This is a genomic window from Microbacterium sp. NPDC012755, assembly GCF_042901325.1.
GTDB lineage: Bacteria > Actinomycetota > Actinomycetes > Actinomycetales > Microbacteriaceae > Microbacterium > Microbacterium natoriense.
On record NZ_JBIBCT010000001.1, the window covers coordinates 2,155,256 to 2,267,901 of the forward strand.

The 112,646-nt window shown below is 70.0% G+C and carries 97 protein-coding genes and 1 riboswitch (2 of these 98 running past the window's edge); of the genes, 51 read left to right on the top strand and 46 right to left on the bottom strand.

The genetic code is table 11. From position 1 onward, the window contains the following. Positions 1 to 992, bottom strand: partial view of an NCS2 family permease gene (locus ACFY5A_RS09995; RefSeq protein ID WP_341939985.1) — the 5' portion only. Its footprint begins 424 nt before the window's first position; only the first 992 of its 1,416 coding nucleotides appear in the window; it begins with the start codon at positions 990 to 992; its stop codon lies off the left edge, out of view. 91 nt (positions 993 to 1,083) lie between these two features. On the opposite strand from ACFY5A_RS09995, the gene ACFY5A_RS10000 reads away from it, so the two are divergent. From ACFY5A_RS10000 to ACFY5A_RS10065, 14 genes are all read left to right on the top strand, one after another. Then, a complete protein-coding gene (locus ACFY5A_RS10000) occupies positions 1,084 to 2,424 on the top strand; it encodes a DUF6350 family protein (RefSeq protein WP_387233603.1) in 1,341 nt (446 codons plus the stop codon). 43 nt (positions 2,425 to 2,467) lie between these two features. Continuing rightward, positions 2,468 to 3,055: a phosphoribosylglycinamide formyltransferase gene (purN, locus tag ACFY5A_RS10005; RefSeq protein WP_387233606.1), complete on the top strand. Its 588-nt coding sequence runs from the start codon at positions 2,468 to 2,470 to the stop codon at positions 3,053 to 3,055. 29 nt (positions 3,056 to 3,084) lie between these two features. Further along, positions 3,085 to 4,692 (top strand): bifunctional phosphoribosylaminoimidazolecarboxamide formyltransferase/IMP cyclohydrolase, encoded by a 1,608-nt coding sequence (purH, locus tag ACFY5A_RS10010; RefSeq protein WP_105672759.1) that lies wholly within the window; start codon positions 3,085 to 3,087, stop codon positions 4,690 to 4,692. Positions 4,693 to 4,845: 153 nt separating this feature from the next. Further along, positions 4,846 to 5,739 carry a class I SAM-dependent methyltransferase gene (locus tag ACFY5A_RS10015; RefSeq protein ID WP_387233609.1) on the top strand — a complete coding sequence of 298 codons (894 nt, stop codon included), beginning with the start codon at positions 4,846 to 4,848 and terminating at the stop codon, positions 5,737 to 5,739. 79 nt (positions 5,740 to 5,818) lie between these two features. After that, a complete protein-coding gene (locus tag ACFY5A_RS10020; RefSeq protein ID WP_387233612.1) occupies positions 5,819 to 7,333 on the top strand; it encodes a DNA-3-methyladenine glycosylase 2 family protein in 1,515 nt (504 codons plus the stop codon). Next, the gene (locus tag ACFY5A_RS10025) at positions 7,330 to 7,827 is read left to right on the top strand and encodes a methylated-DNA--[protein]-cysteine S-methyltransferase (RefSeq protein ID WP_387233615.1); all 498 of its coding nucleotides are present in this window, start codon (positions 7,330 to 7,332) and stop codon (positions 7,825 to 7,827) included. The genes ACFY5A_RS10020 and ACFY5A_RS10025 overlap by 4 nt, the downstream gene beginning before the upstream one ends. 103 nt (positions 7,828 to 7,930) lie before the next feature. Further along, on the top strand, positions 7,931 to 9,310 hold the full coding sequence (locus tag ACFY5A_RS10030) for a serine hydrolase domain-containing protein (protein ID WP_387233617.1): 1,380 nt from the start codon (positions 7,931 to 7,933) through the stop codon (positions 9,308 to 9,310). Beyond that, the gene (locus ACFY5A_RS10035; protein ID WP_387233620.1) at positions 9,307 to 10,347 is read left to right on the top strand and encodes a dipeptidase; all 1,041 of its coding nucleotides are present in this window, start codon (positions 9,307 to 9,309) and stop codon (positions 10,345 to 10,347) included. The genes ACFY5A_RS10030 and ACFY5A_RS10035 overlap by 4 nt, the downstream gene beginning before the upstream one ends. A 143-nt stretch (positions 10,348 to 10,490) precedes the next feature. After that, positions 10,491 to 12,527, top strand: a complete 2,037-nt coding sequence (locus ACFY5A_RS10040) for a dipeptide ABC transporter ATP-binding protein (RefSeq protein ID WP_387233623.1) — start codon at positions 10,491 to 10,493, stop codon at positions 12,525 to 12,527. Next, positions 12,524 to 13,474 carry an ABC transporter permease gene (locus ACFY5A_RS10045; RefSeq protein ID WP_341939977.1) on the top strand — a complete coding sequence of 317 codons (951 nt, stop codon included), beginning with the start codon at positions 12,524 to 12,526 and terminating at the stop codon, positions 13,472 to 13,474. The genes ACFY5A_RS10040 and ACFY5A_RS10045 overlap by 4 nt, the downstream gene beginning before the upstream one ends. Continuing rightward, positions 13,471 to 14,370 (top strand): ABC transporter permease, encoded by a 900-nt coding sequence (locus tag ACFY5A_RS10050; protein WP_341939976.1) that lies wholly within the window; start codon positions 13,471 to 13,473, stop codon positions 14,368 to 14,370. The genes ACFY5A_RS10045 and ACFY5A_RS10050 overlap by 4 nt, the downstream gene beginning before the upstream one ends. Positions 14,371 to 14,530: 160 nt before the next feature. Continuing rightward, complete coding sequence (locus tag ACFY5A_RS10055) at positions 14,531 to 16,384, top strand: ABC transporter substrate-binding protein (protein ID WP_387233626.1); 1,854 nt, start codon at positions 14,531 to 14,533, stop codon at positions 16,382 to 16,384. A 10-nt stretch (positions 16,385 to 16,394) separates the two neighbouring features. After that, on the top strand, positions 16,395 to 17,594 hold the full coding sequence (locus ACFY5A_RS10060; RefSeq protein ID WP_341939974.1) for an erythromycin esterase family protein: 1,200 nt from the start codon (positions 16,395 to 16,397) through the stop codon (positions 17,592 to 17,594). Further along, complete coding sequence (locus tag ACFY5A_RS10065; protein WP_387233629.1) at positions 17,591 to 19,630, top strand: prolyl oligopeptidase family serine peptidase; 2,040 nt, start codon at positions 17,591 to 17,593, stop codon at positions 19,628 to 19,630. The genes ACFY5A_RS10060 and ACFY5A_RS10065 overlap by 4 nt, the downstream gene beginning before the upstream one ends. Here the strand turns inward: ACFY5A_RS10065 and ACFY5A_RS10070 are convergent. Genes ACFY5A_RS10070 through ACFY5A_RS10085 form a run of 4 tightly spaced genes read right to left on the bottom strand, consistent with a single transcriptional unit; the run spans position 19,614 to position 24,361 of the window. Then, positions 19,614 to 21,230 carry a PucR family transcriptional regulator gene (locus ACFY5A_RS10070; RefSeq protein ID WP_387233632.1) on the bottom strand — a complete coding sequence of 539 codons (1,617 nt, stop codon included), beginning with the start codon at positions 21,228 to 21,230 and terminating at the stop codon, positions 19,614 to 19,616. The genes ACFY5A_RS10065 and ACFY5A_RS10070 overlap by 17 nt on opposite strands. A 31-nt stretch (positions 21,231 to 21,261) precedes the next feature. Further along, complete coding sequence (gene menC / locus ACFY5A_RS10075; RefSeq protein ID WP_341939971.1) at positions 21,262 to 22,368, bottom strand: o-succinylbenzoate synthase; 1,107 nt, start codon at positions 22,366 to 22,368, stop codon at positions 21,262 to 21,264. Further along, positions 22,365 to 23,231, bottom strand: a complete 867-nt coding sequence (locus tag ACFY5A_RS10080) for a GNAT family N-acetyltransferase (RefSeq protein ID WP_387233636.1) — start codon at positions 23,229 to 23,231, stop codon at positions 22,365 to 22,367. The genes menC and ACFY5A_RS10080 overlap by 4 nt, the downstream gene beginning before the upstream one ends. After that, positions 23,228 to 24,361: a M20 family metallopeptidase gene (locus ACFY5A_RS10085; protein WP_387233639.1), complete on the bottom strand. Its 1,134-nt coding sequence runs from the start codon at positions 24,359 to 24,361 to the stop codon at positions 23,228 to 23,230. Before ACFY5A_RS10085 ends, ACFY5A_RS10080 begins: the two co-directional genes overlap by 4 nt. Before the next feature lie 405 nt (positions 24,362 to 24,766). Between ACFY5A_RS10085 and ACFY5A_RS10090 the strand changes: the two genes are divergently transcribed. Then, complete coding sequence (locus ACFY5A_RS10090; RefSeq protein WP_387233642.1) at positions 24,767 to 26,701, top strand: ABC transporter ATP-binding protein; 1,935 nt, start codon at positions 24,767 to 24,769, stop codon at positions 26,699 to 26,701. After that, a complete protein-coding gene (locus tag ACFY5A_RS10095; protein WP_341939967.1) occupies positions 26,698 to 28,512 on the top strand; it encodes an ABC transporter ATP-binding protein in 1,815 nt (604 codons plus the stop codon). The genes ACFY5A_RS10090 and ACFY5A_RS10095 overlap by 4 nt, the downstream gene beginning before the upstream one ends. Before the next feature lie 175 nt (positions 28,513 to 28,687). Here ACFY5A_RS10095 and ACFY5A_RS10100 read toward each other — a convergent pair whose 3' ends face one another. Continuing rightward, entirely contained in the window at positions 28,688 to 29,527 is an 840-nt protein-coding gene (locus ACFY5A_RS10100) for a DUF559 domain-containing protein (RefSeq protein ID WP_341939966.1), read from the bottom strand. Positions 29,528 to 29,773: 246 nt separating this feature from the next. Between ACFY5A_RS10100 and ACFY5A_RS10105 the strand changes: the two genes are divergently transcribed. Beyond that, on the top strand, positions 29,774 to 30,583 hold the full coding sequence (locus ACFY5A_RS10105) for a hypothetical protein (protein WP_387233646.1): 810 nt from the start codon (positions 29,774 to 29,776) through the stop codon (positions 30,581 to 30,583). Between the two features lie 118 nt (positions 30,584 to 30,701). On the opposite strand, the gene ACFY5A_RS10110 is transcribed toward ACFY5A_RS10105, so the two are convergent. Beyond that, positions 30,702 to 31,160, bottom strand: a complete 459-nt coding sequence (locus ACFY5A_RS10110; RefSeq protein ID WP_341939964.1) for a GNAT family N-acetyltransferase — start codon at positions 31,158 to 31,160, stop codon at positions 30,702 to 30,704. 153 nt (positions 31,161 to 31,313) lie between these two features. On the opposite strand from ACFY5A_RS10110, the gene ACFY5A_RS10115 reads away from it, so the two are divergent. Next, complete coding sequence (locus ACFY5A_RS10115; RefSeq protein WP_341939963.1) at positions 31,314 to 33,533, top strand: NADP-dependent isocitrate dehydrogenase; 2,220 nt, start codon at positions 31,314 to 31,316, stop codon at positions 33,531 to 33,533. A gap of 250 nt (positions 33,534 to 33,783) precedes the next feature. Here the strand turns inward: ACFY5A_RS10115 and ACFY5A_RS10120 are convergent, their stop codons facing one another. Beyond that, a complete protein-coding gene (locus tag ACFY5A_RS10120; RefSeq protein WP_387233650.1) occupies positions 33,784 to 35,274 on the bottom strand; it encodes a L,D-transpeptidase family protein in 1,491 nt (496 codons plus the stop codon). Positions 35,275 to 35,383: 109 nt separating this feature from the next. Next, the gene (locus ACFY5A_RS10125; protein WP_105677131.1) at positions 35,384 to 35,788 is read right to left on the bottom strand and encodes a RidA family protein; all 405 of its coding nucleotides are present in this window, start codon (positions 35,786 to 35,788) and stop codon (positions 35,384 to 35,386) included. An 81-nt stretch (positions 35,789 to 35,869) separates the two neighbouring features. On the opposite strand from ACFY5A_RS10125, the gene ACFY5A_RS10130 reads away from it, so the two are divergent. The 4 genes from ACFY5A_RS10130 (at position 35,870) to nagB (ending at position 42,095) form a co-directional block, all read left to right on the top strand. Beyond that, positions 35,870 to 39,118, top strand: coding sequence for a family 20 glycosylhydrolase (locus ACFY5A_RS10130; protein WP_387233653.1), 3,249 nt, complete (start codon positions 35,870 to 35,872; stop codon positions 39,116 to 39,118). 79 nt (positions 39,119 to 39,197) lie between these two features. Then, positions 39,198 to 40,385: an ROK family transcriptional regulator gene (locus ACFY5A_RS10135; RefSeq protein ID WP_105677129.1), complete on the top strand. Its 1,188-nt coding sequence runs from the start codon at positions 39,198 to 39,200 to the stop codon at positions 40,383 to 40,385. Then, the gene (locus ACFY5A_RS10140) at positions 40,382 to 41,323 is read left to right on the top strand and encodes an ROK family protein (RefSeq protein WP_341939960.1); all 942 of its coding nucleotides are present in this window, start codon (positions 40,382 to 40,384) and stop codon (positions 41,321 to 41,323) included. The genes ACFY5A_RS10135 and ACFY5A_RS10140 overlap by 4 nt, the downstream gene beginning before the upstream one ends. Beyond that, entirely contained in the window at positions 41,316 to 42,095 is a 780-nt protein-coding gene (gene nagB / locus ACFY5A_RS10145; protein WP_387233657.1) for a glucosamine-6-phosphate deaminase, read from the top strand. Before ACFY5A_RS10140 ends, nagB begins: the two co-directional genes overlap by 8 nt. Positions 42,096 to 42,193: 98 nt before the next feature. On the opposite strand, the gene ACFY5A_RS10150 is transcribed toward nagB, so the two are convergent. From ACFY5A_RS10150 to ACFY5A_RS10175, 6 genes are all read right to left on the bottom strand, one after another. Continuing rightward, positions 42,194 to 42,592, bottom strand: coding sequence for an NUDIX domain-containing protein (locus ACFY5A_RS10150; protein ID WP_105677125.1), 399 nt, complete (start codon positions 42,590 to 42,592; stop codon positions 42,194 to 42,196). Continuing rightward, complete coding sequence (locus tag ACFY5A_RS10155) at positions 42,585 to 43,943, bottom strand: FAD-binding oxidoreductase (protein WP_387233660.1); 1,359 nt, start codon at positions 43,941 to 43,943, stop codon at positions 42,585 to 42,587. Before ACFY5A_RS10155 ends, ACFY5A_RS10150 begins: the two co-directional genes overlap by 8 nt. Then, positions 43,940 to 44,311, bottom strand: coding sequence for a YrdB family protein (locus ACFY5A_RS10160; protein ID WP_341939956.1), 372 nt, complete (start codon positions 44,309 to 44,311; stop codon positions 43,940 to 43,942). The genes ACFY5A_RS10155 and ACFY5A_RS10160 overlap by 4 nt, the downstream gene beginning before the upstream one ends. A 27-nt stretch (positions 44,312 to 44,338) precedes the next feature. Continuing rightward, positions 44,339 to 46,384, bottom strand: coding sequence for a sigma-70 family RNA polymerase sigma factor (locus tag ACFY5A_RS10165; protein ID WP_387233664.1), 2,046 nt, complete (start codon positions 46,382 to 46,384; stop codon positions 44,339 to 44,341). Positions 46,385 to 46,864: 480 nt separating this feature from the next. Then, positions 46,865 to 48,031 (bottom strand): N-acetylglucosamine-6-phosphate deacetylase, encoded by a 1,167-nt coding sequence (locus tag ACFY5A_RS10170; RefSeq protein ID WP_387233667.1) that lies wholly within the window; start codon positions 48,029 to 48,031, stop codon positions 46,865 to 46,867. Beyond that, the gene (locus ACFY5A_RS10175; protein ID WP_387233670.1) at positions 48,028 to 49,539 is read right to left on the bottom strand and encodes a family 20 glycosylhydrolase; all 1,512 of its coding nucleotides are present in this window, start codon (positions 49,537 to 49,539) and stop codon (positions 48,028 to 48,030) included. The genes ACFY5A_RS10170 and ACFY5A_RS10175 overlap by 4 nt, the downstream gene beginning before the upstream one ends. Before the next feature lie 972 nt (positions 49,540 to 50,511). Here ACFY5A_RS10175 and ACFY5A_RS10180 point away from each other — a divergent pair. Continuing rightward, positions 50,512 to 51,519 carry a DUF4240 domain-containing protein gene (locus tag ACFY5A_RS10180; protein ID WP_387235923.1) on the top strand — a complete coding sequence of 336 codons (1,008 nt, stop codon included), beginning with the start codon at positions 50,512 to 50,514 and terminating at the stop codon, positions 51,517 to 51,519. A gap of 524 nt (positions 51,520 to 52,043) precedes the next feature. Here the strand turns inward: ACFY5A_RS10180 and ACFY5A_RS10185 are convergent. Further along, the gene (locus ACFY5A_RS10185; RefSeq protein WP_387233673.1) at positions 52,044 to 52,340 is read right to left on the bottom strand and encodes a hypothetical protein; all 297 of its coding nucleotides are present in this window, start codon (positions 52,338 to 52,340) and stop codon (positions 52,044 to 52,046) included. Between the two features lie 236 nt (positions 52,341 to 52,576). On the opposite strand from ACFY5A_RS10185, the gene ACFY5A_RS10190 reads away from it, so the two are divergent. The 9 genes from ACFY5A_RS10190 to ACFY5A_RS10230 all read left to right on the top strand — a co-directional run bounded on the left by ACFY5A_RS10190 (position 52,577) and on the right by ACFY5A_RS10230 (position 58,446). Next, on the top strand, positions 52,577 to 53,071 hold the full coding sequence (locus tag ACFY5A_RS10190; RefSeq protein WP_387233676.1) for a hypothetical protein: 495 nt from the start codon (positions 52,577 to 52,579) through the stop codon (positions 53,069 to 53,071). Further along, a complete protein-coding gene (locus ACFY5A_RS10195) occupies positions 53,046 to 53,693 on the top strand; it encodes a tetratricopeptide repeat protein (protein ID WP_387233679.1) in 648 nt (215 codons plus the stop codon). The genes ACFY5A_RS10190 and ACFY5A_RS10195 overlap by 26 nt, the downstream gene beginning before the upstream one ends. A gap of 93 nt (positions 53,694 to 53,786) precedes the next feature. Then, entirely contained in the window at positions 53,787 to 54,140 is a 354-nt protein-coding gene (locus tag ACFY5A_RS10200; protein ID WP_387233682.1) for a hypothetical protein, read from the top strand. Between the two features lie 111 nt (positions 54,141 to 54,251). Next, positions 54,252 to 54,791 (top strand): hypothetical protein, encoded by a 540-nt coding sequence (locus tag ACFY5A_RS10205; protein ID WP_387233684.1) that lies wholly within the window; start codon positions 54,252 to 54,254, stop codon positions 54,789 to 54,791. A gap of 65 nt (positions 54,792 to 54,856) precedes the next feature. Then, the gene (locus ACFY5A_RS10210) at positions 54,857 to 55,162 is read left to right on the top strand and encodes a hypothetical protein (protein WP_387233686.1); all 306 of its coding nucleotides are present in this window, start codon (positions 54,857 to 54,859) and stop codon (positions 55,160 to 55,162) included. Positions 55,163 to 55,228: 66 nt separating this feature from the next. Next, on the top strand, positions 55,229 to 55,555 hold the full coding sequence (locus ACFY5A_RS10215) for a hypothetical protein (RefSeq protein ID WP_387233689.1): 327 nt from the start codon (positions 55,229 to 55,231) through the stop codon (positions 55,553 to 55,555). Then, positions 55,552 to 55,953 carry a type II toxin-antitoxin system VapC family toxin gene (locus ACFY5A_RS10220; RefSeq protein ID WP_387233692.1) on the top strand — a complete coding sequence of 134 codons (402 nt, stop codon included), beginning with the start codon at positions 55,552 to 55,554 and terminating at the stop codon, positions 55,951 to 55,953. The genes ACFY5A_RS10215 and ACFY5A_RS10220 overlap by 4 nt, the downstream gene beginning before the upstream one ends. 51 nt (positions 55,954 to 56,004) lie before the next feature. Further along, positions 56,005 to 56,089: riboswitch (ZMP/ZTP riboswitch) on the top strand. Between the two features lie 39 nt (positions 56,090 to 56,128). Beyond that, positions 56,129 to 57,403: a serine hydroxymethyltransferase gene (glyA, locus tag ACFY5A_RS10225; protein ID WP_105677150.1), complete on the top strand. Its 1,275-nt coding sequence runs from the start codon at positions 56,129 to 56,131 to the stop codon at positions 57,401 to 57,403. Between the two features lie 164 nt (positions 57,404 to 57,567). Then, positions 57,568 to 58,446 (top strand): bifunctional methylenetetrahydrofolate dehydrogenase/methenyltetrahydrofolate cyclohydrolase, encoded by an 879-nt coding sequence (locus ACFY5A_RS10230; protein ID WP_341939943.1) that lies wholly within the window; start codon positions 57,568 to 57,570, stop codon positions 58,444 to 58,446. 111 nt (positions 58,447 to 58,557) lie between these two features. On the opposite strand, the gene ACFY5A_RS10235 is transcribed toward ACFY5A_RS10230, so the two are convergent. Both ACFY5A_RS10235 and ACFY5A_RS10240 read right to left on the bottom strand, forming a co-directional pair. Next, entirely contained in the window at positions 58,558 to 59,109 is a 552-nt protein-coding gene (locus ACFY5A_RS10235; RefSeq protein ID WP_341939942.1) for a phage holin family protein, read from the bottom strand. A 37-nt stretch (positions 59,110 to 59,146) separates the two neighbouring features. Continuing rightward, positions 59,147 to 59,710: a TetR/AcrR family transcriptional regulator gene (locus ACFY5A_RS10240; protein ID WP_387233695.1), complete on the bottom strand. Its 564-nt coding sequence runs from the start codon at positions 59,708 to 59,710 to the stop codon at positions 59,147 to 59,149. A gap of 66 nt (positions 59,711 to 59,776) precedes the next feature. Between ACFY5A_RS10240 and ACFY5A_RS10245 the strand changes: the two genes are divergently transcribed. After that, positions 59,777 to 60,253 (top strand): DUF4188 domain-containing protein, encoded by a 477-nt coding sequence (locus tag ACFY5A_RS10245; RefSeq protein WP_105677156.1) that lies wholly within the window; start codon positions 59,777 to 59,779, stop codon positions 60,251 to 60,253. A gap of 38 nt (positions 60,254 to 60,291) precedes the next feature. On the opposite strand, the gene ACFY5A_RS10250 is transcribed toward ACFY5A_RS10245, so the two are convergent. From ACFY5A_RS10250 to ACFY5A_RS10270, 5 genes are all read right to left on the bottom strand, one after another. Continuing rightward, complete coding sequence (locus ACFY5A_RS10250) at positions 60,292 to 61,014, bottom strand: DUF6882 domain-containing protein (RefSeq protein ID WP_387233698.1); 723 nt, start codon at positions 61,012 to 61,014, stop codon at positions 60,292 to 60,294. A gap of 42 nt (positions 61,015 to 61,056) precedes the next feature. Beyond that, entirely contained in the window at positions 61,057 to 62,283 is a 1,227-nt protein-coding gene (locus ACFY5A_RS10255) for an MFS transporter (RefSeq protein WP_387233701.1), read from the bottom strand. Between the two features lie 81 nt (positions 62,284 to 62,364). Continuing rightward, complete coding sequence (gene xylB, locus ACFY5A_RS10260) at positions 62,365 to 63,693, bottom strand: xylulokinase (RefSeq protein WP_387233704.1); 1,329 nt, start codon at positions 63,691 to 63,693, stop codon at positions 62,365 to 62,367. Further along, positions 63,693 to 64,883: a xylose isomerase gene (gene xylA, locus ACFY5A_RS10265; protein ID WP_387233706.1), complete on the bottom strand. Its 1,191-nt coding sequence runs from the start codon at positions 64,881 to 64,883 to the stop codon at positions 63,693 to 63,695. The genes xylB and xylA overlap by 1 nt, the downstream gene beginning before the upstream one ends. A 111-nt stretch (positions 64,884 to 64,994) precedes the next feature. Beyond that, positions 64,995 to 65,993, bottom strand: a complete 999-nt coding sequence (locus ACFY5A_RS10270; protein ID WP_387233709.1) for a LacI family DNA-binding transcriptional regulator — start codon at positions 65,991 to 65,993, stop codon at positions 64,995 to 64,997. Positions 65,994 to 66,139: 146 nt separating this feature from the next. Between ACFY5A_RS10270 and ACFY5A_RS10275 the strand changes: the two genes are divergently transcribed. The 6 genes from ACFY5A_RS10275 to ACFY5A_RS10300 all read left to right on the top strand — a co-directional run bounded on the left by ACFY5A_RS10275 (position 66,140) and on the right by ACFY5A_RS10300 (position 74,513). Next, on the top strand, positions 66,140 to 67,426 hold the full coding sequence (locus ACFY5A_RS10275) for an extracellular solute-binding protein (protein ID WP_341939937.1): 1,287 nt from the start codon (positions 66,140 to 66,142) through the stop codon (positions 67,424 to 67,426). An 8-nt stretch (positions 67,427 to 67,434) separates the two neighbouring features. After that, on the top strand, positions 67,435 to 68,442 hold the full coding sequence (locus ACFY5A_RS10280) for a carbohydrate ABC transporter permease (RefSeq protein WP_105677168.1): 1,008 nt from the start codon (positions 67,435 to 67,437) through the stop codon (positions 68,440 to 68,442). Beyond that, positions 68,439 to 69,329, top strand: a complete 891-nt coding sequence (locus tag ACFY5A_RS10285) for a carbohydrate ABC transporter permease (RefSeq protein ID WP_387233712.1) — start codon at positions 68,439 to 68,441, stop codon at positions 69,327 to 69,329. The genes ACFY5A_RS10280 and ACFY5A_RS10285 overlap by 4 nt, the downstream gene beginning before the upstream one ends. A gap of 29 nt (positions 69,330 to 69,358) precedes the next feature. Beyond that, positions 69,359 to 71,719, top strand: coding sequence for a glycoside hydrolase family 3 N-terminal domain-containing protein (locus ACFY5A_RS10290; RefSeq protein ID WP_387233715.1), 2,361 nt, complete (start codon positions 69,359 to 69,361; stop codon positions 71,717 to 71,719). Then, positions 71,716 to 73,263: a family 43 glycosylhydrolase gene (locus tag ACFY5A_RS10295; RefSeq protein ID WP_387233718.1), complete on the top strand. Its 1,548-nt coding sequence runs from the start codon at positions 71,716 to 71,718 to the stop codon at positions 73,261 to 73,263. Before ACFY5A_RS10290 ends, ACFY5A_RS10295 begins: the two co-directional genes overlap by 4 nt. 83 nt (positions 73,264 to 73,346) lie before the next feature. Further along, positions 73,347 to 74,513 carry an ROK family transcriptional regulator gene (locus tag ACFY5A_RS10300; RefSeq protein ID WP_341939934.1) on the top strand — a complete coding sequence of 389 codons (1,167 nt, stop codon included), beginning with the start codon at positions 73,347 to 73,349 and terminating at the stop codon, positions 74,511 to 74,513. A gap of 3 nt (positions 74,514 to 74,516) precedes the next feature. Here the strand turns inward: ACFY5A_RS10300 and ACFY5A_RS10305 are convergent, their stop codons facing one another. The 6 genes from ACFY5A_RS10305 to ACFY5A_RS10330 form a co-directional block, all read right to left on the bottom strand. Next, positions 74,517 to 75,320: an HpcH/HpaI aldolase/citrate lyase family protein gene (locus ACFY5A_RS10305; protein ID WP_105677174.1), complete on the bottom strand. Its 804-nt coding sequence runs from the start codon at positions 75,318 to 75,320 to the stop codon at positions 74,517 to 74,519. Next, positions 75,305 to 76,090 carry a fumarylacetoacetate hydrolase family protein gene (locus ACFY5A_RS10310; RefSeq protein ID WP_105677175.1) on the bottom strand — a complete coding sequence of 262 codons (786 nt, stop codon included), beginning with the start codon at positions 76,088 to 76,090 and terminating at the stop codon, positions 75,305 to 75,307. Before ACFY5A_RS10310 ends, ACFY5A_RS10305 begins: the two co-directional genes overlap by 16 nt. A 144-nt stretch (positions 76,091 to 76,234) precedes the next feature. Then, positions 76,235 to 77,398: a 3,4-dihydroxyphenylacetate 2,3-dioxygenase gene (hpaD, locus tag ACFY5A_RS10315; protein ID WP_223586876.1), complete on the bottom strand. Its 1,164-nt coding sequence runs from the start codon at positions 77,396 to 77,398 to the stop codon at positions 76,235 to 76,237. 123 nt (positions 77,399 to 77,521) lie between these two features. Next, positions 77,522 to 79,021 (bottom strand): 5-carboxymethyl-2-hydroxymuconate semialdehyde dehydrogenase, encoded by a 1,500-nt coding sequence (hpaE, locus tag ACFY5A_RS10320; RefSeq protein WP_387233721.1) that lies wholly within the window; start codon positions 79,019 to 79,021, stop codon positions 77,522 to 77,524. Further along, positions 79,018 to 79,704, bottom strand: a complete 687-nt coding sequence (locus ACFY5A_RS10325) for a GntR family transcriptional regulator (protein WP_387233724.1) — start codon at positions 79,702 to 79,704, stop codon at positions 79,018 to 79,020. Before ACFY5A_RS10325 ends, hpaE begins: the two co-directional genes overlap by 4 nt. After that, a complete protein-coding gene (locus ACFY5A_RS10330) occupies positions 79,701 to 81,221 on the bottom strand; it encodes a fumarylacetoacetate hydrolase family protein (RefSeq protein ID WP_387233727.1) in 1,521 nt (506 codons plus the stop codon). The genes ACFY5A_RS10325 and ACFY5A_RS10330 overlap by 4 nt, the downstream gene beginning before the upstream one ends. 139 nt (positions 81,222 to 81,360) lie before the next feature. Here ACFY5A_RS10330 and ACFY5A_RS10335 point away from each other — a divergent pair, with 139 nt between their 5' ends. Further along, entirely contained in the window at positions 81,361 to 82,740 is a 1,380-nt protein-coding gene (locus ACFY5A_RS10335) for an MFS transporter (protein ID WP_341939932.1), read from the top strand. Positions 82,741 to 82,793: 53 nt separating this feature from the next. On the opposite strand, the gene ACFY5A_RS10340 is transcribed toward ACFY5A_RS10335, so the two are convergent. Further along, positions 82,794 to 83,495: an IclR family transcriptional regulator gene (locus tag ACFY5A_RS10340; protein ID WP_387233730.1), complete on the bottom strand. Its 702-nt coding sequence runs from the start codon at positions 83,493 to 83,495 to the stop codon at positions 82,794 to 82,796. Positions 83,496 to 83,623: 128 nt separating this feature from the next. Here ACFY5A_RS10340 and ACFY5A_RS10345 point away from each other — a divergent pair, with 128 nt between their 5' ends. The 6 genes from ACFY5A_RS10345 to ACFY5A_RS10370 all read left to right on the top strand — a co-directional run bounded on the left by ACFY5A_RS10345 (position 83,624) and on the right by ACFY5A_RS10370 (position 90,127). Then, positions 83,624 to 85,489, top strand: coding sequence for an FAD-dependent monooxygenase (locus tag ACFY5A_RS10345; protein WP_387233733.1), 1,866 nt, complete (start codon positions 83,624 to 83,626; stop codon positions 85,487 to 85,489). Between the two features lie 94 nt (positions 85,490 to 85,583). Further along, on the top strand, positions 85,584 to 86,507 hold the full coding sequence (locus ACFY5A_RS10350) for an ABC transporter ATP-binding protein (RefSeq protein ID WP_387233736.1): 924 nt from the start codon (positions 85,584 to 85,586) through the stop codon (positions 86,505 to 86,507). A gap of 3 nt (positions 86,508 to 86,510) precedes the next feature. Beyond that, complete coding sequence (locus ACFY5A_RS10355; protein WP_105677410.1) at positions 86,511 to 87,266, top strand: ABC transporter permease; 756 nt, start codon at positions 86,511 to 86,513, stop codon at positions 87,264 to 87,266. A 9-nt stretch (positions 87,267 to 87,275) separates the two neighbouring features. Further along, the gene (locus ACFY5A_RS10360; RefSeq protein ID WP_387233738.1) at positions 87,276 to 88,442 is read left to right on the top strand and encodes a sensor histidine kinase; all 1,167 of its coding nucleotides are present in this window, start codon (positions 87,276 to 87,278) and stop codon (positions 88,440 to 88,442) included. Next, positions 88,439 to 89,053, top strand: coding sequence for a response regulator (locus ACFY5A_RS10365; protein ID WP_387233741.1), 615 nt, complete (start codon positions 88,439 to 88,441; stop codon positions 89,051 to 89,053). The genes ACFY5A_RS10360 and ACFY5A_RS10365 overlap by 4 nt, the downstream gene beginning before the upstream one ends. Positions 89,054 to 89,737: 684 nt before the next feature. Continuing rightward, the gene (locus tag ACFY5A_RS10370) at positions 89,738 to 90,127 is read left to right on the top strand and encodes a VOC family protein (protein ID WP_387233743.1); all 390 of its coding nucleotides are present in this window, start codon (positions 89,738 to 89,740) and stop codon (positions 90,125 to 90,127) included. 242 nt (positions 90,128 to 90,369) lie between these two features. Here ACFY5A_RS10370 and ACFY5A_RS10375 read toward each other — a convergent pair whose 3' ends face one another. Together ACFY5A_RS10375 and ACFY5A_RS10380 are read right to left on the bottom strand one after the other, a co-directional pair. After that, positions 90,370 to 90,915, bottom strand: a complete 546-nt coding sequence (locus tag ACFY5A_RS10375) for a hypothetical protein (RefSeq protein ID WP_387233746.1) — start codon at positions 90,913 to 90,915, stop codon at positions 90,370 to 90,372. A 50-nt stretch (positions 90,916 to 90,965) separates the two neighbouring features. Continuing rightward, a complete protein-coding gene (locus ACFY5A_RS10380; protein ID WP_387233749.1) occupies positions 90,966 to 92,852 on the bottom strand; it encodes a thiamine pyrophosphate-binding protein in 1,887 nt (628 codons plus the stop codon). Between the two features lie 201 nt (positions 92,853 to 93,053). Here ACFY5A_RS10380 and ACFY5A_RS10385 point away from each other — a divergent pair, with 201 nt between their 5' ends. The 3 genes from ACFY5A_RS10385 to ACFY5A_RS10395 are packed head-to-tail and all read left to right on the top strand — an operon-like array spanning position 93,054 to position 96,486. Next, positions 93,054 to 94,724: a circularly permuted type 2 ATP-grasp protein gene (locus ACFY5A_RS10385; protein ID WP_341939922.1), complete on the top strand. Its 1,671-nt coding sequence runs from the start codon at positions 93,054 to 93,056 to the stop codon at positions 94,722 to 94,724. After that, complete coding sequence (locus ACFY5A_RS10390) at positions 94,718 to 95,644, top strand: alpha-E domain-containing protein (protein ID WP_105676644.1); 927 nt, start codon at positions 94,718 to 94,720, stop codon at positions 95,642 to 95,644. Before ACFY5A_RS10385 ends, ACFY5A_RS10390 begins: the two co-directional genes overlap by 7 nt. Further along, positions 95,641 to 96,486: a transglutaminase family protein gene (locus ACFY5A_RS10395; protein WP_341939921.1), complete on the top strand. Its 846-nt coding sequence runs from the start codon at positions 95,641 to 95,643 to the stop codon at positions 96,484 to 96,486. The genes ACFY5A_RS10390 and ACFY5A_RS10395 overlap by 4 nt, the downstream gene beginning before the upstream one ends. On the opposite strand, the gene ACFY5A_RS10400 is transcribed toward ACFY5A_RS10395, so the two are convergent. Next, positions 96,470 to 97,291 (bottom strand): class II glutamine amidotransferase, encoded by an 822-nt coding sequence (locus ACFY5A_RS10400; RefSeq protein WP_341939920.1) that lies wholly within the window; start codon positions 97,289 to 97,291, stop codon positions 96,470 to 96,472. The two genes, ACFY5A_RS10395 and ACFY5A_RS10400, sit on opposite strands and share 17 nt — an antisense overlap. A 68-nt stretch (positions 97,292 to 97,359) precedes the next feature. On the opposite strand from ACFY5A_RS10400, the gene ACFY5A_RS10405 reads away from it, so the two are divergent. Further along, on the top strand, positions 97,360 to 97,869 hold the full coding sequence (locus ACFY5A_RS10405; protein WP_223586868.1) for a phosphoribosyltransferase: 510 nt from the start codon (positions 97,360 to 97,362) through the stop codon (positions 97,867 to 97,869). Between the two features lie 31 nt (positions 97,870 to 97,900). On the opposite strand, the gene ACFY5A_RS10410 is transcribed toward ACFY5A_RS10405, so the two are convergent. From ACFY5A_RS10410 to ACFY5A_RS10445, 8 genes are all read right to left on the bottom strand, one after another. Continuing rightward, the gene (locus tag ACFY5A_RS10410; protein WP_341939919.1) at positions 97,901 to 99,424 is read right to left on the bottom strand and encodes an ATP-dependent DNA ligase; all 1,524 of its coding nucleotides are present in this window, start codon (positions 99,422 to 99,424) and stop codon (positions 97,901 to 97,903) included. A gap of 181 nt (positions 99,425 to 99,605) precedes the next feature. Further along, positions 99,606 to 100,376, bottom strand: coding sequence for an enoyl-CoA hydratase-related protein (locus tag ACFY5A_RS10415; protein WP_341939918.1), 771 nt, complete (start codon positions 100,374 to 100,376; stop codon positions 99,606 to 99,608). 13 nt (positions 100,377 to 100,389) lie between these two features. After that, positions 100,390 to 101,553, bottom strand: a complete 1,164-nt coding sequence (gene paaE / locus ACFY5A_RS10420) for a 1,2-phenylacetyl-CoA epoxidase subunit PaaE (protein WP_387233756.1) — start codon at positions 101,551 to 101,553, stop codon at positions 100,390 to 100,392. Further along, positions 101,553 to 102,080 carry a 1,2-phenylacetyl-CoA epoxidase subunit PaaD gene (gene paaD, locus ACFY5A_RS10425; protein ID WP_341939916.1) on the bottom strand — a complete coding sequence of 176 codons (528 nt, stop codon included), beginning with the start codon at positions 102,078 to 102,080 and terminating at the stop codon, positions 101,553 to 101,555. Before paaD ends, paaE begins: the two co-directional genes overlap by 1 nt. Next, complete coding sequence (gene paaC / locus ACFY5A_RS10430; protein WP_341939915.1) at positions 102,074 to 102,895, bottom strand: 1,2-phenylacetyl-CoA epoxidase subunit PaaC; 822 nt, start codon at positions 102,893 to 102,895, stop codon at positions 102,074 to 102,076. Before paaC ends, paaD begins: the two co-directional genes overlap by 7 nt. Further along, positions 102,892 to 103,197: a 1,2-phenylacetyl-CoA epoxidase subunit PaaB gene (gene paaB / locus ACFY5A_RS10435; protein WP_105676660.1), complete on the bottom strand. Its 306-nt coding sequence runs from the start codon at positions 103,195 to 103,197 to the stop codon at positions 102,892 to 102,894. Before paaB ends, paaC begins: the two co-directional genes overlap by 4 nt. Then, positions 103,197 to 104,198, bottom strand: coding sequence for a 1,2-phenylacetyl-CoA epoxidase subunit PaaA (paaA, locus tag ACFY5A_RS10440; protein ID WP_387233761.1), 1,002 nt, complete (start codon positions 104,196 to 104,198; stop codon positions 103,197 to 103,199). The genes paaB and paaA overlap by 1 nt, the downstream gene beginning before the upstream one ends. A 230-nt stretch (positions 104,199 to 104,428) precedes the next feature. After that, positions 104,429 to 104,848: a pilus assembly protein CpaE gene (locus ACFY5A_RS10445; RefSeq protein WP_387233764.1), complete on the bottom strand. Its 420-nt coding sequence runs from the start codon at positions 104,846 to 104,848 to the stop codon at positions 104,429 to 104,431. Between the two features lie 69 nt (positions 104,849 to 104,917). Here ACFY5A_RS10445 and ACFY5A_RS10450 point away from each other — a divergent pair, with 69 nt between their 5' ends. After that, on the top strand, positions 104,918 to 107,026 hold the full coding sequence (locus ACFY5A_RS10450; protein ID WP_387233767.1) for a RecQ family ATP-dependent DNA helicase: 2,109 nt from the start codon (positions 104,918 to 104,920) through the stop codon (positions 107,024 to 107,026). 31 nt (positions 107,027 to 107,057) lie between these two features. Here ACFY5A_RS10450 and paaK read toward each other — a convergent pair whose 3' ends face one another. The 5 genes from paaK to ACFY5A_RS10475 all read right to left on the bottom strand — a co-directional run. Next, a complete protein-coding gene (gene paaK, locus ACFY5A_RS10455) occupies positions 107,058 to 108,353 on the bottom strand; it encodes a phenylacetate--CoA ligase PaaK (protein WP_387233770.1) in 1,296 nt (431 codons plus the stop codon). A gap of 262 nt (positions 108,354 to 108,615) precedes the next feature. Next, positions 108,616 to 108,999 (bottom strand): hydroxyphenylacetyl-CoA thioesterase PaaI, encoded by a 384-nt coding sequence (paaI, locus tag ACFY5A_RS10460; protein WP_341939911.1) that lies wholly within the window; start codon positions 108,997 to 108,999, stop codon positions 108,616 to 108,618. A 5-nt stretch (positions 109,000 to 109,004) separates the two neighbouring features. Then, positions 109,005 to 111,062, bottom strand: a complete 2,058-nt coding sequence (gene paaZ, locus ACFY5A_RS10465; protein WP_387233774.1) for a phenylacetic acid degradation bifunctional protein PaaZ — start codon at positions 111,060 to 111,062, stop codon at positions 109,005 to 109,007. After that, a complete protein-coding gene (locus ACFY5A_RS10470) occupies positions 111,059 to 111,964 on the bottom strand; it encodes a 3-hydroxyacyl-CoA dehydrogenase family protein (RefSeq protein WP_387233777.1) in 906 nt (301 codons plus the stop codon). Before ACFY5A_RS10470 ends, paaZ begins: the two co-directional genes overlap by 4 nt. Next, positions 111,961 to 112,646, bottom strand: partial view of an enoyl-CoA hydratase/isomerase family protein gene (locus ACFY5A_RS10475; RefSeq protein ID WP_387233780.1) — the 3' portion only. The gene runs 79 nt beyond the window's last position; only the last 686 of its 765 coding nucleotides appear in the window; the start codon falls outside the window, past its right edge; its stop codon occupies positions 111,961 to 111,963. Before ACFY5A_RS10475 ends, ACFY5A_RS10470 begins: the two co-directional genes overlap by 4 nt.

Here is a 112,646-nt window from a genome sequence, read left to right on the forward strand (position 1 = left end):
GACGAGGTGCCGCCTCCGACGATCGCGCCGACGCCCTCGACCACGAGGGCCGACTTGATCCGGGGGAAGTCGCCCTTCTCGTCGGCGAGGTCGGCCTCCTTGGCGAGACCGGTCATGGTGCCCATGGCGTCGAAGAAGTTCGAGAACAGCAGCGTGAAGACGAACATCACCAGGGTGACGCCGCCGACCTTCGCGAAGTCGAAGCCGAAGTCGACCTGGCCGATCAGGCTCAGGTCGGGGAGCCCCACGATGCTGCCGTTGAATCCGAAGTCCTGACCGAAGGGCCAGATGAGGTTGACGAGCGCTGCGAGCACGGAGCCGCCGACCAGGGCGATGAGGATGGCGCCCTTGATGCGCAGGGCGATGAGCACGCCGCCGATCAGCAGCGTGATGACGAACAGCAGGGTGGGGATGGATGCCACGGAGCCGCCGATGCCGAGATCGACCGGGGGAGAGGCGTTCTTGGTCGAGGTCACGAACCCGGCGTTCACGAAGCCGATGAAGGCGATGAAGAGGCCGATGCCGACCGTGATCGCGAGCTTGAGCTGCACGGGGACGGCATCGAAGATCAGCTTGCGCAGACCGGTCGCCGCGAGCAGCACGATGATCACGCCGTTGATCATGACCAGCGCCATGGCCTCCGGCCAGGTCACGGTGCCGACGACCGTGAAGGCGAGGAACGCGTTGATGCCGAGGCCGGCGGCGAAGGCGAACGGCAGGCGGGTGACGAGCCCGAAGAGGATCGTCATGATCCCGGCGGTCAGCGCGGTGGCTGCGGCGACCGCGGGGCCGGACAGCACGTGGCCGTCGACGTCGGGGGTGGCGAGGATGATCGGGTTGAGGATCACGATGTAGGCCATGGTGACGAAGGTCACCAGGCCTCCGCGCACCTCGGTGCCGATCGTGGATCCGCGCTTGCTGATCTCGAAGAAGCGGTCGAGAGCGTTCGTGGGCTCTGCGCTCGCGCGGGCAGGGGACGGGGCAGTTGTCATCGGGGGAACCTCCGTGGAGACGATATCGTGTCGCCCGAGTCGCGCGCGCCCCGAGGGGAGCCGCAGGTTCTCGTCGTAGTCTCGAAGGGATATGCAACGCCTCCTCGTCGCGCTCCTCGCGGCCGTCGACGCGGCCATCGCGGCCGCGATCGGTCTCGCCGTGCTGCTGGCGCCCCTCACCCTGCTCTGGACGCTCGCGTTCGGCGTCGGCGCCGACTGGGGCGCCCTGTGGCCTCTCACGGGAACCCTGTGGCAGTTCGGGCACGGGGTGCCGTTGGATCTGACGATCCCCACCGAGGTGCTGACCGCCGCCGGGATCGCCCCGGAGGCGGCGTCGTTCACGCTGTCGGTGACGCCACTGGCCTTCCTCGTCTTCACGCTGCTCTTCGCCGCGCGATCCGGTGCGCGGGCGGCTCGCGCGGGCACCTGGCTGCTCGGCGCGCTCTCGGGATCCGCCGCGTTCGCGCTGATCGCCGTGGGCGTCGCGCTGACCTCGAGCCTCGGTGTCGCCCGCACGCCTCTCGCTCTCGCGATCCTGCTGCCGTCGGCCGTCTACCTCGTCGGCGCCGTGTGCGGAGCCGTGCGCATCGCGTGGGAGGACGGCGACGGCGGCATCCTCGACCGTGTTCACGACGCCGTGGACTCCTGGGGTGAGTGGGGGCCGGTGCCCGCCGCAGCGGTGCGGGGAGCGGCTTTCGCGCTCGTCGGCGTGGTCGCGGCATCCGCGCTCGCCGTCGCGGTGATGACCATGCTGCGCGGAGGGCAGGTCGTGGCGCTCTTCGAAGCCGCCAGGGTCGACGTGCTCGGCGCCACGGTGCTCACCCTCGGACATCTCGTCTACCTGCCCACGCTGATCGTCTGGGCCGCCTCCTGGCTCGCCGGTCCCGGCTTCGCCGTCGGCGCCGGCACGGCGGTGTCGCCGGCGGGCACGCAGCTCGGCGTGGTGCCCGGCATCCCGGTGCTGGGCCTGCTGCCCGAGAACGGCTCGATGTGGATGCTGGTGGTCGTGCTCGTCCCCATCGCGGCTGGCGCCTTCGCCGGCTGGGCGGTGCGCTCGCGTCTCGTCTGGGAGGGCACGCCGCTCGGTCTCGCCCAGCGCGGGGCGATCGCGCTGGGCATCGCCGTGCTCACCGCGGGCGTGGCTGCGACGGCCGCTGTCGTCGCGAACGGATCGATCGGTCCGGGGCGGCTCGGAGTGGTCGGACCCGCGGCGCTGCCCTTCGCGCTGGCGCTCGGCGGCGAGGTGCTGATCGGCGCCGCGATCCTGCTGCTCGCGCCCCGTCATCGCGATGAGCTCGCGGAGGAGCGCACCGATCGGTGGATCGCCGAGATGGCGGCATCCGACCTGCCGCTGAACGACGCACCGGATGCCGGTTCCTCCTTCGACACGACGCCGCTGGACGATCTCCCTCCGCGCGGCTCCGGGGGCTGACATGCGGGTCGGGCGCGCCGCGGCGCCCCGGTAGACTGGGCGCGTGCTCACGGTCGCCGTTCTCATCTCGGGCACAGGCTCGAATCTTCGTGCCCTCCTCGAGGCTGCTCGTCACCCCGACTTCCCCGCGCGGGTCGTCGTGGTCGGAGCCGACCGCGAAGCCGACGGGCTCGCGCACGCCGAGGAGTTCGGCATCCCGAGCTTCACGGTGCCGTGGCACCTGCACGAGAGCCGCGAGCACTGGGGCGAGGAGGTCGGCCGTCAGCTCGACGTCTGGAAGCCGGATCTCGTCCTGCTCAGCGGACTCATGCGCCTGCTGCCGCCGTCTCTCGTCGCCGCGTACTCGCCGCGTCTGATCAACACCCACCCGGCCTACCTGCCGGAGTTCCCCGGAGCGCACGGCGTGCGCGATGCGCTCGCCGCCGGAGCCGCCGAGACCGGGGCCAGCGTGATCGTCGTCGACGACGGCGTCGACACCGGCCCCATCCTCGCGCAGGAGCGCGTGCCGATCGTCGAGGGCGACACCGAGCACACGCTGCACGAGCGCATCAAGCCCGTCGAGCGCCGACTCCTCATCGACGTGGTGCGACGCATCGCGACCGGCGAGCTCGCGCTGCCCTCCGCTTCCTGACCCCTCACCCTCGCACGAAGGAGCCCTCCATGGCCGGCCCCCGCCACGACCCCTCGCTGTACCGCGATCGCGATGCGGTCCCGATCCGCCGCGCGCTCGTCTCGGTGAGCGACAAGACCGGGCTGCTGGCCCTCGCCGCGGCGCTCGCCGAATCCGGCGCCGAGATCGTGTCGACGGGCTCCACCGCCGCGACGATCCGCGAGGCGGGCTTCGAGGTCACCGACGTCGCCGCCGTCACCGGCGTCGACGAGATGCTCGACGGCCGCGTCAAGACGCTGCACCCGAAGATCCACGGCGGCCTCCTCGCCGACCTGCGGCTGGAGGATCACGAAGGACAGCTCGAGCACCTCGGCATCGCGCCGTTCGAACTCGTGGTGGTGAACCTGTACCCGTTCGTCGAGACCGTGGCCTCTGGCGCTCAGGGCGATGACGTCGTCGAGCAGATCGACATCGGCGGCCCTGCCATGGTGCGCGCCGCCGCGAAGAACCACGCCAACGTCGCCATCGTCGTCTCGCCGGAGTCGTATCCGGCGATCGTCGGCGCGATCAAGGAGGGCGGCACGTCCCTCTCGCAGCGGCGCGAGCTCGCGGCGCGCGCCTTCGCGCACACTGCTGCCTACGACGCTGCGGTCGCCTCGTGGTTCGCCGAGGGGACCCTGATCGACCAGGGTGACCTGCCGGCCCACCTCACGATCCAGGCCGAGCGTCTCGCGACCCTCCGCTACGGCGAGAACTCCCACCAGCGCGGCGCGATCTACACGCGCGCCGGCGGCCACGGCATCGCCCAGGCGACGCAGCTGCAGGGCAAGGAGATGTCGTACAACAACTACGTCGATGCGGATGCCGCCCTGCGCGCCGCCTACGACATGGTGCTGCCCGCCGTCGCGATCATCAAGCACGCGAACCCCTGCGGCATCGCCACCACCGCGCCGAACGCCCTCGACCCGATCGCCAGCGCGCACCTGCGGGCCCACGAGTGCGACCCGGTGTCGGCGTACGGCGGGGTGATCGCCGCGAACGGCACGGTCACGCTCAAGATGGCCGAGAACCTCAAGGACATCTTCACCGAGGTCATCGTCGCTCCCTCGTTCGAGCCCGCCGCGCTCGAGGTCTTCAAGGCCAAGAAGAACCTGCGTCTGCTGCAGCTCCCCGAAGACTGGCAGCAGGAGCGCATGGACGTCCGCCTGGTGTCCGGCGGCCTGCTGCTGCAGGACGCCGACCGGTTCCCCGACGACATCTGGTCGGTCGCGAAGGACTGGGAGCTCGTCTCGGGCGAGCGCCCGAGCGACGCGGAGATGGAGAACCTCATCTTCGCGTGGAAGGCGTGCCGCGCCGTGAAGTCGAACGCGATCGTGCTCGCGAAGGACAACGCCACCGTCGGTGTCGGCATGGGCCAGGTCAACCGCGTGGACTCCTGCCGTCTCGCGGTCGAGCGGGCGGGCGACCGCGCGACCGGATCGGTCGCGGCATCCGACGCGTTCTTCCCGTTCGCAGACGGCGCGCAGGTGCTCATCGACGCGGGCATCAAGGCGATCGTCCAGCCCGGCGGCTCGGTGCGCGACGAAGAGGTGGTGGATGCGGCCCGCAAGGCCGGCGTCACCATGTTCTTCACCGGGGAGCGCCACTTCTTCCACTGATCGTTCCTGGGCTTCGAGACGGGAGCCCTCCGCAGTGCCGACCCTCGTGCCCACGTGAGCGCGAGGGTCTCGGCATCTGCGCCGACGACATGAGCGCTGCATGCGGACTCCCCGTCCGTATACTGAGGGAAACCTGGGTGATGGAGCAGAGGTATGGCGGCGCAGACGGCATGGTGGCTGACACCGACCTCGTACTGGGTGCCCGAGCATCTGGTCGTCTCGGCCTGGCTGACGCACGGCTCCTTCGCCGCCTGGATCGTCGATGCGCTGCGTCCGCGCGATGTCATCGAGCTCGGCACCCACAACGGGTTCTCCTGCTTCGCCTTCGCGGAGGCGGCCAAGCGTCTCGGCCATGAGGTCCGGATCGATGCGGTGGACAGCTGGGTGGGCGACGACCACGCGGGCTTCTACGACGAATCCGTCTACGATGCGGTGCGCGCGATCGCGGAACACGACTACAGCACGTCGGTCGTCCTGAACCGTGGGTACTTCTCCGAGGTGCGTTCGGCGTTCGCCCCGGCATCCGCCGACCTCCTGCACATCGATGGTCGCCACGCATACGACGACGTCCGCGCCGACTACGAGCAGTGGCGCGACACGGTGCGCGATGGAGGTGTGATCCTCTTTCACGACATCGCCGAGCGGCGCGAGGACTTCGGCGTATGGCGGCTGTGGGAGGAGATCGCGGAACCGGGGCGCTCCTTCACCTTCGAACACGGTCACGGGCTCGGCGTTCTCGCTGTGGGCGATGTGGTGAACGAGCCGCTCCGTGCGCTCTTCGAAGCCGATGAGGCCACGGCCGATCGCATTCGGAACGATTTCGAACGGCTCGGCGGAGTCATCGCGCTGGTGGAACGGGCGGAGCGTCTCGAAGCAGAGGTCTCCTCATTGCGCGGCGAGATCGGCGCGCTGCAGGCGGAGAGCCAGTATCTGACGGACGAGGTGGCGGCGAGGGACGCGCGCATCGTGGCCCTGCAGGAGAGCACGAGCTGGAAGGTGACGGCACCGCTTCGCGCGGTAGGTAAGGCGCTGCCGAGAAGTCGCTGAACCGGTCGTGCCCTGATACGACCACAGCGATGTCCGATTTCCGCCAGTGCGTGTCGGCGGGGCATGACAGCATGGATCCATGAGCTTCCCCGTGATCGACTTCGACGAGCGGTATCGCGCCATCAGCGCCCGCGACACCCGCTTCGACGGGCAGTTCGTCACCGCCGTGCGATCGACCGGGATCTACTGCCGACCGAGCTGCCCTGCGCGCACCCCCAAGCCCGAGAACGTCACGTTCTACCCGACCAGCGCCGCCGCGCACGAGGCCGGCTACCGTGCGTGCAAGCGCTGCCTGCCGGAGGCCGCGCCCGGCTCCCCGGCATGGGACATCCGGGGAGACACCGCCGCGCGGGCGATGCGGCTGATCGCCGACGGGGTCGTGGAGCGCGAGGGCGTGCCGGGGCTCGCCTCGCGTCTCGGGTACTCCAGCCGTCATCTGACCCGCCTCCTCGCCGCCGAGCTCGGTGCCGGGCCGCTCGCACTCGCCAGGGCCCATCGCGCCCACACGGCTCGCATGCTCCTCGTCGGCACCGACATGCCCATCTCCGACGTCGCGTTCTCGGCCGGGTTCGCCAGCATCCGCCAGGGCAACGAGACGATCCGCGAGGTGTTCGGACTCACCCCGGGGGAGCTGCGCGCGCGCAGACGCAAGGACGCGGCGGCGGAGCCCACCCCCGGTGCGATCGACCTCGTGCTTCCGTATCGCGGTCCGTTCGACGCGGCCGGTGTGTTCGCGTGGATGGCTGCGCGGGCTGTACCTGGCATCGAGACGGTCACGCCGACCTCGTTCGCTCGGCATCTGCGTTTGGCAGGAGGTCCTGCGTGGTTCGAGGTGCGGCAGGATGCCTCCTCGCGGCTCCGTCTGCGCGCGAGCGTCACCCAGCTCGGCGACCTCGCCCCGCTCGTGGCCACTGTCCGCCGCATCTTCGATCTCGACGCCGACCCGCTGGCCGTCGACGACGCGTTGAGCGCGCACCCCGAGCTCGCGCCGCTGGTCGCCCGAACCCCCGGCATCCGCGTCCCCGGCTCGGCCGACCCGCACGAGATGCTCATCCGCGCGATGATCGGGCAGCAGATCACCGTGGTCGCGGCCCGCACGGCGCTGACGGCCCTGGCCGACGCGCTCGGCGAGCGCACGCCGCACCCCGTTCCCGACGGAACGGGTGAGCCGGGGCTGCTGTTCCCGACGATGTCGGCGATCGCCGCGCACGGGGCAGAGGTGCTCCGCGGGCCCGCCGCGCGCATCAGGGCGATCGTGGGAGCAGCCGCCGCGCTCGCCGACGGCACCCTCACCCTCACCGTCGGCGACGACGGCGTGCAGCAGCGCTCCGCACTGCTCGCGATGCCCGGCATCGGCCCGTGGACCGCCGATTACGTGCGCATGCGCGTGCTCGGCGACCCCGACATCCTGCTCCCCGGAGATGTGGCCCTGCGCGCAGGCGCCGCGGCCTCCGGCCTGCCGGGAGACCCCGGCCCCCTCACGGACTGGGCCGAGCGCGTCGCGCCCTGGCGCAGCTACCTCAGCGCGCACCTGTGGCGCGCGGCGCCGGTCAGGCCGACGCGCACGAAGACGACGAAGAAGGAGACCCTATGAACGCCCTCATCCAGACCATCGACACCGCGGACGGCCCCTTCACGATCCTCGCCGACGACCGGCAGCGCGTGCTGTCCTCGGGGTGGACCGCCGATCAGGAGGCGATCCTCGACCGGCTCGCCGTCGCCCGTCGGCCGGAGTCGGTCATCGAGGCGGAGACGGATGCCGCCTCCGCCGTTGTCGCCTACTACGGGGGCGACCTCGCGGCGATCGACACGGTCGCCGTGATGCAGACCGGCACCTCCCTGCAGCTCGCAGGATGGGAGCTCCTGCGCCGCATCGACCCCGGTGCGCCGCTGACGTACACGACCTTCGCGGCGCGTCTCGACAATCCTCGTGCCGTGCGGGCGGCCGCGTCCATCTGCGCGCGCAACGCCCCCGCGCTGTTCGTGCCCTGCCACCGGGTGCTCCGCACGGACGGCACTCTCGGCGGCTTCGCGTGGGGACTCGACGTCAAGGAGAGCCTCCTGGCGCGGGAGGCCGCCGCTCGTTGAGCCGATCCGACGACTCCGCGGCGCGCAAGTGGTGCGCGGCGACGAACCGGCACTGTGTCCCCGCTCGTATGCTCGACGCGAGAAACGAGGTCGAGGAGGGCCGATGGCGCAGGTCGAGACGATCAGAACCTGGGTCGAGCGGCGGATGCCGGAGCTCGTCGCCACGCACCGGGTCCCCGCGCTGTCGCTCGCGATCGGCCTCGGCGACGAGACGATCGAGTTCGCGAACGGCATCCTGAACCGTGCCACCGGCGTCGAGGCGACGACGGATGCGGTCTTCCAGATCGGCTCCGTCACCAAGGTGTTCACGGCGACGCTCGTCATGCAGCTCGTCGACGAGGGGCTGCTCGGGCTGGATCAGGCGGTGCGCGACATCCTGCCCGGATTCCGGGTGGCCGACGCCGACGCATCGGCGTGGATCACCGTGCGCCAACTGCTCAGTCACTCCTCGGGCTTCGAGGGCGATGTGTTCGTCGACACGGGGGCGGGCGACGACAACCTGGAGCGCTACGTCGACATCCTCGCCGGGACTCCGCAGCTCTTCGCGCCTGGAGAGATGTTCTCGTACAACAACGCGGGGTTCTCGACCCTCGGCCGCCTCGTCGAGGTGCTGCGGGGAGCGCCGTACGACCGGGTGCTCCGCGAACGCCTGCTCGATCCGCTCGGACTCCGGCACGCCGCCGTCGATGCGGCGGAGGCGATCCTCCACCGCACGGCGGTCGGACATCTGCGCACCGCGGCGGGAGACATCGCTCCGACGACCGTGTGGTCGATGGAGCGCTCGGGGAGTCCGGCGGGGTCCCGACTCGCGATGAGCGCGCGCGACCTGCTGGGCTTCGGGCGCCTCCATCTCGCCGGAGGCGTCGCGGCGGACGGATCCCGGCTGCTGTCCACGGCATCCGTCGAGGACATGCGCCGCCCCCAGGTGCGGCTGCCGGACATCGACCAGGGCGTCGCCTGGGGTCTCGGCTGGGAGCTCTTCGCACGCGACGGCCGCGTGTTCCCCGGTCATGACGGCAACACCATCGGTCAGTCGGCCTGCCTCCGTCTGCTCCCGGAGGAGGGGGTGGCGGTGGCCGTGCTCGCGAACGGAGGGGACCCCCATCCGGTGTTCGCCGAGCTGGTCGATGAGGTGCTGCGGGAGGTCGCGGGCATCGGCCAGAAGGAGACGCCCGCCGCATCCGGACCCGCTCCGCACGACGCCGGGCGCTTCGTGGGCCGCTACGAGTCCAGCACGGCGATCACGACGATCAGCCGCACCGACGACGGGCGGCTCTGGCTCGACCGCACACCCCGGGGCGTCGTCGCCGACCTCGGCGATCTGCCCTACCGCACCGAGCTCGTCTCCTGGCGGGACGACGTGCTGCTGCCCGTCGACCCGGAGGGCGGCGTGCGCCAGCCCATCGCCTTTCTGGGCGACGACGGCACGGGGCGCGCGGCGCACCTGCATACGGGACGCGCAGACAGGAGGATGGACTCATGAGCCTGGACCTTCACCGCCGCGCGGTCGTCGCGGACGCGCACAATGACCTGCTGTGCTCCGTCGCGAGCCGCGAACCCGATGAGTGGTCGGAGTACTTCCGTGCGCAGTGGCTGCCGCAGCTGCACGCCGGCGGCGTCGATCTGCAGATCCTCCCCGTGTTCATCGACGACCAGTACCGTCCGGAGGGGGCGCTGCGCCGCACGCTCCGCATGATCGAGGCCGCACACCGGATCGCGGAGGACAACGCGGATGCCGTCTCCCTCTGCCTCACCGGCACGGAGGTCGACGGCACGATCGAGGAGGGGCGTATCGCCCTGGTGCTGGCCCTCGAGGGCATGCCGGGGATCGGCGACGACGTCGAGCTGCTGGAGACCGTGCACCGTCTCGGCGTGCGCGTCGGCTCCATCGCGCACTTCGGCCGGAGCGCGTTCGGCGACGGCAGCGGCGAGGACGCCGCGGGCAGCCGCCTCACCAGGACCGGCGTCAGGGCGGTCGCCGAGATGGAGCGCATCGGGATGCTGTTCGACGTGAGCCACCTCGGCTCCGGCGGCGTCGACCACGTGCTCGAGCTCGCGACGCGACCGGTCATGGCCACGCACTCCTCTGCGCGTGCGCTGTTCGACCACCACCGCAACCTCACCGACGAGCAGGCGCGGGGGATCGCGGCCACGGGCGGCGTCGTGTGCGTGAACTTCTTCGCCGCCTACCTGCACGAGAGCGCGTACACGATCGACACGCTGCTCGATCACTTCGAGCACCTGGTCGGCGTCGCAGGCGTCGAACACGTGGGCATGGGACCGGATTTCGTGCGCGAGGTGCTCGCCGACACCACGGCGCCCTGCTGCGTGCAGGACACGGTGGAGGGCGTCCCTGCCGATGTGTACCTGCCGGGGCTCGACGGCCCGGCAGGGCTGCCGCTGGTGACCGAGGCTCTGCTGGGCAGAGGGTGGGGAGAGGCTGATATCCTCGCCGTGCTCGGCGGGAACGTGCAGCGGCTGCTCCGCGCCGAGCTCGGCGTCGCCGGACGCCCCGCCTGATTCGTCGGCTCCGACGAACGGGGCCGGTTCCGTTCGACAGCTCCGACGAACGGCATGCGCGGCTTCTGCCGCAGTATCGAGGATGACGCAGGGCCGCCCTGGACCCCGCGGGCAGGCCACTGTAGTTCGCAAGGGAGCGCGGCATGCTGACGATTCGAGACCTCTCGGTGGAGATCCACCGGTCGGGTCGCACCGTGCGCCCCGTGACGGGCGTCGACCTCGTGCTGAGCCGCGGGGAGACCCTCGGCATCGTCGGCGAGACGGGCTCTGGCAAGTCGATGACGGGTCTCGCCGTGATGGGCATGCTGCCCGGCGGTGGCCGCATCACGAGCGGCTCGATCGACTTCGACGGCACCGAGCTGGTCGGTCTCGGCGCCGCCGAGTACCGGGCGATCCGCGGCAACGACATCTCGATGGTCTTCCAGGACTCGATGACCTCGCTCAACCCCACGCGCAACATCGGAGACCAGGTCGCCGAACCCCTGCTGCTGCACCGCGGGCTCTCGAAGAGGGCGGCGCGGAAGAGGGCGGAGGAGATGCTCGCACTCGTCGGCATCCCCCGTCCGTCCGAGCGTATGGGCGACTTCCCTCATCAGCTGTCCGGCGGCATGCGTCAGCGCGTGATGATCGCGATGGCGCTGATCTGCGAACCCCGTGTGCTCATCGCGGATGAGCCGACCACGGCCCTCGACGTCACGATCCAGGCGGAGATCCTCGAGCTGCTGAGCGGGCTCAAGCAGCAGCTCGGCATGGCCATGATCCTCGTGACGCACGACATGGGCGTCGTCGCGCGGCACGCCGATCGCGTCGGCGTGATGTACGGAGGGCGCCTGGTGGAGACCGGAGCCACCCCCGATCTCTTCCGCCACACCCGCCACCGCTACACGCACGCGCTGCTGTCGTCGATCCCCTCGCAGGCGCAGGACAAGGACGTGGAGCTGTTCAGCATCCCCGGCTCGCCTCCGGACCCGGCAGAACCGCAGGTCGGATGCCGCTTCGCCGCCCGCTGCGCCGCGGCGACCGACCAGTGCCGCACCGACACGCCCGTCTCCGTCGCAGGCCCGGGGGAGGGGCACGTGTTCTCCTGCTGGAACCCGGTGACGACCGTGTCGGAGACGGCCGTGCAGCGTCGATTCGCCGCGCAGGAGCCGCGGCCGGAGACCGCGGTGCCGCGCCTCCGCGTCGTCGACCTCCGCAAGGAGCATCCGGTGTCGGCCCAGGGACTGTTCGGACGCAAGCGCTCCGTCAAGGCCGTCGCCGGCGTGAGCTTCGAGGTGAGAGCGGGGGAGGCGTTCGGCCTGGTCGGCGAGTCCGGCTGCGGCAAGTCGTCCCTCGGGCGGATGCTCGTGGCTCTCGATCGCCCGACCTCGGGAGAGGTGCTGCTCGACGGTGCCCGCGTCTCCGGTCTCGGGTCGAGGCAGCTGGGACCGCGTCGCGCGAAGCTGCAGATGATGTTCCAGGACTCGCACGCGTCCCTCGACCCGAAGATGCGCATCGACGACATCCTGCGGGAGCCGCTGGTCATCCAGGGCGTCGGCACTCCGGCCGAGCGCACCGAGAAGGCGCTGGCGTCGCTCGCGAGCGTGGGCCTGGGCGCCTCGATCATGGAGCGCTACCCTCATGAGCTCTCCGGAGGGCAGCGGCAGCGCATCGGCCTCGCCCGCGCCCTCGCGCTCGACCCCGATGTGCTCGTCGCCGATGAGCCGGTGAGCGCCCTCGACGTGTCGATCCGCTCGCAGGTGCTGAACCTCATGCGCACGATCCAGCGGGAGCGCGGCCTCTCCAGCGTCGTCATCTCGCACGACCTCGCCGTCGTGCGCTACCTCGTCGACAGGGTGGGCGTGATGTACCTCGGCGCCCTGGTCGAGGTGGGCGAGACCGAGGAGGTCTACGCCCGCCCCGCTCACCCCTACACGGCCGGTCTCCTCGCCGCGGTCCCCGTGGCTGACCCCGACCTCGTGGAGACGCCGGTCGAGCGGGTGCGGGGCGAGCTGCCCAGTCCGCTCGATCCGCCCAGCGGATGCCGCTTCCGCACCCGCTGCCCCCTGGCGACGGAGCTGTGCGCGAGCGTGGAGCCGACGCTCGAGGCCGTCGGGGCCGACCACGGGGTCGCCTGCCACTTCCCCCTGCAGCCGAAGCTCCGGAAGACCGGTTCGCCCGCTGAGGAGGCGCACGCATGATCTGGTTCGTCGCCCGCCGGGTGCTGGTGTCCCTCGCGGTGCTGCTGGGCATCTCGCTCGTCGTGTTCCTCATGCTGCATCTGATCTCCGACAGCCCCGGACGCGCGGTCCTCGGTCAGCAGGCCACGCAGGCGGCCGTCGACGCGTTCAACCGCGAGAACGGCTACGACCGCCCCGTGCTCATCCAGTACGCCGACTACCTGCTGCAGCTGCTGCAGGGCGACCTCGGACGCTCGTACAAGCTCAACGAGGAGGTCGGCACCCTCCTGCTCCAGAACGCGCCGCGCAGCGCGATGCTCTCGCTGTGCGGTCTGGTGCTGGCCCTCGTGATCGCGATCCCGCTCGGCATCCTGCAGGCGGTCCGTCGGGGGCGCTTCGTCGACAGAGCCGCGACGTCGGTGTCGTACCTGCTGTACGCGACGCCGTCGTTCCTCATCGCCCTGGTGCTCATCGGCGTCTTCAGCCAGACCGTCCCGCTGTTCCCCGCCGAGGCGTCGCAGTCGACCTCGCCGTGGGTCGTGTTCACCGACACGAGGGCGATGGCGCTGCCGCTGATCACCCTCGCGATCACGAACATCGTGGTGTTCGCGCAGTACCAGCGCTCCTCGGCCCTGGAGCAGCTCGGCATGGACTACATCAAGGTCGCGCGGGCGAAGGGCGCCTCCGAGCGCATCGTGCTCACCCGGCACCTGCTGCGCAACGCGATCACCCCGATCATCACGCTCGTCGGCGTGCTGATCCCCACCCTCCTCGCGGGCAATCTCATCGTCGAGGCGGTCTTCAACTACCCGGGACTCGGGCTGCTCTTCCTGAACAGCCTCCACCGAGAGGACTATCCGGTGCTGCTGGCATACACGCTCATCGGCGGTGCGCTCACCGTCGCAGGGAACTTCGTGGCCGACCTCGTCGTCGCCCGCGCCGACCGCCGGATCGAGTTGGGAGCATGAGCACGGCACGCGCGGAGATCGCGGCCGAGGAGCTCCCCGTCCTCGCCACGCGCAACCCCCTCTCGCGCTCCGCGGTGCTGAAGGCGCTGTGGCGCAACAAGCCGGGCATGGCGGGGGTGTTCATCCTCGTCGGCCTGGTGCTGTTCTGCTACCTCGGACCGCTCGTGTACCCCACGAACCAGACCGACGTCGACCTCCTCAACGCCGCGCTCGCCCCGGGGGAGGGCTTCCCGCTCGGCACCGACAGCAACGGCTTCGACGTGCTCGGCCGGCTCATGCAGGGCGGTCAGGTGTCGCTGCAGATCGGCCTGCTCGCCGCGCTGTTCGCCACCACGCTCGGCACGATCTACGGAGCGGTCGCCGGCCTCGTCGGCGGTGTCGTCGACGGCATCATGATGCGCGTCGTCGACGTGCTGCTGTCGATTCCGTTCCTGTTCTTCGTGCTCATCATCGCTGCGCGGTTCACGGCCACGCCGCTCACCCTCAGCCTCGTGATCGGCGGCTTCTCCTGGCTCGTCGCGGCGCGGCTGATCCGCGGCGAGGTGCTGTCGCTCCGTGTCAGGGAGTTCGTGTCGGCCGCGCGCCTCATGGGTGCGAGCAACCGGCGCCTGATCTTCAGCCACCTCATCCCGAACACCTTCGGGGTGATCATCGTGAACCTGACGTTCCAGGTCGCCGACTCGATCATCGTGCTCGCCGCTCTCGGCTATCTCGGCTTCGGCCTGAGCTATCCGGTGACAGACTGGGGCAGTCAGCTCTCCAGCGGGGTGACGTTCCTCGCGGCGGACTACTGGTGGCTGATCTACCCGGTCGGAGCGTGCATCGTGCTCACCGTGCTGGCGCTGAACCTGCTCGGCGACGCGCTCCGCGACGCGATCGAGCACCGATCCCTGTGAACCCCGGCGGGGCTGTGTAGGCCTCGACGGATCACGCCCCGCGATTCTGTCGGGATCCCTGAACGCCCGACATCGGGGATGCTGCACTCTCGGAGCATCGGACCTCTGCACCACCCGATCGGTCCGACCACCATCTCAACCCGAACGAGGAGCACCGCACATGTCGCAGGTTCCGCGGAGGCGAGCACGCCTCCTTCTCGCCCTGGCCACGGCCGGGGTGCTCGCACTGACCGGCTGCACCGGCACGAGCTCGCAGGTCGATACGGCGTCGTACGACAAGATCCCCGAGGCGAGCAGCTCGCACGTCGACGGGGGCGTCGTCACGATCGCGTTGACGCCGGGCCTCACCCCGAACTACATCTACCCGTTCCCGCCCGCCGAGGCCGGCGGAACGGTGATCGGCTACGACCTCATGTGGCGTGCGCTGTACCGCACCAGCCTCGAGGGTGAGCCCTTCGATGAGGCGACCAGCCTCGCCGAGGCGCCGGTCGTCAGCGACGACGGTCACACCGCCACGATCACGCTGAAGGACTACACCTGGTCCAACGGCAAGCCCGTCACCGCCGACGACGTCGTGTTCTCCTTCGACCTCCTCAAGGCGGCGATCGCCGACAGCCCCGCGAACTGGAGCTTCTACACGCCGGGGCAGTTCCCCGACGGCGTGACGGCGACGGCGGCGGATGCGCACACGCTCACCCTGACCTTCGAGACGCCGTACAACCCGTCGTACCTGGTGTCGCTCCTGCAGCTGCTCTACGTCATGCCGTCCGCCGACTGGAGCATCGCCGAGACCGGCGGGCCCGTGCTCGACTTCCGCGACCCCGCGAACGCCACGGCGATCTACCACTACCTCACCGCGCAGTCGTCCGACCAGTCGACGTTCGCCACGAACCCGCTGTGGCAGGTCGTGAACGGCCCGTACCGGCTGTCGGCGTTCGAGCCGACGACGGGGTCGTTCTCCCTGACGCCGAACGAGGAGTACGCGGGCCCGGGGGACTCGACCATCGAGCGCGTCGACTTCAAGGCGTTCACCTCGGCTGCGGCGATCTACAACCAGTACGAGGCGGGCACGCTCACGGTCGGCCGACTGGACGCCAGCTACGCCTCGAAGATCGACGAGCTGAAGAAGAAGGGCTACAACGTGTACGGCGCCCCGTCGCCGGCCCGGTTCGACGGCCTCGTCCTCAACTTCGCGAACACCGTCGACAACTTCGACAAGGTCATCGCGCAGCTCTACATCCGCCAGGCGCTGCAGCACTCGATCGACCAGGCCGGGTACATCAAGAGCCGCGGCATCCACAGCGGCACCGCCACGGAGAACTACAGCACGGGCGGTCTGAACTCGGCGTACCCGCCGGAGTTCGGCGACGAGGCGACGTACCCCTTCGACCCGAAGGCGGCGGAGAAGCTGCTCACCGATCACGGCTGGAAGGTGGATGCCGAGAAGGGCACGACCTGCGTCAAGCCGGGCACCGGCGACGACGAGTGCGGAGAGGGGATCCCCGAAGGGCAGAAGATCACCTTCACGATCGCCTCCGCCAACGAGCCCGCCTACGTGGGCGCTCGGGATCTCGCGTTCGTCTCCCAGCTCAAGAAGCTCGGCATCGAGGCGAAGATCGTGACGAAGTCGCTGAACTACATGTACGAGAACTACGGCAACAGCTACGCGCCGGACAACGCCGACGAATGGGCCATGCAGGACTTCGGCGCCTTCGTGCAGACCGCGTACCCGACCAGCAACAACGCCTTCAACACGGGCGGCAGCTTCAACCTGGGCAGCTACAGCAATCCCGAGGCCGACGCGCTGATCGAGGCGAGCACGTTCGGTTCAGACCCGACCGCGCTCAGCGCCGAGGTCACGATGCTGTCGAAGGACCTTCCGGTGCTCTTCTTCCCGACGCCCGACAACCTGATCGTCTGGAAGGACACGCTGTCGGGTCGTCCCTCGACCTTCCGATCGCTCCTGAAGTTCGTCTACTCTCCGGAGCAGTGGTACTTCACCGAGAAGCAGTAGGGACCCGCCGATGAGCGCGCAGACCGCCGCATACGCGCAGCCGATCCCCGAGATCGACCTCGCGCATCCGGAGCTCCCCGGCTCCGCCGCGATCGGCGCGCTCATCGGCGCGTCCAGGGTGGTCGCGCTCGGCGAGGGCGCCCACAGCATCGTCGAGTTCACGGCCTACGGTGACGCCTTCCTGCGCACCCTCGTGCGCGATCACGGCGTCACGGCGTTCGTGATGGAGTCGGGCTTCGCCGAGGGGCTTCTCGTGGACGAGTGGATCCGCGGCGGCCCCGGCGCCGTGCAGGACATCGCCAGGGAGGGCATCACCTACCGCTTCGGGGAATCGGAGTCGCTCTGGCGGCAGCTGGAATGGATGCGGGAATGGAACGCCGCAGGCGGCGGCATCCGCTTCTACGGAATGGACCTGCCCGGCTCCTCCACCTCGCCGGGGCCAGCTGTGCGCGCCTGCCTCGCCCGGATCCCGGCGCGCGACGGCGACGAGGAGCTGCAGCGCCTTGCCGACCTCGGCGGCCGCACGGAGGCCGCCATCGCCTACGCCTCGATGTCGGACGGGCAGCGCACGGAGTTCGCGGAATCCCTGCGCGCACTGATCGCCCGGGTCCGTGAAGACGGCGACGAGATCGCGCTGCGCTGCGCCGCGTCGATCGACGCGTATCTCGCGGAGCTCGACGGGGACGACGACGCGGGCCCCTACCCCCGCGAGACGTTCATGGCCGAGACCGTCGAGTGGATCGCCGCGCGCGAGGAGAGGATCCTCGTCTACGCGCACAACGGCCACGTCCGCCGCACCCCGCTCGACGGGAGGCCCATGATGGGCGCCCTCCTCTCTTCCGCACTCGGGGCGGACCTCCGCGTCATCGGCATGACGTACGGCGCCGGCCCCGTGGTGACCTTCACGCAGCGCTCGCCGCGGCCCTTCGACTGCGACGTCTCGCTCGGTCAGCGCGGCACCGCGCCAGGATCGATCGAGGAGCGGCTGGACGCGATCGGAGCGGATGCCGTGCTCGTGGATCTCTCTCGCGCCGACGCGGCCCTTCTCGACGGCGTCGAGGGGATGCTGGCAAGCGGGAGCCTGGAGCGGGTCGACGACTTCCCCGCGAGCTTCGACGCCCTGCTCCACCTGCACCGGGTCCGCCCGACCCCCGGCGCCTTCGAGCGGCTGCGCGCGGAGTTCGATGCTCCAGGGCGGTCGGAGGCATGAGCCGGATCTATCCGCCGACGCGCACGGTCGACGTCGTCGAGGAGGTCGCGGGCATCCCGATCCCTGATCCCTACCGATGGCTCGAGGCGGACAGCGCGGAGGTGCACGACTGGCAGCGCGCGCAGGCCGAGCTCGCGATCGCGACGATCGACGCCGGCGGACGGAGGGATGCCGCGCTGGCGCTGATCGAGCGGCACGAGCTCGGATCCCGTCCCGAGCTTCCGCGGCACGGCGGAGGTCGATGGTTCCGGGTGGAGAGCGGGGCGGTCGTCGTGAGCGACGAGCCGTACGGCGCCGGCAGGGCGCTGGTCTCGCTCGCGCTGTTCGACGAGCCCGGGCGCCCCGCCGTGCTCTCGTGGTTCGCGCCGTCGCCCGATGGCGAGGTGCTCGCCCTCGGCGTGTGCACCGACGGCAGCGAGCACAACACGATCCGTCTCGTCGACGTCGCCACCGGAGTGCTGCGCGCTGACGCTCCGCCCGAGGTGCTGCACAGCTCGTGGGCCGGAGGGGTCTCCTGGCTGCCCGACGGCTCGGGGTTCTTCTTCCTCGCGCTCGCCGGGACCGCCGAGGGCTTCCGTCAGGTCGTGTACCGTCGCGCACTCGGCGAGAGAGGGGCATCCTCCGTCGAGGAGATCCCCGTTCGCGACGGCTCGCGGGAGTACACCCGCATCCAGTTCTCCGCCGACGGACGCTGGGCGGTCGCGAGCCATCGCGTGGGAACCCCAATCCCGGTCGCCGTGAGGGACCTGCACGCGGGCACGCCGTGGCGGGCCTTCATCCACGACTGCGCCGACACGATCGCCGGGCACATCGTCGGCGACGAGTACATCGCCGTCACAGATCACGGTGCGGCGCGCGGCCGGGTCGTCGCGATTCCGCTCGATGCACCGGCGCCCGAGGACCCGGCGTCCTGGCGCGTGCTCGTCCCCGAGGGAGACACGGTGCTGCGCTCCCTGACCCCGGTGGGAGGGCATCTGTACCTCAGCGGCTTCGCCGACACGGCCGCGCGCGTGCGCGTGCTGCGCGCCGACGGCTCCGACGCTGGCGCCGTGCCGCTCCCGGCGGACGGCGCTCTGGGCGGTGCGTTCTTCCCGCTCACCGGTCTCGACCCCGACGACGGCAGCGGCGAGTTCCTCTTCACGTTCTCGACCCTCACGACGTCGTGGGGTGCGTACCGGCACCGCCCTGGAGCGGTCGGGATCGACCAGCTCCTCGCCCCGCTGGTCGCCGTCGACGCCGAGGTCGAGTACGTCTGCGCGACGGCCCCCGACGGCACGCCGATCCCGTACCACGTGGTGCGTCCGGCCGGCGGGGCGACAGGACCGGCCCCCGCGCTGATCTCCGCATACGGAGCTGCGGGCATCCCCACCCTGCCGAAGTACCAGCTCGACCTCGCGGCGTTCGTCGCGGCGGGGGGCACGTTGATCCAGGCCTACCTCCGCGGCGGCGGCGAGTTCGGCCGCGACTGGTTCCGCGGCGCCGACCGGGAGCGGAGAGGCGTGCGCGACGGCGATCTCCGCGCCGTCGCCGACGACCTGATCGCCAGAGGGATCAGCGCACCGCGGATGCTGGCGCTGACGGGCGGATCCGACGGCGGGCTGATGTGCGGTGTCGCCGTGACGACCGCTCCGCAGCTGTGGCGCGCCGTGCTGCCGCGGTCGCCGCTGCTCGACCTCATCGGCGGCATCCGCATCCCCTACCTCGAGTTCGTGATCCGCAAGGCGTGGGGCGACCCCGACGACCCCGTCGACGTCGAGCGGCTGCGCCGTTCGTCTCCGTACGAGCGCGTGGTCGAGGCGGAGTACCCGCTCGTCTACGTGCAGGCGGGGGCCACCGATCCCCGGTGTCCTCCGGCGCAGGCGCGCAAGTTCGTCGCGAGGATGCAGGCCGCGCAGCGCGGCGACGCGCCCGTCCTGCTGCACGTCTTCGAGAACGCCGGTCACGGCGCGGGCACGAGCCCCGAGGTGCTGCGGGCGCAGGATGCCGAGTGGCTCGCGTGCCTGATGGGCGCGCTCGGACTCAGCGCTCGGTCGTGATCGCCAGCAGGCGCAGCTGCAGCTGCACGGCGAAGCGCGCGTTCGGATCGTCGAGATCGAGCCGCCCGACCTCGGCGACGCGGCGCAGCCGGTAGCGGAACGTGTTCTGGTGCACGAACATCGCGGCGGACGCCAGCGTCACGTCGCCCATCGCATCGAGCCACGCGCGCAGCGTGTCGACGAGGCTCGCCTGGTGCGAATCGTCGTAGGCCATGAGGCGCGCGAGCGGACCGGACGGCACATCCCGGGACGAGCCGGCGAGCTCCAGGAGCAGCGATTCGGCGTGCACGTCCTCCAGACGGGCGACCTGCCGCTCGGCGACTCCGGCCCGCAGCACGCGGAGGGCGCGATCGGCGCTGGAGCGGGAGCGGGGGAGCTGCGCGGTCTCCTGCACCACGCTGCCGATGCCGATGAACGGCTGCTGCGAGGAGCGCACCCTGGTGAGGAACTCGTTCGCGAGGCGCACGGCGCTCTCCTCGGCATCCGTCGTCGTCGCGGTCACCGGCAGCACGCCGTAGGCGACCTCGCCGATGAGCCCGACCGTCGAACGGGGATGCGCGAACAGCAGATGCACGGAGAAGGCGTCGGCGACGCGCTTGCGCTCAGCGGCGAGAGCGGCGTGGGGCAGCTGATCGGTCGCCGGCGCGTGCAGCGAGAGGGCGAGCACGACCGCGGGCTCCTCGCGGAGGCCGAGTCGGCGGGCGGCTTCCGCGGCGGTCGGGCCGCCGTCGAGCACGCTGCGCAACTGATCGGCCCGCAGTCGCCGCTCCACGTCGGCATCCGTGCGCTGCCAGACCATGTGCATCGCGACGAGCTTCGCCGAGTCGCGGAGCACGCGCACATGCTCCTCGCTGAGCGGCGCGGGAGAGGCGACCCAGATCGTCCCGAGCACCTCGTCGCCGGCCCGCACGGCCATGACGGTGCGGCGGCTGTCGGCGGTCTCGCTCGACGGCGCCACCTCCACGGGGTCGTCGCTGCGGCTGATCTCCTGGAAGACGCCGGTCTCCTCCAGCAGGCGGGTGTAGTGCGGGGGGAGCTGCCTGCCCCGGGGCGCCGCGCTCTCCTGCGCGTGCGAGAACGCCAGCAGCTGGGAGTTGCGGTCCTCGATCGTGACGGGCGCCTCGAGCAGGGCTGCGATCGCGTTGGCCATCGCGAAGAGGTCGCCGGCGAGGATGCCGCCGAACGTCACAGGGCGCGCGTCGTCTGGGCCCCCGGGGGTCATCAGGGCGCGGAACAGGCCGGCCAGGTGAGCCCAGGTGGTGCCGGGGGAGAGCGAGAAGAGCACGACACCCGCGCGGTGCGCCGCGGCACGGAGCTCGTCGTCGGCGGCGAAGGGCGCGCGCACGACGAGACCGGCCGCCCCGCTGAGCCCGAGCCGCGTGAGCACCTGCACGACGTCGTCGCTCTGCTCGAGGCCGACGCCGAGCACGATCGCGTTGCGCGGGGCCTCCGGCTCGTCTCGGGGGTCGTGGATCGCCACCGCCTCGATCGTGCGGTCGGCGCTGACCTCTCCGGCGACGACCTCGAGCAGGGTGCCACCGAGCTCCTCCATGACGTGCACGAGGCTCGCCTGGGGCCGGTGGTTCATCGCGGCTCGCATTCTTGTGAGGCTAGCACCGCGCACCGGGCGTTCATCGGACCGGGACCCACTGCCGCGACACCGTGAAGCGGGCGAGCGCGTCGGGGTCGGGGGATACGCCGATCCCCGGGCCGGTGGGCACCGCGAGGTGCCCGTCCACGAGTCGGAACGGCTCCGTGATGTCCTCGGCGAAGTAGCGCTCGGAGGCCGACGTGTCGCCGGGGAGCGTAAAGCCGGGGAGGGCGGCGAGGGCGACGTTGGCGGCCCGGCCGACGCCGGTCTCCAGCATCCCTCCGCACCACACGGGCACCCCGTGCGCAGCGCAGACGTCGTGGATGCGTCGGGCCTCCAGATAGCCGCCCACGCGCCCGGCCTTGATGTTGACGATGCGGCAGGCGCCCAGTTCGATCGCGGTCGCCGCGGCTCTGGCCGACACGATGGACTCGTCGAGGCAGATGGGCGTCGCGAGACGGCGCCCCAGCATCGCGTGGCCGAGCAGGTCGTCGGCCGGCAGCGGCTGCTCGACCAGCGAGAGGTCGAAGTCGTCGAGGGCGAGGAGGTCGTCGATGTCGCTGCGCTCGTAGCTCGCGTTCGCGTCGACCTGCAGCATGATGTCGCCGAACCGCTCGCGCACCGCGCGCACGGGCTCCACGTCCCACCCCGGCTCGATCTTCAGCTTGATGCGCAGGTAGCCGTCGGCGAGGTACCCGTCGACGGTGTCGAGGAGCTCGGGGATCGAGTCGGCGATGCCCACGGAGACCCCGGAGGCGACGGAGCGCCGCACCGCGCCGAGCGCGTAGGAGAGGGGGATGCCGCGGGCCTTCAGGTCCGCGTCCAGGATCGCGGTCTCCAGCGCGGCCTTCGCGAGGCGGTTCTCCTTGAAGGCCGAGAGCGCAGGGGCGACGCTGTGCGCGTCGAGGTCGGGCGCTGCGGCGAGAGCGGGGATGAGGTGCCGTGCGAGCACATCCGCGACGCCGTGCGTGTGCTCGCCGGAGTAGAGCGGCGCTTCGCTGGCCCCGCTCTCGCCCCAGCCCTCGGCCTCGTCGGTGACCGCGCGCAGCAGCAGGGTCTCGCGCACGGCCTCGGTGCCGAACGAGGTGCGGAAGGCACCCACCAGCGGCATCGCGATGTGGAGGATCTCCACGCCTTCGAGCTTCATGAGAACTCCGTTCTGTCGACCGGCTCGCGGTCGACGATGTACCAGCCGGCGCGGTCGAATCCGCGCACGGTCGCTCCCTCCGCGATGAGGGCGCCGAGGGTGCGCCTGATCGCCAGGCGCCAGTCGGCCGCCCTCCGCGGGTCCTGCTCGCGCATCGCCTCCATGTCGGCGGGCACGGCGATGAGCACGGTCGCGGCGTCCGTGCGCCCGTCGACGGGGCGCTCGTCGCCGTCGACGCTGAGGCCGATCGCGGCATCGGTCTCGTCCGCGATGCTCGACAGACGCGGGTGCCCGCTCGCCGCGGCGACGGATGCCGGAGCCGTCAGCGACCACCTCGCCATCACGCGGTCGGTGATGTCGTCGCGGTTGATCGCGTCGTCCATCGTGCCGTACAGGTCGGGGAGGTAGGCGCCGACGCCGGCGCCGAGCTTGCCGAGGTTGAAGTAGGCGTTGCGGCGGATCAGCGGGTCGAAGGTCCAGGTGATCGTCTCGGCGCCGTGGTGCAGCGCCCACGCCCGCTGGTGGAGCTTGAGCGCGAAGCCGATGCCGGAGCCGCGGGTGCGGGGCAGCGCTCCGGCGATGTGGCTGTGCAGGCGCCGCTCGGCGGGCGGTGCGAAGAAGCCGAGGCATGCGGCGGCGAGACCGTGCTCGTCGAAGGCGCCGCTGACGTAGCCGCCCGCCGCGCGCATCGCGCTGAGCATGTCGGCGGTCACCGGCGGGTTGCGCTCCCCGGTGCGCCAGACCTGCTCGATCAGGGTGCGCACCGCCGCGTGCTCGTCGATGTCGTCGATGAGGCGGATGCGCAGACCCGACGCGTGCTCCGCGGCGAGGGCGTCGGCGTCCGCCCGCTCCGAGATCGTCATCGCCGTGCCGTCTCGGCGGCGCGGACGGCGTGCTCGTCCTGCAGCAGGTCGGCGACCAGCGCCGTCAGCAGGCGGGTGCGGTCGGGCAGCTCGGCCACGATCACGTGCTCGTCGTCGGCGTGCGCGCCGCCGCCGACGGCGCCGAGCCCGTCGAGGGTCGGCGTGCCGACGCCGGCCGTGAAGTTGCCGTCGGACGCCCCGCCGACCGCGATCGACTCCAGGGGGCGGATGCCGAGGCGCTCCGCGATCCCGCGGGCGCGGTCGAAGAGCGCCGCAGAGGCGTCGGCCTGCAGGGGAGGGCGGTTGATGCCGCCCTCGACCGTGATGACGGCGCCGTGGATGCGGGGTGCGAGCGCGAGCATCGCCTCGTGGGTGCGCTGCTGCTCGCGCGCGGAGCGGGCGCGAACGTCGACCATGAACGACGCGTGCGCGGGGACGGTGTTCGAGGTCGTGCCGCCGCGCATGCGCGTGGGGGTGACGGTGGTGCCGAGGTCGGGAGCCGCGAGATCGGCGACGGCCTGGATCTGATGCGAGAGCTCGATCGTCGCGTTGACGCCCTGCTCCGGCTCGAGGCCGGCGTGGGCCGCGCGCCCCGTGACGTGCACCTCGTAGCGGGAGACGCCCTTGCGCTCGGTCTTGAGCGCGCCGCCGGGGCCGGCGGCTTCGAGCACGAGGGCCGCAGCGCACCGGGCGGCCTCCTCCTCGATGAGGGAGCGCGAGGTGTGCGAGCCCGGTTCTTCGTCGCCGGTGATCAGCAGGGTCACGCCGTCGAGGTCGTCGAGGGCGGCGAGCGCATGGAACGCGATCACCAGGCCCGCCTTCATGTCGAAGGAGCCGGGGCCACGGAGCACGCCGTCCTCGACGTCGGCGGGGTGGGTGACGATCGTGGAGAGCGGCCAGACGGTGTCGTGATGGCCGAGCAGAAGAACCTTCGCGCCCCCGCCGAAGCGCCACCGCAGGTGCGTGCAGCCGTCGAGCACGATGCGCTCCGGATCGGCGCCGAGAAGCCGCGCGCCCAGGGCGGCGACGGCATCCGCGCTCCGGGAGACCGCGACGAGATCGTCGGACGGGGACTCGCACCGCACCAGGTGCTGGATGTCCGCGATCATGGCGGCGGTGCGTTCTGGCATCGCTGCTCCCTTGCTGTGGCATGCCGATTCCCTGCGGATCCATCCTGCGACGCTGCCGACGCGAGAGTGCTGTCGGAACGACCGAACGCGACGGCCTCCGTTGGTCGGGCTCGATGGATGAAAGGTCCTTTTCGAAGAGTTCGGAATTCCTCTTGTGCTCAGCTTGTTCACAGGAATAGGCTGGAGGGCTTCGCGCCGACCGGCCGACGCCACCGAGCCCCTGAGGAGGACACCATGACCACGATCGCCACCGCGCGGATCGCAGCTCTCGGCTCGACCCCGGCGCGCCCGCTCTTCATCTAGAGCCACCCGCCTCTCCGCATCGGACGCCCGGACTCTCAGAGTCCGTCTCACGCGCCCGCCCCGTTCAGCAACCGCTTTCCATACGAAACTCGTCTGAGAGACATGTCTTCCTCGTCTTCATCGCAGAACATCTCGCACTCGTCCTCCCTGTCCACGCCGGCGGCGCTGTGGCGTCTCAAGCCCTTCGTCAAGCCGGTCATCTGGCGACTCGCCGGCGGTGCCGCGAGCGCGCTCGCCGCGGCGATCATCGCCCTGATGATCCCCATCGTCCTCGAGCAGATCATCCGCGGTCCGGTGCAGTCCGGCGACCTCGGCGCCATCGGCTGGGGCGCGCTCGCCGTGTTCGGTCTCGCCGTCGGCGAGGCCGTGATGGTGTGGCTGCGTCGCCAGTTCGTGCTCAACCCCGCCACCGAGGTCGAGTACAAGATGCGCACCGACCTCTACTCGCGCCTGCAGACGCTGCCGGTGGCGTTCCACGACCGCTGGCAGTCGGGACAGCTGCTCAGCCGCATGATGCAGGACATCGGCCTCATCCGCCGCTGGCTCGCGTTCGGCCTCGTGCTGCTCGTCGTCAACGTCCTCACGATCATCATCGGCTCGGTGCTGCTTTTCCGCTGGCACTGGCTGCTCGGCACGATCTTCCTCGTCACGGCCGTCCCGCTCTGGATCCGCGGCTACCTTTTCGAGAAGCGCTACGGGGCGCTCACCCGCCGCAGCCAGGATCAGGCGGGAGACCTCGCCACCAGCGTCGAGGAGAGCGTGCACGGCATCCGCGTGCTCAAGGCCTTCGGTCGGGGCAAGCACGCGCTGAGCCGCTTCAGCCGTCAGGCCGAGACGCTCCGCGAGACCGAGATGAGCAAGGCCGGCGCGATCGCGTCGATCTGGTTCTGGCTCGACCTCATGCCGCAGATCGCGTTCGGCCTCAGCCTGATGTCGGGCATCTGGCTGATCTCGCAGGGCGCCATCGAGGTGCCTGAGCTCTTCGCGTTCTTCGCGATGGCCGTGGTGCTGCGCTGGCCGATCGAGTCGATCGGCTTCCTGTTCTCGTTCATGCTCGACGCCAGGACGGCGACCGACCGCGTGTTCGACATCTTCTCCGAGACGAATTCGATCACCGATCCGGAGCACCCGGTGAGCATCGAGAAGCCGCGCGGCGAGCTCGCCTTCGAGGCGGCCCACTTCCGGTACCAGGATGCGGGGGCCTCGGAGCGCGACCTGCTCGACGGCATCGACCTCGTGCTGCGCCCCGGCGAGACCATGGCCCTCGTCGGGCTCACGGGCAGCGGTAAGACCACGCTCACCACTCTGCCTGCGCGGCTCTACGACGTGACCGGAGGCCGCGTGACGCTCGACGGCGTCGACGTGCGCGACCTCACGCTCGCCGAGTTGCGCCAGCACATCGCGATGGCCTTCGAGGACGCGACGCTGTTCTCGGCATCCGTCCGGGAGAACGTGCTGCTCGGTCGCGCCGACCTCGACGTGCACAGCGAGGAGGCCGAACGCGTGCTGCGCGAGGCGCTCGACGTGGCGCAGGCGGCCTTCGTCGATGCGTTGCCCGAGGGCGTCGAGACCATCATCGGCGAGGAGGGGCTGAGCCTCTCCGGCGGCCAGCGCCAGCGTCTCGCCCTCGCCCGCGCCGTCGCGGCGAAGCCGAAGGTGCTCGTCCTCGACGACCCGCTCTCGGCTCTCGACGTCGACACCGAGGCTCTCGTCGAGGAGGCGCTGCGCCACGTGCTCGCCGACACGACCGCGATGATCGTCGCGCACCGGCCGTCGACGGTCGTGCTCGCCGATCGGGTCGCCCTGCTGGAGGCCGGCCGCATCACGGCCGTCGGCACCCATGCCGAGCTGCTGAAGTCGAGCCGCCACTACCGCCACGTCATCTCCAGCCTGGAGGCCGAGGAAGCGGCGCGGACCGGGACGATCCCCGTCATCCGCGACACGGCGGACGAGATCGACGAGGTCGTGCAGGAGGGGATCCGAGAGGATGCCGCCGCCGACGAAGACCTGATCAGCGAGAAGGAGGTGCAGGCATGAGCTCCGCGATCACCGGAACCCAGGATGAGGACCGCTCCCGCTACACGCGAGAGGAGAGCCAGGCCATCCGCCGTCGTTCGCTGCGGCTGCTCGGCTCGCTCGTCGTGCCGCTGCGCCCGCAGATCGTGCTCGCCGCCGCCGTGCTGGTCGTCTCGACCGCGCTGCAGGTGGCGGGGCCGATCCTCATCAGCATCGGCCTCGACAGGGCGCTGCCCGCCGTGCTCGACCACGCCGACTGGATGCCGACCTTCATGGTCGGTCTCGCCTACCTGTTCGCCGGGCTCTTCGCCGCCGTCCTCATCGCGTGGTACGTGATGATCGCGGCGCGGATCACCCAGGCGGTGCTCCTCGATCTGCGCAAGAGGATCTTCCTGCACACGCAGCGGCTGAGCCTCGAGTTCCACGAGTCGTACACGTCAGGTCGCATCATCTCGCGCCAGACCAGTGACCTCGACTCGATCAAGGAACTGCTCGACGGCGGGCTGAACGAGCTCGTCTCCGGCGTGCTCTTCGGCGTCTTCACCTTCATCGCCCTGTGCGTGTGGGACTGGCAGTCGGGGGTGATCCTCGCGCTCGCCGGCATCCCGCTGTTCTTCCTGATGCGCTGGTTCTACACCCGCTCGCAGCTCGTGTACCGCGAGTCCCGTGTGATCAGCGCCAAGGTGATCGTGCAGTTCGTCGAGACGATGACCGGCATCCGCGCCGTCAAGGCGTTCCGCAAGGAGCCGCGCAACGACGCCGCCTTCCAGAAGGTGGCCGGCGACTACCGCGACGTGAACCGTCGCTCGATGCTGCTGTTCGGCACGTTCGAGCCCGGTCTGATGGGTGTGGCCGCTCTCACGCTCGGACTCGTCGTGCTGTGGGGCGGCATCCGCGTCTCCGACGGCGCGCTGAGCGTGGGTGTGCTGCTCTCGGCCGTGCTGTACGTGCGCAACTTCTTCGCGCCCATGCAGGAGATCGCGATGTTCCTGAACTCCTACCAGTCCGCCACCGCGGCGCTGGAGAAGGTGTCGGGCGTCCTCGAGGAGGTGCCGAGCGTGCCCGATCCCGAGAAGCCGGTCGACCTGTGGGAGTCCCGCGGTCACATCGAGTTCGACGAGGTCACCTTCGGCTACAACGGCGAGAAGACGATCCTGCCGAACTTCTCGCTCGACATCCCCGCCGGGCAGACGATCGCGCTCGTCGGGACCACCGGTGCGGGCAAGTCGACGCTGGCGAAGCTCATCTCGCGGTTCTACGACCCCTCCCAGGGGCGGGTGACCCTCGACGGGGTGGATCTGCGCAAGCTCCACCCCAAGGACCTGCGCCGTGCCATCGTGATGGTGACGCAGGAGGCCTACCTGTTCAGCGGGACGGTCGCCGACAACATCGCGCTCGGCAAGCCCGATGCGACGCTCGACGAGATCCGGGCGGCCGCGCGGGCGGTGGGGGCCGACGAGTTCATCTCGTCCCTCCCCGACGGCTACGGCACCGACGTGAACAAGCGCGGCGGTCGGGTCTCGGCGGGGCAGCGTCAGCTGATCTCGTTCGCCAGGGCATTCCTCGCAGACCCCGCGGTGCTGATCCTCGACGAGGCGACGGCGTCGCTGGACATCCCTTCGGAGCGCCTCATCCAGGATGCTCTGCAGACGCTGCTCAAGGACCGCACGGCGATCATCATCGCCCACCGTCTGTCGACCGTGGCGATCGCCGACCGGGTGCTCGTGATGGAGCACGGCCGCATCATCGAGGACGACACCCCTGCGACGCTGATCGGCGGCACGGGCAAGTTCGCCCAGCTGCATGCGGCCTGGCAGGAGACGCTCGTCTGATCGTCGGCGCCGCCCGGCGCGGCATCCGATCCTCGGACGGACCGCCCCGTGTCGGTGACGGATGCGTCGCGTATTTCGGACGGATGCTCGTTTTTCGGATGATCCACTTCGGATCGTCCGAAAAACGAGCATCCGTCCGATATTCGTTCGCCGAGGGGGCGGGGCTGGAGAGGCGTCAGGAGGGGCCCAGGTGGAGCCCGCGCGCGATGGCCTCGGCGATCAGCGCCTCGACCTCCCACCAGCGATTGATCACCTGCTCGTAGGAGAAGCGGAGCACGGTGTACCCGCGCATCCGCAGTGCGGCGTCGTGGGCGATGTCGCGCGTGCGATCGGCCGAAGAGGAGTGGAAGCTCCATCCGTCGACCTGCACGATCAGGTGTGTGCCGATGACGAAGTCGACGGTGTGGCCGGCGAGCCGCACCTGCATGCGCAGCCGCACGCCCCACGCGCTGAGGCGCACGTGGAAGATGGTCTCGAGCGAGGAGTCCGTGCCGGGGCGCAGGTGGGCGGCGCAGCGCCTTGCCACGGCATCCCGCCATCTGACCTGGCGCAGCGAGTCGATCGAGACGCGCTCGACTCGGGCTGCGCTCTCCCAGATCGCAACCGCCTGATCGAGCGGGAAGCACCGGGCAGCATGGGCGAGCGCGTCCTCCGTGCGTGCGAGCACCCGGCGCGGGCGGGAAGGACCGAGCGACGCGGACCAGTGCGCGACGACCGGGATGCCGGGCGTTGCGGCGTTCGGACGAAGGTGCACGTGCACCTGCTCCGCCGCTCCGGGCGGCACCCACCAGCCTCGGCGCCGCGCGAGCGACACGCACGTGAGTTGCCCTCCCGACTCAGCGGCGCGCACGAGGTCGGACGGGGCATCGTGCAGAGCGATCCATCGTGCCCGGATGCGACGCACGGCGTCCGCTCGGATGGCGGTGCGGATGCGTGACACGGTGAAGCCGGCATCCAGGGCGTCCGCGCGGTGGGCGATGCCATCGCGCTGCCGCAGCCAGGTGATCAGATCCATGGGGATCACTCTGGCGATGTCCGACGCTGCGGCGGGGCGCCGATGGGCGATTGTGGAGAGATCCGGCGTTGCGCCGAAGTGTGAACGAGAGGTCGCGCGGCCGCATTTTCGGACGGATGCCCGTTTCGAGGATGATTCTCTCGGGATCGTCCGAGAAACCGGCATCCGTCCGAAAATCGTGGTGGGGCCGGGCGCACGTCGAGGCCGCACAGGACCTGCGCGCGAGTCGCTGGGTACGATCGAGTCATGGACCCCTTCCTGTTCGTGGCGGAGTGGTGGTGGATCGCGCCGTCAGCCGTCGGCGCGGGGGCCGTCGCCGCGGTCGGGACGATCGGGATGCGTCGCCGCACGCGGAGATCCGGACGCCGTCTCGCCGTGGATGCCGCCCGTCATGACCTGACGACGGCCCAGCGGACCGTGACCGATCGACGGACGGCTCTGAAGCTCGCTCGTGCCGATCACGCCCGCATCGCCGCCGAGCGGAGCGCCCAGCGCGCGAGCGCCGACCAGCTCGCGGGCGCTCGGCGGATCCTGCGGGAGCGGGAGCGCGACCTCAAGGCGGCCCACGCCGATGCCAAGGCGAGCAGGGTGCGGCTCAGCGCTGCGAAGGCGGCGGTTCCTGCGGCATCCGCTCCCCGTCCGCTGGAGATCCTGCGCGCGGAGCACGACGCGATCGTCGCCCGCTGGATGCGCTACGAGACCGACCCCGCCCTGCAGATCACCTACCCCGCGATGACCGACGTCAAGCAGCCGTCGACAGCGGCCTACCTGCGCGCGGCCGGCCGGGCGAACGAGCTGCGTCGTGCGGTCGAGCATCGCGCGACGCCGGCCGACTTCTCGGCCTACCGCCAGGCGGTCTCTGATCTCGAGCGCGCCTTCGAGGCTGCAGAGCACAGAGCTCACGTCCTCGTGGGGGAGTCGCCGACCGCAGCGGCCTGGCAGGACGCAGCGCAGGACGTGCTCGCGCGTTCCGCCGATGCGATCGATCGCGCGGCGGGGGCGGCGGCATCCGTCATCGCCGCGTGGACGACGCGCGGTCGCCGCGACGACCGCTGAGCCGGTCCGTACTGCCGTCCGAGCACCGCGCGCAGGATGACGCGCCGACGATGCGTCACCGCCGGTCTAGGGCGACGGAGTCTCGATGGGGGAGGGGATTCGAGACCCCGCCGCCGGTCTAGGAGGTGATCCGGATCTCGCCGACGACCTCGGCGTAGGCGGTCTCACCGACCGGAGTGAAGCCGACGCGAAGGAAGAACGCCTCGGGTCCGCCGTCGCCGGCCTCGTAGATCACGTTGACGTGGTCGAATCCGCGCGCGCGTGCCTCTTCGATGAGCTTCTCGACCGCGAAGCGGCCGACGCCCTTGCCCTGGCCCTCTGCATCGACGTTGATGCGCCACAGCACGGAGCGGAAGTGCTCCTCGGGGGCCTCGGGGTCGAAGTTGGCACTGACGAAGCCGACGACGGTATCGCCGTCGAGGATCACGCGCTGCCAGGAGGTCTTCGGGTTCATCACCGTCGCCGCGATCCCGTACGAGACCGGGGCGAGGAACTGCTCCTGTCCGGGCTTGAGCGACAGGTTGTTCACGGCGACGATCGTCGCGGCGGAGAGTTCGACCATGCGCAGTTCGGACATGATCCCAGGCTAACCCCTCGCGGGCGCACGCACACGCAGCCGGGACACATTTCCCATCGACGGACGGATGCCGGACCCGGCGGACAGCGGGCGCAGGGTCGCTCAGGTATCTTGGTATCGAGACAAATCACCCCGTGAACGGAGAACCTCCCGGTGACCGACGACGCCATCATCTACACGCACACAGACGAGGCTCCGGCACTCGCCACGGCTTCCCTCCTCCCGATCATCAAGGCCTTCACCGGCCAGGCGGGAATCGAGGTCGAGACCCGCGACATCTCGCTCTCCGGTCGCATCCTCGCCGCCTTCCCCCAGAAGCTCGCTCCCGAGCAGCAGGTGGGAGACGCTCTCGCAGAGCTCGGCGGCCTCGCGACCCTGCCCGAGGCGAACATCATCAAGCTGCCGAACATCTCGGCATCCATCCCGCAGCTCAAGGGCGCCATCGCCGAACTGCAGGCCGCGGGCTACGACATCCCCGACTTCCCCGACGAGCCGAGCTCGCTGGAGGAGAAGGACGTCCGCGCCCGCTACGACCGCATCAAGGGCTCCGCAGTCAACCCCGTGCTGCGCGAGGGCAACAGCGACCGCCGCGCCCCGCTCGCGGTGAAGAACTACGCCAAGAAGCACCCGCACCGCAACAAGCCGTTCGCCGAGGGCTCGAAGACCCGCGTCGCCACGCTGGGCCACGACGACTTCAAGCACAACGAGCGCTCCTGGGTCGCCGCCCACGACGACGTGCTCAGCTTCCGCCACACGGCCGCTGACGGCACCGTCACGGTGCTGAAGGAGGGACTGAAGGTCCTGCCGCGCGAGATCATCGACGCGACGTTCCTCTCGGCATCCGCACTCGACGCCTTCCTCGCGGAGACGCTCGAGACGGCGAAGGCCGACGACGTGCTGTACTCGGTGCACCTCAAGGCCACCATGATGAAGGTCAGCGACCCGATCATCTTCGGCCACGTCGTGAAGGCGTTCTTCGCCGACGTGTTCGACCAGTACGGCGAGCAGCTGGCGGCCGCGGGCCTGAACGCGAACGACGGACTCGGCTCGATCCTCGCCGGACTCGCGAATGTCACGGGCGGCGCCGAGATCGCCGCGGCGTTCGACAAGGCCATCGCCGCGGGTCCGCGTCTGTCGTACGTGAACTCCGACAAGGGCATCACGAACCTGCACGTCCCCAGCGACGTGATCGTCGACGCCTCGATGCCCGCGCTCGTCCGCAACGGAGGCAAGCTGTGGGGCAAGTCCGGTGAAGAGGCCGACACCCTGGCCGTCATCCCCGACTCCTCCTACGCCGGGGTCTACCAGGCCGTGATCGACGACGTGATCGCGAACGGCCCGCTCGACCCCGCCACGATCGGCACCGTGCCGAACGTGGGACTCATGGCGCAGGCGGCCGAGGAGTACGGCAGCCACGACAAGACCTTCGAGATCGCCGCCGCAGGCACCGTGCAGGTGCTCGACAGCGAGGGCACCGTGCTCATCGAGCACGAGGTCGGCAAGGGCGACATCTGGCGCGCGACCCAGACCAAGCACATCCCCGTCATGGACTGGGTGAAGCTCGCCGTCGGTCGTGCCCGCGCCACGGGTGCTCCCGCCGTGTTCTGGCTCGACGCCAACCGCTCGCACGACGCGCAGATCATCGCCAAGGTGCACCAGGGTCTGGCGACCCTCGACACCAAGGGCCTCACGATCACGATCCTCGCCCCCGAGGAGGCCACGCGCTACACGCTCGCGCGCATGCGTCACGGCCTCGACACCATCTCGGTGACCGGCAATGTGCTGCGCGACTACCTCACCGACCTGTTCCCGATCCTCGAGGTCGGCACGTCGGCGAAGATGCTCTCCATCGTCCCGCTGCTCGCGGGCGGAGGTCTGTTCGAGACCGGTGCGGGTGGCTCCGCGCCGAAGCATGTGCAGCAGCTCGTCGAGGAGAACTACCTGCGCTGGGACTCGCTCGGCGAGTTCTTCGCGCTCGCGGCGTCGCTCGAGCACTTCGCCGACCGCACGGGCAACGAGAAGGCGCGCGTGCTCGCGGAGACGCTGGATGCCGCGACCGGCACGTTCCTCGAGGAGGACCGCTCGCCCGGCCGCGCGCTGGGCACGATCGACAACCGTGGCAGCCACTTCTACCTCGGCCTGTACTGGGCCCAGGAGCTGGCCGCGCAGACGAAGGACGCCGACCTCGCCGCGGCCTTCGCCCCGATCGCTGCGGACCTCGCCGCGAACGAGGAGAAGATCGTCTCCGAGCTGAACGCGGTGCAGGGTCAGAAGGTCGAGATCGGCGGCTACTACCGCCCCGACGACGCGCTCGTGACCGCCGTCATGCGCCCGTCGGCCACGCTGAACGGGATCGTCGACGCCCTGGCGTGATCTGAACGACGAGAGGGACCGGATGCCGAGAGCATCCGGTCCCTTTCTTGTCGATGCGGGCCCAAAGGACGCAGCGCCGTTTTTCGGATGATCCGGGGGATAACCTCCGAGAAACGGCAGATCATCCGAATCTCGGATGCATGGGGGCGGTCGCCGTCCGATGTGCCCGAGCGGTCGACGTCGCCTCAGGTCGCACGAGCACATACGAGAGAGCGCCCGCCGGTGAACCGACGGGCGCTCTCTCAGCTGCTCAGTAGTGGACCGAGACCTCGACGCCGTCCGGCGCCCAGTCGTACACCCACTTCGCGGCGGAGATGGGCATGTTCACGCAGCCGTGGCTCATGACCCGTCCGAAGTTGTTGTGCCAGTACGTGCCGTGGAACGCCTGGTCTCCGTTGAAGTAGGTGACCCAGGGGACGTCCTTCGTGACGTAGTCGGCGCCCTTCATGTCCTGGATGCGCACGTGCGCCCGGATCGTGAAGTTGCCGGTCTGCGTCTCGTGTCCTGCGGCCCCAGAGGAGATCTTCCAGGAGTTGACCAGCTGGCCGTTCTCGTAGAAGCTCGCCGTCTGGGTCCTGAGGTTCACGTCGGCGGTGCGCACCAGGTTCACGGACTGGAACGGCGTCTCGGTGACCGTGAGCGGGTAGATGCCGTCGCCGCTCTCGAGCTGGGTCGCGAAGTCCGACGCGATGTCGGAGGTGTCGCCGATCGTGCGTCCGTTGACTCCGGCCGTCTCCTCGCGCAGCACCTTGCCGGCCGAGTTGGTGACGTTCGCCGCGTTCACCGGCGCCCGGTCGACGAGACCGGGCAGGGTGTCGACGGTCTCCTGGATCAGCGCAGGGTCGGCCTCGATGCTGAGCTTCCCGTCGGTGTCGACGACCTTGAGCCAGCTCGCTGCGGTGGCGGCGTCGACGGGAACGGTGCGCTCATCGCCGACGTAGAAGCCGATGGTGCCGAGCAGCGTGTTCAGCGAGGTCGCGATCGTCGTGGCGTTCTCGTCGGTGACCGCAGCCATGGCGGGCGTCGGGTCGCCGGAGAACTCCAGGTTCTTGCCGCCATCGGACACGGTCTCGGAGATCGCGGCGGCGAGGTCGTCGACGTCGATCGCTGTGCCCGCCTCGGCTGGGGTGACCGCATAGGCGCCGGTGGCGGGGTCGAAGGCGACGGACGCATCGACCGGGTCGACGAAGCTCGACGGAACGGCGTCGCGCAGTGCGGCCTCGGACTTCGCCTGGTCGAGGGTGATCGTGCCGGGAAGGGCGGCGCCCCACGCGGTGACGTTCCACATCGGGTTCGACGAGAAGGCCTTGTCAGCGAGCTCGCGGGCGTCGATCGACGCCCCGAGGTCGGCGCCGGTCAGCACGGCGTCGTCGCCGGCCCCGGTGAGCGTGATCTTCGTCTCGGCGACGTGGGCGCTGATCGCATCGGCGGCGGCTCCCGGGGTCATCCAGCCGACGGACACGCCGGCGACGGTGGTGCCGGGGGCGATGAGGATCATGGATGCCGCACCGGCTCCGAGAGCGAGGACGCCGACGCCGAGGCCGATCCAGAGTCCGAGGCGCTTCTTCTTCGGCGCGGGCTCGATCGGGGCCCAGGCGAGAGGCTGCTCGCCATCGGTGGGCGGCAGAGCCTGCGTGGGCGCGTCGTCAGCGGGCGAGACGGACGCGGGACCCTCGCTGGGCGCGGCGGCATCCACCAGCTTCCCGGTCGCAGCGTCCGGCGCTGAAATCAGATCGGTCACGAACTTCACCCCCCGGCTCTCACGTGGCTCTTTTGTCCACTAATTGTACGGGATCGCAGGTAACGAGGAGGCAACGGAAAACCCCAGGTCTCCTGCGATCCCGCAGGGGTCAGCCGACGACCGCGAGTCCGTCGATCTCGACCAGCATCTCCTCGCGCGGAAGACCGGTGAAGACGGTCGTTCGGGACGGCAGCACTCCGCTGGTCGTGTGCGCCGTGACGAAGGCGCCGTAGGCCTCGTTCATGATCGGGAAGTCCTCGCGCGTGGTGAGGTAGACGCGCAGCATCACGACGTCGTCGAAGGTCGCTCCCGACGCCTCGACGATGGCCTTGACGTTCTCGAGGGTGCGCGTGGTCTGCGCGGCGACGTCACCGGGAAAGAGGTACTCGTTGGTCACCGGATCGACCGGACCCTGCCCGGAGACCTGGACGATCGGGCCCTTGCGGACACCCTGGGAGAACGTGTGTGCGGGAGCGGGGGCGGCGTCGGTGGAAACGCGGGTCTTCACAGTCATGGCTCAAGACTAGTAGCGTTGTTAGATGCCTGTACTAATTCCGAACGCCGTTCACCTGTGCGCGCGAGCGGCGGTGGCGGGATGCTTCTGAGCTCGGAGAAGCCGGTACGGGTCTATCGGAACGCGACGGTCGTCGACGGCACCGGCGCCCCGCGCTTCCTCGCGGATGTCGCGATCGAGGGCGCCAGAGTGGTCGCGCTGATGCGCGACGGTCTCGGCGGCGATGTCGAGCTTCCACCCGGCGCGGTGGAGGTCGATGCGACCGGTCTGGTCCTCGCGCCCGGATTCATCGACATGCACGCGCACAGCGAGCTCTCCGTGCTCGAGGGCGCACGTCACGATGCGAAGATCCTGCAGGGAGTGACGACCGAGGTCCTCGGTCAGGACGGGCTCGGCTACGCGCCGCTCGACGAGGCGACGGCATCCGTGATCCCCGCGCAGATCGCGGGCTGGAACGGCACGCCGGCAGCCGTTCCGTGGCGCACGATGGGCGACCTGCTCGATGCGATCGACGCCGCAGCGGTGGCGAACGCGGCCGTCCTGGTCCCGCAGGGCAACCTCCGGATGATGGTCGTCGGCCACGAGAACCGGAGGGCGACCGCCGGTGAGATCGCCGCGATGTCGGATCTGCTCGGCGAGGCGCTCGACGCGGGTGCGTTCGGCATGTCGAGCGGGCTCACCTACACCCCGGGGATGTACGCCGACACCGCGGAGCTCGAGGCGCTGTGCCGCGTGGTCGCCGAGCGCGGCGGATACTGGGCTCCGCACACGCGCAGCTACGGAGGCGCCGCCCTCGACGCCTACCGCGAGGCGATCGAGATCGGCCGCCGCACGGGCTGCCCGGTGCACCTCACCCACGCCACCATGAACTTCGCGCCCAATCGGGGGAGGGCAGCCGAGCTGCTCGCTCTCGTGGACGCGGCGATCGCCGACGGCGTCGACGTGACGCTCGACACCTACCCCTACCTCCCGGGGGCCACCACGCTGGCGGCTCTGCTCCCCAGCAGGCTCTCTGAGAGCGGCGATCTGCTCGCCGCGATCTCCGCGCTGGACGACGAGGGCCGTGAGACCGTGCGGGTCGAGCTGGAGGACATCGGCTGCGACGGGTTCCACGGCGAGAAGGCCGACTGGAGCGCGATCCAGATCTCCGGCACGACCGCACCGGAGCTGGCCGACCTCGTCGGGCGCACGGTGGCGGAGATCGCCGCGGACTCCGGGCGGCGCCCGGTCGACGTCGTGCTCGACACGATCGTGCAGGATGCCGGAGCGACCGGCATCCTCATGCACATCGGCGACGAGGACAACGTGCGTGCGATCATGGCGCATCCGCGCCACAGCGGGGGCAGCGACGGCATCCTCATCGGCGCCAGGCCGCATCCTCGCGGGCGCGGGACGTTCGTCCGCTATCTCGGGCACTATGTGCGGGAGCTCGGCGTGCTGACGCTGGAGGAGGCCGTGCGCCATCTCGCGGGGACACCCGCCGCCCGGCTCGGTCTCGACCGCGGCGATGCGCCGCGTGGAGTGATCCGCGAGGGCGCCACCGCCGATCTGGTCCTGTTCGATCCCGAGACGGTGGCGGCCGGAGCGACCTTCGAGTCGCCGAGGGAGGCTCCGATCGGCGTCGTCGAGGTGCTCGTCGGCGGCGTCCCTGTCGTCGAGCGGGGAGCCGTCACCGGTGCGACGCCCGGAGCGGCGCTGCGGATGCCGCCCGCTCCGCACCGCGCGACGGTCCCGCTCGTGCGCAGCGTGATCGATCCGTCGGCACCGGCGTTCGTCTGGACATCGGCCACGCCGATCATCGCCTCGCCCGATCTCGCATCGAGCGTCGCCCGCCTCGGCGGGGAGGCGGACGGCGCGCTGCCGGGGATCCGTCTGCGGATCGACGAGTCGCTCGCCGCGGCTCCGGACGCCGAAGGGCGCATCGGGACGGAGGCGTTCCGCATCGTCGTCGCCGCCGACGGCATCGACGTGTGCGGGGCGAGCCCTGCGGGGGTGTTCCGAGGGGCGACCGTGCTGCGACAGCTGCGAGAGCCGGGAGCGGACTCGGCGCGGATACCCGCGGGAACGTGGGACGGCTCGCCGGCGTACGGCTGGCGCGGTGCGATGCTCGACGTCGCGCGGCACTTCCGTCCGGCTGAGGACGTGCGCCGCCTGATCGATCTGCTCGCTGACCACCACCTGAACGTGCTGCATCTGCACCTCACCGATGACCAGGGGTGGCGTTTCGAGGTGCCCGGCTACCCGCGGCTCGTGGAGGTCGGCGCTCGCCGCGAGGCGACGCAGCGGGGTCACGGCGTCCTGGCGACGGTCGAGCCGGGCGTGCACGAGGGCTTCTACACGGATGCCGAGCTGCGTGAGCTGGTCGCCTACGCCGCCGAGCGGTTCGTGACGGTCGTTCCGGAGGCGGAGCTGCCCGGACACATCCAGGCGGGGCTCGCCGCCTACCCGGAGCTCGGCAACCTCGATGTCGGAGAGCCGCCGTCTTCGGCGTGGGAGCGCTTCGGGGTGAATCCGCGCACACTCGCGCCGACGGACGCGTCGCTGGCGTTCGGCTACGCGGCCATCGACGCGCTGTGCGCCCTGTTCGACTCACCCTGGATCGGCATCGGCGGTGACGAGGTGCCGGTCACGGAATGGGCGGAGAGCGCCGCAGCGGGGGAGCGGATGCGCGAGCTCGGGCTCGACGATCCGCACGATGTGCAGCCGTGGTTCACGGCGCACTTCGTGGAGCGGGTGCGGCGCAACGGCCGCACGGCGCTCGCCTGGGACGAGGTGCTGGAGGGGGATGTCCCGGACGGCGTGGAGATCCTCGCCTGGCGCGGACCCGCCGCCATGCGTGAGGCGCTCCGCCGCGGCATCCCTGTGATCGCCTGCCCCGATCTGGAGGTGTACCTCGACTATCCGCAGTCCGACTCGGAGGAGGAGCCGATCAGGGTGGGTCCGCCGCTCACGATCGAGCGGGCGTACTCGCTCCGGGTCGAGCCGGGGGCGGCGGGCGGCCAGGCGAACATCTGGACCGAGCACCTGCCCACCAGGGACCGTGTGGACTTCTCGGCCTTCCCCCGCCTGTCGGCGATCGCCGAGCGGCTGTGGGAGGGTGGGGACTCCGGTGACGTCGCGGACTTCTCGCGACGCCTGCCGACCCATCTCCGTCGCCTCGCGCAGGCGGGGGTGCGGTATCGTCCCCTCGACGGTCCGACTCCCGCACAGCGTCGACCCGGCATCCCCGGGAAGCCGCTGACGATCGCTCAGCGCGAGGAGATCGTCGCGGGACTGGTCGAACGTCTCGTAGAGAGGGCGGAAGCGGCGGCGATATCAACGCCGAAATAATGTAACGTTTTGGTAACCCTCGTTCCGCACCGTGTGGCGGGGGTTGCGTAAATTTTGTTCGTAAGGTCTACTAACAAACATGTCCGTATCGGATGAAACGCGTCCTCCATCGTCGTCAGACTACGCCGGTGCGAACACTCACGCCTTCGGGCCTGGACGCCACCTGCGCTCCCGTTCCAAAGTGCTCCCCGAGCACGCCCGCGGGCACAACCGCGCCCTCGTTCTGCAGACGCTCTACCACGCAGGGGCGATGAGCCGGGCAGACCTCTCCAGGGAGACCGGACTGACCCGCGTGACGATCTCCGACCTCGTCGCCGAGTTCATCGCCGACGGCATCGTCGTCGAGATGGGCATCCGCGAGACCGTGGGCCCTGGCAAGCCTCCGATCCTGATCGACATCGATCGCGTCGGCCACCAGATCGTCGGAATCGACCTCTCGGGTCCGAGCGCCTTCGTCGGCGCCGTCCTGAGCCTCGACGGCGACGTGCTGGAGCGCCGTGAGGTGCCGCGCCCCGAGGCCGCAGACGGCGCCGCCGCCTATGCGGCGACGCTGGAGCTCGCCCGCACCCTCGTGGCCGCGGCGACGCAGCCGGTGCTCGGCGTCGGCCTCGGCACCCCCGGTGTCGTGCGCCCCGACGGGCTCGTGCTCAGCTCGCCGAACCTCGGCTGGACGAACCTGCCGCTCGAGGCCAAGCTCGGCATCGACCTCGATCTGCCCGTGCTGGTGCGCAACGACGCCAACGCCGCCGTCCTCGCCGAGTACACCTTCGGCGAGGCGAAGGCCGACTTCATGCTCATCAAGATCGGCCGAGGAGTGGGCGCCGGTCTGATCACCGGCAGCCAGCCGCTGCTGGGCAGCCGCTTCGCCGCGGGCGAGATCGGCCACGTCGTGGTCGGCACCGACGGCGGCCCGCGCTGCGCGTGCGGCAAGGACGGATGCCTGGAGGCCTGGCTGAGCGTCAGCAGGCTCAGCGCCGCGATCGACGCGACCCCCGAGTCGCGCGATGAGATCCTGCGCGACGCCGGCACCCGCATGGCCATCGGCATCGCTCCGATCGTCGCCGCGCTCGACCTCTCCGAGGTCGTGCTGTCGGGCCCTGCCGAACTGCTCGACGGGACCCTCATCGACGCCGCCATCGAGACCCTGCACGCCCGCACCCTGGAGGGCGTGTTCGAAGACGTGGAGATCCGCCTGACGCAGCAGGACGACATCGTCCTGCGCGGAGCCGCGGTGATGGTGCTCTCCAGCCAGCTGGGAGTCTCGTGACCGCGAGGCCGGTCCGGGTCGGCCTCGACGTCGGTGGGACCAAGATCGACGCCGTCGCGGTGGGGGAGGACGACGAGATCATCGGACGCGTCCGTCGCCTGAGCGGATGGGGTGGCGAGGAGGTCGTCGCGAACGTCGTCGACGCCGTCACCACGCTCGCCGTGGAGTCGGGCCTCGACCTGGCCGACATCGGGTCGGTCGGAGTCGGCATCCCCGGACTCGTCGACGAGGAGTCCGGCCGTGTGCTGCACGCCGTCAACCTCGGCGTGGAATCCCTCGACCTCGCGGAGCTCGCGAGCGCCCGTCTCGGCATCGGATTCCGGGTGGAGAACGACGTCAAGGCCGCCGCCCTCGGCGCTGCGGTGCTGCGCGGAGCTGCGGGATCGATGGCGTACCTGAACCTCGGCACCGGCGTCGCCGCCGGCATCGTCGTCGACGGTCGGATCTGGCGCGGCTCCCGCGGCACGGCCGGCGAGGTCGGCCACCTCTCCGTCGACCCGAACGGCAGGCTCTGCGGATGCGGCCAGGTCGGCTGCGTGGAGACGCTCTGCGGCGGCGGTGCTCTGGCCAAGGCCTGGGGCCGCCCCGGTGCGCTCCCCGTGCGGGACATCCTGGATGCCGCGGAGTCCGGCGACCCGCTCGCGCTCGCCCTCCGTGCCGACCTCTTCGCCGGGGGCGCTGCCGGAGTGCGCGTCCTCGTCCTCTCGGCGGACGTCGACAGGGTCATCATCGGCGGTGGCCTCACCGCCCTCGGAGACCGTCTCGAAGACGGCATCCGCTCTGCTCTTCTGGCCGGCGCTGCATCGTCGCCGTTCATGCGCTCTCTCCACCTGGATGAGAGAATCGAGATGCTCCCCGCCGGGTCTCCGGCGGCCGCTTTCGGCGCCGCCCTCGTGGGTGCGTCCGTCCCTTCGAAGGAGATCGTTTCCCATGGCTGAAGTCGTCATCGTCGAGAACAAGGAAGCCGCAGGGGAGCTGGTCGCCGCCGAGATCGTCGAGCTGATCACCGGTCGTCCGGATGCGGTTCTCGGACTCGCCACGGGCTCGACCCCGCTGCCGGTCTACCAGGCCCTGCGCTCGCGGCTCGCCGGTGTCGACGTCTCGCGGGTGCGCGGCTTCGCCCTCGACGAGTACGTCGGCCTCGACCCCGCGCACGTCGAGAGCTACCGCTCGGTGATCACCCGAGAGGTCGTCGAGCCGCTCGGACTCGACCCTCAGCGCATCCACGTGCCCAACGGCGCCGAGGCGACGATCCAGCACGCGGGAGAGGACTACGAGGCGGCCATCACGGCGGCGGGCGGCGTCGACCTGCAGATCCTCGGCATCGGCACCGACGGGCACATCGGGTTCAACGAGCCCGGCTCGTCCTTCGCCTCCATCACGCGCGTCAAGACCCTCACCGAGCAGACCCGTGAGGACAACGCCCGCTTCTTCGACTCGATCGACGACGTGCCCCGCCACTGCATCACCCAGGGGCTCGGGACGATCCTGCGGGCGCGGCACCTCGTGCTGCTCGCGTTCGGCGAGGGCAAGGCGCAGGCGGTGGCGGATGCCGTCGAGGGGCCGCTCTCGGCGCTCCTCCCCGGATCGGCCATCCAGCTGCACCCGCACGCGACCGTCGTCGTGGACGAGGCCGCCGCGTCGCGCCTGAAGCTCGCCGACTACTACCGCTATACGTTCGCGAACAAGCCGGCCTGGCAGGGCATCTGACCCGAACCGGAGCGTTTCGTCTCGGTCGCTCGACTCGAGTCCGCTGTCGGTCGTTGAGCGAGCGGAGCGAGACGAAACGCGGTGAGGTTCGTGCGCCTCTAGCGCGACCAGGCGATCGGCAGCAGGTGCTCCACGCTCAGCGGGGCGAGCGGGAGCGTCTCCGCGTCCTCGCGGGTGATCCACCGCAGCTCCGCGAGCTCGGCCTGGACCGTCACGGCGGCGGGGTCGACCGTCGCGGCGAAGGCTTCGGCGACCACGCGGTGCCCCGGCTCGTTCGCCGCCTCCGAGATGAACGTGCCCAGGGGCTCGAGGTCACCCTCGTCGAGCAGCACGCCGAGCTCCTCGTGCAGTTCGCGGACGAGCGTCTGCGCGGGGGACTCGCCCTCCTCCGGCTTGCCGCCAGGCTGCATGAAGCGGACGGTGTCGTTCTTCCGGACGACGAGCACGCGCCCGTCGTCGTCGACGATGACGGCCGCGCTCACGTGGATGTCAGGCATGGAACACCTTTCCCGGGTTCAGGATGCCGATGGGGTCGAACACCCTGGTGATCTGCCGCTGCAGCTCCCACTGATCGTCGCCCAGCTCCTCGGCCAGCCAGCGGCTCTTCAGAGTGCCGATGCCGTGCTCGCCGGTGAGCGTGCCGCCCAGGGCGATGGCGGCGCGGAACAGCGCGCCAGCGGCATCCCACACGTGCTCGGGCACATCGGGGCCCTCGAAGATGAAGTTCGGGTGCAGGTTGCCGTCTCCGGCGTGCGCGACGGTCGGGATCGTGAGCGCGTACTCGCGTTCGATGCGTGCGATCTCGTCGAACATCGCCGGCATCGCGCTGCGGGGGACCGAGACGTCTTCGATGAGCGTGGTGCCGAGCGCTGCCATGGCCGCGTGCATGGATCGGCGGACGGCGAGAAGGCGTTCGCCCTCTTCGCGATCGTGCGAGACCTGCACGGCGCCGCCGGTCGTGCGGAGGACCTCGGCCACGGCATCCGCCTCGGCGACGGCGGCGGGACCGTCGGCCTGGATGGTCAGCTGCGCCATGCCGGCATCCGGCGCTGGCAGGGACAGCAGAGCGGCGACCGCGGCCAGGCTCGCCGCATCCATCAGCTCCATGATCGCGGGCTGGATGCCGGTCGCCGTCACCGCCGCGGAAGCGACGGCTGCCGCCCGCACGCTGGGGAAGGTCGCGGTGATCGTGCACGTGGTGCCGGAGACGAGCCGGCGCAGCTTCAGAGTGGCACCGACGATGACACCGAGCGTTCCCTCCGAGCCGATCACGAGAGAGGTGAGATCGAGGCCGGTCACGCCCTTGACGCTCCGATGCCCCAGATGGAGCAGTCGTCCGTCGGCGAGGACCAGATCGACGCCGAGCACGGCGTCGCGCACGACTCCGTACTTGGCGCAGAGGAGCCCGCCTGCGCCCGTGGCGATGTTGCCGCCGACGGTCGAGATCGCGCGGCTGGCGGGGTCGGGCGCCCACCAGAGCCCGTGCTCGGCGAGCAGGTCGTTGAGGTCGGCGTTGAGGATGCCCGGCTCGACCACCGCGAGCAGATCATCGGCGCGGATCTCGGTGACCGCGGTCATGCGCGCCGTGGAGAGCACGATCTCTCCCGCGCCTCCGTTCGCGGCCCCGGCGAGACCGGTTCCCGCGCCTCTGACGACGACCGGCGTACGCGTCGACGTGGCGATGCGCATGACCTGCTGGACGTGCTCGACCGTCTCGGCGTGCACGACGGCGAGGGGGAGACCGGGAGCGGCGTGACCCGAGCGGTCGGCCCGTGCGGACTCGAGCGCGGCGGGAGCGGTGTCGACGAGGTCGCCGAGAGCGGCTGTCAGCTGCTCGAGCGCGGTCATGACAGGCTGCGGCGCCCGCTGACGAGTCCGGCGCCGACGGCGACGACGCCGAAGGCGATGCCGACGAGCGGCTGGTCCATGAGCCACCATGCGATGGTGACGCCGACGTAGATCAGCAGTTCCACAGCCGCGCGGAGGAACGGGTGCAGCCGGAGGACAGGCTTGGGAGACAGGAACAGCGCCCAGACGAGGATGACGATCACGGGGGCGCCGATGCCCAGGACGACATTCCACGGCAGCGGCCAGGTGGCGAAGCCCCAGAGCGCGAGTGTGCCGACGGCGACGACCAGGACGATGGCGCGCACCACGTCGAGCACGGTGATGTTCGGGCGGTCTACGCCGGGTACGGGTGCGGATTCCTGGGGCATGACCCCAGTCTATTCGCCGCTCGGGAGCTACTCGGCCGGCGAAGGAGCGGTGCCGGCGACGTCTGCGACGGTGTCGACCGCGGCGCCCAGCAGGCTCGCCTGCGCGGGTGCGGCGGAGTCCTCAGGAGCAGGTGCGGCGGGAGCCTCTACGGGCGCGGGCGCGGGTGCGACCTCGACCGGTGCGGGCGGTGCTGCCGGCTCGACGGGGGCCGCGGGCTCCACCGGAGTAGCGGGCTCGACCGGAGCGGCGGACTCGACCGGAGCAGGCGGAGCCGATTCCGCGGGCCCGGGAGTCGATGTCTCGGCGGGGGGCTCCGTGCTGGTCGGTTCCGTCGGAGTGGGGGGATCCGTGACGACACCGATGCCGAAATCGCAGAGGAATTCGGGATAGAAGTCGTTGAGCTCGCGCAGGGTCGTGCTCGTGACGGCGCCCTTCTTGTCTCCGGCCACATAGAAGAACTCGACCGTCGCGTTCTCGCAGATCTGCTGCAGCGATGGCCGCAGGTCGATCGTTCCTTCGCCGGTCGTCGAGTCGAGGGCGGAGGGAACGAGCACGACCTCGCCGTTTCCGGCGGTCGAGCCGCCGAGGAGAGTGCTCACCTTCGCCTGGGCCACTCCCGTGACGGGGACCCGATAGTGCGTGACGATCAGATCCTGCTCGTCGAAGGAGAAGCTCACCGTCGCGCTCCCGACCGTCGGAGCTCCCTCCGGCAGCACCGGAGGCTCGGGGTCGATGGGATCGATCGGGTCGACGGGCTTCTCGGGGTCGACCGGCTTCACGGGGTCGACGGGCTTCTCCGGAGTCACCGGGGGCGCCGGCGGCGTCACCACGGGAGCGGATTCCGGAGCGGAGGCCTCTTCGACCGGCGGCTGCGGCGCCGGGGGTGCAGGCGGTGCCGGCGGCTCGACGACGGTCGTCTCCTCGGACGACATCGAGTCGTCGGGGGCAATGTCGGCGGCGATCGACGAGGAGTCGCTCGCCGCGGCGTTCGACAGCGAGGTCGACGGGTCAGCGCTGCTGAGGCCGGGCAGGATGGTGGCCGCCGCGACGACGCCGGCGACGATGAGCGCCGCGGAGCCAGCTCCGACGAGCGCGCCGACTCCGGTGAAGATGCCTCCGGCCGCTGCTGCGCCGCCGCCGCCCGCAGAGCCTCCGGCTCCGGATCCTGCAGATCCGCCGGCTGCTCCGCCCGCGGCGCCACCGGCGACGACGACGCCGCCCTGGACGACGCTGGAGGGCATGGCCGCCAGCGCGACGATGGGTGCGCCGCCGCCCTGGAGGGTGGCGAGGTAGCCCGCCGAGCCGGCGATGCCGAGCACGAGGGGGAGCAGTACGAGCGCGAGGCGCTTCGAGACGTCCTTGGCCTCGGCGGCGACGATCATGCAGCGTGCGCACTCGTCGAGGTGCTGTTCGAGGCGCTTGTGGTCGCGAGTGCTCAGGTTTCCTCGCGTGTACGCGCCGAGATGCTCGATCGTCCACTGGCAGTCCGACCCGGGGGCCGCGCTGCGCAGGTGCGCCTGGATCCACGCTTCTCTGAGGCCTTCGCGAGCACGGAAGGCGAGCTGCGACACGGCTCCGGCCTTCATGCCGAGCAGCGGCGCCACCTCATTGGGCTTCATCTGCTCGATCTCGGTGTACCAGAGCACCTCCTGCCAGCGGGAGGGGAGGCTGCGGAAGGCCTGCGAGGTGAGACCGCGGTCGAGGGCCTCGTTCGCCGCCTGCTCGGTGCTGTCAGGGTCGGCGACCGCGTCGAGCTCATCGATCGCGGACTCCCGGCGGGAGCGTCCCCATGCGGCGGCGGTGTTGCGGATGCTGGTGAAGAGGTAGGCGCGGAAGGAGCCGTTGGGTCCGCCTCCCTTGATGATCGCCTGGTAGATGCGGGTGTAGGACTCCTGCACGAGGTCGTCGGGGTCGATCGAAGACGTGATCGAGCGCGCGACGGACATGCCGGACGGATAGTGCCGTCGCCACAGTTCGCCGAAGGCCGTCGCGTCACCCGAGCGGGTGCGCAGAACCAGGTCGGCGTCCGCGATCGCGTCGTCGTGCAGTGTGTTCTCGTCGTCCACAGTCATCCATCTGTCGTGGGGCGCGGGTGCGCCTTCACATGAAGAGACGCGTGAGACCGCTCTTCATCACGCGTCTTTTCCATTCTCTCCCGATTCTTTCAGCTAGGCCACCCCTGACGAAAGTCCAAAGCAGATCATGAGTTTTGGCCAAAAGTCCAGGTCATTCACTATTTCCGAATCTGTGGCCTGGCGGAGGGGAAAGATTTTCGAAGATTTTCTGGGAAGTCGCGTAATGAACGGCGGCTGAGTTCGTCTCATCACGTAGAGACAGCCATAAGGGCTCCACCGGGGGGCGGAGTCCTGAGGCGCTGGTGCGAGGGGTAACAGCACCAGCTGGCGGGTCGGGAGCCTCGGGGGAGGAGTTCCCGGCCCACCTGCTCTGTTGTGGGGGTGAGGCCGCCGATCTGGGGAGAAGGCGGCCTCCCGCCCCGCACATATTTCGACCGGAGAGCGCAGAGCTGCGCGTCGTCGCGCGATGCGCGGTTCTCAGAGCCGCTGACCCACCCATACGCGCGCGACGCGCAGCTGTGCATCGAGAAGCACGGCGTCGCCGACCGATCCGATCCGCAGGCAGCCGATCCGTTCGCCGCGCCCGATCGCGCGGGCCGGGGTCTCGGTCAATGCGCGCACCGCCTCGGGCAGCGTCACGCCCGCCTGCACGGCCCTCAACAGAGCCACATCCTGGGTCAGCGTGGAGCCCGCGATCGACCCGGTGTCGTCGGCGCGCGCGATCCCGTTCTCGACCGTGACGCTCACCGTGCCCAGGTCGTAGTGGCCGTCGGCGCTGCCCGCGGCCGCCATGGCGTCGGTGATCAGCGCGACCCTCCCGGGGGCGGAGTCGAACACGAGCTTGATCACGTGCGGGTCGAGGTGCACGTTGTCGGCGATCGCCTCGAGCACGACGCGGTGGTCGGCCGCTGCGGCGAGCACCGGCCCGGGGGCGCGGTGGTGGATGCCGGGCATCGCGTTGAAGGCGTGCGTGAGGATCGAGGCTCCCGCTTCGAAAGCGGCGACGGCCATCGCGGCATCCGCATCGGTGTGCCCGACCGCGGCCGCGGTGCCGGCGGCGACGATCTGCCGGATGGCGTCGAGCCCTCCGGGGAGCTCCGGCGCGATCGTGATCTGGCGGATCGTGCCCCGCCCCGCCTCCAGCAGGCGCTCGACGTCACCCGCCACAGGGTGCCGCAGCAGCGTCGGCTCGTGGGCGCCGTGGTGCCCGGGGTCGAGGAAGGGGCCTTCGAGGTGCGAACCGAGGATGTCGGCATCCGTCTGCATCAGGTCGGCGATGCCGGCGACGCTGAGCGCGAGCTCGTCGAGTGTCGCCGTGACCAGCGAGATGACGGCGCGCGTCGTGCCGTGCGCGCGGTGCAGCGCCCTGCCGGTGCGGATCGCCTCGATGCCGTCGTCGAAGGCGGCGCCTGCGCCTCCGTGGCCGTGGATGTCGACGAACCCCGGCGTGAGCACGGCATCCGCTCCGGCGACCGCGGACGCATCGACGATCTCGTCGGCCGGCGCCCAGTCCGACCCTGAGCCGCGCGAGGCCACGGCGCCGTGCTCGAATCGCACCCAGCCGTTCTCGACGATCTCGCCGCCGTCCACGACGCGTGCGGAGTGGATGACGAGCGAGCCCGTCGTGGAGGTGTGGACGCTCATCGTGCGCTCCAGGGGATCTCGGGGCTGGGGTGGAAGTCGACCCCCTCAGCCTTCCACAGTGGAGCGAGTGCACCCAGCCGTGCGCGGAAGGAGTCCCAGGTGCGCTCCGGCGCGGTCTGCGGCGACCAGGCGATCTCCGCCTGGGCTGCGGCGCGCGGGAAGACGAGCTGCTCGACCTCGGAGATGGTGCGGGTCGTCTCGCTCCACAGCGGGGTCTCGACTCCGAGGATCGCGGTGGCGGGAACGTCGAGCACGGCTGTCGGCTCCCACTCGTAGGCGGCCCGGACGTCGATGATGGCAGCCCAGTCGAGTCCGAGCGGGAACTCCGGCGTGTACTTCATGTCGAGGTAGGCGACGTTCGAGGCCGACATGATGAGCGCCCCGCCGCGTGCGACGAACTGCGCTGCCTCCTCGGCATGCGTGCCCTGCGGGGTGGTGTTGCCCCAGTACTGTCCGACAGCGCCCTCCGCGATGTCGGCCGCTGAGCCCATCTCGTGCCAGGCGACGGGCGTCTTGCCCGCCGCGACGACGATCTCGGTGGCCCGTGCCGCGAACAGGTCGAAGTCGGCCTGGGGGGTTCCGAGCGACTCGTCGCCCCCGACGTGGATGTACGGGCCTGGGGTCATCTCGGCGAGCTCGCGCACGACGTCGCGCACGAAGTCGTAGGTGCGCTCCTCGTGGATGCGCACGCTGGAGTGCCCGACGCCCCAGCCGATGTAGGTCTCGCCGGCGACGGGGAGCGGCTGACCGAGGCGCGCGGATTCCGAGATCAGTCCGTCGTTCAGCACGGGGGCCTCGACGAGCTCCGGGTACGCGACGCCGATCGCGTGCGTGTGGCCGGGGAGGTCGATCTCGGGGATCACGATCATGTGGCGGGATGCCGCGTGCGCGACGATCTCGCGGTAGTCGTCCTTCGAGTAGAAGCCGCCGGGGTCGCCGTTCGCCGATGTCGTCGCCGCCAGTTCGGTGAGCTTCGGCCAGGAGTCGATGTGGATGCGCCAGCCCTGGTCGTCGCTCAGGTGCAGGTGCAGGTGGTTGAACTTGAGGGCGCTGGTCGCGTCGATGAAGGTCTTGACGTCGTCGACGCCGAAGAAGTGGCGTGCGACGTCGAGCATCACGCCGCGGCGGGCGAAGCGGGGCGCGTCCGCGACGGTGGCGAGGAGGAGGCCCCAGGAGCCGTCTTCGTCTTCGCGCAGCAGCTGCAGCAGGGTCTGGATGCCGTAGAAGAGGCCGGCGTCATCGGCGCCGACGACCTCGACACGCTCGCCGACCGTGAGGCTGTAGCCCTCGGGCTTCGCGACAGTGCCGTCGACGCGCAGAGTGATGTCGGCATCGCCCTCGACGGAGGACAGCCGGATGCCGCTGCGTCGGGCGACCGCGTCGATAAGCTGCGCCGTGGCGGCTGCGGGTCCGGACACCGAGGAGGCGGCGGTGAGCGGCATCCGTCCTTCTCCTGCGGTGGCGGTCACGGGCGCTGGAACGAGGGGCAGAAGATGGGGAAGGACCATGAACAAAACCTATCGCCTGGGGTGATCCCTGGATATAGGGAATGTTGTTTCTTTTCGCACGGTAGCGGAGCGTTATGGGGCACCTATCACGGTCGCGGCAGGGGAGACCCGGCGTATCAGGATCGAACATCGAGAGGACGGCTGGGCGTCGACTCTCCAGTTGAAGTGGAAGACGCCGTCGTCTCCGACGACGGCGGCGATCGTGCCCGGCACGGCTCTGCGTCGGGACTACGGTCTGGTCACGCGCACGACGGCCGACGACTCCACCACTGTCGCCGGGGCGGCTGATGGTCCAAGTAGTCCCCCATTTCGCCCTGGACGCGGTGATCGGCATCAAGACCCCTCCGGCAGATGCCGTCGGATACGTCGTAGGCTCAGCGGTGCGCGGCGCGTTTGCCGTACCCAGGGCGAACATCATGCGAAAGAATATTCAAATCGTCACGCAAGCTGCAAGAGATCTCTTTCAAACTGGTGGACGGCTGATACGCGCAGTTCGTGGTCGTGCCTTTTAGTTTTGAATGATGCCCACGATGAGAAAAGAAACTCAGATGGATTCAGGTTCTCCGCATGACGGTGACCCGAAGTTGACGACCGGCAGAACGCTACTGTGGGGGGCAACTATGCCTCTAGCAAGCCTACTTTCCTTGCTTGCCATCGGCGGTGTGGGTGCCCCCTGGACAATCAGCTCCTCTGTTGCACTAGCGCTTGTCTGTGCGATTGGTGATTTCATTCTTCGGCGAAGGAATGCGCGGCGTGACGGCAGCACCGTGGAGGGACAATCACCGTAGATTAGCTCTGATGAAGGCAACATTGACAATAATTAGGTCAGGGACGTGCCGTTCCCAGTAACGCTGCTCGGGCGCCATCCGCCTCTATATACCCGCAGGGGAAAGGTGATGGGATGAATGCTCTGATCGAAGTGGGGGATTTGAGCGTGTCCCAAAAGGTGATCAAGATCGGGTGTTGCCTACAGTGTTCAAGGATCCGGTCGCCTGGGTGGACTCGGTGGTTGGAACCGTAGAGATCCCGGAGACCGGGAAGGACGCTCCAGCGCGGCCATTGATGGACGACGATCGCTTCTGGTCTCTGATCGACCGTCTCGGCGGGTCGTTGGAGGACGAGAAGATCGCGGAGCTGACGGAGGCATTGGAGGCGTTGCCGTATCGGGATGTTCTCTTCTTCCGTGACACGTTGGTCGCGCGGTTGCGTGAGCTTGACCAGCCCCTCAATGCCGTCGGTGTGGGAGAGGGGGAGGAGCGTGTGATCAGTGCGGATGCGTCGTTGTACTACCGATGCGAGATCGTGGCGGCGGGTCGCGAGGTGTTCCGCGATCGCGTGGAGCATCCGCGACCTGGCAGGGATGCCGATGGCGCTAGCGGTGAAGCATTGCTAGGTGTCGCGGAAGATGCTTCCGTCTCCAGGCTGCCTGAACCGGATGCGTCTGTCGAGACGGGAACGAACCCGCTGTACTGGCCCGATGCGCCCGATCCGTTGCCGGATCCGTGGGCGTCGATTCCGAGTCCTGGTCCTTTCTCCTATGACATTCAGTTGTCTCGGTTGCGTCTTGGTCCGTGGAGTCAACGACGATTCATAGTTTGGTTGGCGTACGCGACCACGGCGGAGGGAACTGTGCGCGAGATGATGGGGTGTGTCATGCAGGGGAACAACGAGGCCGCGCGTGAGGAAGTCGTCGCCTACGTGCGTGCCCGGCTGCGCGATGGAGAGACGCTGCATCCCAACGTCGTCACCTACGCTCCGGGAATCGACGGCGTCGCGACTGGGCATCAGATCGCCGGAGGGACTCGACGTAGTCGATTGAGCATGGATGAGTATGTCCAGAGGTACTATACGGGCGAGCTCGCTCCGGCCGGGATGCGGAAGGCCGGCGAGCAGCACGTGGAGAGATCGGATACTTCTGTTGGACATGAACTCCCGCCAAGGCTTACGCCCCGATCCGCGGGATCGAGAGCCTTGCCATGATCGTCATCTTTGACGTCATTGTCCTGTTCGCTCTCTGTGCATTCAGAGGGTTGTATCTACTGGTATTGATACCCGCAACATTTCTTGGATGGATCTTCGTCCACTCGTGGCGACAGAGGACCAGTTTTGGTGCGTGCCTGGGGTGGTACGACTGGAACATCTTTCTATTTCTTGCTACGGGACTCGTCGGAGTGCGTGCGGGTAAGTACATGCCGACTGCTCGATACGTCAGACTGGTACACATGGCCAACATCTCGCACAGAGTGGGATGGATGGGTCGAACCCTGCAGAACTTGGATAGTGACTCAGCGCAATCAAGTTCATAGAGTGCTGCGGGCGGCGCTGTCCATCAGCGGTGCGGGCCCATCCCGGATGCGTTCGAGCGGCGCCGGACGTCGGCTGCGACAGGCAAGGCTTCTAGAAGGAATCTGATGTCCTCCGACCCCTCGCACGGCGAGGGACTGTCAATGGACGGGCTTCCACGTTGACAGCGGAGCGGTGATCCACGACGTGGAGGGCGAACGCTATTGCTTCTCTGAAGGTGGGGCGTCGTCCTGGCGTTCAGACGCAGCTTTCTCCCGTTCCCGGCGGCGAACAGATCGGAAGATGAGTGCGAATCGCCAGATCAGGAATGCTCCGACACCCCACCACGCGAGCGCGAACCACACCGGCAGTCCGCCGTCAAAGCCCTGAGTGATCATCATGATCGTGCCGACGACCACAAGCACGACACACATGATCAGATTGACGGCAGAACCGACGCGACCGTACGCCCCGTACTTGCCCAGCGGTCCGAAACGTCCGTGCGGATCGATGCTCACGACACCATTATGGCGGGCCAACAGCGTGGTCCGTCACTCGCGGCTCCGTTCTGTTGCACTTCCACGTGCGGGTGCGTGCCGCCCTTCCAGAGGAGAAGTTGCGGTTTTCTCCTTACACTTGCGAGACGTGCTCGCTCGAGTTCGTCCACGACGGTCGCCTCAGATAGGACGGTTCTATGGCTCTGCCGACGACGGCCATCCCCGCGGGTAGGGCGGGGCGGGCGCTGAGGCTGGCCGTGAGTTCAGTCTTCACCGGGTTCGTGCCTGCCATGTTCCTCCTCGGCCCGATGGGCGCAGGAGTGCCGCAGGCGATTCATGTCATCCTGATAGGACTCCTCGGCATGACGGGCTGGCTCTGGGTGCGGCTACCGTTCACGGGGGTGATCGTGAGCGGCGACGTCGTCACGGCGACGTCATGGTGGTCGCGCAGGCGGTTGCATCGGGGCAGCATACGGATGTTCCGAAGCCGGCCGTACGAAGGCCCCTTCTTCTACCTCGCTTGGACGATCGTCGATGGGGCGCTTGCGAGCAGAGACGTCGAGGTTGAGCTGAAGGATGGCACGACCACTGTTCTTCGCGGCACGGTCTGTAACAGCCGCGTGTCCTTCGACATGGTTCATGCGCTCAACGCCTGGCTTGATGAAGAAGGGGACGCAGAGTCCTCACCTTTGAGGAGACACCGTCGAACAAGGAGTGCGAAGAACGATGAGCACAAACGATCCCCAGCCTGACTGGGTGCGGCTCGAAGAGCGCGCCAAGGCGGCGTTCGATCAGGGGAATCTGCTGCATGCCCGAGATCTTCTCGTCGAAGCATCCGGTGCAGTTGGTGCAGACTCGATCGTGTTCTCGAACCTCGGACTCGTCAGCCTGGGGCTTGAGGACTATCAGGGAGCCATCGATGCATACAGCACCTTGGCGGAACCGGATCTGCAGAGTCGAGTGAATCGCGGCCTGGCCTACGAGCGGGTGGGTGATGTCGAGTCGGCGAGAGCGGACTACCGGGCGGCGCTCCTCCTTGATCCGGACGACGTCGCCGCCCTCGTCAACCTCGGCACGTTGGAGTTGGAGTTCGGCTCCGACGACGCCGGACGGGCAGCACTTGAGCATGCGTACGCCCTTGACCCCACGACCGGCTGGCAGCTGAGCGATGCCTTGCGTGCGGCAGGGGACCTCAATGCTGCCGCGGATGTGCTCCGTGCTGCGGCAGAAGCCGGTGAACCGCGTGCGTACCTCGACCTTGCCGATGTCGAACACGAGAGGGGAGACCTCGACGCGAGCGAAGCGGCGGTCGAGGCCGCGATCGCGGCAGGCGTCGCGGAACAGGCCGATGATGACGAGGGGGCGGGTTCGTAGCTGTGGACCACAACTCGACGGACTCCCGTGATGTCGGCTTCGTCGGGACATACGATCGAGTCCTGATAAGAGGCGCTCGAGGGATGGGTACGCATGAAGATGCAAGACGGCGTGAAGGGGCCGCGGGGCCAGCGGCGCGTCCTCGCCAAGGCCGTGTTCGGCGGATACGACTTTCGCGACAGCCGTCAGATCCGCCGGCGCCGGCTACTCTATCGCGCTCTTGCAGTTATCTGTATCGTCCTCGGGGTAGCCCTGGTCCTGTTCGAGATCGTCTCCTTAGTGAGAGGAGTCTCGCTGAATGGCCCGGCGCTCGTACTGCCCTTCCTGATGCTCGGCGTGCCCAGCTTCGTTTTCTGGGTGAAGGCGAAGGATCACGCCCTTTTCTGGCGCGAGGAAGTCGAACGCGAACGGGCGCTGGCGGAGGCGGGGCCTCTGCCATCGGAGTAAGAACGCCTCGAAGCCTTCTTTTCCGGATCTGCTCCTGAACCAGCACTACAGAAAGGTGCTGGGGGCGTACTGGTGACGACCGCTGCTATCGTCCAGATACGAGCGTCAGCGGTGACCGAGGGAGCAAGCGTGTCGGTGGTGTCCGGAATCCTCATGGCCATCGGCATCCTGCTGTTGGTCTCGGGCGTCGTCATGCTCGTGGGGCGGCGTCGGGTTGCTGCCAACATGTCGCAGGCCGGAATCGTCAAGGGCTCGCGGATGTCCGCGACGACCTACTCGGTCCTGATCTCCGTGATGCAGCTGCTCATCGGCGCCGGCCTCCTGATCCTGACGCCGCTGACATCCTTTCGGAGCCGTGAGGACAACTTCTTGCGTGCCCTGACCGCTCTCTCCGAGATCCTCGGAGCAGGGGGCATTGTGCTCAGCATCGCGCTCGTCATCACAGGCAGTGCGGGGATGCTGTTCGGCTTGCGCTTCATCTGGCGGGCATGGAAGGACAGGTCGAGCTGGCAGCACGATTCCTCCGGCTTGCTGACAATGCCCACACGTGATCGAGTGAGGATGGGCGGCGGAACCGTCCTCGCCACGTACGGTGCGATCGCGGTCGTGTTCGGCATCCTGCTTCTCGCGACCTACGCGGCCGGCGTGTGATCATGAGCGAACCGCAAACGGGGCGCGATTCGCGGCAGGACCAACGCGCGGAAGGAGCCAAGAGGATGAGCTTCCCCAAGGGGCTAGGTTGGCTTCTCCTTCACTTCATTCGCGGGCTCGCGCTGTGGGTTGTGATTCCCAGCGCCTTCTTGGCCTGGCTCCTGGTTCACTCGTGGGCTCAGAAGGCGTCTCTAAAGCAGGCGCTCGCCTGGTACGACGCGAACCTGATCGCGGCGCTGTCTAACGGTCCATTCCGTTGGCTGATGCGTCGGGAAGTCCGGCCGTCCTTCGTACGCATGTCGGGCATGAGCACGATCAGTACACAGAGGATCCCCTGGTTCGACGTCAGCGCCCTGTTCGACCACGGCTGAGCCGCCCCACGCGGGCGCTGTGGATAAGTCCTCACGCTGTCGTTGCACACGGCTACGGTCAACCGCATGAACATAATCTCCCTCGTGCATGCAGATCTGCATGCTATCGTCGACCACATGGTGGCGATCCAAGTGCGCGACGTTCCGGAGAGCGTGCGAGACGATCTCGTCCGCGCCGCGCGAGAGCGAGGGCAGTCGCTCCAGGCGTTCCTCGCAGACGTGCTGGAGACGGAGGCGCGCAAGTCGCGCAACCGCGAACTTCTGCGCACGATGACGCCGATCCCCGTGCTCGGCGGGGCGGCGCCAGGGGAGATTTCGGAGCTGATCCGTCGCGGCCACGAGGGGCGAGACGCGCAGATCATCGACACCGTCACACGGCCAGATCAGCCATGATCGTCGTCGACGCCTCGGCGGTCGTCGACGTCATCATCGACGGCACCGCGCACGGGGCGGCGGTGCGCACCGCGATGTCGCTCGATGCCGACTGGGTCATGCCAGCGCACGGCCCCTCGGAAGCGGCGAGTGCTCTGAGAGGACTGTGGCTCGCTCGACGGTCGAGCGACGGCGACTTCCGCGCGCAGCTGACTCAGCTGGCACGGTTCGAGATGCGTCTTCTTCCGATCGCTCCTCTTCTGCCTCGTATCGGCGAGCTCGCCGCCAATGCCACGGTGTACGACGCGGCGTACCTCGCGCTCGCGGAAGAGCTCGGGGTGCCGCTTCTGACCACGGATCGGAAGTTCGCGGGCGTTCCGGGGGTCCGAGCCGAGGTCCAGGTCGTCGCGCGCGAGTGAGCGCGGTTCGGCGTCATCTCTGCGGCCCGAGCTCGCGGCATCCGCTATGCTCGTAACCGTCGCGACTGGCGTCTGGGTGGACTACCACCGGGGAGCGACTGACCACGGAATTCGACCGCGCGCCTGGGCCGATGGAAGCACCCCTTTCGAATCCGTTGTCAGAGGAGCACGTCACATGACCGACCGTTACTTCAACGCCCCGCTCGCCGAGGTCGACCCCGAGATCGCCGAGGTCCTCGACCGGGAACTCAAGCGCCAGCAGACGTTCCTCGAGATGATCGCATCCGAGAACTTCGTTCCCGTCTCCGTGCTGCAGTCGCAGGGCTCGGTGCTCACGAACAAGTACGCCGAGGGCTACCCCGGTCGCCGCTATTACGGCGGCTGCGAGGAGGTCGACGTCGCCGAGGAGCTCGCGATCGCCCGCGCCAAGAGCCTGTTCGGCTCGGAGTTCGCGAACGTCCAGCCGCACTCCGGCGCCTCCGCCAACGCCGCTGTGCTTCACGCGATCGCCCGCCCCGGCGACACGCTGCTCGGCCTCTCGCTCGACCAGGGCGGCCACCTCACCCACGGCATGAAGATCAACTTCTCCGGCCGCCTCTACAACATCGTCGCCTACGGGGTGAACCCCGAGACCTCGACCATCGACATGGACGAGGTCCGCCGCCTCGCCATCGAGCACAAGCCGAAGGTCATCATCGCCGGCTGGTCGGCCTACCCGCGCACCCTCGACTTCGCCGCGTTCCGCGAGATCGCCGACGAGGTCGGCGCGCTCCTCTGGGTCGACATGGCGCACTTCGCCGGCCTCGTCGCCGCGGGGCTGCACCCGAACCCGGTGCCGCACGCGCACGTCGTCTCCTCGACCGTGCACAAGACCATCGGCGGACCCCGCTCCGGCTTCATCCTCACCAACGACGCCGAGATCGCGAAGAAGATCAACTCCGCCGTCTTCCCCGGACAGCAGGGCGGCCCGCTCATGCACGTGATCGCCGCCAAGGCGACGGCGTTCAAGCTCGCCGGCACCCCGGAGTTCAAGGAGCGTCAGGAGCGCGTGCTGCGCGGCGCCGCCATCATCGCGGAGCGTCTGTCTCAGCAGGACGTGAAGGATGCCGGCATCGCCGTGCGCTCCGGAGGCACCGACGTGCACCTCGTGCTCGTCGACCTGCGCGACGCCGAGATCGACGGCAAGCAGGCCGAGGACCTCCTGCACGACATCCACATCACCGTGAACCGCAACGCGGTGCCGAACGACCCGCGCCCGCCGATGGTCACCTCGGGTCTGCGCATCGGCACCCCGGCGCTCGCGACGCGCGGCTTCGGCGACGCCGAGTTCACCGAGGTCGCCGACGTCATCGCCCTCGCGCTGCAGCCCGGCGCCGACGTCGAGGCGCTCCGTGCCCGCGTCGACGCGCTCGCCGCGGCCTTCCCGCTGTACCCCGACCTGCAGCAGTAAGCACCACGCTGCTGCGTTTCGTCTCGCTTCGCTCGCTCAACGACCGGTTCCGCGTGACCCCGGTCGTTGAGCGAGGAGCGCAGCGACGAGCGACGTGCTGAGCGAGCGCAGCGAGTCGAAGTGGCGAAACGCCCCGTGAGAAGTAGAACGAAAGAGAGCGCGACATGACCGCGAAGATCCTCGACGGCAAGGCCGCCGCAGCATCCATCAAGGCCGAGCTCACCGAGCGCGTCGCCGCGCTCCGCGAGAAGGGCATCGTCCCCGGCATCGCGACGGTGCTCGTCGGCGCCGACCCGGCGTCGCAGCTCTACGTCGGCATGAAGCACCGTCAGTCCGAGGCGATCGGGATGAACTCGATCCAGCGCGAGCTCCCCGCCGATGCCTCGCAGGCCGACGTCGAGGCGCTGATCGACGAGCTCAACGCCGATCCCGACTGCCACGGCTACATCGTGCAGCTGCCGCTGCCGAAGCACCTCGACACCGACGCGATCCTCGAGCGCATCGACCCGGCGAAGGACGCAGACGGCCTGCACCCGACCAACCTCGGTCGTCTCGTGCTCAACGTGAACAACCCGATCCACACGCCGCTGCCCTGCACCCCGCGCGGCGTCATCGAACTGCTGCTGCGCAACGACTACGACCTCAAGGGCAAGCACGTCGTCGTTGTCGGACGCGGCGTCACCATCGGCCGCCCGATCGGCCTCCTGCTCACCCGCCGCGACATCAACGCCACCGTCACGCAGGTGCACACGGGCACGCCCGACATGTCGCCGTACCTCCGCCAGGCCGACGTGATCGTCGCCGGCGCCGGGGTCAAGCACCTCATCCGCGCCGAAGACGTCAAGCCTGGAGCCGCCGTGCTCGACGTGGGCGTGACGCGCGAGACGGATGCCGAGACCGGCAAGAGCCTCGTCTTCGGCGACGTGCATCCCGACGTGGCCGAGGTCGCCGGCTTCCTCTCCCCGAACCCCGGCGGCGTCGGACCGATGACCGTCGCCCTGCTCCTGACGAACGTGGTCGAGGCGGCCGAGCGGCTCGTCTGACGCGTCACGTCTCGTGGGGCGTTTCGTCACCTCGAGTCGCTGCGCTCGCTCAGCACGGCGCTCGGTCGCTGCGCGTCCTCGCTCAACGACCGGGTTGCTCCGCGGAGCGGATCAGCCGAGCTCGTCGAGCATGCGGCGCTGCTCGGGGGTGAGGCCGTCGTTCAGCTCCTGGCGCGCCTCGGTCGTCGCGGGGGAGTCGGGGGTGGGAGCGGATGCCGCGGCATCCGGCCTCTTCGAGATCTTCGCGGAGACGGTGTCGTACACCTCGCCCGCCTTGGCGCGCAGCCTGTCGTCGAACTGGTCGTAGATCATCCAGCCGAAGAGCAGGATCAGCGGAGGCAGGACGAACGCCCAGAAGCCCGACGCGCGCACCCCGCTCAGCCACACCGTCAGCACCCAGACGATGAGCTCGACGACGTAGACGAGCGCGTACTGCACGGTCTTCTCGCCGACCTTCGTGCGGCTGGCCGACGACTTCGCGGCGGACTTCCGGAACGCGGAGCCGAGCACGGGCTTCACGAACAGCGCGGCGAGGGTGAGGATCACGGCCGCCCACAGCGCGTTGAAACCCACGCGGACGCCGCTGAACAGCAGGCCGATGAGCAGGAGGACCGCGACGTTGAACACGTAGAGCGCGGCGAACCGGACGATTCCGTTCTTCATGCGACCAGACTTCCACATCTGCGCGCCGTGCGGCACCTCACGCGCGCGGGAAGGAGCGCTCCACTGCGTCGACCACGGCATCGTAGACGGCATCCCAGTCGGGCACCTCTGGCGCGACTCCGGCGAGTTCGAGGCTCACGGCGCCGTGCACCTGCGCCCACACCGTGACGGCGGCAGCCATCACCTGCTCCTCCGGCACGCGCGCCGCGAGGGCGCGCACGAGCGGGGCCATCGCGGTGGAGGTGGTGGCGGCATCCGGAGCGCAGTCCTCGACGGTCGTGATCGCTCCGCCGAACATCAGGCGGTAGAGGGCGGGGTTGGCCTTCGCCCACCCTCGGTACGCGTATCCGAGGGCGCGGAGCCCCTCCGGCTCGGTCGCGGCCTGAGCGGCTCCGAACGACGCGAAGCCGTGCTCGATCACGGCGACCAGCAACTGCGCCTTGCCGCCGAAGAGGGAGTAGACGGCCGAGGTCGAGGTGCCGGCTGACTGGGCGATGTCGCGGAGGCTGATGCGCTCCGGGCCCTTCGCGTCGACCATCTCCGCCGTGGCGTCGAGCAGTCGGTCGCGGAGAGCGTCGTCGTAGGAGACAGGTCTTGCCATGGACGGAAGTCTATCGTAACGTTGTTTCATAACGTAGTTACATAACAACGTTCCAAGGAGAATCGCATGACTCAGCAGGTCTTCCCCGGTCGCTACACGGCAGCACCCGACCGGTCTGACATCACCGTCTTCGTCATCGGCATGCGGGCCAACCGCTGGTGGCAGCTGGGGAAGGTGTGGTGGACGGCCAGCAAGATGCCGCCGATGCTGCGGCACCTCGCCACCCATCCGGAGGCGGGGATGCTCGGCGCCCACAACTGGTTCGGGCGCACGACCATCCTGCTCTCCTACTGGGAGAGCCCCGAGCATCTGCAGCGCTTCGCCGCCGACCGCGACGCCCCGCACCTGCAGCCGTGGCGTGACTTCATGCGCTCGCTGCAGGGGTCGGGCAGCGTCGGCGTCTGGCACGAGACGTATCAGGTGCCCGTCGCCGATCTCGAGGCCGTGTACGTCGACATGCCCGCGTTCGGGCTGGCCGCGGCGACCACGCACGTGCCCGTCGGCCCGGGCATGAAGACGGCGCGGCAGCGACTCGGGCGGTGACGGAGGTGGGGTGGACGCGGCGGCATCCACCCCACCTCTCAGCCCTGGGGCTGCAGCGTGCCCTCGATGTTCGTGATGCGCGCGCTCTCGTCGAAGCGGAACGTGACCGATGCCGTCGCGTCGGTGATCGTGGCGCCGGTGTAGGCGTCGTCAGTCCAGGCGAGGTTCCAGCCGGCGAGGCGGGCGAGGTCCCACACGGCGGTCCTGGCGTCGGGCAGAGCCAGGCCGGAGAGGATGCGGGGGAGAGCGGTGGTCGCCGATGCGACGGTCAGTGCGGGCACGGGCGCGTCGAGGAGGAAGACCGCCCTGGTGCCGCCGGAGATCGGGGCGGAGTAGTAGGGCGAGCGTCCGGTGATCTCCACCGCGACGCCCGCGATCGTGTGCGCGGCGGCGGCGATCCACTCCTCGTCGCCGGAGGCGTCCGCCGGGAAGGGGAGCTCCGGCTCCGCCAGGTCGGCGAGTCCGTGCTCGACGCCGTAGTCGCGGAGCTGTGCGGCGACGCCCTGCGCGTCACCCTGCGGGTGCGCCCACGCCCACAGCAGCGACCGCGGCCCGGGTGCGATCGTCGCGATCAGATGGGCCGTCGTCACCAGCGTGCGCGACGGATCGGCGTTCGCGGTGAAGGTGATCGTGCCCGCCGTCATGTCGGCATCCCAGCGGTGGTCGCCGAGCTCGTCCGTCGCCGTGGCGAGGGCGTCCTGGCGGAGCGCGGTGAAGAGGGCGGAGCGGTCGGCGAGCGGCTGGAGCGCGGCGAAGGTCATACCCCCAGTCTCGCCCGGATTGCTATGAATCCGCCAGAGCGCTCATGTCGTCACGGCGCCATCCGGACGCCCCATGCGCCGCACGCTCGGCACGGCCAGAGTCATCAGCGCGATGCTCGCATAGAGGATGCCGGACGTGACCAGCACGGTCTCGACGTCGCTGTGGGTGATCAGCCAGCCGTAGATCAGCGTGCCGATCGGCATGGCCACGAAGCTGCCGAGCATGTCGTAGCTGGACACGCGGGAGAGCGTCTCGCCCGGCACGTTCTCCATCATCGCGAGATTCCACCCGGTGCTGAACACCTCGGCGCCGGCGCCGGCCACGAAAGCCGCGATCGCGAGCAGGACGACGGCGGGGTGGACGCCGAGCACCGTGAGCGGGATCGCGAACGCGGCCATGCCGATCATCCCGTAGCGGAGCGGTCGGTTCAGCGGGAACCACATGAGGATGAGGGTCATCAGGAGGATGCCGACGCCCTCCGCGCTGACCACCCAGCCCCAGCCGGTGATGCCGAGACGGGGGTCGTTCTTCGCGATGTACGGGCCGACGACACCCCACGCGCCCACGTGGATGGCGTTCATCACCATGAACGCCAGCACGACCACCCACAGCCAGGTCCTGGTGCGGAACTCGTGCCAGCCGGTGCGGAGATCCTGGAACAGCGTCGTCCCTCCGCCGTGCGCCGGCGGAGGAAGGCGGACCATCGCCAGCACGGGGATCGCGATCACCCACCCGATCGCCTGCACGACCATCGCCCAGGCGGGGCCCGCCGATGCAACGACGATGCCGGCGATGATGGGGCCGCCGATGGTGGTGGCCGAGCGCACGAAGGAGAGCATCGCGTTCGCCTGCTGCAGATGCTCCGGCGAGGCGAGCTGCGGGATGATCCCCTGCATGGCGGGCAGGACGAAGGCCGTTGACGCCCCGTTCAGCACGGAGAGCAGGGCGAGCATCGGCACGGTCGCCGTTCCGGTGAACAGCAGGGCGGCCATCGCCCCGACGGTCAGGATGTCGATGACGTAGCACGACTGGATGATCAGCGCTCGGGGGAGCCGGTCGGCGATCACTCCGCCGAACAGGAGGAAGACGATGTTGCTGACCGTGAAGGCGGCGAGCACGATCGACAGCGAGCGGGCGTCGTTGTCGATCTCCAGCACGGCGAAGGCGAGCGCGATCGACGACATGGATCCGGCGATCATCGTGATCGCCCTCGCCAGGAAGAACCAGCGGAATCCTGCGTCCTGCATCGCGGCGAGCCCGCGCGTCATCGGCGGTCCTCGCGTCTCTGCATCCGACCATCCTGCCACGCGACGCGACGCGACGAGTGGCGCGGAGGGGGCGCTCGGCGTCTACCAGGAGGGGCGGATGCCGGTGAGGGCCCAGGCCGCCTGGACGGCGGCGCCGAGGGCGACGTACTCGCCCGGCGCCGGGACCACGACCGGGATGTCGAACACCTCGCGGGCGACGGCCGCGACGGCGGGGCTCTGCGCGCCGCCTCCGATGAGCAGCACGCGCTCCGTGCGGACGCCGAGGTCGCGGATGGCGCCGAGGCCGAACGCGAGACCGCCGATCACGCCCTCGACCGCGGCCCGCGCCAGGTTCTCGCGACGGGTCGACGCGAGCGTCATGCCCGAGAGGGTCGCGGTCGCGTCCGGCCGATTCGGGGTCCGCTCGCCCTCGAACCACGGCTGCAGGGACAGTCCACCGGCACCGGGTTCCGCCTGCAGGGCGAGCCGCGAGAACTCTTCGAGGTCCACGCCGAGCAGGGCGGCCGTCACGTCGAACACGCGCGCGGCGTTGAGGGTCGTGACGATCGGGAGGCGGCCGCCCGCGGCATCCGCGAACCCTGCGACGGTGCCGGAGACGTCGAAGATCGGCGCATCGGTCACGGCGAAGATCGTGCCGCTCGTGCCGATGGACACGCCCACGTCGCCCGTGCGCGCGCCCATGCCGAGCGCGGCGGCGGCGTTGTCGCCCGCACCCGCCGACACCACGAGCCCACCGGAACCCTGCAGGTGCTCCGAGGGCCCGAGCACCCGGGGGAGCACCACATCCGACGCGTCCCTGCGGAGGGCGAGCGACAGCAGCTCGCGGTCGTAGACGTCGCGGACGGGGTCGAAGTAGCCCGTCCCGCTCGCGTCGGAGCGGTCGGTGACGAGCTCGCCGAGTGCGGGGCCGAGGTCGGACTCGTCGGCAGGGCCGTACCCGCGCAGGCGCCAAGTCAGCCAATCGTGGGGGAGGGCCACGGCCGCCACACGGGCGGCGTTCTGCGGCTCGGCGTCGGCCAGCCATCGGAGCTTCGTGACGGTGAACGACGCGACGGGCACCAGACCCGTGCGCGACGCGAACTCGGAGGCGCCGACCTCTGCCGTGAGATCGGCCGCGGCCTGCGCCGAGCGGGTGTCGTTCCACAGGAGGGCGGGGCGGATCACTCGGCCGGACTCGTCGAGCGCGACCAGTCCGTGCTGCTGCCCGCCGATGCCGATCGCCGACACGTCGTCGAGTCCGCCGGCATCCGCCAGTGCCGTTCGCAGCGCCGCCCACCATGCGGCGGGGTCGACCTCTGTGCCGGCGGGATGGGGTGCACGGCCGGTGCGCACGACCGCACCGGTGTCGAGGTCGCGGACGACGACCTTGCAGCTCTGCGTCGACGAATCGACGCCCGCGACCAGTGCCATCAGCGCGCGCCGAGCAGGTGCTCGGTGGCGAGCTGCTGCAGACGGACGAAGCCGAAGCCCTTGCCGCCGAGGTACGCGTCGGCGTCGAAGTCCTCGTAGGCGCTGCGGTCCGCGAGCAGATCGTCGTAGGACTCGCCCTCGTTCAGGGTCGGAGCCGCGAGTTCGGCGACCTTCGCCGCGGCCAGAGCCTCCTGCACCTCGGGGTCGGCGCGGAACGCCGCCGCGCGCTCCTTCAGCAGCAGGTACGTGCGCATGTTCGCGGCGGCGGAGTCCCAGACCCCGGTCTCGTCTTCCGTGCGGCTCGGCTTGTAGTCGAAGTGCCGGGGGCCGTCGTAGGCGGGGATGCCGTTCGGGCCGCCGTTCTCGAGCAGGTCGACGAGCGAGAACGCGTTGTGCAGGTCGCCGTGGCCGAACACCAGGTCCTGGTCGTACTTGATGCCGCGCTGGCCGTTGAGGTCGATGTGGAAGAGCTTGCCGTGGAACAGGGCCTGCGCGATCCCCGCGGTGAAGTTGAGTCCCGCCATCTGCTCGTGACCGACCTCGGGGTTCACGCCGACGAGCTCGGGGCGCTCGAGGGAGTCGATGAATGCGATCGCGTGGCCGAGCGTGGGCAGCAGGATGTCGCCGCGCGGCTCGTTGGGCTTGGGCTCGATCGCGAATCGGATGTCGTAGCCCTTGTCGGTCACGTAGTCGCCGAGCAGGTTGACGGCCTCGCGGTAGCGCTCGAGCGCTGCGCGGACATCCTTCGCCGAGTCGTACTCCGCGCCCTCGCGGCCGCCCCACATGACGAAGGTCTTGGCGCCGAGCTCGGCGGCGAGGTCGAGGTTGCGCAGCACCTTGCGCAGCGCGAAGCGGCGCACCTGACGGTCGTTGGAGGTGAAGCCGCCGTCCTTGAAGACCGGTGCGCTGAAGAGGTTCGTGGTGACCATCGGCACGATCAGCCCGGTGTCGGCCAGTGCGCCGGTGAGGCGGTCGATCTGCGTCTGACGCTCGGCGTCGGTGGACCCGAAGGCGAACAGGTCGTCGTCGTGGAAGGTCAGGCCGTAGGCGCCGAGCTCCGCGAGTCGCTCGACGGCGTGCACGACGTCGAGGTGCGGCCTGGTCGGTCCGCCGAAGGGATCGGTGCCGTTGTAGCCGACGGTCCAGAGTCCGAAGGAGAACTTGTCGTCGCGGGTGGGGGTGAGGGACATGGCTCGGATCGCTTTCCACGGTGAGGGCGAATTGTTGTTGCCAGGAACATATCAGGGGTGGGTGGCCTCCGCAACGTGTCCGTCCGCTGCGATCCTGCGCCGGAGGTGCGGTCAGCCGCCGATCGGCGCCGTCGAGCTGCGCACCACGAGCTCGGCGTGCATCCTGATGTGCGCGGGGTCCTCGCCGCGCAGCATCCCCAGCAGCACGCCGACCGCCGCCGCCCCCATCTCTGCGAGGGGCTGCCGCACGGTCGTGAGCTGCGGGTTGTTCGACGAGGCCTCGGGGATGTCGTCGAATCCGACGACGGAGAGGTCGTCGGGCACGCGCAGGCCGCGCTCGGCGGCGACGCGCATCGCCTCGAGCGCCGTGAGGTCGTTGGCGGCGAACACCGCGGTCGGCCGCTCGGGGAGATCCAGGATGGCGTGGGCGCCGGCGGTCGCGCTCGCGGTGCGGTAGCCGCCGTCGACCACGAGGAACGGATCGAACGGGATACCGGCAGCGTCCAGCGCTGAGCGGTAGCCCGCCTCGCGCTGCTGCGCCGACTCGAGATCGGAGCGGCCGTGCAGGTGCGCGATCCTGCGGTGCCCGAGGGAGATGAGGTGCTCCGTCGCCGTGCGTGCGCCTTCGACGTTGTGCACCGCGACCGTCGCCGTTCCGTGCGGCCCCTCGTGCGGGTCCACCGCCACGATCGGCACCGCGGCCTGCGGGGGAGTCGTGGTCGGGGTCACCAGGATCGCCCCATCGATGAGCGTCCCGCCCAGACGGGAGAGGGAGCGGCGCTCCCAGCCGAGGTGCTCGCCCGCCGAGACGCTTCCCGCGTACGCGAGCACGTCGTACGGTGTGTCCTGCAGGGCGGTGGAGACGCCACGCAGCAGCTGCAGCGCGAAGGGCTCGAACTCGGCGACGAGCACGCCGATGACGTTCGTGCGCCCTCTCCTCATCGACGTCGCCACCAGGGAGCTCTCGTATCCGAGTTCGGCGACGACACGGAGGATCCGGGCGTGGGTCTCCGCGGACACGCCGTCTCGGCCGTTGATGGCCTTCGACACCGTCGCCACGGACACTCCTGCTGCGCGGGCGACGTCGGTGATCGTGGTGCGTGCGTTCATCAGAACAGACTAATCATGGAAAACGTTATCGATATCGTTTGACACGATCTCGTCCAGATGCCAGAGTGGGCGCACGACACATTGGTGTGGCTGACAACAAATAGGTTCGCTCTGCTGCACGGAACTCGATGAAGAGGAGACACAGCATGAAGATGCGCAAAGCGTGGGCTGCGGGGGCGGCCATCGTGACGCTGGGGGCGCTCGGGTTGACCGGGTGCGCGGGCGGGGGAGGCGGCGCCGATGACGGCAGCACGCTCACGATGTGGCACAACTCGACCACCGGTGCGGGCAAGCAGTACTGGGAGGACGCTGCGGCCGCATTCCACAAGGCCAACCCCGAGGTGACGGTCAAGGTCACCTCGATCCAGAACGAGGACATGGACGGCAAGCTCCAGACCGCCGTCAACTCCGGCGACATGCCCGACATCTTCATGGCGCGCGGAGGCGGCAAGCTCGCCGACGTCGTGAAGGCCGGCAAGGTGAAGGACCTCACGAAGCTCATCGACGCCGACGTGAAGTCGGCCTTCGGCGACGCGCCGTTCAGCGCCTTCACGGTCGACGGCAAGATCTACGGCATGCCCAGCGCGGTGCTCCCCGGCGGCATGTTCTACAGCAAGGACCTGTTCGCCGCGGCGGGGATCACCGGCGAGCCGAGCAGCATGGACGAGCTCGAGGGCGCCGTCGACAAGCTGAAGGCGTCGGGCGTCGCCCCGATCGCGCTCGGCGCGAAGGACGCCTGGCCGGCCGCGCACTGGTACTACTTCTTCGCGGTGCGCGCATGCGACCAGGACGTGATCGCCAACCTGTCGACCAAGCCGGACTTCTCGGACAAGTGCTGGCTCGACGCCGCACAGAACCTCGCCGACTTCGCCGAGACCGAGCCGTTCAACGACGGGTTCCTCACGACATCAGCGCAGCAGGGCGCGAACTCCTCCGCAGGTCTCGTCGCCAACCACAAGGCGGCGATGGAGCTCATGGGGGCGTGGAACGTCGGTGTGATCGCCAGCCTCACGCCCGACCAGAAGCCCCTTCCCGACCTCGGCTGGTTCCCCTTCCCCGAGGTCAGCGGCGGCAAGGGAACCCCGGGCGCCATGATGGGCGGCGTGGACGGATACTCGTGCTCCGTCGACTCGCCCGACACCTGCGAGAAGTTCCTGAACTTCGTCTCCTCGAAGGAGTGGCAGGAGAAGTACGCTGTCGCCTTCCAGACGATCCCGGCCTCTCAGGACGCGATGGGCGCGGTCACCGATCCGTCGCTGATCCCGCTCATGGAGGCGTACAGCAAGGCGCCCTACGTCTCGCTCTGGCTGGACACGGCCCTCGGCCAGAACGTCGGCAACGCGCTCAACACCGGCGTCGTGGAGATGCTCGCGGGTCAGGGAGACCCGAAGAAGCTCGTCGACAGCCTCGCGAACGCGGCGGCCAGGGGCTGACCCGCGCCATGACCATCACCCAGGCGCTCGCTCAGGCGCCTGAGGGGAGCTCCCGTGGGGCCGGCGCATCGTCGGCCCCACGGCGGCGGAAGCCGCGCCCTGACTGGCGCAAGCGCGGCGAGATCGCCCTCCTCTCGGGCCCTGCCCTCCTCGTGTTCGTCGGCTTCGTCATCTTCCCGGTGTTGATGGCGGCGTTCTACGGATTCTTCAAGTGGAACGGCTTCGGCTGGCCGACCGAGTTCGTCGGCCTCGACAACTACGTGCTCATGCTGCAGGACGAGACGTTCCGTGCGGCCGTGTCGCACAACTTCATCATCATCTTCCTGTCGCTGATCATGCAGGGGCCGGTCGCGATCCTCTTCGCGCTGCTGCTCAACCAGAAGATCCGCGGGCGCTCGGTCATCCGCGTCCTGATCTTCGCCCCGTACGTGATCGCGGAGGTCGTCGTCGGCACGGGCTGGAGCCTGATGCTGCAGGATGCCGGCGCCCTCAACTCCCTGCTGGAGAAGTGGGGCCTCGGCGCGCTCCAGCACTCGTGGATCGCCGACCCCGCGATCGCCATGTGGTCGCTGATGATCATCATCACGTGGAAGTACGTCGGATTCGCCGTCATCCTCATGCTGGCGGGTATGCAGTCGATCCCCGAGGAGCTCTACGAAGCGGCCGCGATCGACGGAGCCGGGTTCTGGAAGACGCAGTGGAGCATCACGCTTCCCCTGCTCGGCCCGACCATCCGCATCTGGGCGTTCCTGTCGATCATCGGCTCCCTCCAGCTGTTCGACCTCGTCAACATCATCTGGGGGCAGTACATCGCGGCGACCGCCGGCACCTCGACGATGGCGACCTACATGTACCAGAACGGCCACCTGGCGGGGAACTACGGCTTCGGCAACGCCGTGGCCGTGATGCTCTTCCTCATCTCCATGGTCGTGGCGCTCATCTACCAGCGCTTCGTGCTGCGGCGTGACACCGAGGGCGCACTCACCGGAGACAGCGGAAAGGCGCGCAGACGATGACCGACACACTGAAGACCTCCGTCGCGATCCAGGCGATCGGGCCCAGGGGGCGCCGCCGCGCCGCCCCCGAGGTGCGCTGGGGCAGCCCCGGCGTGTACCTCGTCGCCCTCGTGCTGATCACGGTCTGCGTGACGCCGATCCTCTACATCATCATCGGCGGCTTCCGCACGAACTCGCAGATCACCACGGATCCGTCGGGCTGGCCCGCCCCGTGGCAGTTCGCGAACTACACCGACGTGCTCGGCAGCTCCGAGTTCTGGACCGCGATGCTGAACTCGACGATCTCGGCCGTCGGCACCACCGCGGGAGCCGTGATCCTCGGCGTCATGGCGAGCTACGTCATCGCGCGCTACGACTTCGCGGGCAAGGGCGTCATGTACTCGCTGTTCGCCGCGGGGCTGATGTTCCCGGTGACCGTCGCGATCACGCCGCTCTACCTGCTGATCCGCAACCTGGGGCTCGTGAACAGCCTCGCGGGCATCATCCTTCCGCAGATCGCGTTCGACCTGCCGACCACGATCATCATCCTCGTGCCGTTCCTCAAGGCGATCCCGAAGGAGCTGGAGGAGGCGGCGTCGATCGACGGCGCGTCCCGTCTGGGATTCTTCTGGCGCATGGTGATCCCGCTGAGCCTGCCGGGAGTCATCACGGTCGGGATCCTCGCCTTCATCGGCGCGTGGAACGGCTACATGCTCCCGCTGTTCATCCTGAGCGACCAGAGCCTGTTCACCCTTCCGCTCGGCGTGCAGAACTTCGCCTCGCAGTACTCGGTCGACACCGCCCGTGTGCTCGCCTACACCTCGCTGTCCATGCTTCCCGCCCTGATCTTCTTCAGCCTGTTCGAGCGCCGCATCGTCGGCGGTCTGACCGGTGCGGTCAAGGGCTGAGAGACCACGAACCACGAATGGAGGCGCACATGAGCGCTGACATCCCCGCATTCCCCCACGCATCCGATCGGGTGCGGGATCTGCTCGCCAGGATGACGCTGGACGAGAAGCTCGCGCAGCTCGTCGGCTACTGGATCGACCAGGGCGGCGAGGTGGTGGCGCCCATGCAGAACGAGATGGGAGGCAAGGCCGCCCCCGGGGCGCTGGCCGAGATCACGCGTGATGGCATCGGCCACTACACGCGCGTCTACGGCACGCGCCCGGTCGATGCCGCCGCGCGCGCGGCGTGGCTCTGGGAGGAGCAGCGCCGCCTCCGTCGGGAGACGCGGCTGGGCATCCCCGCGCTCGTGCACGAGGAGTGCCTCACCGGGCTCGCCGCGTGGAAAGCGGCGACCTTCCCCACGCCGCTCGCCTGGGGCGCCTCGTTCGACCCGGAGCTGGTGGAGGAGATGGCGGCGTCGATCGGCGACACCATGCGCGACCTCGGCATCCACCAGGGGCTGGCGCCGGTGCTCGACGTCATCCGCGACCCCCGGTGGGGGCGGGTGGACGAGTGCATCGCCGAGGATCCGTACGTGGTGGGGGTGACCGGCACGGCGTATGTTCGCGGGCTGCAGTCCGCCGGTGTGCACGCGACGCTCAAGCACTTCGTCGGGTACTCGGGCTCGCGCGCGGGGCGCAACCATGCGCCGGTCTCCGCCGGACCCAGGGAGGTGGCCGACGTGTTCCTCCCGCCGTTCGAGATGGCGGTGATCGACGGCGGCGCGCGCTCGGTGATGAACTCCTATGCGGAGATCGACGGGGTGCCTCTGGGCAGCAGCGCCGAGCATCTCACGGGTCTGCTGCGCGAGACGTGGGGCTTCGACGGCGTGGTCGTCGCGGACTACTTCGCCGTCGCCTTCCTGGAGATGATGCACGGCATCGCGCGCGACAGGGGAGAGGCGGCGGAGGCCGCCCTCACGGCCGGGGTCGACGTCGAGCTCCCGAGTGGAGACGCGTATCTGGCGCCGCTGCGGGAGCGCGTCCTGTCGGGGGCGCTCGATGAGGCGTTCGTCGACCGCGCGGTCCTGCGCGCGCTGAACCAGAAGGAGGAGCTCGGGCTGCTGGAGCCCGACGCCTTCGACGACGATCCGCCCGCGGCGGTCGACCTCGACTCGCCCCGCCATCGCGACATCGCACGACGGCTCGCGGAGGAGTCGGCGGTGCTGCTCTCGAACGACGGCATCCTTCCCCTCGCCGATGCGGCGACGCCTCTGGCGACGGTCGCCGTGATCGGCCCCAACTCCGCGCGCCCTGAGGCGCTGATGGGCTGCTATTCGTTCGCCAACCACGTGCTCGCGCATCATCCGGAGCATCCGATCGGCTTCTCCATCCCGAGCTTCCTCGAGGCGTTCTCGGAGGAGGCGGATGCTCTCGGCGTCGAGGTGATCGCCGCGCACGGCTGTGACGTCGAGGGCGACGACCGCTCGGGCTTCGCGGAGGCGGTCGACGTCGCGCGCGCGGCCGACGTGGCGATCGTCGTCGTCGGCGACCAGGCCGGGCTGTTCGGGCGGGGCACGGTCGGCGAGGGCAACGACTCCGAGAGCCTCGAGCTGCCCGGCGTGCAGCGCGAGCTCGTGGAGGCGCTGGTGCGCACGGGAACGCCGGTGGTCATGGTGGCCGTGACCGGTCGCCCGTACGCGATCGGCTGGGCTCTGGATGCCGTGTCTGCACCGGCGGCCGTCCTGCAGGCGTTCTTCCCCGGAGAGGAGGGCGCCGCGGCGCTCGCCGGAGTCCTCTCCGGGAGGGTCGTGCCCTCGGGGCGCCTCCCGGTGTCGCTGCCGCGCTCTGCGGGAGCGCAGCCCTACTCGTATCTGCACCCTCGCCTGGGCGGCCCCTCGGAGGTGACGGCGACCGATTCGACTCCGGTGCGTCCGTTCGGGTTCGGCCTGTCGTACACGCGGTTCGAGGTCGATCGGCTCGATGTCGACGACGAGGTGGCCGCCGGAGGAGCGTTCCGGGTCGCGGTCACGGTGACGAACACGGGCGACCGGGCGGGCGCCGACGTCGTGCAGCTGTACGGGCACGACGTCGTGGCATCCGTCACGAGACCCGTCGCCCAGCTCCTGGCGTTCCGCCGGGTGACGCTCGACGCCGGGGAGTCGGTGCGGGTGACCTTCGACATCCCCACCCAGCGATTCGCCTTCAGCGACCGCTCGATGACCCGTGTGGTCGAACCCGGAGACGTCGAAGTCTGGGTGGGAGCGCACGCCGCGGCATCCGTCGAGGAGGGCACGGCGACGGCCCGGGCGACCCTGCGGATCACGGGGGCGCCGCACCCCGTCACGACGGCGGACGCACGCGTGGCGACATCGGAGGAGATGATCGTGGATCGAGCGGTGTCGCGATGACGGTGGTGAGCAATCCCATCCTGCCCGGGTGCCACCCCGATCCGACGATCTGCCGTGTCGGCGAGGACTACTACCTCGTCACCTCGACGTTCGAGTACCTGCCCGGTCTCCCGGTGTTCCACAGCCGCGACCTCGTCGACTGGGAGGTCGTCGGGCACGTCATCGATCGGCCGGGGATGCTGGATCTCGAGGGGATCCGTTCGTCGGGCGGCCTCTACGCCCCGACCCTCCGGCACCACGACGGTCGGTTCTGGCTGCTGTGCACGCTCGTGGACCAGGAGGACGACGCGAGGGGCGGCAACTTCGTCGTCACGGCGGAGGAGCCGTCCGGCCCCTGGTCCGATCCGGTCTGGCTCGACGTCGACGGGATCGATCCGTCGGTGTTCTTCGACGACGACGGTCGCATCTGGGTGCATGGCACGCGACCGGCTCGTCAGCCCGAATGGCACGATCAGACCGAGGTCTGGCTGCGTGAGCTGGACCCGCACACGATGACCCTCGAGGCCGAGGAGCATGTCCTGTGGCGCGGGGCGGTGCAGGGCGCGGTGTGGGCCGAGGGCCCTCACCTCTACCGGGTGGCCGGGGCCTACCACCTGCTCGCCGCGGAGGGCGGAACCGACTTCCATCACGCCATCAGCGTGGCGAGGGCGGATGCCGTCACCGGTCCGTACCGCGGCAGCAAGGGCAACCCCGTGCTCACCCACCGGCACCTCGGGCGCGGCGTCGACATCACTGCGGTCGGGCACGCTGACCTCGTGGAGGCGCCGGACGGCAGCTGGTGGGCGGTGCTGCTCGGCATGCGTCCGTACGGCGGCTACCACTGCAACCTCGGCAGGGAGACCTTCCTGGTGCCGGTGGTCTGGGAGGACGGATGGCCGGTCTTCGCACCGGGCATCGGTCGCGTGGAGCACGAGGTCGAGGTGCCGTTCGCGCAGCCGCGGGCGGCGGCGCCCGCCGGCGGGATCATCGCGTCGAGCGATCCGCGCTGGACCTCCGTGCGTGCCCTGCCCTCGGAGATCGCCGCGGCCGACGGCGACGCGTGGGTGCTCCCGCTGCTCCCGGCGTCCCTCGCCGATGCCACCCGCAGTGCCTTCCTCGGCGTGCGGCAGCAGCATCGAGATGTCGACGTCACGGCGACCATCGCCTGCGATCTGCGCGAGGGCGAAGAGGCGGGACTCGTCGTGCGTCAGTCGGAGGACGACCACGTGCGGCTGTCGGCCATCGGCATCACGGGGGAGGGAACGCGCGTAGTCGCCATCCACCGGAGCGCCGGAACGGAGCGCGTGCTCGGGGAGGCGGTCGTCGCGGGAGCGCCCCACGAGGACCTCGTTCTCATGCTGCGGGCGCGCGGTCAGGACTACGAGCTGCGGGCGGGAAGGTCGGGCGACGACCTCGCCGCCGTCGCCACGGCGGACGGACGCACGCTCGACTCGATCGCGACCGGCGGCTTCCTCGGACTCTGGATCGGGGTCCACGGCACGTCGAACGGCGCGGCGACCGACTCGACGATGCGCGTCGAGCGCGTCGAGTACGTCCCTCGGTGATCGCGAGGGTCGGGCCTGACCGGAGCGCGCCCGTCGGGCGGATATCGTGGCAGGAGCAGCACGACGCGCGGAGGAGGCGGGGGATGACGGATCGGGCATCCGGAGTCGAGGGAGTGCGCCGGGCGAACCTCGGCGAGGTGCTTCGGCTCGTGCACCACGACGGCCCGCGATCCCGCGCGGTCATCACCGCCGACACAGGACTGAACAGGTCGACGGTCGCCGACCTCGTCGCCGAGCTGGTCTCTCATGGGCTCGTCGTGGAGCAGGAACCCGACTCCACCCGCCGAGTGGGGCGCCCCTCGCCGATCGTCGCGCCGAGCGAGCAGGTCGTCGCGATCGCGGTCAACCCCGAGGTCGACGCGATCGAGATCGGCGTCATCGCCCTCGGCGGCAGTGTACGCGAGCGCGTACGAGTCGAATGCGTCGAGCCGCCCTCCGTCGAAGACGTCACCGCGGCGGTCGAGGGCTTCGTACGACGGTGGCGGGAGTCGTCCGGGCCGGCGGCGAGGATCGTCGGCATCGGGCTCGCCGTGCCGGGGCTGGTCAGGGCCGAGGACGGCATCGTGCGACTCGCCCCCCACCTGGAGTGGCGGGATGCTCCGATCGGCGATGCGCTCGCGACGGCGCTCGGACTCCCCGTCTTCGTCGGCAACGACGCCTCTCTCGGAGCGAGCGCCGAGCGCCTGTTCGGAGCCGCGCGCGCTCACGAGGACGTCGTGTACCTCAACGGCGGATCGAGCGGCATCGGCGGAGGGCTCATCCTGGACGGCCGGCTCATCGGCGGTGCGGGAGGCTATGCAGGGGAGTGGGGGCAGACGCGCCCCGGCATCCTGTCCGACGACGACCGCCGCACCGACGGCGGCGTCCTCGAAGACGAGGTCAACCGCTCGCGCCTGCTGCAGGCCGCCCAGCTCGGCCCCGTGGACGACACCGCCCTCGCGGCGGTGCTCTCGGCGACGAGCGATCCGCAGGTGATCGCCGAGATCGACCGGCAGCGCCGCGTGCTCACGGCCGCGCTCGCGAACGCGGTCAACGTGCTGAATCCGTCGATCGTGGTCCTGGGCGGCTTCCTCGCCATGCTGCGTGCCCGCGACGCCCTGAGCTTCGACGCCGAGGTGCGGGCGCGCTCGCTGCAGGCGCCGGCGGAGCAGATGGAGGTGACGGCCGCAGGGCTCGGCGCCGATCGTCTGCTGATCGGCGCCGCCGAGGCCGCCTTCGCGCCGCTGCTGGCGGATCCGCTCCGATTCTGACGGTCAGTAGCTGGCGCGCCGCGTGTCGTCCGAGACGGGGATGAAACGGCTCGCGAGTCCTTCGGAGGCGCGGGCGAGCAGTGCCACATCGGCGCCGACCGCGACGAAGTCGGCGCCGGCGGCGATGTACCCGTCGGCGGCGGTCGGATCGAAGGCGTTCACGCCCACGGCGGTCCCGGCGGCCTTCACCGCGGCGAACACGCGTTCCACCGCGGCGACGACGTCGGGATGCGTCTGCTGACCGAGCAGGCCCATCGACGCCGACAGATCCGACGGGCCGACGAAGACCGCGTCGACGCCGTCGACCGCGGCGATCTCCGCCGCGGCATCCACTCCGGCTGCCGTCTCGATCTGCACCGTCAGCGACGTGTGCGCTGCGGATTCCTGCAGGTAGCGGTCGACGCGGTTCCAGCGGGCGCTGCGGGCGAGGGCGCTGCCGACGCCGCGCACGCCCTCCGGCGGGTAGCGGGTCGCGGCGACGGCCGCGCGGGCCTCGTCGGCGGACGACACCATCGGAACGATGATGTTCTGCGCACCGAGATCGAGGACCTGCTTGATCGCGACCGTGTCGTTGGAGGGGACGCGGACGACAGGGGCGATCGGGTAGGCCGCGGCGACCTGCAGCTGCAGGAGCACGCTCTCCAGTGAGTTCGCGGAGTGCTCCATGTCGATCAGCAGCCAGTCGAGGCCGGAGCCCGCAGCCACCTCGGTGACGATCGCGCTGCCGGAGCATGCCCACATCCCGATCAGCGAGCGGTCGGATGCCGCGAGCTGCTCGCGGAAGGAGGCGTCTAGACGAATCGGCATGCGATCGTTCCCATCGGTCCGTAGTCGCACAGCACTTCATCGCCGCGCGTCACCCACATCGGGCGCGTGAACGATCCTGCCAGGATGATCTCCCCCGGCTCGAGACGCGCGCCGTGCTGGTGGAACTTGTTCGCCAACCAGGCGACGCCGGTGGCGGGATGGTTCAGCACGCCGGCGGCGACGCCGGTCTCCTCGATCTCGCCGTTCTTGAAGAGGAGCCCCGGAACCCAGCGCAGATCGATCTCATCGGGGCGCTTGCGCACGTCGCCGAGGACCATCGCCCCGTACGCGGCGTTGTCGCTGATCGTGTCGACGATCGTGCGCCCCTCCAGCTCGATGTGCGAGTTCAGCACTTCGAGGGCGGGAACGGCGTAGTCGATCGCGGCCAGGGCGTCCTCCAGCGTGCAGTCCGGGCCTTCGAGCGGATGCTTCAGCACGAACGCGAGTTCGACCTCGATGCGCACGTTGGAGAAGTGCTCCGTGGGGATGTCGGCCCCGGACTCGTACACGGTGTCGTCGAACATCACCCCGTAGTCGGGCTCGGTGATGCCCGTCGCCTGCTGCATCGCCTTCGACGTGAGGCCGATCTTGCGACCGACCAGCCGGCGGCCGGCGGCGATCTGCGAGTCGCGCCACACGCCCTGGATCGCGTACGAGTCCTCGACCGTCGCGGCGGGATAGCGCGCGGTGATGCGCGGGATCACCCCGTGCGTGCGATCGGCCTCGGCGAGCTCGGCCGCGATCGTCGCGATGTCCTCTGCTGACAGCATCCGTTCCTTCTCTCTTCTTCTCACCGGCACACGCTGCGGCTGATGCGCGAGTGTCGGGCCGGAGGGATGTTCTCGTGGGGACAATCGGGGTAGGGGTCCCCGCTCTTGTCCCCACGAGAACATCCCGTAGGCCGCCACGCGCGACTAGAGCTGGTGCCCCAGCTTGTACTCGCCCTGCTTCCACTCCGGCATCGCGTCCTCGTCGTCCGGGCGGGTGTAGCTGAACCCGTCGGCGCCGATCGTCACGGCCATCTCGGAGCTGTCGGTGCGCGCGACCACGGGCTGCGGGTTGCCGTCGAGGTCGAGCACGAGCGAGGCGTCCGTGTACCAGCTCGGCACGACCGGGTTGCCCCACCAGTCGCGGCGCTGGTTGTCGTGCACGTCCCACGTGATGACGGGGTTGTCGGGGTCGCCCGTGTAGTAGTCCTGCGTGTACACCTCGACGCGGTGGCCGTCGGGGTCGCGCAGGTACAGGTAGAACGCGTTGCTCACGCCGTGACGGCCGGGCCCGCGCTCGATCGCGTCGGACCGGCGCAGGGCTCCGAGCTTGTCGCAGATCGCGAGGATGTTGTGCTTCTCGTGTGTCGCGAAGCACACGTGGTGCATGCGGGGTCCGTCGCCGCCGGTCATGGCGGTGTCGTGCACGGTCGGCTTGCGGCGCATCCACGCGGCGTAGACGGTGCCCTCCTCGTCCTGGATGTCCTCCGTGACGCGGAAGCCGAGGTCCTGCATGAACTTCACCGCGCGCGGCACGTCGGGGGTGACCTGGTTGAAGTGGTCGAGGCGCACGAGCTCGCCGGGGATGTGCAGGTCGTAGCGCCACGACATCCGCTCGACGTGCTCGGTCTGGAAGAAGAACTCGTACGGGAAGCCGAGAGGGTCGACCACGCGGACGGAGTCGCCGATGCCCTTGACGAAGCCGTCGGGGTTGCGACGGACATCGCAGCCGAGCTCCGTGTAGAACTCGACGGCGCGGTCGAGGTCCTCGGCCGAGCGGACCCGGTACGAGAAGGCGGCGACCGCGGCGATCGGGCCCTTGCGCAGCACGAGGTTGTGGTGGATGAACTCCTCGGTGGAGCGGAGATAGATCGCCTCGTCGTCCTCGCTCGTCACGTAGAGGCCGAGGATGTCGACGTAGAACTGGCGGGACGCCGCGAGGTCGGTGACCACGAGCTCCATGTAGGCGCAGCGCAGCACGTCCGGGGGCGTGCTCGTCGGCGTGGGGGTGGGGTCGGCGGGATGGATCGGCGCCTCCTGGCTCACGTAGAAGCCAGACGAGGTCAGCGTCATGTCGTCGCGGTTGGTCATGTCAGCGTCCTTGCTTTCGTGTCGTGCGTTCGTTTCGTCTCGCTTCGCTCGCTCAACGACCGGATCTCAGGGTCGGTCGTCGAGCGAAGAGCGCAGCGACGAGACGAAACGGGAGAGGTGGGGTCAGTTCTTGCCGAAGGTGGGGTTGTGCGACTTCTCCGCGAGCGTGATGTGCACGCTCTGCTGGTCGGTGTAGAAGTCGATCGAGCGGTAGCCGCCCTCGTGGCCGAGGCCGGACGCCTTCACTCCGCCGAACGGGGTGCGGAGGTCGCGCACGTTGTTCGAGTTGAGCCACACCATCCCGGCCTCGACGGACTGCGCGAAGTTGTGCGCGCGCTTGAGGTCGTTGGTCCAGATGTAGGCGGCGAGGCCGTACTTCGTGTTGTTCGCGAGCGACAGCGCCTCCTCGTCGGAGTCGAACGGCGTGATCGCGACCACGGGGCCGAAGATCTCCTCCTGGAAGATGCGCGCGTCGGGGGAGACGTCGGCGAACACGGTCGGGGCGACGAAGTTGCCCTCGTCGAAGCCCTCGGGGCGGCCGCCGCCGGCGACCAGGCGTCCCTCGGTCTTGCCGATCTCGACGTAGCTCATGACCTTCTCGTAGTGCTCGGGGTGCACGAGCGCGCCGACCTCGGTCGTGGGGTCGTGCGGGTAGCCGACCTTGACCCGCTGCGCCTGCGCCGCGTAGCGCTCGACGAACTCCTCGTAGATGGAGCGCTCGACGAGGATGCGGGAACCGGCGGTGCAGCGCTCGCCGTTGAGGGAGAAGACGCCGAAGATCGTGGCGTCGACCGCGGCCTCCAGGTCGGCGTCGGCGAACACCACGGCGGGCGACTTGCCGCCGAGCTCCATCGACAGGCCCTTGAGGAAGGGAGCGGCGTTGCCGAAGATCAGCTGTCCGGTCGAGCTCTCGCCCGTGAACGAGATGAGCGGCACGTCGGGGTGCTTCACGAGGGCGTCGCCTGCATCCTCGCCGAGACCGTTGACGAGGTTGAAGACGCCCTTCGGCAGGCCGGCCTCCTCGAAGATGCCGGCCCAGAGGGATGCCGACAGCGGCGTGAACTCGGCGGGCTTGAGCACCACCGTGTTGCCGGTCGCGAGCGCGGGGCCGAGCTTCCACGACTCGAGCATGAACGGCGTGTTCCACGGCGTGATGAGGCCCGCGACGCCGATCGGCTTGCGGTTGACGTAGTTCATCTGCTTGCCGGGCACCTTGAAGGCGTCGTCCGACTGCGCGACGATCAGATCGGCGAAGAAGCGGAAGTTCTCGGCGGCGCGACGCGCCTGGCCGAGGGCCTGGGTGATCGGCAGACCCGAGTCGTAGGACTCCAGCTCCGCGAGGCGCGCGTCGCGCGACTCGACGATGTCGGCGATGCGGTGCAGCACGCGCGAGCGCTCCCGCGGCAGCATCCGGGGCCAGGGGCCCTCGTCGAAGGCGCGCTTCGCGGCGGCGACCGCGAGCTCGATGTCGGCCTTCTTGCCCGCGGCGGCGGTGGTGTAGGTCTGGTTGGTCACCGGGTCGAGCACGTCGAAGGTGTCGCCGTCGATCGAGTCGACGAAGGCGCCGTCGATGTAGTGCTGGATGTGGTCCGGCAGGTCGGCGGGGATGCGGAAATCGGTCATGAGCCTTCTCCAGAGGTGTGGGTGGAACGGGTGTGCAGCGCATCGAGGAACGCGTCCCTCGTGCGCCAACGGTGGTTGCGGGCGGCGAGCTCGATCTCGAGGGGCTCTGCGCCCTCGCGGATCAGCTCGAGGATCTGCGTGTGCTCGTCGACGGAGTGCTGGGCGCGGCCGGGCACGTACGCGAACGTGGAGTCGCGGATGCCGGAGAGCCGGGCCCATCCGCGGTGGACGAGGTCGAGCAGATGCGGGTTGGGGCACGGCTCGAACAGCACGGAGTGGAACTGGCGGTTCAGCTCGGTGAAGGCGTGGGCGTCGAAGTGGTCGAGCAGCCGGTGCATCCGCTCGTTCACCTCCGCGGCCTCCGCGAGCGCCTGCTCGTCGAGGAGCGGGGCGGAGAGCGCCGTCGCGGCGCCCTCGACGAGTCCGAGCGTCTGCATGGTGTGCGCGTACTCGCTCTCGTCGACGAGCGTGACGCGCGCTCCGACGTTGCGCTCGAACGTCACGAGCCCCTCGGCCTCGAGGCGGCGGATCGCCTCGCGCACGGGCACGACGCTCATGTCGAGCTCGTCGGCGATCGAGCCGAGCACGAGACGGTACCCGGGCCCGAAGGCGTGCGCCGAGATGCGCGAGCGGATCCAGTCGTAGGCGCGCTCCGACTTGCTGGAGTTCTCGACGGTGGTCATGCGCGGCTCGTCGCAGCCTCGTACTTCGCGCGCCACTCGGCGTTCAGCGGGAACAGCCCGTCGACGGGGTGCCCTGCGGCGACCTGCTCGGCGATCCAGGCGTCCTCGATCTCCTGAGCGAGAGCGTCGTCGACGACCTCCTCGACGAGCGACGGGGGGATGACGATCACGCCGTCGCCGTCGCCGACGATGATGTCGCCGGGCTGCACGGTCGCTCCTCCGCAGGAGATCGTGACGTCGACGTCCCACGGCACGTGCTTGCGCCCGAGGACGGACGGGTGGGCGCCCTGCGAGAACACGGGAAGGCCGATCTCGGCGACGGCGTCGAAGTCGCGCACCCCGCCGTCGGTGACGACCCCTGCGGCTCCGCGGGCGCGGGCGCGGAGAGCGAGGATGTCGCCGAGCGTGCCCGTCGTGGCGTCGCCGCGGGCTTCGATCACGATGATCTCGCCCTCGTCGACGGCGTCGAACGCGCGCTTCTGCGCGTTGTAGCCGCCGCCGTGGCTCTTGAAGAGGTCTTCGCGGAACGGCACGAAGCGCAGCGTCTTCGCCGTGCCGACGATCTTCGTGCCGGCGATATTCGCTGCGACGCCGTCGACGAAGCAGGAGTGGTGGCCGCGCTTGCGCAGCTGCGCCGAGAGTCCGGCTGTCGGCGCCTCGAGCAGCTTGGCGCGCAGCTCGGCGGAGAGCCCGGCCACGGATGCCGAGGAGCCAGAAGATGCGGCATCCGAGGGGGTCGACGCGGCGTTCTGCGACTCCTCAGCGACCGGGGGCAGGCCGGCCGCCTCACGTGAGCCCCAGGCCTCGGTGCGCTGCAGGTCGTCGACCGCGGGGAGCGAGCCGATCTCGGCGTCGAACGGGACGTCGCCCTGCGTCACGGTGGTCACGAGCGCACCGGAGGAGGGGGCGCCGTGCGCGGTCGGTGCGTCCACCTCGACCTCGACGACGTCGCCGGGGGCGATCACGCTGGACCCGGCCGGCGTGCCGGTGAGGATGACGTCGCCGGGCTCCAGCGTGAAGTGCTGCGAGAGGTCGGCGACGAGCTGCGCGAGCGGGAAGATGAGGCCGGCCGTCGTGTCGTCCTGCCGGAGCTCGCCGTTGACCCAGGCGCGCACGCGGAGGGCTGCGGGGTCGACGGCGGAGGCGTCGATGTACTCGGGGCCGAGTGGGGTGTACCCGTCTCCGCCCTTGGAGCGGACGTTCGAGCCCTTGTCGTTCGCGCGCAGGTCATAGAGGCCGAGATCGTTCGAGGCCGTGACCCATCCCACGTGCGACCAGGCGTCTGCGAGGGAGACGCGGCGCGCCGCCGTGCCGATCACGAGGGCGATCTCGCCCTCGAAGGCGAGCAGCTCGGTGCCGGCCGGCCGCTCGACGGTGCCGCCGGATGCGGCGACGGAGCTGGTCGGCTTGAAGAAGTAGGAGGGGAAGGCGGGGCGCCTGCCGCGCTGATCGGCGCGAGAGGCATAGCTCAGGTGGATCGCGATGATCTTGCCGGGGCGGGGGATGGATGCCGTCACGGATGCGCCTCCTCGCGCTTTCTACGACGCCTTGTGCGTCGTATCTGAAATCATATATTATCGGTTCACCCCTCGGCAAGCACTCGTTTCCCCCTCGGATGTGCGCCGTGACAGTGCAGTCACCAGCAAAGGAGGCCCCATGAGCGGGCAGTCACAGGGCGGGTTCACGCCCACCGGAACCATCGCCTCGCAGGCCGATCGACGGCGCGTCATCTTCGCGACGGTCGTCGGCACCACCGTCGAGTGGTACGACTTCTTCATCTACGCCACGGCCGTCGGCCTCGTGTTCGGCCACTTGTTCTTCGAGCCGCTCGGTGCGAACAGCGCGCTGATCGGCTTCGCCACCGTGGGCGTCAGCTTCCTCTTCCGTCCGCTCGGCGCCTTCCTCGCCGGGCACTTCGGCGACAAGCTCGGCCGTAAGGCCGTCCTCATGTGGACGCTGATCCTCATGGGCGCGGCGACCGCCCTCATCGGCGTGCTGCCCACCTACCAGGCCATCGGCCTCGCCGCGCCGATCCTCCTCGTGCTCCTGCGCATCATCCAGGGCATCTCCGCCGGCGGCGAATGGGGCGGCGCCGTGCTGATGGCCGTCGAGCACGCGCCGCGGCAGAAGCGCGGCATCTTCGGCGCCTCGCCGCAGATCGGCGTCCCCCTCGGGCTGCTCCTCGCCTCGGGCGTGATGGCGCTCATGACCGCGATCGCCCCCGGAGATCAGTTCGTCGCGTGGGGCTGGCGCATCCCGTTCCTGCTCAGCGTCGTGCTGATCCTCGTCGGCTACTACGTGCGCCGCAAGGTCGAGGAGAGCCCGGTGTTCACCGAACTCGCCGAGCGCAAGGAGAAGGCGAAGATGCCGATCGTGCAGCTGTTCCGCAAGCACCTGCTGCTCGTGATCATCGCCGCGCTGGTGTTCGCCGGCAACAACGCCGTCGGCTACATGACGACCGGCGGCTACATCCAGGGCTACGCGACGAACCCGGAGGGGCCGATCGGCCTCGAGCGCGGGCCGGTGCTGTGGGCCGTGGCCGGCTCCGCCGTGACCTGGCTGCTCACCACGCTGCTGGCCGGCTGGGTCTCCGACCGCATCGGACGCCGCAGCACCTACATCATCGGCTGGGTGCTGCAGCTCGCGGGTGTCTTCACGCTGTTCCCGCTCGTCAACACGGGGCAGATCGGCCTGCTGTTCGCCGGCCTCGCGATCCTGACGATCGGCCTCGGGTTCACCTACGGCCCCCAGGCCGCGCTGTACACGGAGCTGTTCCCGGCGAGCATCCGCTTCTCCGGCGTCTCGATCTCCTATGCGATCGGCGCGATCGCCGGCGGCGCCTTCGCGCCCACCATCGCGACGGCGATCGTGCAGGCCACGGGCTCGACGCAGGCCGTCACCTGGTACCTCGCCGGCATGACCGTGCTGGGGCTCGTCGCGACGCTGCTGCTGCGCGACCGCTCCGGCATCCCCCTCGGACCGGATCACGAGGCCGAGCAGGCCGTCAGCCCGATCCACGGTCTCGCGAAGGCCTGACCGCCGGTCGTCGAGCGAGGAGCGCGGCGACGAGACGAAACGTGTGAGCCGCGTCAGCCCTCGAGCGCCTCGCGGATCGCGGATGCCGAGCGCTCCAGCCGCTCGGCGATCGCCGCATCCTCGACCGACGTCGCCACGTGCACGACGGCGATCGCCGCAGGGCGCTGGCCCCGGAGCGCGAGGGGCACGGCCACCGACTGCACGGTCGGGATCACCTCGTCGTGGCTCGTCGTGTAGCCGTGTGCGCGGGAGGCCTCGACCTCCGCGCGCACCCCCGCCGCGGCATCCGCCGGCCATTCGGCGGGGGTGAGCTGCATCAGGATCGCCTTGCCCGGCGCTCCGACGGTGACCGGGTGGCGCGCACCCGGTCGCTGCGCCACGCTGGCGACCGCGTGACGGGGCTCGATGCTCGCGAGCGTGATGCAGTCCTCGCCGTCGAGCACGGCGAGGAAGGCCGTCATCCCCAGTTCGTTCGCGATGTCGGTGAGCTCGGGGAGGGCCTCGGCCTGCAGGTCCTGTGCGACGCCGGCCGCGAGGGCCGCCATGCGCGCGCCCAGCGAGACGGCTCCTGCGGCGTCGCGCCCGACGAGCCGGTGGTCTTCGAGGGTGCGCAGCAGCCGGTAAGCGATGGAGCGGTGCACGCCGATGGCGGCGGCGATCTCGTCGATCGACAGCGGGCCGCGGGCGTCGGCGAGCACCTCGAGGATGCGGATGCCGCGGCTGAGGGTCTGCGACGCCGGGGCGGTGTCGGCCATGGTGCTCCCTTGCGGTCGGAGAGGGTCGCGTCTAAGCTGTGTTCAATAGTAGAACAGTGTGTTCGAATATAGAACACTCCGGTTCGCGCCGCAAGACCCGACAGAGAAGTCCGGAAGGATCGACGACGATGCAGTTCCACCACCACGGTTACGTCTCCGGTGACCCGCGCGTGCTCCCGGCGGGAGTCGCCGACCGACCCGCAGACCTGCCGGACGAGATCGACGTGCTCATCGTCGGCTCCGGCCCCGCCGGAATGCTCCTGTCGGCGCAGATGTCGCAGTACCCGGGCATCGTGACCCGCATCATCGAGAAGCGCGACGGACGCCTCGTGCTCGGCCAGGCCGACGGCATCCAGCCGCGCAGCGTCGAGACCTTCCAGGCCTTCGGGTTCGCCGAGCGGATCATCGCCGAGGCCTACAACATCGGCTGGATGAACTTCTGGGGTCCGAACCCCGAGAAGCGCGACGAGATCGTCCGCACGGCGCGCACGGCCGACTACGCCTACGACATCTGCGAATTCCCGCACCTGATCGTGAACCAGGCGCGCGTGCTCGACTACTTCGCCGAGGCCGCCGCAGACGGTCCGGGGCGGATCGTGCCGGACTACGGCGTCGAGTTCACGGGCCTCACCGTCCACGACGGCGGCGAGTTCCCGGTCGAGGCGCGCATCCGCTACGTCGCGGGCCCCCGCGAGGGGGAGGAGCGCACGGTCCGCGCGAAGTACGTCGTCGGCTGCGACGGCGCCCGCAGTGGCGTGCGCGGAGCGATCGGACGCACTCACGTCGGCGCGATGGCCGCCCACGCCTGGGGCGTCATGGACGTGCTGGTGAACACCGACTTCCCCGACTGGCGCACCAAGTGCGCCATCAACTCCGAGGCGGGGAACATCCTGCACATCCCGCGAGAGGGCGGGTACCTCAGCCGCATGTACATCGACCTCGGCGAGGTGGCCGAGGACGACGACCATCGCGTGCGTCAGACCCCGGTCGAGGAGATCATCCGCAAGGCCAACGCGATCCTGCATCCATACTCCATCGACGTGAAGCAGGTCGCCTGGCACAGCGTGTACGAGGTCGGTCATCGGGTCACCGACGGCTTCGACGACGTCGACCCCGGCGTGGAGCGCACGCCGCGGGTCTTCCTCACCGGAGACGCCTGCCACACGCACAGCGCGAAGGCAGGGCAGGGCATGAACGTGTCGATGCAGGACGGCTTCAACCTCGGCTGGAAGCTCGGCGCCGTGCTCACCGGACGCAGCCCGGAGGCGCTGCTGTCGACATACGGATCCGAGCGCCGCCCCGTGGCGCAGCAGCTGATCGACTTCGACCGCGAATGGTCCTCGCTCATGGCCCGCAAGCCCGAGGAGATCTCCGACCCGAACGAGCTCGCCACCTTCTACCTCGGCACGGCCGAGTTCCCCTCCGGCTTCATGACGCAGTACACCGCGTCGATGATCACGGGCTCCGACGCGCACCAGTCGCTCGCCGCCGGGTTCCCGCTGGGCAAGCGGTTCAAGTCCGCCGAGGTCGTCCGGGTCGGCGACGGCAACGCCATCCACCTCGGCCACCATGCCAAGGCGGACGGACGCTGGCGCGTCTATGCGTTCGGCGACCGCGACGGGACCACGCTGGAGTCGTGGGCCGCGGAGGCGGCGCCCGTGCTCGCCCGGTTCACCCCGTCGGATGCCGACGTCGACGCCGTCTTCGACGTGAAGGCCGTCTACCAGCAGTCGTACGAGGAGGTCGAGGTGACGTCGGCTCCCGAGCTGTTCCAGCCGAAGACCGGCCCGCTGGGACTCACGGACTGGGAGAAGGTGTACGCCGCCGGCCCCTCGCATTGGACGGATGCCGACATCTTCGAGGCGCGTGAGCTCTCCCGAGACGGCGTCGTCGTCGTGGTCCGCCCGGACCAGTACGTCGCCGCGATCCTGCCGCTGGATGCCGTGGCCGAGCTGGAGTCGTTCCTGGAGGGCGCGTTCCTGCCTGCGTCCTGAACCGGCCCCAGGGGCGTCCGGCATGACACGTGTCACGTCGAACACGTGACAGCGGACGACGGCGCCGCACGCTGCGCGTCGCGATGCTGGAGGCATGAACACATCAGGTGCCGCATCCGCGGTGATCGAGCTGACCGACGTCCGCCGCCACTTCGGCGTCGGCGACCGGCGCGTGCAGGCCGTCGACGGTGTAAGCCTCCGCATCGAACGGGGCGAGGTCACAGCCCTTCTCGGGCCGAACGGGGCGGGCAAGACGACGACCCTCGACATGCTGCTGGGGCTCACCGAACCGAGCTCCGGCACGGTGTCGGTGCTCGGCGGGCATCCGGATGCCGCGGCGAAGTCCGGGGCGATCGCGGCCGTGCTGCAGACCGGCGGGCTGCTCGGCGACCTCACGGTGCTCGAGACGGTGCAGCTCATCGCCTCGCTCCACGGACGCCAGGCGCTCGATCGGGTGCCCGAGGTGATGGGCCGCGCCGATCTGGTCGCGCTCGCGAAGCGCAAGGTCTCGAAGTGCTCCGGCGGTGAGCAGCAGCGCGTCAAGTTCGCCCTCGCGATGGTGCCCGATCCCGACATCCTCGTGCTGGACGAGCCCACCGCCGGCATGGACGTCACGGCCCGTCGTCACTTCTGGGACGTCATGCGCGCCGACGCCGACGCCGGCCGCACGATCATCTTCGCGACGCACTACCTCGAAGAGGCCGAGCAGTTCGCCCGTCGCACCGTCGTCATGCACCGGGGGACGATCGTCGCAGACGCCCCCACCGCGCGGCTCAGGGCGAGCCTGGGCGAGCGCACCGTGTCGGCGACGCTGCCGGCCGGGTCGTCGATGTCGATCGTCGAGCGGCTCGCCGCGATCGCCGGCGTGGTCGGCATCCGCGTCGACGCCGATCGCCTCAGCCTCACGGCCGCCGACTCCGACGCGGCCGCGCGCACCCTGCTCGACGCCGGGGCCCGGGATCTGGAGATCGCCGCGCCCACCCTCGAAACCGCCTTCACCGCCCTCACGGAGGACTGACCGATGCTTCTCTCACCCACCATGCTGCGCATCGAGGCCGTCCGCCAGCTGCGCAACCCCTACACGCTCGCCTTCACCCTGGCCATGCCGATCGCGATGTACCTGCTCTTCGGCGCGAGCATGAGCTACGGCACGCTCTCCGCAGGGCACGGCAACGTCTCGTTCTACGTCATGACGTCGATGGCCGCGTACGGCACCGCCGTCGCCATGAGCTCGCTGACCTCCCTCGCCGCCACGGAGTCGAAGCAGGGATGGGGCCGCCAGCTGGCGATGTCGCCGCTCACGACCACCGGCTATGCGCTCACCAAGGTGCTCACGGCCTTCTCCTACGCGGCGCTGTCGGTGCTCGGGGTGTTCGTGGCGGGGATGCTCACCGGCGCCGAGGCCGACGGCGCGTGGCGGTGGCTCGCGACCGTCGGGATCGTCCTCGGACTCGGATTGATCTACGGCCTCTGGGGTCTCGGGGTCGGCCTGTTCTTCAACGGCGACTCCGCGACCGCGCTGGCATCGATCTCGATGACGTTCTTCGCCTTCTTCGGCAACGTGTTCATGCCCCTCGACGGGGTCATGCTCGACATCGCCCGGTTCACCCCGCTCTACGGCTTCGTGGCCCTGAGCAGGTGGCCTCTGACCGAAGGACGACTCACCACGGGGCAGACCGACGAGCTCTGGATGCTGCTCCTCAACGTCGCGGTGTGGGTCGTCCTCTTCGCGGCCCTGGTGATGGCGGGAGCCAAGCGCTCCCGCGCACGTCAGTAGGTTGGTTCCATGACCGATCAGCGAGACGACGCGGCGGCGCTCGCCGCAGCGGGTGCTCCGCCCGCGGCATGGGCGGCATCCGGCTCAGGGGCGGGGTCCGCGCAACCGGCGGATCCTTGGGCACGATTCGGCTGGCTGATGGCCGTCGTCTGGCTCATCTTCCTGATCTACCCCGTCCTCTCGCTGCTCCGCTCCGAGGCGCCGATCGCCTGGGTGGTGGTCGGCTGGACCGCCCTGGTCGCCTTCATCGTGCTGTACGTCGTCGGCTTCATGTACGGCATGCGCGGCGGGGGCGGCCTGGGGCGCCCGGTCGCTCCGCGGCAGTGGGTCACCTTCGGGCTCCTGATCGTCTGCGCCCTGATGTCGATCCCCGCGGAGGGCGGATCGGCGCTCAGCTTCCTCCCGTTCATCATGTCCTTCGCCTCGTACGGGCTCACCCGCGTCTGGCACTGGATCACGTTCGCGGCGTCCGTCACGATCACCGCGCTGTGCGTGTTCCTCCTGCCCGGCGGGCTGGACTTCCTCACGGTGCTCGCGATCATCGTGCTGCTGGGGGTCGTGAACACCGTGTCCACCTGGCTGATCCTGCGCTCGAACGAGGCGGAGAGACTGGGGCTCGAGCTCGCCACGAGCGAGGGGCGGGAGGCGGTCGCCCGCGACGTGCACGACCTGATCGGGCACTCGCTCACCGTCGTCGGGCTGAAGGCCCAGCTGGTCAGGCGTCTGATCGACACCGACCCCGAGCGGGCGAAGGCCGAGCTCGCCGACATCGAGGCGCTCACCGCGGAGGCGATCGCCGGGGTGCGTGCCACGGTCTCCGGAGCGCGCGCGACGACGCTGACCGAGCAGCTGGCATCCAGCCGCGACGCGCTGCGGTCGGCCGACGTCGTGCTCGCCGTCGACGGGGCACCGAGCTCGCTTTCCGCCGCGCAGGCGCTGACCGCTGCGTGGATCCTCCGGGAGGCGACGACGAACACGCTGCGGCATGCCGACGCCACCCGTGTCGACGTGCAGATCGCGCCGGGGCGGCTCCGGATCGTCGACGACGGCGCCGGCCCTGGAGCGCGCGAGGGCAACGGCGTCCGCGGCATGCGGGAGCGGGCGGCGGCGGCGGGGGCATCGTTCGCGTTCGGCGCGGGGGAGTCCGGCGGCACGAGCGTGGAGGTGACCTGGTGACCGACGGCATCCGACTGCTGATCGCCGACGATCAGGCGCTCGTGCGGGGAGCGCTCGGCGCCCTGCTCGACCTGGAGCCCGATCTGGAGGTCGTCGGGCTCGCCGCCGACGGGGAGACGGCGGTGCGCCTGGCGGCCGAGACCGCGCCGGACGTGTGCCTCATGGACATCCAGATGCCGGGCATGGACGGCATCGAGACCACCCGGCTGCTGCGGGCGGCGCACCCCGGCACCCGCGTGCTCATCGTCACGACCTTCGCCAGGCCCGGGTACCTGCGCTCGGCTCTGGACGCGGGTGCCAGCGGCTTCATCGTCAAGGACAGTCCGGCGGAGAAGCTGGCGGATGCTGTGCGCCGCGTGCACGCGGGCATGCGCGTGCTGGACCCGGCCCTCGCCGAGGAGAGCCTGTTCGACGGGGCGAACCCGCTCAGCGACCGGGAGCGGCAGGTGCTGCGTCTCGCCGCAGACGGCAGATCGGCCGCCGCGATCGCCGCGGAGGTCTTCCTCTCGGCGGGGACCGTGCGCAACCACCTCTCCGCGGCGATCGGCAAGACCGGGGGCGCGAACAGGGCGCAGGCCGTGCGGATCGCTCTCGACAAGGGATGGCTCTGAGCCCGCGTCGGGTGGGTCAGGGGCGGGTCCGGCCCGCGTCGGACGGCTGAGATCCGGAAGATCGACCGAGACCCGGATGGATGCAGGTCAGTTGTGCGGATCTCGGGGCGTCGTCCGGTACTCGGGGCAGGGAGCCGGCCGGGGCTGAGGGGGTTGCCCGATCGGTCGACATCCGGTGGGTCGTTCGCCTTGGCGGCTGAAGGCCGGAGGATCGACCGAGATCCGGATGCTGTCGGCTGGCGTGTCCGGATCTGGGGGCGGCGTCCGGATCGCTCGGGGCGCCTGGGGCTGGAGTTCGGGGCTTGGGCGGCTCGCGGCGGAGTCGGGGCGTGAGAGGGGGCAGTGTTGCAGCGATGTGGCGCGGGAGGCTGAAGTCCGGAGGATCGACCGATATCCGGATGCTGTCGGCTGGTGTGTCCGGATCTGGGGGCGGTGTCCGGATCTCGGGACCGGAGCGGCATGCGACCGGGGGCTCTGAGGGCCCGTGGGCCGTGGGCCTGAGGGTCGGGGGACAGGGGCCGGGGCCTGAGAGGGTGAGCTGTCGAGGGCTGAGAAGGCGCCGGAGGGGCGATGCGGCGTCGGATGCACGGTCAGCGGAAGCGCGCGGAAGGGGGTGTCGCTATGTCGGAGGCCCCGCGTACCTTGGTCGCAGCGGGAGATGCCCGCGATGGAGGGGTGTGTGCGATGACCTGGAAGATCGAGCTCATCTTCGTGCCGGTGACCGATGTCGACCGCGCGAAGGACTTCTACACGAAGATCGGCTTCAATCCCGACCACGATCAGGTGCCCTACGAGGGGCTTCGGTTCGTGCAGATGACCCCTCCGGGGTCGGCCTGCTCGATCGCCTTCGGCACCGGTCTCGACATCCCGCTCGAGCCGGGGCAGCAGAAGACGATCCAGGTGGTCGTCCCGAACGCCGACGAGGCGAAGGCGCAGCTCGAAGCCGTCGGCGTCACGACGCGCGGCGTCGAAGACCTCGGCTGGGGCCGCTTCGTCTGGTTCGACGACCCCGACGGCAACACGTGGACCCTGCAGGAGCTGCCCGACTACGCGGCGGCGAACCAGCAGCCCTAAGAGCAGCTGCGTCGGACCGATGCGGTTCGTCCCGGTTGAAGGGGCGCTCGAACCGGTTGACCTCTGCGGTCCAGTGAGCAGTTCCGGACCGCAGAGGTCATCCGACCGACTCAGCCGAGGCTCGACCTCAGTCGAGGGCCGACCTCAGTCGAGGATGGATCTCAGTCGATGACGGATCTCAGTCGAGGACTGACTCAGTCGAGGACCGACTCAACCGAGGACTGACTCAACCGAGCTCGATCTCAGTCGAGAATTGACTCGATCAGCTCGGACTCATCGGAGTGGATCATCTGCATGAAGGGCAGGAGCACGGTCACGGCGAAGAGCGTGGAGGCCGGGTCCGCGATCATGCCCTCCGGATCTGCGTCGATCGTGACCGTTCCGCTCAGGTCGTCGATGTTCCAGCGTGCGGCGAGGGCGCCATCGACCTTGACCTCGACCGAGTCGTCCCAGTCCTGTCGGGCGAGGTAGTCGTGGCCGTCGATCCTTCCGTCCACCGCGAAGTAGAGCAGGTTCTCGCCGAGCCGGTCGCTCAGCCGGTCCTCGCGATCGCCTCGGCGCACCAGGTAGTCAGGACGTACGAGCCGCTTGAGCCAGGACCGGCTGAAGCTGCCGATCCCCACTGTCGTCGGCGTCGCACCCTCCGGCTCGAAACAGAACGTCCCTGCCGTCTCGGCTCCGGTGATCGTGCCTCGGCTGATCGTCCCGACGAGGGCGCCGGTCTCCGTGCGGACCTCGATCGCCTTCATCGTGGTGATGAGCGTGCTCAGGACGCTGGGGCGGAACACGTAGCGCATGCTTCATCTCACCATGCGGACCGCGACCTGCGTCGGCGACCTCAGGAGTTCACGCGGATGATCTCCTGCTGGTACGGCGCGATGACATCGCCCGAGATCCGCAGGTCGAGGAGCAGGAAGCGGCGGCTGGCCGCATCCTCCCGCGCCCACTCGCCGAGACGGTCGAGGTCGGCGAGGGTGCGCACCACGACGCCCTCGGCGCCGACGGCCGCGCCGAACGCCGCGAAGTCGACCTCCGGGATGCGCATCGGTCCCTCGGCGAGGCCCTTCAGCCCGTAGAGGTTCACCTCGGCGCCGTAGGCGGCGTCGTTCCAGATCACGGCGATGCCCCGTCCGGCCGCCGCGCGCACAGCGGACTCGAGGTCGGCGATCGCCATGAGGCCGCCGCCGTCGCCGCTCGTGAGCACGATGGTCGACTCACGGCGCGCGAGCGCGGCGCCGACGACGCTCGGCCAGCCCTGACCGATCGACTGGAAGGCGGTGCCGACCATCATCATGCGGTCGGGAGCAGCGACAGGCCAGTACATGTTCGCCCATCCGATGAAGTGGCCGCCGTCGGACACGACCACGCGGTCCTCCGGCAGCAGCTCGGCGATGCGTCGTGCCGCCGAGCGGGGGTCGAGCCGTCCGTCCGGGGCGAGGTCGTCGCCGGTCTCGTATGCGCGCGAGCCGGCGACGTCGACCGTCTCCCGCCAGGGACGAGCGGGCATGACACCGGGCGCGGCTTCGGATGTGACACCGGGCATCGCTTCGGATGCGGTACCGGGCACAGCTTCGGATGTGGCATCCGACACACCGCGGGCATCGGTGATCCGCCCGGCGTGTCCGGTCTCCGCTCCGAAGCTGTGCTCGGCAGGCTCGGCAGGCTCGGCAGGCCCGGCAGGCGCGGCAGGCTCGGCAGGCCCGGCAGGCTCGGCAGGCCCGGCAGGCCCGGCAGACGTGGCGGATGCCGCGGCCACGCGCGTCACGAGCTCCTCCGCCACGACGCGGGCGTCGGCCCGCACGAAGCCGCCGACGTGCGGGTGGGTGGCCGCGGGGGCGGTGTCGATCTGGAAGACGCGGGTTCCGGGCGCGAACAGCTCGCCGAAGCGCATCGTGAACTGGTTCAGCGACGCGCCGAAGACCACGGCGACATCGGCGGTGCGGACGAGCTCCATGGCTCCGTCGGCGCCGAAGCCGCCGGTCACGCCCAGGTCGTACTGCGTCTCGGGGAAGACGCCGCGGCCGAGCGCCGACGAGGCGGTCAGCGCTCCGGTGAGGGCGGCGAGCTCGCCGAGCGCTGAACCGGCGCCGGCCAGCCAGGCGCCGCGCCCCGCGAGCAGGAACGGGCGCTCGGCGCCGCGCAGGGCGTGCGCGATCTCATCGAGCATCCCCTCGGCGAACTCACCGCGCGGAGCGAGCGGCGCGGGGATGCGCGGAGACGGCGCCGGCGGCACGTCACCGGCCTCGAGGGCGGCGACGTCGTAGGGGATCGCGAGCACCACGGGCACGCGGTAGGTCAGGGCGTGCTCGATCGCGATGACGGTGGTGGCGGCGGCATCTGCCCGTCCGACCGTGTAGGTGCGGGCGCCGACGGCGGAGGCGAGCGCGATCTGGTCGACGTCCCACGGACGAGGGCCGGAGGTGGGCTCGTCGCCGACGACGAGCACGAGCGGAACGTGCGCCTGCACGGCCTCGGCCAGAGCGGTCAGCGTGTTGGTGAAGCCGGCGCCGTACGTCGAGGTGCCGGCGGCGATGCGCCCCGAGGCGCGGAAGTGCGCGTCGGCGGCCACGACGGCGCCCTGCTCGTGGCGGACGGCTGTGAAGACGGCATCCGTCTGGGTCTCGATGGCGTCGAGGAAGTAGGCGTTGCCGTTGCCCATCACGCCGAAGACGGCGTCGATGTGCTGGGCGAGGGTGAGTGCGACGTGCGCGGAGACGGTGGGCATGCGAAAGCCTTTCGAGACAGGGACGGAGGATGCTGTTCCGTATGTGTCTCGCCCCCGCTGCGATGCGGGGCGCTTCGTGCCTCTTTTTCAGGCACCGGCCTCGTCAGAGCCGGACCCGTCGATTCTAGCGCGAGAGGGTCCGACTCGGCGCTGTCTCGCGACCGTAACATCGTGGAAACCGCGACGCGGAAGCATGCGGTCATGGAGTCGCTGTTCAACGGATACACCTCACGACGGAGCGCGGTGCGGACCGGGCCTGGACCCTGGGATGAGATGTTCCCGGCTGCGCCGGACGGAGAGGTGCGCGGCCCCTATCGGGATCTGTACCCGGCGCTGGCCGGTATGGACGACAGCGAGCTGCGGGCGCGCACGGATGCGCTCGCCAGCAGCTACCTCGCCCAGGGCGTGACCTTCGACTTCGCGGGGGAGGAGCGGCCGTTCCCGCTCGACGTGGTGCCGCGCGTGGTCGCGGCGGACGACTGGCTCTACGTCGAATCCGGTGTGAAGCAGCGGGTCAGGGCGCTGGAGGCGTTCCTCGCCGACGTCTACGGTCCGCAGCTCGCCGTGCAGGACGGGGTCATCCCGGCATCCCTCATCAGCTCCTCCTCGCACTTCCACCGTCAGGCGGCGGGCATCGTCGGGGCGAATGGCGTGCGCATCCACGTCGCCGGGATCGACGTCATCCGCGATGAGGCCGGGGCGTGGAGGGTGCTGGAGGACAACGTCCGCGTGCCGAGCGGCGTCAGCTACGTCCTCGCGAACCGGCGGGTCATGGCGCAGACCCTGCCCGAGCTGTTCACCAGCCTCCGCGTGCGGCCCGTCGTCGACTACCCGGGGCGCCTGCTGCAGGCGCTGCGTGCGGCCGCGCCGGAGGGCGTCGACCACCCGAACGTCGTGGTGCTGACCCCGGGAGTGCACAACTCGGCCTACTACGAGCACACCCTTCTCGCGCGGATGATGGGCGTCGAGCTCGTCGAGGGGCGTGACCTCTTCTGCTCTGGCGGACGGGTCTGGATGCACACGACCGCAGGCCCCACGCGTGTCGACGTGATCTACCGGCGTGTGGATGACGAGTACCTCGATCCGCAGCACTTCCGCCCCGATTCGGTGCTCGGCGCCCCGGGGCTCATGCTGGCGTCGCGGCTCGGCACCGTCACCATCGCGAACGCGGTGGGCAACGGCGTCGCCGACGACAAGCTCGTCTACACGTACGTCCCGGCCCTGATCCGGTACTACCTGGGCGAGGAGCCCATCATCCCCAACGTCGACACCTGGCGGCTGGAGGAGCCCGCCGCTCTGGAGGAGGTGCTGGATCGGCTCGACGAGCTCGTGGTGAAGCCGGTCGACGGGTCAGGGGGCAAGGGGCTCGTCGTCGGGCCTGACGCCTCCCGCGCCACCCTGGAGGAGCTGCGCCGCACCCTCCTCGCGGACCCCCGCGGGTGGATCGCCCAGCCGGTGGTGCAGCTCTCCACGATCCCGACGCTCGTCGAAGACGGGTTCCGTCCGCGGCACGTCGATCTGCGCCCCTTCGCGGTGAACGACGGCGACGACGTGTGGGTGCTCCCCGGCGGACTGACGAGGGTCGCCCTGCCGGAGGGGCAGCTCGTGGTGAACTCCAGTCAGGGCGGCGGCTCGAAGGACACGTGGGTGCTCGACCCCTCGCTGTTCACCGGGCCGACGACTCTCGCGGGGGCACCCGACCCGGCATCCGACGAGGTCTCGCTCGCCACCGGAGCGATCGCCGTGGTCGCGCCTCCCCGCGAGGACCCGCACCCTCCGTTCCTCTCGTCCCCGCAGGACGAGGACGTCGAGGCGCGGCACCACCAGCAGCAACAGCAGCAGCAGCAACAGCAGGGAGGTGCGTCGTGCTGAGCCGCATCGCCGAGGCGCTGTTCTGGATCGGCCGCTACGTCGAGCGCGCCGACGGCACCGCGCGCATCCTGGACGTGCACCTGCAGCTGCTGCTGGAGGACCCCTGGGTCGAGGAGGACACGGCGTGCCGTGCGCTCCTGTCGGTCATGGGCACCAGCGCAGAGCCGGACGTCGTGCTGAGCCGCGACGACGTCGTGCGCCTGCTCGCCCTCGACAGGGAGCATACGGCATCCATCGCGCACTCGATCGCCTCCGCTCGGGAGAACGCGCGGCGCGCCAGGGAGATCATCTCCACCGACCTGTGGGAGACGCTCAACGAGTCCAACGCGCGGATGCCGCGTCGCATCGCCTCCGACAAGACCCACCCGTTCTTCCGCTGGGTGCGCGACCGCTCCGCCCTCGCGTTCGGGGTGGTGGACTCCTCGACCAGCCGCGACGAGGCCTGGCACTTCTTCGTGCTCGGGCGGTCGATCGAACGCGCGGACATGACCGCACGGCTCCTCGCCACCCGGTCGCTCACGGACGCCGCCGGACCCAGCTGGACGACCCTGCTGCGCAGCTGCGGGGCGTACGAGGCGCACCTCCGGAGTCACAGGGCGATGCCGACCGCGGCGTCCGCCCTCGAGTTCCTGCTGGTGGATCGGCTGTTCCCTCGTTCGGTGCTGTCGAGCATCCTGCAGGCCGAGGACTGTCTGCGCGGCATCGACCCGGCCGGCGCGTTCGGAGCACCCGACCGCGCGCACCGCGTGCTCGGACGGATGCGGTCGGAGCTGGAGTACCGGCCGATCGGCGACATCGTGCATCGCCTGTCGGAGAGCATGGAAGAGGTGCAGGTGGGGATGTCGATGGCGAGCGACGCGATCAGGGAGCGCTACTTCCCGTCGATCGCGATGCCGGTGTGGATAGGAGAAGCGCTGTGAGCCGGCTGCGGATCGTGCACAGGACCGGGTTCCGCTACGAGAAGCCGGCCACCGCGTCGTACAACGAGGCGCGGATGCTGCCGCATTCGCGCGACGGGCAGTTCGTGCTGCAGGCGAACCTGGAGATCACGCCGACCGCCACCCAGCACTCCTACGCGGACTACTGGGATACGAGGGTCTCCACGTTCGAGGTGCTCACGCCCCACCAGCTGCTGTCGGTCACCGCGACGAGCGTGGTCGACGTGCGGCCCGCTCCGGCTGCGGCGGCCTCGATCGACTGGGACGAGCTGGCCGCCCGCATCCCGCTGTCGCTCGCGCTCGCCGAGTGCGTGGCGCAGACGCCGGCGACCGAACCCGATGACGAGATGCGCGACCTGGCCCTGCGCATCGAGGCGGAGGGCGGCGACGTCGACGAGACGGCCTTCGAGATCTGCCGGACGGTCGGGGAGGCGATGGAGTACCGGCGAGGGGTGACCGGGGTGAGCTCCACGGCGCGAGACGCCTGGCCGACGCGTTCGGGGGTGTGCCAGGACATCGCCCACGTCGCGCTCGGGGTGCTGCGAGCGGCCGGCATCCCCGCGCGGTACGTGTCCGGGTACCTGCACCCCGACCCCTCAGCGGGGATCGGGCAGCCGGTGATCGGCGAGTCGCACGCCTGGGTGGAGTGGTACTCGGGACGGTGGCGCGGATACGACCCGACCAACCTCGTCGAGATCGGGGAGTCTCACGTGTACGTGGGGCACGGTCGCGACTACGGCGACGTGGCTCCGCTGCGCGGGGTCTACGCGGGGCCGAGCGCCTCGGAGCTCTTCGTCTCCGTCGAGATCACCCGGCTCGAGTGACGTCCGACTCGGCGCGGTGCAGGAGCACCGTCGAGGCGGTGAGGTCGTCGAGGCGGATCGTCGTGACCGACTCGGGCGGCAGAGCCTCCCAGTCGTACCCGGAGACCCCCGTGGAGCCGATCAGCAGGGTGCCGTCGTCCGTGCGCGTCCAACGCAGAGCGAAGTAGTCCTCGTTGTGCTCCTCGGGCAGCAGCGGATGCTGCGCGATCTCGTCGAGGTCGTCGTCGGAGAGCACGCTGCGTGCGCTCGCGCGCACCACGACCATCTGCTCCCGGTCGAGCATGATCGCATTGAGACTCGCGAGAGGGAAGACCTCGCGCAGCATGCGGGCGGCGTCCGCCGTCGCCGCGGAGAGCGGGATGCCGAGCGCGAGCCGTTCGCGGATGAGGGTGAAGTACATCTCGCTGTCGGTCTCCCCGGTCATCTCGGCGAGGCTCTCGGGGGAGAGCAGGGCGCGGGCGCTCTCGATCGGCTTCAGCGAGCCGTTGTGCTCGAAGGCCACGGCGCCGCGGAGGAAAGGGTGAGCGTTGCGGTCGGCGATCTCGATGCCCGCTGTCGCCCACCGCAGGTGCACCATCGCAGCTTGGGCCATCGTGGTCGCCGCGCCCTCGAAATCGGGGTCGGAGACCGCCGAGAGAGCGGACTTGCGCACCACGGGCGTCTCGTGCCGACGCTCGACCCCGGCCCAGCCCCAGCCGTCTCCGTGCAGGCGGGCGAGGGAGATCAGGCGCTCCATACCGGTGTCGCCGAGTTCGCGGCGCACCGACGACGGGGTGGGGGAGACGAAGGCGAAGAGGCGGCACATGGTCCTTCGTTTGTAGCGCATCCTCCGACCCGGCGGCGCGACGCCCGTGCATGAGCGAGAATGTACCGGTGACTGATGCATCGAACGAGCGCGAGACGCTCACCTGGGACGGCTTCGGATCCGCGACGCGCGACCTCGCGCGCAAGATCCTCGACAGCGGCTTCGAGCCGGAGGTCGTCGTGGCGATCGCTCGGGGCGGGCTGCTCCCGGCCGGCGCGATCGCGTACGGGCTCGGCGCGAAGAACTGCGGCGCGATCAACGTCGAGTTCTACACGGGCATCGGCACGGTGCTCGACGCTCCGGAGGTGCTGCCCCCAGAGCTCGACATGGCCTACCTCGACGGACGTCGCGTGCTCCTCGTCGACGACGTCGCCGACTCCGGGCGCACCCTCGCGCTCGCCGTCGAGCTGCTGAAGGAGAAGGGCGCCGACGTGCGCTCCGTCACCATCTACACGAAGCCGTCGACGATCATCCAGCCCGACTACGCCTGGAAGGACACCGATCTCTGGATCAACTTCCCGTGGTCGTTCCAGGGCACGGTGCGCGAAGAGGACCTGGGGCTCGCTCCCTCCGCCTGACGTGGGACGTCGCGCGCGGACTGCGCGGGACTCACCCGCGGAGCAGAGCGCGCAGGGTCTGGATCGTGTCGGCGCCCTCGGGGGTCTTGTCCGGTCGGTAGCCCTTGACGCGCGCGAAGCGCAGGGCGAGGCCGCCCGGATACCGCGGTGAGCGCTGCACGCCGTCGATCGCGATCTCGATGACCAGCTCGGGGCGCAGGAAGACAGCGGATGCCGTGCGCCTCTCCTCGTGCTGCGGGAAGGTCTCCGTCTGCCAGCGGAGCAGCTCGTCGGTGAGCCCTTTGAAGGTCTTGCCGACCATCACGAAGCCCCCTGGCTCGACGAACTCCCCGTCGGGATCGCGTGCGCCGAGGTGCAGGTTCGACAGCCAGCCGCGGCGGCGCCCCGACCCCCATTCGGCGGCGAGCACCACGAGGTCGTACGTGAGCACCGGCTTGACCTTGACCCAGGACTTCCCGCGCCGACCGGCGGCGTAGGGCGAGTCGATGCTCTTGACCACGACGCCCTCGTGACCGGCGGCGAGAGCATCGCGGGAGAGCCGCTCCGCGGCGTCGGCGTCGCCCGTGACGACGCCGGGCATCCGCCAGCGTTCGGCGACCCGATCGAGTTCGGCCAGCCGCACCGAGAGCGGCTCATCGATGAGGTCGCGTCCGTCGACGTGGAGCAGGTCGAAGAACCAGGGCCGCAGCGCGAGGTCGCGCGAGGCCTCGGCGCCGAACCGCGACATGGTCTCCTGGAACGGGCGCGGGCCTCCGTCTTCATCGAGCGCGAGGGTCTCGCCGTCGAGGATGAGGTCGTTCGCCGGGAGGCCGCGCACGATCTCCACGATCTCGGGCACGCGGTGAGTGATGTCGGCGAGACTGCGCGTGAACACGCCGACCTCGTCTCCGTGCCGATGCACTTGGATGCGCGCGCCGTCGAGCTTGTACTCGACCGACGACTCTCCCGTCAGCTCCAGCGCCGCCGTCGGCGTCGCGGCGGTCGAGGCCAGCATCGGCAGCACGGGGCGGCCCACGACGAGACCGACGTCGTCGAGCTCGTCGGGGGTGCCGGTGAGGGCGATCACCGCGGTGACGCCGAGGTCGCCCGACAGCATCGCCGCTCGGCGGACGGCGGAGGGAGGGCGGTCGGATGCCCGCGCGATCGCGTCGAGCAGGACGCCCGCGAGCGCGCCGGTGCGCAGCTCGCCGAGCATGGAGCGGGCGAGGAAGTCCCACTCCGCCGCGGTCGCGCGAGAGGCGAGCTCGACGAGGAGCGCGTGCCTGGCCGACACGGATCCGGCTCCCGACGCGGCGGCGAGCCCGTCGAGGGCGGTGTCGACCTCGCCGATCGTCAGCGCCGCGGCATCCGCGTGCACGACGTCGAGGTCCATGAGGGTGCGCCACCCGACGCCGAGCCGCCCCTGCCGCGGAGCCGCGAGCAGCAGGCCGATCAGCGCCGGCACCTCGTCGGGGTCGGCCGGCGCGATGACCCGCGCCAGGGCATCGATCTTCGCCAGGCGCGACGCGGTCGCCCCGGCCTCGTCCGCCGCAGAGACGACCTCACCGAGCTTCATCCCCGAATCATCCCACCGGCATCCGACATCCGGCACGCGATCTGACGGCCCTCGGTCACCCTCTCCCCGTCTCGCACCGATCGGCGATGGATCAGAAACGCTCGGGGGACGACGTGCTCAGCGACGTCTCTGATCCATCACAGACGTGGGGCAGGACGGGAAGATCCAGGGAGCAGGCGAGTCAGCGGCCGCGGAACTCCGGCTTCCGCTTCTCCTGGAACGCCGCGAAGCCCTCGCGGTAGTCGTCGGTGTCGCAGAGCGCGGCCTGGGCGGCGTTCTCGATGCCCACCGCATCCCACAGCGCGAGGCGCTCGTCGCGGATCCGTGCGACGAGCCGCTTGCTCGCGAGGAACGCGGCCGTGGCTCCGCGGGCCGCAGCGGTCGCGGCATCCGTCGTCGCCTGCGCCGCCTCGTCGTCGGGGAGCACCCGGGAGAACAGGCCGGACTGCACCGCCTCCGTGCCGCTCATCAGACGCCCGGTGTAGATGAGGTCGAGCGTCTTGTGGGCGCCGAGACGGTCGAGGAAAAGCGCGTGGCCGCCCGAGTCGAGCGTGGCGCCGAGGGCAGCGAACGGCGAGCCGATCTTCGCGGACTCCGCCACGTACACGACGTCGGTGGCGATGAGGAGCCCGAGTCCCACACCGAGGCATGCTCCGTGGGCGGTGGCGAAGGTCGGCGCGGGGAACCGCGACATCCGCTGCAGCAGCGGGGTCACGAGGCCGTCGAGGTAGCCGATGACGTCGTCATCCCTCGGATCCACGCCGGAGATGTCGCGGCCGGCGCAGAACGCCCGGCCCTCGCCGCGGAGCACCAGGGCGCGCACACCTGCGGCCTCCGCCTCGTCGTAGGCCATGCCCAGGCCGTGCAGCGCCTGCTCGTCGAGCGCGTTGAGGCGCGACGGCGCGTTCAGCACGATGGTGGCGACGTCGTCGTGGATGCTCAGGTCGATCATCGGATGCTCCGCTTCACACGTCGTAGTCGACCACGACGCGGTCGCTCGTGGGGTGGGACTGGCAGGTGAGGACGTAGCCGCGTTCGAGCTCGTCCGGCTCCAGGGCGTAGTTCTCGGTCATGGTCACACTGCCCTCGATGACCCGCGCGCGGCACGTGCCGCAGACGCCGCCCGCACACGCGAACGGGGCGTCGGGGCGCACCCGGAGCGCGGCGTTCAGCACGGACTCGTGGGCGTCGACGGGGCTCTCGACGGTCGAGGAGACGCCGTCGAGGTTGACCTCGATGCGGAACGTCTTCTCGCCCTTGCGCACCTCGACAGGGCGCGCGGTGCGCAGCGGCTCGTCGCCCGTCGTGAACAGCTCGAAGCGGATGTGCTCGCGGGCCACCCCGACATCCGCGAGCACCTCGCGGCACAGGTCGACGAGAGACAGCGGGCCGCACAGGAACCACTCGTCCACATCGGTCGGATCGATGAGCACCCGCAGGATCGTCCGCAGCTTCTCCTCGTCGATGCGGCCGGAGAGCACCGGCGCCGTGCGCTGCTCGCGCGAGAGCACGTGGTGCAGCGTGAGCCGGGTGGGGTAGCGGTCCTTGAGGTCGGCCAGGTCCTCCAGGAACATCACGTCGAGCGTCGACCGGTTCGTGTAGAGCAGCGTGAAGCGCGAGGTCTCCGAGCGCGTGAGCACGGTGTGCGCGAGGGCCATGAGGGGCGTGATGCCGGAGCCAGCCGCGATCCCGACGACATGGCGGTGGTCGAGGTCGTCGAGACCCGAGGTGAAGGTCCCCTGCGGGCTCATCACGTCGATGCGGAACCCCGGATGCAGCCCGGTCTGCGCCCAGGTCGAGAACAGCCCGCCCTCGTCGCGCTTGACGGCGACGCTGAGACGCGTGGGCTGCCCCGCGCCCCTGTGCTCCGGCGCGCGGCACAGCGAGTACGAGCGCCGCACCTCGACGCCGTCGAGGGTCGTCCTGAGCGCCACGTACTGGCCGGGCAGGTGGTCGTAGTCGTCGGCGAGCTCGGCGGGCACGGCGAACGTGACCTCGACCGCATCGTCGGTGAGGGGACGCACGTCCTCCACCGTGAGCGTGTGAAAGCGAGCGCGCGTGCGCTCGCCGGAGACGCCGCGCGAGGGGGCGGATGCCAGGGCGGTGCGAGCGGAGGCGAACAGCGACATCAGTGCACCTTGAAATGGTCGAAGGGCTCGAGGCACGCACGGCACTCGAACAGCGCCTTGCAGGAGGTTGAGCCGAAGCGGGAGACTTCACGCGTGTCCAGCGACCCGCATCGCGGGCAGCGGACGCTGAGGGCGAGCCGGATGGGGCCGGTCGACACGGCGGCGCGGCCGGAGGGCGGGGCGATGCCGTACTCCGTCAGCTTCCGCTTGCCGGCATCCGACATCCAGTCCGTGGTCCAGGCGGGGGAGAGCACGAGCCGCACGTCGACCTCCGCGTACCCCGCGACGGTGAGAGCGAGGATCACGTCGTCGCGGATCGCGTCCATCGCGGGGCAGCCGCTGTAGGTGGGCGTGATGTCGACGCGCACGGCGTCTCCGTCCACCTCGACCGCACGCAGCACGCCGAGGTCCTCGATGGTGAGCACCGGCACCTCCGGGTCGGCGACGGATGCCGCGACCCGCCACGCGTCGTGATCCCGGCCGTCGAGCGAGGGAGCCTGCGACCGGGCCTCGCCCGCGGTCACCATGTCGCCCCGGGGTGCCGGCGGGCGAGCACCTGCATCTCCGCGAGGAGGTGGCCGAGCGGGGTCGCGTGGGCTCCGTGCCGACCGCCGGCAGACGATGCGGCGACGGCGGGCGTCGACAGCTCCGCCTCGGCGAACACGGTGTCGATGACCCCGTCGACACCGGCGCGCAGCGACGACGGACGCACCGCGGCGTCTCCGAGGCGGTCGATCAGGGGGTCGTCGCGGAACAGCTCCTCGACGTAGGGCCAGACGTCGCCGAACGCGCGGACGATCCTGGTCCGCGACTCCTCCGTGCCGCCGGCCAGACGCAGCACCCACTGCACGGCGTGGTCGCGGTGGTAGTCGACCTCCTTGAGCGCCTTCTCGGCGATCGCGGCGAAGGTCTCGTCGGTGCTCCCGCGCAGCGCGGAGTACAGCTCGAACATGTAGGTCGCGACGATGAACTGCCTCGCGATGGTCTGTGCGAAGTCGCCGTTCGGCTGCTCCACGATCCAGGCGCAGCGGAACTCCGGCTCGTCGCGGAAGTAGGCCAGGTCGTCTTCGCTGCGGCCGTCGAAGGATCCGGCGTAGCGCAGCAGCGAGCGGGCGTGGCCGAGCAAGTCGAGGGCGATGTTGCCGAGGGCCACGTCCTCCTCCAGCTCGGGGGCGTTCGAGATCCAGGCGCCCAGCTGCTGCGAGAGGATCAGCGCGTCATCCCCGAGCCACAGGGCGTACTCGGCGATGTCGGCGGATGCCGCGATCGCCCCGGAGCCGGCGAGCTCGTCGCTCAGCCGGAGCTCGTCGACGGAGACGTCGCCGTGGATGTCGTCGCTCACAGGTGCGGCACCCCCTCGGACGCCGTGTAGTACACGGCGTGGCGGTAGTTCTTGCCGGCGGGGCTCTCGAAGTACGCGCCCTTCGCGTCCGGGTCGCTCGTCGTGATCGCCTCGGCGGGCACCGCCCAGATCGACACGCCCTCACCGCGCCGCGTGTAGAGGTCGCGGGCGTTGCGGATCGCCATGTCGGCATCCGGAGCATGCAGGGAACCCACGTGCACGTGGCTGAGTCCGCGGTTCGCGCGCACGAAGATCTCCCAGAGGGGCCAGGGTTCGCGCTCGTCGGCGCCGGGGGTCGCCATCACGCCGCTCCCCGACCGGTCGTCGAGCGAGCCGCAGGCGAGCCGAAACGCTGCTTGCGGGCGTGCTCGGCCGCGGCCTCGCGCACCCATGCGCCCTCCGCGTGCGCCGTGCGGCGCCGTTCGAGACGCTCGGCGTTGCAGGGGCCGTTGCCCCGGAGCACCTCGAAGAACTCGTCCCAGTCGATCTCGCCGATGTCGTACTGCCCGGTCTCGTCGTTCCAGCGCAGATCGGGGTCGGGCAGGGTGATGCCGAGGATCTCGGCCTGCGGCACGAGCATCCCCACGAAGCGCTGGCGCAGCTCGTCGTTGGAGAAGCGCTTGATCTTCCACTTCATCGACTGCGCGGAGTTGGGGGACTGGTCGTCGGGCGGTCCGAACATCGCCAGGCTCGGCCAGTACCAGCGGTTCACGGCATCCTGCGCCATCTGCCGCTGCTCCTCGGTGCCCTGCATGAGCGTCAGCAGGATCTCGAAGCCCTGCCGCTGGTGGAAGGACTCCTCCTTGCAGACGCGCACCATCGCACGGCCGTACGGGCCGTAGGAGGCGCGGCACAGTGGCACCTGATTGCAGATCGCGGCGCCGTCGACGAGCCAGCCGATCGCGCCCATGTCGGCCCAGGTCGGGGTGGGGTAGTTGAAGATCGAGGAGTACTTGGCTCTGCCGCTGATGAGCTGGTCCATCATCTCGTCGCGGGTGATGCCGAGGGTCTGTGCGGCGGAGTAGAGGTAGAGTCCGTGGCCGGCCTCGTCCTGCACCTTCGCCATGAGGATCGCCTTGCGCTTGAGGCTCGGCGCGCGGGTGATCCAGTTGCCCTCCGGCTGCATGCCGATGATCTCGGAGTGCGCGTGCTGCGAGATCTGACGGATCAGCGTCTTGCGGTAGGCGTCGGGCATCCAGTCCCGGGGCTCGATGCGCTGCTCGTTCGCGATGAGCTCGTCGAACAGGCGCTCCTCGTCGGAGAGCTCCTCGTTCACGAGGGAGAGGTCTGCGGGGCTGGTCATCATCGACTCCTCAGGGTCCGGCCTTCTTTACTGACCGTTCGTTAGGTAATTCTGACACGGGGCGTCGTCGCGCGCAAGACAGAGCCCTCCGCCGTGCTCGGGGTCGGCACTCCAGAACTCCGGAGAAACCGGAGATGCGAGATCTGCCCCTTTCGCGCATGCGTGAGTCGAGCGGTATCCGGATGGCCGGCGCCGCCCGATCTCCGGAGTCCCGGAGCGGGAGGGGAGGGTCAGTGCGAGCGGGAGATCAGTTCCAGAAGCGCAAGGCCGTACGCCTCCGCAGGATCCGGATGCTCGAACGCCCGCGTCTCCCCGGCGATCTCGATCTCGACGAGGAAGGCGTCGCTGAGGCGGGTCAGCCGACGGAAGGTGCCGCGGAGGAGGTCGCGCAGCTGATCCTCTCGGGGCAGCCACACGGCGTTCGCGAGAGTCACGGCGTCGAGCGCCCACTCCGTCGTGCCGTTGAACGCGAGGTCGGTGCCGCTCGGGGTCTGACGCGCCTCGATCGTCATCTCGCTCACGGTGAAGATGTCGGCCTCCGCCTCGAGCTCCACCTCATCGGGCAGATCGAGCTGGAAGCGGTCTCCCTCGGCGGGGTGCCACACCAGCCCGGCTTCGCGCAGGGCGACGGCGAGCTCACGGGCGATCATGGGTCAACGGTAGAGCATCGACATCTGCGCGTCGCCGACGATGTCCGCGACGTGAGGCAGAGTGGGGACATGACCTCTCCGCTCTCCGGCGACACCCGCACCGCCGCCCTCTCCGCACTGCGCGAACTGGTCGGGAGGCCGGACGCCGGGTTCCACGACGGGCAGTACGAGGCCATCGAGGCTCTGGTCGAACGTCGCCGTCGCGCGCTCGTCGTGCAGCGGACGGGGTGGGGCAAGTCGGCGGTGTACTTCGTGGCTACCCTGCTGCTGCGCAGGCAGGGAGCGGGGCCGACCGTGCTCGTCTCACCGCTGCTGGCGCTCATGCGCGACCAGATCGCGGCCGCCGAGCGGGCTGGGGTGCGCGCGGTCGCGATCAACTCCACGAACGCGCATGAGTGGTCCGACGTGCTCGCGCAGCTCGACCGCGACGAGGTCGACGTGCTGCTGGTGTCGCCGGAGCGGCTGAACAATCCGTCCTTCCGTGAGGAGCGGCTGCCCGCGCTTGTGCGCCGCATCGGCATGCTCGTGGTCGATGAGGCGCACTGCATCAGCGACTGGGGTCACGACTTCCGCCCCGACTACCGGCGCCTGCGCGACCTCATCGCGCAGATGCCCGCCGATGTCCCGGTGCTCGCGACCACGGCGACGGCGAACAGCCGCGTCGTCGCCGATGTGGCCGAGCAGCTCGGCACCGGCGAATCGGATGCCGAGGTGCTGACCATCCGCGGCGCCCTCGCACGCACGTCGCTGCGGCTGGGCGTGCTGCGGCTGCCCGATTCGGCCAGTCGTCTCGCCTGGCTGCTCAGCCACCTCGACGATCTGCCCGGCTCCGGCATCATCTACACGCTCACCGTCGCGGCCGCCGTCGACACCGCTCGGCTGCTGCGCGAGCGCGGTCACGAGGTGCGCGCCTACACGGGGCAGACCGACGCCGACGAGCGCGAGGAGTCGGAGGGCATGCTCAAGCGCAACGAGGTCAAGGCGCTCGTCGCCACGAGCGCTCTCGGGATGGGCTTCGACAAGCCCGACCTCGGGTTCGTACTGCATCTCGGAGCCCCGTCCTCTCCCGTCGCGTACTACCAGCAGGTCGGTCGCGCCGGCCGTGCGAGCGAGAGCGCCGACGTGCTGCTGCTGCCCGGCGTCGAGGACCGCGACATCTGGCACTACTTCGCCACCGCGTCGATGCCCGACCGGGAGCGCGCCGAACGGGTGATCGCCGCCCTCGGCGACAGCCCGGTCTCGACCCCGGTGCTCGAGGCGATGGTCGACATCCGGCGCACACCTCTGGAGCTCCTGCTCAAGGTGCTCGACGTCGACGGTGCGGTGCGGCGGGTGCAGGGCGGATGGGTGGCCACGGGCGAGCCGTGGATCTACGACGCCGAACGGTACGAGCGGATCGCGGCGGAGCGTGTCGCCGAGCAGCGCAGCATGCTCGATTACGAGACGACGGCAGGCTGCCGCATGGAGTTCCTCCAGCGCGCGCTCGACGATGACACCGCGGTCCCGTGCGGACGCTGCGACAACTGCGCCGGGGCGTGGTTCCCCCGCGACATCGAGGAGCGGGCGACGGCCGCGGCATCCGAGTCCCTCGATCGGGTCGGCGTGCCGATCGAGCCACGACGAGCCTGGCCGACCGGCGCCGACCGGCTGGGCGTTCCCGTGAAGGGGCGCATCGCACCGGCCGAGCAGGCGGCCGAGGGGCGCGCGCTGGCGCGGCTCACCGATCTCGGCTGGGGAGGAGCGCTGCGAGACCTGTTCGGCGCGGGGGCCGCGGATGCTGTGGTCCCACCGCAGCTCCTCGCCGGGTGCGTGCGCGTGCTCGCGGGGTGGGGATGGGAGCAGCGGCCGGTCGCCGTCGTCGCGATGCCGTCGCGCTCCCGCCCGCAGCTGGTGGACTCCCTCGCCCGCGGCATCGCGGAGATCGGCCGGCTGCCGTACCTCGGCGAGCTGGGGCTGGTCGGCGGAGGACCGACCGGTCAGCCCGGCGGCAACAGCGCCTTCCGCATCGCTGGACTCTGGGAGCGGTTCAGCGCCGAGGGACTCGACGTGCCGGACGGGCCGGTGCTGCTCGTCGACGATCAGGCCGACAGCCGCTGGACCCTCACGATCGCCGCCCGCGCTCTCCGCCGGGCCGGTGCGACCGAGGTGCTGCCGTTCGTGCTGGCCCTGCGGGGCTGATCGGCAGCGCAGGGCGGATACGCAGGAGACCTCAGCGCAGGTCGTACACGCGCTTGTACTTGCCCTCGCTGCGGGGGAGCACCCCCGGCTCCTCGACCTGCACCTCGACGCTCGTGCCGATGTGCATCTTGATGCGGTGCCTGAGCACGGCGGCCGCGCCCTCGCACTCCTCGGCGCTCAGTGACGGATGCCGCTCGATCCGCACGGTCAGGGAGTCCATCCGCCCGGCTCGGTGCAGCTCGAGGATGAAGTGCGGGGTCAGGGTCTCGATGCCGAGCACGATCTCCTCGATCTGGGTGGGGAACAGGTTCACACCGCGCAGGATGATCATGTCGTCGTTGCGGCCCGTGATCTTCTCGATCCGACGCACCGCAGGGTAGGTCGTGCCGGGCAGCAGTCTCGTGAGGTCGCGCGTGCGGTATCGGATCACCGGGAACGCCTCTTTGGTGAGCGACGTGAACACGAGCTCTCCGAGCTCGCCATCCGGCACGGTGGCTCCGGTGTCGCCGTCGATGGTCTCCGGGAGGAAGTGGTCCTCCCAGATGTGCGGACCGTCCTTCGTCAGTACGCTCTCGCTCGCGACGCCGGGGCCCATGACCTCGCTCAGACCGTAGATGTCCACGGCGTCGATGTTCAGGCGCCGCTCGATCTCCCGGCGCATCTCGTTCGTCCAGGGCTCCGCGCCCAGCACCGCGACCTTCAGCGAGGTCGCGGCAGGGTCGAGGCCGGCGGCTTCCAGAGCATCCGCGATCGTGAGCAGGTAGCTCGGCGTGCACAGGATCGCATCGGGTTCGAAGTCGGTGATCAACTGCACCTGCCGCGCGGTCTGGCCTCCGGAGATCGGGATGACCGTGGCGCCGAGTCGTTCGATGCCGGCGTGCGCGCCGAGGCCGCCGGTGAACAGCCCGTAGCCGTACGCGTTGTGCACCTTCATGCCCGCGCGGATGCCCGCGGCGTGCAGCGATCGTGCGACCAGGTCGCTCCAACGCTCCAGGTCGCCCGCCGTGTAGCCCACGACGGTCGGTCGGCCGGTGGTGCCCGACGAGGCGTGGATGCGGCGCACATCGGCCATCGGCACGGCGAACATGCCGAACGGGTAGGTCTCGCGCAGATCGGCCTTGGTCGTGAACGGGAGCCTCTGGACGTCGGCGAGCTCGCGGATGTCGTCGGGATGAACACCGTGCTCGTCGAAGGTGCGTCGGTAGAGCGGCACGTTGTCGTACGCGTGGCGCACGGTCCACTGCAGGCGGTGCAGCTGCAGCTCGGCGAGCGCATCGCGCGAGTGCAGTTCGGTCTCGGTCCCGATCTCGGGAAGCTCTGAGGTCATGGTCGACTCCTTCGTCGCAGGGGCGGCATCTTCATTTCAGCGGGTGTCGGTCGGGCGTGATCTGCCGTACACGTGCGCGGCTCGTAGGCTCGCGGCAATCGGACGACCGTCGTCGCCCACATCGGTCTCAAGGCCGTCGCCGCTCCCCAGGTGATCCAGCACTGAACCGCTCGAACGCGCGGAAGAGCCGGGGTCGTGACGACCCCGGCCCTTCTCTGCGTCAGAGGCGCGCATGGCGGCGGCATCCGTGACGGCCCGCGCCTCAGCGCGCAGCCGACCGGTTCGTGGTGATCGAGCGTCCGCGGAACTCGGCGACGGCGTCGCCGATCTCGTCGGTGACCGTGACGTCGTACAGCCCGGTGCGGCCGCTGACCACGCGTCGCACGGCGGTCGCCGTGAGGGTCTGCCCCGCCCGTGTCGACTTCAGGAACGTGATGTCGGCTCCTGCGGCCACGGTCACCCGCTCGTCCTCGTTGCACGCGATCGCGAACGCCGTGTCCGCCAGAGCGAACACGAGTCCTCCGTGGGTGATCGCGAAGCCGTTCAGCATGTCCTCCCGCACGGGCATCGACACGATCGCGTGCCCCGGCTCGTCGAGTTCGACGACCATCCCGAGCATCGCCGAGGCGCTGTCACGCTGCATCATCGGCCTCATGACTTGCTCACCAGCGTCAGCACGTCGTAGGTGGCGACGGTCTCGTCGTTCTGGTTGCGGATCACGGCATCCCAGCGCACCTCTCCGTACTCATCGGTCTCGCGCGGCGTGATCTGCTTGGCCGTGAGCTCGACGCGGATCTCGTCTCCGGGCGAGACCGGGGTGAGGAAGCGCAGGTTCTCGAGTCCGTAGTTCGCGAGCACCGGCCCGGGCTCCGGGTCGACGAACAGCCCGGCCGCCCACGAGACGAGCAGGTAGCCGTGCGCCACGCGCCCGGGGAAGAACGGGTTGGCCGCAGCGGCCTCCTCGTCCATGTGCGCGTAGAAGGTGTCGCCGGTGAAGTGCGCGAAGGTCTCGATGTCGTCGAGGGTCACCTCGCGCGAGGCCGACACGATCTGGTCGCCGATCCGCAGCTCGGCCAGCGACTTGCGGAACGGATGCCGTCCGCCGCTGTGCGCCGCGGCGCCGGCATGCCACACGCCGGTCAGCGCCGTCAGCATCTCGGGGGATCCCTGCACGGCCGTGCGCTGCATGTGGTGCAGCACGGCGCGGATGCCGCCGAGCTCCTCGCCGCCGCCGGCCCGGCCGGGACCGCCGTGCACGAGGTTCGGCAGCGGGGAGCCGTGGCCGGTGGAGGACCGGGCGTCGTCGCGGTCGAGCAGCAGCATGCGTCCGTTGAAGGGCGCGATGCGCGTGGCGAGCTCGACGGCCTGTGCGGGGTCGTGCGTCGCGATGCTGGTGACGAGCGAGCCGCCGCCGCGGGCGACGAGCGCCGCGGCCTCGGCGGTGGTGTCGTACGTGAGCAGCGAGGAGACGGGGCCGAACGCCTCGACGGAGTGCACGGCATCCGACTGCGCGTCGTCGAAGCGCAGCAGCACGGGCGAGACGAAGGCGCCGTCGGACGCGGGGCCGGTCGTGCCGTCGGCGAGGCGCACCTCGGGGGCGTCGGTCGATCCGACGACGACCCGGCCGCCCGCGTCCTGCAGGACCCGCACCTGGCGCCGCACCTCGTCGCGCTGAGCTGTCGAGGCGAGCGGACCCATGGTCACGCCCTCCGCGCGGGGGTCACCCAGCACGGTCTTCTCGATGATGCGCGCCTGCACGGCGGCGATCACGGCGTCCGCGGATGCGGCGGGCACGATCGCCCTGCGGATCGCGGTGCACTTCTGTCCGGCCTTGGTCGTCATCTCCGTCACGAGCTGGCGGACGTAGGCGTCGAACTCGGGGGTGCCCTCCACCGCGTCGGTGCCGAGCACGGAGGCGTTGATCGAGTCGGTCTCGGCGGTGAACCGCACGCCGCCCGTCTGCACGGACGGGTGTGCCTTCAGGCTCTCCGCGGTGGAGGCGCTGCCGGTGAAGCCGACGAGGTCGCCGAGCCGCAGGTTCTCGAACAGCTCGGGCACGCTGCCGCTCACCAGCTGCAGCGATCCTTCGGGCAGCAGCGCCGACTCGACGAGGATCCGCACCATCGCCTCGGCCAGGTAGCCGGTCGGCGTCGCGGGCTTGACGAGCGTCGGCATGCCCGCGAGGAACGCGGGAGCGAACTTCTCCAGAGACCCCCACACCGGGAAGTTGAAGGCGTTGATCTGCACCGCCACACCGGGGAGGGTCGTGTAGACGTGGCGGCCGAGGAAGGATCCGTCCTTGGAGAGCGGCTCTACGGGCCCGTCGACGTGCACGGTGCCGTTCGGCAGCTCGCGCCGGCCCTTGCCCGAGTAGGAGAAGAGCACGCCGATCCCGCCGTCGATGTCCACCCAGGAGTCGACCTTCGTGGCGCCTGTGCGCGAGGACAGCGCGTACAGCTCGTCCTTGCGCGCGGTGAGGGCGAGCGCGAACTGCTTGAGCAGCACCGCCCGCTGGTGGAAGGTGAGCGCGGCGAGGTTCCGCTGCCCGGTGGTCCTGGCGAACTCGAGCGCACCGGCGAGGTCGAGTCCCTCGGTGGACACCCGGGTGATCAGCTCGCCGGTGGAGGCGTCGCGGACGTCCGTCGCCCGGGCGGGTGAGGAGGGCGTCCACCACTCGCCGTTGACGTAGCTCGACAGGTACTCGGTCATCTCTCCTCATTCCATTCGTAGAAACCGCGGCCGGACTTGCGGCCCAGCCTCCCCTCGGCGACCATGCGCCGCAGCAGCTCCGGCGGGGCGAAGCGCTCGCCGAAGGCGCGCTCCAGCTCCTCCGCGATCCCGAGGCGCACATCGAGGCCCACGATGTCCGTGGTGCGCAGCGGGCCGGTGGGATGCCGGTACCCGAGGGTCATCGCGGCGTCGATGTCGGCGGCCGATGCGACGCCCTCCTCCAGCATCCGGATCGCTTCGAGGCCGAGCATGACGCCCAGGCGCGAAGACGCGAAGCCGGGGGAGTCGCGCACGACGATCGGCGTCTTGCCGAGGGCCGCGACCCAGTCGCGGGCGCTCTCGGTGACATCGGGCGCGGTCGCCGTGCCGTGCACGATCTCGACCAGCGCGGAGGCGGGGACGGGATTGAAGAAGTGCAGGCCCAGGACGCGCTCCGGGCGCAGGCGCGTGGCGGCGAGGTCGTCGATCGAGATCGACGACGTGTTGCTCGCCAGCGTCGCGTGCGCGGGCATGGCGGCCTCCGCGCGGGCGAGCGACTGCTCCTTGAGGTCGCGGTCCTCCGGCACCGCCTCGATCACGAGGTCGCATTCGCCGAAGGCCGAGATGTCCGTGCCGGTCGTGAGGCGCGAGCGCAGCGTGGTCCCGTCGAGGGAGGCGTCGCGTTCGGCCGAGCGGCGGATGCTGTCGTCGATGCGGTCGGCCGCGGCATCCGCGCTGGCGTCGTCGCGCTCGACCACGGTCACGTGCGACCCCGCCAGCAGGAACGCGTGCGCGATGCCGGCGCCCATGCGTCCGCCGCCCAGGACGCCGACGCGTGCCGGCGGGCGTTTCGTCTCGCTGCGCTCGCTCAACGACCGGGGGGTGGGAGCGGGGTCGCTCATCGCTTCTTCCTCGCTTCGTCTCGCTGCGCTCGCTCAGTGCGGCGCTCCAGGAACGCGGTCATCCTGCGGTGCTTCTCGGGGGACTCGAACAGCTCGGCCTGCAGCTCGAGCTCGATGGCCGGATGCTGGGCCCTCGGCGTGCGCAGGGCGCGCTTGGTGTGCCGCGTCGCGAGGGGGTCGTTCGCGGCGATCCGATCTGCGATCGCGTGGGCGGCGGGCAGGAGGTCGTCCGCGGCGTGCACAGCGGAGATCAGCCCCCAGGCCAGCGCCTCCTCGGCATCCAGCACCCGACCGGTGAGGAGGAGCTCGCTCGCTCTCGCCTCCCCGACGATCTCGGGCAGGCGCCAGGTGGCGCCCGCCGCGGCGATGATGCCGAGCCCGGTCTCGGGGTTGCCGATCTTCAGGGCGGGGGTGGCGATGCGGATGTCCGCCGCATAGGCGAGCTCGGCGCCACCGCCGAGCGCATAGCCGTCGATCGCCGCGATCACGGGCATCGGGAGTTCGCGGATGCGGATGAACGCGGTCGCGTTGATGCCCTTCCGCGCGTCCTCGGCCGTGCGCTCCCGCAGCTGGGCGATGTCGGCCCCCGCCGCGAAGGTTCCTCCGGAGCCGGTGAGGATCAGTGTGCGCGGCGCGGCTTCGAGCCCTGCGCACAGCTCGTGCAGGGCGTCGATCGTCTCCT

Excerpts from the sequence above, each read along its gene's own strand:
- ACFY5A_RS10000 (WP_387233603.1), top strand. The coding sequence starts at position 1,084 with ATGCAACGCCTCCTCGTCGCGCTCCTCGCGGCCGTCGACGCGGCCATC.
- purH (WP_105672759.1), top strand. The coding sequence starts at position 3,085 with ATGGCCGGCCCCCGCCACGACCCCTCGCTGTACCGCGATCGCGATGCG.
- ACFY5A_RS10015 (WP_387233609.1), top strand. The coding sequence starts at position 4,846 with ATGGCGGCGCAGACGGCATGGTGGCTGACACCGACCTCGTACTGGGTG.
- ACFY5A_RS10020 (WP_387233612.1), top strand. The coding sequence starts at position 5,819 with ATGAGCTTCCCCGTGATCGACTTCGACGAGCGGTATCGCGCCATCAGC.
- ACFY5A_RS10025 (WP_387233615.1), top strand. The coding sequence starts at position 7,330 with ATGAACGCCCTCATCCAGACCATCGACACCGCGGACGGCCCCTTCACG.
- ACFY5A_RS10030 (WP_387233617.1), top strand. The coding sequence starts at position 7,931 with ATGGCGCAGGTCGAGACGATCAGAACCTGGGTCGAGCGGCGGATGCCG.
- ACFY5A_RS10035 (WP_387233620.1), top strand. The coding sequence starts at position 9,307 with ATGAGCCTGGACCTTCACCGCCGCGCGGTCGTCGCGGACGCGCACAAT.
- ACFY5A_RS10040 (WP_387233623.1), top strand. The coding sequence starts at position 10,491 with ATGCTGACGATTCGAGACCTCTCGGTGGAGATCCACCGGTCGGGTCGC.
- ACFY5A_RS10045 (WP_341939977.1), top strand. The coding sequence starts at position 12,524 with ATGATCTGGTTCGTCGCCCGCCGGGTGCTGGTGTCCCTCGCGGTGCTG.
- ACFY5A_RS10050 (WP_341939976.1), top strand. The coding sequence starts at position 13,471 with ATGAGCACGGCACGCGCGGAGATCGCGGCCGAGGAGCTCCCCGTCCTC.
- ACFY5A_RS10055 (WP_387233626.1), top strand. The coding sequence starts at position 14,531 with ATGTCGCAGGTTCCGCGGAGGCGAGCACGCCTCCTTCTCGCCCTGGCC.
- ACFY5A_RS10060 (WP_341939974.1), top strand. The coding sequence starts at position 16,395 with ATGAGCGCGCAGACCGCCGCATACGCGCAGCCGATCCCCGAGATCGAC.
- ACFY5A_RS10065 (WP_387233629.1), top strand. The coding sequence starts at position 17,591 with ATGAGCCGGATCTATCCGCCGACGCGCACGGTCGACGTCGTCGAGGAG.
- ACFY5A_RS10070 (WP_387233632.1), bottom strand. The coding sequence starts at position 21,230 with ATGCGAGCCGCGATGAACCACCGGCCCCAGGCGAGCCTCGTGCACGTC.
- menC (WP_341939971.1), bottom strand. The coding sequence starts at position 22,368 with ATGAAGCTCGAAGGCGTGGAGATCCTCCACATCGCGATGCCGCTGGTG.
- ACFY5A_RS10080 (WP_387233636.1), bottom strand. The coding sequence starts at position 23,231 with ATGACGATCTCGGAGCGGGCGGACGCCGACGCCCTCGCCGCGGAGCAC.
- ACFY5A_RS10085 (WP_387233639.1), bottom strand. The coding sequence starts at position 24,361 with ATGCCAGAACGCACCGCCGCCATGATCGCGGACATCCAGCACCTGGTG.
- ACFY5A_RS10090 (WP_387233642.1), top strand. The coding sequence starts at position 24,767 with ATGTCTTCCTCGTCTTCATCGCAGAACATCTCGCACTCGTCCTCCCTG.
- ACFY5A_RS10095 (WP_341939967.1), top strand. The coding sequence starts at position 26,698 with ATGAGCTCCGCGATCACCGGAACCCAGGATGAGGACCGCTCCCGCTAC.
- ACFY5A_RS10100 (WP_341939966.1), bottom strand. The coding sequence starts at position 29,527 with ATGGATCTGATCACCTGGCTGCGGCAGCGCGATGGCATCGCCCACCGC.
- ACFY5A_RS10105 (WP_387233646.1), top strand. The coding sequence starts at position 29,774 with ATGGACCCCTTCCTGTTCGTGGCGGAGTGGTGGTGGATCGCGCCGTCA.
- ACFY5A_RS10110 (WP_341939964.1), bottom strand. The coding sequence starts at position 31,160 with ATGTCCGAACTGCGCATGGTCGAACTCTCCGCCGCGACGATCGTCGCC.
- ACFY5A_RS10125 (WP_105677131.1), bottom strand. The coding sequence starts at position 35,788 with ATGACTGTGAAGACCCGCGTTTCCACCGACGCCGCCCCCGCTCCCGCA.
- ACFY5A_RS10130 (WP_387233653.1), top strand. The coding sequence starts at position 35,870 with ATGCTTCTGAGCTCGGAGAAGCCGGTACGGGTCTATCGGAACGCGACG.
- ACFY5A_RS10135 (WP_105677129.1), top strand. The coding sequence starts at position 39,198 with ATGTCCGTATCGGATGAAACGCGTCCTCCATCGTCGTCAGACTACGCC.
- nagB (WP_387233657.1), top strand. The coding sequence starts at position 41,316 with ATGGCTGAAGTCGTCATCGTCGAGAACAAGGAAGCCGCAGGGGAGCTG.
- ACFY5A_RS10150 (WP_105677125.1), bottom strand. The coding sequence starts at position 42,592 with ATGCCTGACATCCACGTGAGCGCGGCCGTCATCGTCGACGACGACGGG.
- ACFY5A_RS10155 (WP_387233660.1), bottom strand. The coding sequence starts at position 43,943 with ATGACCGCGCTCGAGCAGCTGACAGCCGCTCTCGGCGACCTCGTCGAC.
- ACFY5A_RS10160 (WP_341939956.1), bottom strand. The coding sequence starts at position 44,311 with ATGCCCCAGGAATCCGCACCCGTACCCGGCGTAGACCGCCCGAACATC.
- ACFY5A_RS10165 (WP_387233664.1), bottom strand. The coding sequence starts at position 46,384 with ATGACTGTGGACGACGAGAACACACTGCACGACGACGCGATCGCGGAC.
- ACFY5A_RS10170 (WP_387233667.1), bottom strand. The coding sequence starts at position 48,031 with ATGAGCGTCCACACCTCCACGACGGGCTCGCTCGTCATCCACTCCGCA.
- ACFY5A_RS10175 (WP_387233670.1), bottom strand. The coding sequence starts at position 49,539 with ATGGTCCTTCCCCATCTTCTGCCCCTCGTTCCAGCGCCCGTGACCGCC.
- ACFY5A_RS10195 (WP_387233679.1), top strand. The coding sequence starts at position 53,046 with ATGAGCACAAACGATCCCCAGCCTGACTGGGTGCGGCTCGAAGAGCGC.
- ACFY5A_RS10200 (WP_387233682.1), top strand. The coding sequence starts at position 53,787 with ATGAAGATGCAAGACGGCGTGAAGGGGCCGCGGGGCCAGCGGCGCGTC.
- ACFY5A_RS10210 (WP_387233686.1), top strand. The coding sequence starts at position 54,857 with ATGAGCTTCCCCAAGGGGCTAGGTTGGCTTCTCCTTCACTTCATTCGC.
- ACFY5A_RS10215 (WP_387233689.1), top strand. The coding sequence starts at position 55,229 with ATGAACATAATCTCCCTCGTGCATGCAGATCTGCATGCTATCGTCGAC.
- ACFY5A_RS10220 (WP_387233692.1), top strand. The coding sequence starts at position 55,552 with ATGATCGTCGTCGACGCCTCGGCGGTCGTCGACGTCATCATCGACGGC.
- glyA (WP_105677150.1), top strand. The coding sequence starts at position 56,129 with ATGACCGACCGTTACTTCAACGCCCCGCTCGCCGAGGTCGACCCCGAG.
- ACFY5A_RS10230 (WP_341939943.1), top strand. The coding sequence starts at position 57,568 with ATGACCGCGAAGATCCTCGACGGCAAGGCCGCCGCAGCATCCATCAAG.
- ACFY5A_RS10235 (WP_341939942.1), bottom strand. The coding sequence starts at position 59,109 with ATGAAGAACGGAATCGTCCGGTTCGCCGCGCTCTACGTGTTCAACGTC.
- ACFY5A_RS10240 (WP_387233695.1), bottom strand. The coding sequence starts at position 59,710 with ATGGCAAGACCTGTCTCCTACGACGACGCTCTCCGCGACCGACTGCTC.
- ACFY5A_RS10245 (WP_105677156.1), top strand. The coding sequence starts at position 59,777 with ATGACTCAGCAGGTCTTCCCCGGTCGCTACACGGCAGCACCCGACCGG.
- ACFY5A_RS10250 (WP_387233698.1), bottom strand. The coding sequence starts at position 61,014 with ATGACCTTCGCCGCGCTCCAGCCGCTCGCCGACCGCTCCGCCCTCTTC.
- ACFY5A_RS10255 (WP_387233701.1), bottom strand. The coding sequence starts at position 62,283 with ATGACGCGCGGGCTCGCCGCGATGCAGGACGCAGGATTCCGCTGGTTC.
- xylB (WP_387233704.1), bottom strand. The coding sequence starts at position 63,693 with ATGGCACTGGTCGCGGGCGTCGATTCGTCGACGCAGAGCTGCAAGGTC.
- xylA (WP_387233706.1), bottom strand. The coding sequence starts at position 64,883 with ATGTCCCTCACCCCCACCCGCGACGACAAGTTCTCCTTCGGACTCTGG.
- ACFY5A_RS10270 (WP_387233709.1), bottom strand. The coding sequence starts at position 65,993 with ATGAACGCACGCACCACGATCACCGACGTCGCCCGCGCAGCAGGAGTG.
- ACFY5A_RS10275 (WP_341939937.1), top strand. The coding sequence starts at position 66,140 with ATGAAGATGCGCAAAGCGTGGGCTGCGGGGGCGGCCATCGTGACGCTG.
- ACFY5A_RS10280 (WP_105677168.1), top strand. The coding sequence starts at position 67,435 with ATGACCATCACCCAGGCGCTCGCTCAGGCGCCTGAGGGGAGCTCCCGT.
- ACFY5A_RS10285 (WP_387233712.1), top strand. The coding sequence starts at position 68,439 with ATGACCGACACACTGAAGACCTCCGTCGCGATCCAGGCGATCGGGCCC.
- ACFY5A_RS10290 (WP_387233715.1), top strand. The coding sequence starts at position 69,359 with ATGAGCGCTGACATCCCCGCATTCCCCCACGCATCCGATCGGGTGCGG.
- ACFY5A_RS10295 (WP_387233718.1), top strand. The coding sequence starts at position 71,716 with ATGACGGTGGTGAGCAATCCCATCCTGCCCGGGTGCCACCCCGATCCG.
- ACFY5A_RS10300 (WP_341939934.1), top strand. The coding sequence starts at position 73,347 with ATGACGGATCGGGCATCCGGAGTCGAGGGAGTGCGCCGGGCGAACCTC.
- ACFY5A_RS10305 (WP_105677174.1), bottom strand. The coding sequence starts at position 75,320 with ATGCCGATTCGTCTAGACGCCTCCTTCCGCGAGCAGCTCGCGGCATCC.
- ACFY5A_RS10310 (WP_105677175.1), bottom strand. The coding sequence starts at position 76,090 with ATGCTGTCAGCAGAGGACATCGCGACGATCGCGGCCGAGCTCGCCGAG.
- hpaD (WP_223586876.1), bottom strand. The coding sequence starts at position 77,398 with ATGACCAACCGCGACGACATGACGCTGACCTCGTCTGGCTTCTACGTG.
- hpaE (WP_387233721.1), bottom strand. The coding sequence starts at position 79,021 with ATGACCGATTTCCGCATCCCCGCCGACCTGCCGGACCACATCCAGCAC.
- ACFY5A_RS10325 (WP_387233724.1), bottom strand. The coding sequence starts at position 79,704 with ATGACCACCGTCGAGAACTCCAGCAAGTCGGAGCGCGCCTACGACTGG.
- ACFY5A_RS10335 (WP_341939932.1), top strand. The coding sequence starts at position 81,361 with ATGAGCGGGCAGTCACAGGGCGGGTTCACGCCCACCGGAACCATCGCC.
- ACFY5A_RS10340 (WP_387233730.1), bottom strand. The coding sequence starts at position 83,495 with ATGGCCGACACCGCCCCGGCGTCGCAGACCCTCAGCCGCGGCATCCGC.
- ACFY5A_RS10345 (WP_387233733.1), top strand. The coding sequence starts at position 83,624 with ATGCAGTTCCACCACCACGGTTACGTCTCCGGTGACCCGCGCGTGCTC.
- ACFY5A_RS10350 (WP_387233736.1), top strand. The coding sequence starts at position 85,584 with ATGAACACATCAGGTGCCGCATCCGCGGTGATCGAGCTGACCGACGTC.
- ACFY5A_RS10355 (WP_105677410.1), top strand. The coding sequence starts at position 86,511 with ATGCTTCTCTCACCCACCATGCTGCGCATCGAGGCCGTCCGCCAGCTG.
- ACFY5A_RS10360 (WP_387233738.1), top strand. The coding sequence starts at position 87,276 with ATGACCGATCAGCGAGACGACGCGGCGGCGCTCGCCGCAGCGGGTGCT.
- ACFY5A_RS10370 (WP_387233743.1), top strand. The coding sequence starts at position 89,738 with ATGACCTGGAAGATCGAGCTCATCTTCGTGCCGGTGACCGATGTCGAC.
- ACFY5A_RS10380 (WP_387233749.1), bottom strand. The coding sequence starts at position 92,852 with ATGCCCACCGTCTCCGCGCACGTCGCACTCACCCTCGCCCAGCACATC.
- ACFY5A_RS10385 (WP_341939922.1), top strand. The coding sequence starts at position 93,054 with ATGGAGTCGCTGTTCAACGGATACACCTCACGACGGAGCGCGGTGCGG.
- ACFY5A_RS10400 (WP_341939920.1), bottom strand. The coding sequence starts at position 97,291 with ATGTGCCGCCTCTTCGCCTTCGTCTCCCCCACCCCGTCGTCGGTGCGC.
- ACFY5A_RS10410 (WP_341939919.1), bottom strand. The coding sequence starts at position 99,424 with ATGAAGCTCGGTGAGGTCGTCTCTGCGGCGGACGAGGCCGGGGCGACC.
- ACFY5A_RS10415 (WP_341939918.1), bottom strand. The coding sequence starts at position 100,376 with ATGATCGACCTGAGCATCCACGACGACGTCGCCACCATCGTGCTGAAC.
- paaE (WP_387233756.1), bottom strand. The coding sequence starts at position 101,553 with ATGTCGCTGTTCGCCTCCGCTCGCACCGCCCTGGCATCCGCCCCCTCG.
- paaD (WP_341939916.1), bottom strand. The coding sequence starts at position 102,080 with ATGGTGACCGCGGGCGAGGCCCGGTCGCAGGCTCCCTCGCTCGACGGC.
- paaB (WP_105676660.1), bottom strand. The coding sequence starts at position 103,197 with ATGGCGACCCCCGGCGCCGACGAGCGCGAACCCTGGCCCCTCTGGGAG.
- paaA (WP_387233761.1), bottom strand. The coding sequence starts at position 104,198 with ATGACCAGCCCCGCAGACCTCTCCCTCGTGAACGAGGAGCTCTCCGAC.
- ACFY5A_RS10445 (WP_387233764.1), bottom strand. The coding sequence starts at position 104,848 with ATGATCGCCCGTGAGCTCGCCGTCGCCCTGCGCGAAGCCGGGCTGGTG.
- ACFY5A_RS10450 (WP_387233767.1), top strand. The coding sequence starts at position 104,918 with ATGACCTCTCCGCTCTCCGGCGACACCCGCACCGCCGCCCTCTCCGCA.
- paaK (WP_387233770.1), bottom strand. The coding sequence starts at position 108,353 with ATGACCTCAGAGCTTCCCGAGATCGGGACCGAGACCGAACTGCACTCG.
- paaI (WP_341939911.1), bottom strand. The coding sequence starts at position 108,999 with ATGATGCAGCGTGACAGCGCCTCGGCGATGCTCGGGATGGTCGTCGAA.
- paaZ (WP_387233774.1), bottom strand. The coding sequence starts at position 111,062 with ATGACCGAGTACCTGTCGAGCTACGTCAACGGCGAGTGGTGGACGCCC.
- ACFY5A_RS10470 (WP_387233777.1), bottom strand. The coding sequence starts at position 111,964 with ATGAGCGACCCCGCTCCCACCCCCCGGTCGTTGAGCGAGCGCAGCGAG.